This window comes from Methylobacterium sp. 391_Methyba4 (assembly GCF_029691625.1).
Classification (GTDB): Bacteria; Pseudomonadota; Alphaproteobacteria; order Rhizobiales; family Beijerinckiaceae; genus Methylobacterium; species Methylobacterium fujisawaense.
In genome coordinates this window covers 2,760,522-2,869,673 of the sequence record NZ_CP121475.1, presented here as the reverse complement: position 1 = coordinate 2,869,673, position 109,152 = coordinate 2,760,522, and the positions used below count along the sequence as shown (strand labels likewise).

The window sequence follows — 109,152 nt, the reverse complement described above, 5'->3', positions numbered from 1 at the left end:
CCGCGGCGGGCCCCGACGCGGGCACGGGCCTTGCTTAGGTCGCGGCGGCCCGAGCCGGGCCGTCCTCCAGAAGAAGACCCGCCCCGTCCCGGGCCAAGATGACCGAATCCAATCTCACCGTCGCCGTGATCGATCCGAGCCGCGCCCGCGCGGCCATTCTGGAGGAAGGCCTGCGCGCCGCCGGAATCGGGCGTGTGGTGGTGATTCCCGATACCGCCGACCTCATGGAACGCGTGGCCGCGCTGAAGCCCGACGTGGTGGTGATCCATCTGGAGAGCCCGAGCCGGGACATCCTGGAGCAGATGTCGGGCGTTTCCCGGCAGGTCGAGCGGCCGGTGGCGATGTTCGTCGACCGCTCGGATTCGACCATGATGCAGGCCGCCGTCGATGCCGGGATCTCCGCCTACGTGGTGGACGGGCTGCGGGCGGAACGGATCAAGTCGATCCTCGACATCGCGATCCTGCGCTTCAACGCCTTCGCGCGCCTCCAGCGCGAGTTGACGGAGGCGCGCAGCGAACTCGCCGACCGCAAGCTGATCGAGCGGGCGAAGGGCATCCTGATGACCATGAAGGGCCTGTCCGAGGACGAGGCGTACAAGCAGCTGCGCCGCAAGGCCATGAACGAGAAGCGCAAGATCGTCGACATCGCCCGGGCGATCGTCACCACCGCGGACCTGCTCGGATGAGGCTCCAGCTCGGCTACGTCCCGCTCTGCGATGCGGCCCCCCTGATCGCGGCCCATGAACTGGGCTTCGCCCGGGCCGAGGGGCTCGACCTCGACCTCACCGCCGAGCCCTCCTGGGCGACCCTGCGCGACCGGCTGGCGCTGGGGCACCTCGACGGCGCGCACATGCTGGCGCCGCTGGCGTTGGCGAGCCGGCTCGCCTTGTCCGGGCCGCCCTCCGACCTGATCGTGCCGCTCCAGCTCAGCACCGACGGCAATGCCCTCACGCTGTCCCGCACCCTCTGGGCGGCGATGGCCCCCGACAGCGAGGCCCTGCCGGATGTCGCCCGCGCCTTCGCGGGCGTCGCGGAGATGCGGCACCGCGCCGGAGACCCGCTCACCCTCGGCACCGTGCATCCCTTCTCGTGCCACAGCTACCAGCTACGGCTGTTCGCCGAAGCCGGGAGCCTCGACCCTGCCGCGTTCCGCACGGTCGTGGTCCCCCCGCAACATTGCGTGGAGGCCCTGGCCCGCGGCCTGGTCGACGGATTCTGCGCCGGCGCACCCTGGAACGACGTGGCGGCCGAGGCCGGCCATGGGCGCATCGCCGTCCACGGCAGCGCCCTCGCGCCGAACGCGACCGAGAAGGTCCTGGCCGTCTCCGCACGGCTCGACGGCGCGATCCTGCCGCTGGTGCGGGCGGTCGCCCGGGCGGGACGCTGGTGCGCGGATCCGGAGAACCGGACCGAGCTGATCCATCGCCTCGCACGCCGGACCTATCTGAATCTCGATCCGGCGTTGGTCGCGCGGACCTTTTCCGACGGTCCGGACGGCATGGCCGAGACGGGTGCGCGTCTCCGCTTCGGCGCGGCGATCGAGGAGCCGCGCGCGGCGCAGGCCCGCTGGGTGCTGGAGCAGATGCGCGCCGCGCAGCAGATCCCCGGGCCTTTCGACATCCCGGCGGCGATCACGACCGTCTACAGACACGACCTTTACCGGCAGGCGGTCGCCGACATCTGAGGCCCGCGACACTTCGCGCCATTCGTCATCCACCCGCAACGCCAGCGCGAACAGCCGCGGAACGTCGGGCGGGCTCGCCCGTTGTGCCTACGCCATGCCTGGATGTCGCAAACTCGAAACTGGATCGTTGATGTCGCATCCGCGCGGGCGGGTCGAACTTCGACGCTACGTATGCCGGGGCGGCCGCGTCCCCCGCGCCTGCAACGACAACCGGCGGGCCGGTGCGCGCCACGCTTGGTACTGGGTGCTGGCGGCCGGCGCGATGCCGACCCTGGGCCTCCTGGCGATGCTGTCGCAGCTGCTGTAGCCCCCACATCAATTGGACTGGTTATCGTCCAGCGAGAGTGGGAGCTGATTGCCCGCGGTGTCCAAAAGGACAGACTTCGACATTCGTTACAGGTAGAATGCCGTTCAAATACGGAAGTTGTTCACATATAAGTTCGATATTTCGTCGTCGAAGTATTCTCGACCGACTTTTGCTCGCTCTCCAGTTTGCCCGTGTCGTGATCCGACGACGGTGAGCGTCAACCCGACCCTCCGTCAGTCCGGAAGACATCCTTAATCCTCCGCAGCTTGCCCCACCGCGCCGCTGGCGCGTGATCGCTTTTGCGACGAGCCGCACAGATTTTGTGCAGCGCCGACGGGCGGCCCCTGGGGCACCTCCGTTCTGCAGGCCTCGCCCCGGCGTCAGCGTCCGCGCGCGCCGTGCGGCGCATTTCGATTGGCACGGAACCTGCGTGGCGAGCCGCGTCCGTCAACGGCGACGGACAGCGCCGTCAGCGAGGCCGCTGATCCGGTTCTCCTGGGGCTGAAGCCTGCCGGGAGACGACCGGCAGCGGCTTTTTCGTGGGCGGTCCGCCAACGACCCTGCAATCGAGGTTCCAGACACGATCGAGCGATGGCGACATCCCCTAAGGACACACGCGGACACGACGCGCGCGCCGAGAGCGGCCTGCCGCGCGAGACATTGGTCGTCGTCGGCAACGGCATGGCCTCCCTGCGATTCCTGGAGCGGCTCACGGAGATCGCGCCCGGCCGTTACGACATCACCTGCATCGGCGCCGAGCCGACGGTCGCCTACAACCGGGTCCTGCTCTCCTCGCTGCTCGGCGGCGAGGTCGACGAGGCCGCCTGCGCCTTCCGCGGCCTCGACTGGTACGCGGATCACGGCATCCGCCTGATCACCGGCGCGCCGGCGACCCGGATCGACCGGGAGAACGGGTACGTCCGCGTGGGCGAGACCCACGTCCTGCCCTTCGACAGGCTGGTCCTCGCGGTCGGCTCCCTGCCGATCCGCCTGCCGAAGCCCGGCATGGATCTCCCCGGCGTCATCACCTTCCGCGACCTCGCCGACGTGGCGGCGATCCGGAAGGCCGCCGTGCAGCACGCCCGGGCGATCGTCATCGGCGGCGGCCTTCTCGGCCTGGAGGCGGCGGTCGGGCTCGCGCGCCTCGGCGTCGAGACCACGCTGCTCCACGTCATGGACCGGCTGATGGAGCGCCAGCTCGACCACCATGCCGCCGCGCTCGTGAAGCGTGCCATGGAGGCGCGGGGGGTTCGGGTGATCCTCAAGGCGGATACCGCCCGCCTCGAAGGAGACGGCCGCGTCGAGCGCCTCGTCCTGGCGGACGGCACCGCGCTCCCGGCCGACCTCGTGGTGATGTCGGTGGGCGTGCGCCCCTCGGTGGCGCTGGCGCAGGACGCGGGACTGGCGGTCGGCCGGGGCATCACGGTCGACGACCGGATGACCACCTCGGACCCGCGGATCTTCGCGCTCGGCGAGTGCGCTGAGCACCGCGGCCAGATCTACGGCCTGGTCGAGCCCGCCTACGAGCACGCCGAGACGCTCGCCCGCCACCTCGCCGGCGAGCCGGCCGAGTACCGGGGCACGGCCCTGTCCACGAGCCTGAAGGTGTCTGGCCTGCCGGTCTTCTCGGCCGGGATCGTGGACACGCCCGACGATGCGGAGGCGATCGTGCTCTCCGACCCCGGCGCCGGCCTCTACCGCAAGCTTCTGGTGCGCGATGGGAAGCTGATCGGCGCGGTGTTCGTCGGCGACATCGCCGAGCAGGGCGCCTGCAAGGGGCTGATCCGCTCCGGCGACCCGATCGAGAACGTGGACGACTTGATGTTCGGGCGCCCCGTGCCCGAGCCGCTGGCTGCTTGAGGAGGCGCGGATGTCCGAGACCACCACCCAGAGCGCCGCAGGCGCGTTCGAGGCCGAGCAGAAGCGCTATCTCGAGGGCTTCGCCTCCGGCATCGCCGCCGTCCGCATGACCGGCGGCCTCGCCGCGGGCGGGGCCGGGGCGGCCGCGCCGCCCGCCGAGCCCACGGGCCCGGACGCGATCCACATCAAGGCACAGGACAAGACCGTCAAGGCGGGCGGCAAGCTCTGCGACCAGGAGAAGTGGAAGCGCGCCGAGAACCCGTTCGACGGCCACAACCGCCTGATCCAGGAGGCCGCCGCCGGCAAGCAGCCGAAGCCCGAGGACAATTTCCGCTGGCGCTACCACGGCCTGTTCTGGGTCGCGCCGAACCAGGTCTCGTACATGTGCCGGCTGCGGATCCCCAACGGGATCCTGCACCATTGGCAGTTCGCGGGCGTCGCCGACCTCGCCGACGAGCATGGCGGCGGCTACGTCCACGTGACCACCCGGGCGAACCTCCAGGTGCGGGAGATCGGCCCCGAGCATGCCCAGCCCTTCCTCGACGGGCTCACCGATATCGGCCTCACGGCCCGGGGGGCGGGCGCCGACAACATCCGCAACGTCACCGGTTCGTCGACCGCCGGCATCGACGCCCAGGAGCTGCTGGACACGCGCCCGCTCGCCAAGTCCTGGCACAACTGGATCCTGAACGACCGCTCCCTCTACGGCCTGCCGCGCAAGTTCAACGTCGCCTTCGACGGCAGCGGCGTGATGCCGACCCTGGAGGAGACCAACGACATCGGCTTCCAGGCGGTGGAGGTTCTCGACGGCGCTTCGGTGCCTCCGGGGATCTACATGCGCCTCGTGCTCGGCGGCATCTCGGGCCACCGCGACCTCGCCCGCGACACCGGCATCGTCCTGAAGCCGGAAGACTGCAACACCGTCGCAGACGCGATCATCCGGGTGTTCATCGAGAACGGCGACCGGACGAACCGCAACAAGAGCCGGATGAAGTACGTCCTCGACGCCTGGGGCTTCGACAAGTACCTCGCCGCCGTCGAGGACAAGCTCGGCCGCAAGCTCGACCGGGTCGCGCCCGAGCACGTGGCGCCGCGTAAAGCCACCGACCGCTACGCCCATGTGGGCGTCCACGCCCAGAAGCAGCCCGGCCTTAACTGGGTCGGCGTGGTCCTGCCGGTCGGCAAGATGACGAGCGATCAGGTGCGGGCGCTCGCCAAGATCGCCGCGGAGTGCGGGGACGGCCAGATCCGCCTCACCGTCTGGCAGAACTTCATTTTTTCCGGTGTTCCGGACGCGAAGGTCGCCGAGGTGGAGGCTCGCGTGGACGCGCTCGGCCTCACCACCAAGGCCGCCGGCATCCGCTCCGGCCTCGTGGCCTGCACGGGCGCCAAAGGCTGCAAGTTCGCGGCCTCCGACACCAAGGGCCACGCGCTGATCATCGCCGACCATGTCGAGAAGGCCGTGCCGAACCTCGACGTGCCGGTGAACGTCCACCTCACCGGCTGCCACCACAGCTGCGCCCAGCACTACATCGGCGATATCGGGCTGATCGGCGCCAAGGTCGTCGTCTCGGAGGAGGGCGACACCGTCGAGGGCTACGACGTCGTGGTCGGCGGCGGCTTCGCCGAGAACCCGAAGATCGGCACCGAGATCTGGAAGGCCGTGAAGGCCGAGGATGCGCCCTCCCGCGTCGAGGCGCTGCTGCGCGCCTACCTCGCCCTGCGACAGGGCCCCGAGGAGAGCTTCCAGGCCTTCACCAGCCGCACCGGCGCGGAGGCGCTCCGCGACGCCGCCGAGGACCAGCCCGCCCTGAAGGCCGCCGCATGACCCAGCACGTCTCGCCCCCCCTCGTCCTGATCCCCGAGACCGCGCCCTTCAACGAGGACCAGCGCGCCTGGCTCTCGGGCTACTTCGCGGCCCTGCTCGGCCCCGCCGTCGCGGGCGCCACGGCGCTCGCGCCCGGCGAAGGCCCCGCGACCGGGCCGAAACTGGCCGACAACGACGACGCCCCCTGGCACGACCCGTCGATGCCGCTCGGCGACCGGATGGAGATGGCCAAGGACCGGCCCGAGCCGCAGAAGCTGATGGCCGCCATGGCCCAGCAGGATTGCGGCCAGTGCGGCTACAACTGCGCCGACTACGCCAACGCGATCTTTCTGAAGAACGAGGCGCGCCTGAACCTTTGCCAGCCCGGCGGCAAAGAAACCCTGCGCATGCTCAAGAAGCTGGACGAGGAGTTCGGCGCCGCCGGAGGCGCCCCGGCCGCACCGAAGGCGGACGACGACGCCCCGAAGGCCGCCGCCGACCTCGGGCCGCTCGGCTTCTGCCGCGAGAACCCGGTCGAGGCGCTGTTCCTGTCCCGCCGCCGTCTCAACGATCCGGGCGGCGAGAAGGAGACGTGGCACATCGAGATCGGGCTGGACGGCACGCCGATCCAGTACGAGGTCGGCGATTCGCTGGGCCTGTTCCCCGCCAACGCCCCAGCGCTGGTCGACGCGGTGATCGCGGAGCTCGGCGCCCGGCCCGAGCGGGTGATCGGCGAGAAAACCCTGCGCGAGCACCTGCTGATCAACTACGCGCTGGGTGCCGCGCCGGACAACCTCTACCAGCTCCTGTCGCTCCTCACCTCGGGCGCGGCGCGCAAGAAGGCGCAGGCGCTGGCCTCCGGCGAGGATCCGGACGGCGATGCCGCCTATCTCGACGTCCTCGGCGCCCTGCACAAGTTCCCGGGCGCGCGGCCCGACGCCGAGGTCTTCCTGGAGGCTTTGGACGAGCTGCAGCCGCGGCTCTATTCGATCTCGTCCTCGCCCAAGATGGATGTCGGCCGCGTGTCCCTGACGGTGGACGCGGTGCGCTACAACCACCGCTCGCGGCTGCGGCTCGGCGTCGCCTCGACCCATCTCGGCGAGCGCCTGCCCGAGCAGACCAAGGTGAAGGTCTATCTTCAGAAGGCGCACGGCTTCGGGCTGCCGGCCGATCTGTCGAAGGACGTGATCATGTGCGGCCCCGGCACCGGCATCGCGCCGTTCCGGGCGTTCCTGCGGGAACGCGCCGCCACTCAGGCGCCCGGCCGCAACTGGCTGTTCTACGGTCACCAGCGCCAAGCCAGCGACTTCTTCTACAAGGACGAGCTGACTCAGCTGAAGGACGACAAGGTGCTCACCCGCCTGTCCCTGGCCTGGTCCCGGGACGGCAAGGAGAAGACCTACGTCCAGGACCGGATGCGGGAGAACGGCGCCGAGCTCTGGAAGTGGCTCGAGGGCGGCGCGCATTTCTACGTCTGCGGCGACGCCAAGCGCATGGCCAAGGACGTCGAGCGGGCGATCATCGACGTGGCCGCGCAGCACGGAGGCAAGAGCCCCGAGGATGCGGTGGCGTATCTCGCGGCGCTCAAGAAGGCCGGGCGCTATCAGGCCGACGTGTACTGAGCAGCCCAACCCTCCCCCCTCTGCGGGGGAGGGTGCCCCGCGGATGCGGGGCGGGAGAGGGGAGCGACGGTGCAGAAGAGGGCTGTGGCCTTCATGAAGGCTGCACTCCTCCCGGAAGCGTCGCTCCCCTCTCCCGACCCCCTTCGGGGGCCACCCTCCCCCGCAGAGGGGGGAGGGAGACGCGGCGCGAACCTTCGAGGACTTCAGCCATGACCCAGCCAGTCGCGGCGTCGACGGTGCGGACCACCTGCCCCTATTGCGGGGTCGGGTGCGGCGTGCTCGCGAGTCCGGACGGGCAGGGCGGCGCCATGATCGCGGGCGACACCGACCACCCGGCCAATTTCGGGCGCCTGTGCTCGAAGGGCTCGGCGCTGGGCGAGACCCTGTCGCTGGAGAACCGCCTGCTTCACCCGCAGGTCGACAACGCGCAGGTCTCATGGGATGCGGCCCTCGACACCGTGGCGGGCAAGCTCCGCGCGGTGGCCGAGGAGCACGGCCCGGACGCGATCGCCTTCTACCTGTCGGGCCAGCTCCTCACCGAGGATTATTACGTCGCCAACAAGCTCGCGAAGGGCTTCATCGGCACGCCGCACGTGGACACCAATTCCCGGCTGTGCATGTCGAGCGCGGTGGCGGCCCACCGCCGGGCCTTCGGCTCCGACACGGTGCCGGGCTGCTACGAGGATCTCGACGAGGCCGACCTGATCGTGCTGGTCGGCTCCAACACCGCGTGGTGCCACCCGATCCTGTTCCGCCGCATGGCCGACGCCAAGGCGCGCCGCGGGACCAAGTTCGTGGTCATCGACCCCCGCCGGACCCAGACCGCGGAGGAATCCGACCTGTTCCTCGGCATCCGGCCAGGCACCGACACCGCGCTGTTCTCGGGCCTGCTGGTCTACCTGTCGGACAACGGCTTCCGCGATCGCGCTTTCATCGATTCCCATACGGCCGGCCTCGATGGCGCCCTCGACCGCGCCCGCCAGATCGCGCCGGACGTGGCGGCGGTCGCCGCCGTCACCGGCGCGCCGGAGGCCGACATCGCGGCCTTCTACGCCCTGTTCGCCGGTACCCGCCGGGTGGTCACGGCCTTCTCGCAGGGGGTGAACCAGTCGGCGCAGGGCACCGACAAGGGCAACAGCATCATCAACTGCCACCTCGTCACCGGCCGCATCGGCGAGACCGGGATGGGGCCGTTCTCCCTGACCGGCCAGCCCAACGCCATGGGCGGGCGCGAGGTCGGGGGGCTGGCCAACATGCTGGCGGCCCACATGCACTTCACCCCCGAGGAGGTGGACCGGGTGCGCCGCTACTGGGGCGCACCGCGGATCATCACCGGCGAGGGCATGAAGGCGGTGGCGCTGTTCGAGGCGATCGCCCGGGGCAAGATCAAGGCGCTGTGGGTGATGGGCACCAACCCGCTGGTCTCGATGCCGCGGGCCGACGCGATCCGGGAATCGCTCGCCGGCCTCGACCTCTACGTGGTGTCCGAGGCGGTGGCGGATTCCGACACCGCCCGGGGCCTGGGTAAAACCACGGTGCTGCTGCCCGCCCAGGCCTGGGGCGAGAAGGACGGCACGGTCACCAATTCCGAGCGGCGGATCTCCCGCCAGCGCCGCTTCCTCGCGAGCCCCGGCGAGGCGCGGCCGGACTGGGCGGCGCTGGCCGATGTCGGCCGCCGCCTCGGGCACGGAAAGGCCTTCGCGTTCGACTCCGCCGCCGCGATCTTCCGCGAGCATGCCGGGCTCTCGGCCTATGAGAACAACGGCACCCGCGACTTCGACCTCGGCGCGCTCGCCGACATCAGCGACGCCGCCTACGACGTGACCCTGCCGGTGCAGTGGCCCATCCCGAAGCGCTCCGGCTTCCGGGGCGCCCCGCAGGGCAAGGCCAGGCTGTTCGGCGACGGCCGGTTCTACACCTTCGACCGGCGCGCCCGCTTCGTCGCGGTGCAGCCGCCGGCCCTCGCGCTCGCGGCCTCGCCGGCGTTCCCGCTCATGCTCAACACCGGCCGGGTCCGCGACCACTGGCACACGATGACGCGCACCGGGAAGAGCCAGCGCCTCTCGGCGCACCGGGCCGTCCCGTTCGTCGAAATCCACCCGGACGACGCGGCGGCTCACGGCCTGGCGGAGGGCGACATCGCCCGGCTCTCGACCGAGCACGGCGCGGCCGAGCTGGAGGTGACGGTCACCGACACGGTGGTGCCGGGCAATCTGTTCATGCCGATGCACTGGGGCGGCGCCTTCGCGTCGCAGGCCCGGGTCGGCGCGCTGGTGCGCGGCATGACCGACCCAGTCTCGGGCCAGCCCGAACTCAAGGCGACCCCGGCGGCCATCGCGTCCGTCGGCTACCGCGCCCGCGGCTTCCTGCTGACGCGCCGGCAGGTGGCGATGCCCGAGGGCTGGTGGTGGGCGCGCGCCGCGATCACCGGCGGCTGGGGCGCGCAGTTCGCCACCGCCGACAGCTCCCGGGCAGTGGCGCTGATGGTGCGCGGCCTGATCCAGAGCGAGGCCCTGTCGGGCTGCGAGCTGGCGGAATATGCCGATCACACCCGCAACCGCTACCGCTGCGCGGTCTATGACGGCGACCGCCTCGTCGCCTGCCTCGCCTACGCGCCCGCGGGGGAACGGCCGGACTGGGAGGCCGCCAAGGCCCTGTTCGCCACCGAGGTGCCCGACGCCGCCGAGCGACGGGCGCTGCTCTCGGGCCGCGCGGCCACGGCCTCGGCGGGGCCCGTGGTCTGCGCCTGCCACGGCGTCGGCGCCGACGTCATCGCCACCACCATCGCCGGGGGCGCCGCCTCCGTCGAGGCGGTGGGCGCCGCCTGCAAGGCCGGCACGAATTGCGGCTCGTGCATACCGGAGATCCGCAAGATGCTGGCCGGGCAGACCGCATGCGCCGCGTGATTTTCTGATACACTTGCCGGCGAGGACAGACCGACCCGTCCAACCGGACCCCCTCATCCTGGGGGGGTGGACAGGAGAGGCCGGTTCGAGACGATTCAGGACAGGCCCGTGACCGAGACCCCCCTGCGCGCAGCCCGCGCCCCCCGCGAGACCAAGGCCGCCGGCCTGGAGCCGCTGGCGGTGCTGCCCGTCTTCGTGCCCCTGCGCGGCAAGCGGGTGGTTCTGGCCGGATCCTCCGGCGGGGCGCCGTGGAAGGTGAAGGTCCTGGCGGCGGCCGGCGCCCATGTGGACGTCTACGCCCCCGATCCCGGCGAGGAGCTGCGCGCGGTCCCGGGCGAGATCGTCGATGGGCACGTCACGCTGCACGAGCGCGCCTGGACGCCGGACGACCTCTGGGGCGCGGCCTTCTGCATCGGCGCCCTGGAGGACGAGGCCGAGTGCGTCGCCTTCGTGGTGGCGGCCCGCGGAGCCGGGGCGATCGTCAACGCGGTCGACCGCCCGCATCTCTGCGACGTGAAGTTCGGCGCCATCGTCAACCGCTCGCCGCTGGTCGTGGGCATCTCGACGGAGGGCGCCGCCCCGGTCTTCGGCCAGACCGTGCGCGCCCGGATCGAGGCGATGCTGCCCCGGGGCTTCGCCCGCTGGGTCGGCGCCGCCCGCGACTGGCGCGACGGCGTCACGGCGCGCTTCCACGGCTTCGCGGAGCGCCGTGCCTTCTGGGAGCGCTTCACCGACCGGGCCTTCGCGGAGCCGGACCGCGCCCCCTCCGACACGGATCTCGCGGAGTTGCTCGGCGAGACGGAAGCCGCCCCGAAGGGCGGAGCGGTGACCCTGGTCGGGGCCGGCCCCGGCGACGCGGAGCTTCTGACCCTCAAGGCGCTGCGGGCGCTCCGCAACGCCGACGTGATCCTCTACGACGACCTCGTCGCCCCGGAGATCCTCGACTATGCCCGCCGCGAGGCGCGCACCATGCTGGTGGGCAAGACCGGCCACGGCCCGTCCTGCCGCCAGGACGACATCAACGCGCTGATGGTCCAGCTCGCCCGCTCGGGCAAGCAGGTGGTGCGGCTGAAATCCGGCGACCCGCTGGTCTTCGGCCGGGCTGGCGAGGAGATCGAGGCCTGCCGGGCCGCCGGCATCCCGGTCACCGTGGTCCCCGGGGTCTCGGCCGCGCAGGGTGCAGCGGCGGCGCTCGGCGTGTCCCTGACCCATCGGGACGCCGCGCGCCGGCTCCAGTTCGTCACCGGCCACGACCGCCGCGGGGCGCTGCCGGACGACCTGAACTGGGGGGCGCTCGCCGATCCGAGCGTCACCACGGTGATCTACATGCCCAAGCGGACCCTGCGGGCGCTGCTGGCGCGCGCGGTGGAGGAAGGTCTGGCGCCGTCGACGCCGGCGCTGCTCGTGTTCAACGCGACGCGCCCGAACCAGCAGGCCCTGCGGGGCACGGCCGCCGACCTCGCCGACCGGGTGGAGGCGGCGGGGCTCGAAGGGCCGGCGCTGCTGATGGTCGGTACGGCCTTCTCGGAGATGCGGAGCGCCGTGACGGAAGACGGGGCGCAGAGCCGGATGGTCGTCTGACCGCACGGATCCCGCGTGCCCCGCGCGGCTTGCGACGATCTGAAACGGTTGCCGTGCCTGGGAAACGGCCCGCCCGGACCCAGAACTGCCCGTGGGCCCAGGCCTTGGGCAGAAACGGAGGGTGGAATGACACGGTCATGGATCAGCGCCGCGGCGGCGCTGGCGATGCTCGGCGGTTTCGGGCCGGCTTCGGCGGCCGACCACGCCGGGCTGGTGGTGGTTCCGGATGGCGCCTCCGCCACCTACGAGCCTGGCCCGCCCAACCTGCCCAAAGGGACCCAGATCAGCCGGATCGCGGGCGATCCGTCGAAGCCCGGCGCCTTCGTGCTGCGGGTGAAGGTACCGGCCAATACGGTGATCGCGCCGCACACCCATTCCAAGCCCGAGACGCTGACGATCCTCTCGGGCTCGATCCATCACGCGCATGGGCGGACCCTGGACAAGACCAAGGGTTCGGTGCTGAAGGCCGGCGGCTTCGTCTACCTGCCGGAGGACATGCCGCATTCGCTGTGGACCACCGACGAGCCGGTCGAACTGCAGGTCAACGGCTCCGGGCCGTTCGGGCTGAACTACATCAACCCCGCCGACGATCCGAGCCGGGACGCCGGCAAGCCCGGCTAGAAACGGGCGGGGGGCTCAGGTCTCGCCCGCCACGAACGCGCGCATCAGGTAGTGCGCGATCGCCATGGGCGGCGGGGCCTGGATCCCCTCGGGATGCGTCCCGTCGAGCATCGCCGCGACCGCGTCCCGGTCGAACCAGCGGGCATCCTCCAGCTCGTTCGGATCGGTCACGATGGCCGCGTCGAGGGCCTCGGCGGCGCAGCCAAGCATCAGTGAGGACGGGAACGGCCAGGGCTGCGACGTCCGGTAGGTAACGGCGCCGACGCGGATCCGCGTCTCCTCGAACACCTCGCGGCGGACCGCGTCCTCGATCGTCTCGCCGGGCTCCAGGAAGCCCGCGAGGCACGAGAACATGCCCGGCTTGAAATGCGGCCCCCGGCCGAGCAGGCAGGTGTCGCCCCGGCGCACCAGCATGATCACCACCGGATCGACCCGGGGGAAGTGGTGGGCGTCGCAACCCGGGCATTCGCGCCGGAAGCCGCCGGCCTTCGCCACCGTGGCGGTGCCGCACTTGGCGCAGAAGCCGTGGCGGGCGTGCCAGTCGAGCATCGACTTGGCCACGGCCAGCAGGCCGAGCTCCTCGGCCTCCACGGCGGATTCGGTGGCGATCGACCGCAGGTCGAGGGTGCGGACCGGCGCCTCGGCGAACCGCTCGGCCGCCTCGGCGGGGGCTGCGGCGGCGAAGACGGGCTGCCCGTCCCGGTGCCCGAGGAAGATGCGCGTCCCGCCGTCGAGGCCCGCGGCCTCCGCGGGGGCGATCAGCGCGGTCGATCCGCGCAGCACGATCCGGTCGCCGCAGATCAGGACGAGGCGCGCGTCCGGCGCGTCGAAGGCGGGCACCGCCTCCTCGGGCTGCTCGGACGAGTGGCGGTCGAGGCGGTTGCGGACGAATCCGAGGGTGTCGCGGGGATCGGTCATGCCAGGGTCAGGCCGCGGAGAACAGGGCGCCGGCGCGCTCGAGGAGCTGGGCGCGGGCGTGGGGTGGATAGGGCTTGCGGGTCTCGAACCCCCAGACCGGACCCGGCCAGGCCGGATCCGACCGGAATCGGCCGATGACGTGGACGTGGAGCTGCGCCACCACGTTGCCGAGGGCGCCGACATTCACCTTGTCGGGCTTCGACAGGGCCTGCATCACCCCCGTGGCGAGACGGATCTCCTGCCAGAGCGCGGCGGCATCGGCCTCGGAGAGATCGGTGATCTCGCAGAGGTCCGGGCGGCGCGGCACCAGGATCAGCCAGGGGAACCGGGCATCGTCCATCAGCAGCACGCGGCACACGGCGAGGTCGCCCACCTCTGCCGTGTCGGCGGAGAGGCGCGGGTCGAGGGTGAAGGCGGGCTCGGTCATCGGGACACGATGTAGCGCAGCTTCCGCATCGGCGCGCGGGTTTGGTGCGCCGCCGATGATGCGGCGCGGGTCTCGTCCGCCTCAGAGCCCCGGCACGACGCCCTGGCGGCCGACCGCGATCGTGCCGGCCACGAGGCCGCCCTCCGGGTGGGAGCGGGCGAAGATCGTCACGGCGGCGCCGGGCTGGAGCATGGCTTTCTCGCCCGGGGCGAACTGCGTCACCGGCGCGCCGTCCGGGATCGCGAAGGACGCCTGCCCGTCCTTGTAGGCGAGCGTCACGCGCATCGGCGGCCCCCTCTGCAGGTCGGCGACCCAGCCGGCCGTCAGGCTCGCGCCCTGCGCCGTGTCCCAGGGCTGGCTGCCCGCCTCGAAGCCGCGCTCCGAGGGCGAGTACAGGGTCACCGCGGTCGCCTGCCGCGGCTCGGGGCCGGCCTCGCCGATGACGCTGACGTAGCTCTCGGGTTTGATGTTGCGGAGGCTCGCGGCATTGACCGCGTAGATCCGGGTGCGCGGGACCATCCGCACGGTGAGGGTGCCGCCGCTGGCGCGGCGGATCTCCAGGCGCTCCGAGTCGGCCCGGACCACCGTGCCGCGGAACCGGACCGTCGTCGGCTCCGCCCGGGCGGCGCCGACGGCTGAGATCGCCAGAAGGCCGGCGAGGAAGAGGCGTCTCACGGGGCTCGTCACGGGACTCCTTTCGCGGCGTCGCACCATCCGGACGCGGGAGCCGAACGCCATGGGCCGGCGCCGGTTCCCGGCGCGGTCCCGGTTGCCGCCGGCCTGGTCCGCGCAGCGGTCAATGGGCCATCAGCACCGGCATGTCGGCATGGGCCAGGACATGGCTGGTGACGCCGCCGAAGATCATCTGGCGCAGGCGGCTCTGGGTGTAGGCGCCCTTGATCAGCAGGTCGCAACCGAAGGCCTTGGACTCCGCCAGGAAGGTCTCGCCGGGCACCCGCCGGCCGGCCGGCAGCGCCCGGTGCGACGCGTCCACGCCCTCGCAGGCCAGCGCCTGGGCGAGATCCTGGGCGGTCGGGCCCGGCACCATGCCGCCCTCGACGCTGAGCACCAGCACCCGCTCGGCCCGCCGCAGGAACGGCATCGCGAAGGCCACCGCCCGGGCGGTCTCGGTGGAGCCGTTCCAGGCGATGACCACCGCGTCGCCGAGGCTCGCCGGGGCGCTGGGCGGGGCCAGCAGGATCGGCCGGCCGCTCTCGAACAGGGCCGTCTCGAAAGTGGTCATGCGCGGGGCATTGTCGGTCGTGCCCGGACGCCCGACCACGGTGGCCGAGAAGAGCCGTGCATACTGGCCGAGGAACGCGTCGCCGGTGGGGACGTCCTGCCGCCAGCGGTAGCGCGGGCCGGCATCCGGCACGCGATCCGGAATGCACAGGCCGTCGCGGGCATGCCGCGGGATGCCGGCACCGTCCATGAAGGCGATGAAACGGCTGCCCGCCTCTTCGGCCTCGGCCCGGTCGGCCTCCTCGTCGCGCAGCCACGTCATGCCGCCGACCATGTCGACGGGGACGTACTCGGCGAGGGCCGGGCGCAGGGACACGCCCTCGATCAGGCTGCCGAAGCGCGTCGCCGCCAGCCGGGTGGTCTCGAAGACGGAGGGCAGGGCGTCGTGCATCGCGACGGGTACGAGCAGGGTCTTCATGGTGGCAATCTCCCCGGTTCCGAGAGGCTAATCCGCCCGGCCGCCCGGTGGAACCGGGGCCAGCGCGGCGCGCACACGGTTTTGCAGCCCGCGCGGATCGAGGCGCGCCCGCAGGATCCGGGTCAGCGGCGCCTCGACGAGGCGGTGGACCACGAGCGCGGCCGCCACGCTGCCGGCGAGCATCAGGACCATGCTGCCCCAGGGCTGCACGGCCGGCGCCAGCCCAAGCCGGAGCAGCCCCTCGCGCACGAGGCGCAGCGCGAAGGGATGCACGAGATAAAGGGCGTAGGAGGCGTCGCCCAGCCCGACGAGCCCGCGCACCGGGACGGGAAGGCGCGCGACCTGGGCGGCATCGCGCGTCGGTCCGAGGGCGGCCGCCACCAGCAGGGCGGCTGGGCCGCCGACGAGGAGGGGCCGCAGAAATCCGTCGGCCCCGCCTTGGCCGGCGAGCACGCGCGCGGCCAGGACGAGCCCGACGCCGCCCAGAACCGTGAGACCGACCCGCAGGGGCAGGCCCGGCCGGAAACCCTCGCGGTAGGCGAGGGCGAGACCGGCGCCGGCGACGAATTCGAGCACGATCGGATCCGTCCAGAAGCGGAGCGGCACCGGAAGACCGGGCACGAGGGCTCCGACAGCCACGAGGAGCATAAGGCCCCCGCACAGCCAGGCGACGGCGCCGCGCCGGCCGAAGCCGAGCCCTGCCGCGAAGACTGCGTAGAAGAAGGCCTCGTAGTTCAGGGTCCAGCCGAGGCCATAGAGCGGTTGGACGGTGCCGTCGGGCCGGGCCAACGGCCAGAACAGGAAGCTCGCCACGAGGGCTGCGGGATCGCCGAGGAGGGCCGCCGCGTCGCCGAGCAGATCCGGCCGGGCCAGCGCGAGGGCGAGGAAGACGAGGCTCACCAGCCAGTAGAGCGGGACCACCCGGGCGATCCGATGGGCGAGAAAGCGGGCCCGCCCGCCCGGCCTGCCGGCCAGCCGGACCCCGGTATGGACGATGACGAATCCGGAGATCACGAAGAACAGATCGACCCCGCCCCACCAGGGCACGAGCGTTTCCGGGGCGGGCGCCTGGCCGAAGCCGCGCTCCGCCAGCAGCCCCGCCTCGTGCCGCGCATGATGCCAGACGACCATCAGGGCAGCGGCGGCGCGCAGGACCTGGAGCAGGAAGAAGATCACCGGGCGACCATGCCTCGCCCCGCACCCCGCCAGCAGGGCGCGCATGCGGTTCCGCCGCGGCTGCGGCCGGGGTCGGAGGCGGGCCGGACGGCGATCGGTCCGGCGGCCGAGTCTGCGGACCGGCGGCTCACCCCGCGGACCGCCGCCCTTCGGCCACCGCCCCGTCCGGGGCGAAAACGGCAGGAACCATAAGCCCATAACCTCGTTGACCGACCAATTCGCGAACCCGCCTGCGCCCGATCCTTCGTGCTGCGCATGCGACCTGCCAGAGTTCGCGTATCCATTTCGAACAGAGGTCCCGATGCTGAAGAACTATGCTGCCGCGTCCGCGCTTGTCCTGGCGCTGTCGACCCCGGCCCTGGCTCAGAGCGCCAACGACTTCCGCCTCCAGTCGATGCAGGCGAACGCCTTCGAAATCCAGTCCTCGCAGATCGCCCTGTCCAAGTCGCGCAACCCGAAGGTCCGCTCCTACGCCCAGGAGGTCCTCCGCGACCACCGGGCCGCCAACGTCGCCCTGGCGGGCGGCCAGATGAACGGCGTGGCCGGCGATCCGGGCGTCGGCGGCCTGATCACGGCGCCGATCGCGGTGGCGGGCAGCGCCGTGGGCGCCGGCGTCGGCGCGGCGACCGGCGTGGTCGGCGGCACCCTCGCGGGCGGACCGGTCGGCGGCCTCGAGGGCGCCGGCGCCGGTGCGGCGCGCGGCGCCGCCGCGGGCGGTCAGATCGGGCGCGGCGACATGATGGCCACGGGCGCCTCGACGATGGTGGCGCCGAGCCCCGAGCAGCAGGCGATGCTGGCCGAGCTGTCGTCGACCCCGGCCGGCCCGCGCTTCGACCGCCTCTATGCCAGCCAGCAGCTCCAGGCGCATCAGATGACCATCGCGATGACGCAGGCCTACGCCCAGGGCGGCCCGAACCCGGCCCTGCGCAACTACGCCCAGCAGGCCCTTCCGGCCCTGCAGATGCACTACAACCAGGCTCAGCGCCTCCCCGGCGCGATGTAAGGGTCATCGTCAGGGACGGCCCGGCTTCCGCCGGGCCAGACCTCCGGCGGCGGGTGCGAGCCCGCCGCCGTTTTCATGTCCGGCCCCTCCGCCCCGGCCACCGGCGAACCCGCGGGCGCGCCGCGTTCACGGGCCGGCACGTTGCGCCATCCGTTTGCGCCACGGACGGTCCGCGCAGAGGCACTGCCGAGATCCGCGCGCCGACCGGAGCCCCAAACGAAAACGGCCGGTGCGCGATGCGCAGCCGGCCGTTCCCGCAAAGTTACCGATCGGAGCCGGTTAGCCGACCCCGCTCTTCGGTGCCCGTCGCGCTCAATCGCACGCGATGGCGGCGACCGAGCGAACGGTCTGGCCCGTCGTGTCGATCGGCGGCTTGAACACGCCCGTCTCCGGGTCGCGCACCAGCAGGGAGCCGCTCGCCACGCCGAAATGCGCGCCGTGGATCTCCAGACGGCCGTCGTCGACCCGCTCCTTCACGAACGGGAAGGTCAGCAGGTTCTCCATGCTCTGGACGACCACCGCATGCTCCAGCTTGGTCAGGTAGTCCGGCGCGCCGGGATCGCCGGCCTTGTCTTCGGCCTGACCCACGAGCGAGACCCACTTGCCGATGAAGTCGCCGGGAGAGAGCGGCTTGGCCTTGTTGGCGTAGGCCTTGATGCCGCCGCAGGTGGCGTGGCCGAGAATGACGATGTGCTTCACCTCCAGAGCCTGGACGGCGAATTCCAGCGCCGCCGAGGTGCCGTGGTACTGACCGTCCGGCTGGTAGACCGGCACGAGGTTCGCGACGTTGCGGATCGTGAACAGCTCGCCCGGCCCGGCGTTGAAGATCGCGCTGGGCGACACCCGGCTGTCACAGCAGCTGATGACCAGGATCTCCGGGTTCTGCGTGGAGGCGAGCTGCGCGAAGCGCCGGCGCTCGGTCGGGAAGCGGTCGAGGAGGAAGGACCGGTAGCCTTCGGTCAGGTAGACGGGGAACATAAAGGCGTCTCCAGTTAGACAATCCCGCGACGGCAGGAAGTGAACTCAAAGTTCTCGCCAGGCAAGAACGCGTGGGTGGGCCGGAATAGTCCCGTTCGCGAGGTCCGCGGCGAGATCGGCGAGACCGGCCGGCTCGAAGTGCTCGCCGCTGGCGCGCAATTCGTCGATCGGCCACCAGCGTGTCCCGATCAGCGGGTTGTCCTCGGTCTCGGCGAGGCGGCTCGTATCGACCCGGTCGTCGGGCAGGCGGACGAGGAAGTAGCGCTCGCGGGCGTCCCGCGCCTGCCGGAACAGGTGGAACGGGCCGTCGCAGGCGGCGACCTGCGGGCCGATGGCGACATCGCCGCGGCCGATCTCCTCCTCGAGCTCCCGGCGACAGGCGGTGACGTGGTCCTCGCCGGGCTCCAGGCCGCCCCCCGGCATGAACCAGAACCGCAGGGGCGCGCCGTCCGGCCCTTTGGCATGGACCGACGTGTAGGCGATGAGCAGGATCCGATCCTGCGGATCGAGCACGATCGCGCGGGCGATGTGGCGGACGGGCAGGGGGTTCGCGGCGCTCATGCAGCGAGAGCTAGAGCGGGCGCGATGAACGGACACCGCCTGTGCGCGAGGCTGCGTGCAAAACAGCACGTTGGGTCGAGCACGGCGCCCGTTGCGATCCCTGGCGGACGACCGCTCAGGACGGCGCGCGCAAGGCTGGGGCCCAGATCACCACGGGAAGCCCGAACGCGTCCCGCTCCGGCGGATCCGGCAGCGGCACGGCGCATCCGAGGCGGATGTCGCGGGCGACCACCAGGGCGGCCAGCGCATCCAGATGGTCGTCCTCCGGAACGCCCTTCGCCCGGGCCTCGATCAGCGCGCCCGGCAGGCCCGCCGCCGCGAGGAGCGCCCGGCGCAGGTCGAGCCCCTCCCGGGCGCGCCGGCCCTTCTTGGGCAGGCCGAGCAGCCGGCCGCCGTTGAGGGCGTGGAAGGCCACCTCGGGATGGACCTCGTGGACCCGCGCCCGCACCTCCGGCCGCTCCCGCAGGAGCGTGTCGACCGCGCGGACGGCGCGGAAGATGTTGTAACCCTGGATCGAGGGCGCGAAGGGCGGGTCGCTCGCCTCGCGCGAGGCGGCCTTCGCGGCTTCATAGTCGGGGGCGTAGACCGCGCTCCGCGGCGGCATCGGAAACACCGATGCCCGCGCCGGCCCGAGCCGGGCGCGGGCCGCCCGGTCGGCGGCACGTCCGCCGCCGATGATGCGATCCGGCAGGCCGATCGGCACGTCGATCCCGACGATGCAGGGCCGCTCCGGGGCGTCGAGCAGCGCGGCGACGTCGGGGAACAGGGCAGAGCGGTGCCGGTCGGGATCGTCGAGGTCGAGGAGCGCGCCCGCCCAGGCTCCGCGGCAGCCGTCCAGTCCCGCGATCCAGCGTGCCATGCCGTTCCTTCCCCGTGCGACGCGCGGCGGGCGTTCTTGCCGGGATGCGCAGGGAAAGCTATCCGCGTCGCCGAGGGCGCCGCCGGCCCGGGAGAAGCGTGATGAGCGAGATCCGTCCCCGTCGCAGCGTGCTGGCGATGCCGGGCTCCAACGCCCGGGCGCTGGAAAAGGCGCGGTCGCTCCCCGCCGACGTCATCCTGATCGACCTTGAGGACGGCACGGCCCCGGAGGTCAAGGCGGCCGCCCGTGCCCAGGTCGCCGCAGCGGTCACAGCGCGCGGCTTCGGCGCCCGCGAGGTGGTGGTGCGCATCAACGCGCCCGAGACCGAGGACGGCGAGGCCGATCTCGTGGCGCTCGCTGCGGCCGCACCGGATGCCATTCTGGTGCCCAAGGTGCGCACCTCCGACACGCTGATCGCGGTCGGATCCCGGCTTCGCCGGCTCGGCGCGCCCCTGGCGACGCGGGTCTGGGCGATGATCGAGACTCCGATGGCGGTGGTGAACGCCGCCGAGATCGCGGGCGCGGCCCGGGACGTGGACGGGCGGCTCGCCGCCCTGGTGATCGGCCCGAACGACCTGCTGAAGGCGTCCCGGATCCGGCCCTCGGGGCGTGCTGCCCTGATGCCCTGGCTGATGACCGTGCTGGCCGCCGCCCGGGCCTACGAGATCGAGGCGATCGACGGCGTCTTCACCGACCTCGCCGACGCGGCCGGATTCGAGGCGGAGTGCGTCCAGGGGCGCGACCTCGGCTTCGACGGCAAGATGCTGATCCATCCGAGCCAGATCGGCCCGGCCAACGCGGCCTTCGGCCCGGATGCCGCGGAGATCGCGCAGGCGCGGTCGTTGATGGACGTCTTCGACGCGCCGGAGAACCGGGCGCGCGGGGTCATCGCGGTGGATGGGAAGATGGTCGAGCGCCTCCATGTCGAGGCCGCCCGGCGGACCCTCGCCATGGCCGAGGCGATCGCGCGTCTCGGCGCGTGAGCGACCGGCCGGAGATCGGCCTGCGGCTGCTCGATCCGCGGCTGCCGGGCTGGGGCTTCCCGCGCTGGGGCTCGCCGGCCGCGGCCGGCCTCGACCTGCACGCCTGCCTCGACGCGCCGCTGGTGCTCCCGCCCCAGGGCAAGCCGGCGCTGATCCCGGCGGGGTTCAGCGTCCTGATCCGCGATCCCGACTGGTGCGGCCTGATCTTCCCGCGCTCGGGGCGCGGGCACCGCGAGGGTCTGGTGCTGGGCAACGGCACCGGCGTCATCGACGCGGATTACGAGGGGCCGCTGATGGTTTCCGCCTGGAACCGCGACGAATCCGAGCCGGTCCGGATCGAGCCGGGCGAGCGGATCGCCCAGCTGGTCTTCACGCGGATCACCCGGCCGGTCCTGACCGTGCTGGAGGGCGAGCCCGGCCCCGGCTCCGAGCGGGGGTCGGGCGGGTTCGGGTCGAGCGGGCGGTAGGCGCCCTCAGTCGAGCGTCTTGCCGAGCCGCCCCGCCAGATCCTGGATGAACTGGAAGGCGGTCCGGCCCGAGCGGGAGCCGCGGGTGGTGGCCCATTCGAGGCATTCGGCGCGCAGCTGCTCCGGCGGCACGGCGAGGCCGTAGCGCTCGGCATAGGCGCGGATCATCGCCAGGTACTCGTCCTGGCTGCACTTGTGGAAGCCGAGCCAGAGGCCGAACCGGTCCGAGAGCGAGACCTTCTCCTCGACCGCCTCGCCGGGGTTGATCGCCGTGGAGCGCTCGTTCTCCACCATGTCGCGGGCGAGCAGGTGCCGGCGGTTCGAGGTGGCGTAGAACAGCACGTTGTTCGGACGCCCCTCGATGCCGCCATCGAGCGCGGTCTTGAGCGACTTGTACGAGGTGTCGTCGGCGTCGAAGGAGAGGTCGTCGCAATAGACCAGCCAGCGGTGCGGGTCCGGCCGCAGCAGGGCCATCAGGTCCGGCAGGGCCTCGATGTCCTCGCGGTGGATCTCCACGAGCTTCATCGGCCGGCTGCCGGCGGGCCTGCGGGCGTTGATCTCGGCATGGGCCGCCTTGACCAGCGACGACTTGCCCATGCCGCGGGCGCCCCACAGCAGGGCGTTGTTGGCCGGCAGGCCGCGGGCGAAGCGCTCGGTGTTCTCCACCAGGGTGTCGCGCGCCCGGTCGATGCCGGTGAGCAGGCCCATCTCCACCCGCGCCACCTGCGGCACCGGGGTCAGCCGGCGCTCGGGGCCCCACAGGAAGGCGTCGGCGGCGTCGGGATCGAAGGCCGGCGGGGCGGCGGGCGCGGCCCGCTCCAGCGCGGTGGCGATGCGCTCCAGGAGCGGCATCAGGGTATCCAGGGTCGCGGGGCTCGTCATCGGATCGGGGGGTTCGCGTACGGGTCGGTCAGGCGGCCGGTTCTACGGGGAAGATTCGGGGAAATCATCCGTATCCGGATGCATGGCCCGGGCCTTCCGAACGGGAACCCGGATCGGGCGTTGATCATCGCGGCAGCACGGGTGCCGTAACGGCCGGGGGGCATGATGGAGGCGGGACCGACGATCCGGATCACCCAGGTCGCCGATTACGTCTTCACGGTGGATTTCGGCGCGGCCCTGCCGGCGCTTCTCACCGACGAGGCGCCCCCGATCGGCGGCGGGTCCGGGCCGTACCCCGAGCAGCTGCTGATCTCCGGCGTCGCGAACTGCCTCTGCGCCAGCCTGGTCTTCGCCCTGGGGAAGTTCCGCCAGGAGGCGCGGGGCGTCGCCGCCGAGGCGTCCTGCCGGCTGGAGCGCAACCCTGCCGGGCGGCTCCGCGTCACCGCGATCGACGTGCGGATCCGCCTCGGCGCGGCGGCGGCCGACATGCCGCGGATCGACCGGGTGCTGGAGCAGTTCGAACGGTTCTGCACCGTCTCGGAGAGCGTGAAGGCCGGGATCCCGGTCGCCGTGTCGGTGGCCGATCGCGACGGCACGCGCCTGAAATGACCGGCGCCCCGGGGAAAGATCGGCCGCCCGGCGCATTGCCGCAGCACCAACCGGCCGACGGAGCCGGACGAGGAGACGCCATGTCGGATCAGACGCGAGAACCCGCCCGCGCCCCCGAGGACCTTGCCGTCCTGTTCAACCAGCGCGCCAATGCCGGCGATGTCGAGGGTCTCGTCGCCCTCTACGAGCCCGAGGCGGTGCTGGCCGCCGGCCGGGTCGTCGCCACGGACCATGCCGAGATCCGGAGCTTCTACGCCGACCTGCTGGCGCGCAAATCCGACTTCCCGGCCCCGGAGACGCTGCCGCCCCTGCGCAACGGCCCCCTCGCCCTGACCTTCGCGCGGCTGCCGAACGGCGCCCTGTCGGTGGAGGCCGCCCGGGAGCAGGCCGACGGGACGTGGCTCTGGGCGATCGACCAGCTCAAGATCGCGCCGCCGAAGAGCTGACCGTCGGCCCGGACGCGCCCCCGCGCTTGTCCCACCGGACGCGATGCGGCAAAGCGGAGCCCGCGCGCTCGACGCTGCGCAGAAGACCCGAGCCGACTCGATGCACGACATCCGCGCCATCCGGGAGAACCCGGACGCCTTCGACAGCGACCTCGCCCGCCGGGGCCTCGCGCCGCTCTCGGCCGCGCTGATCGCGCTGGACGAGGCGCGGAAGGCGTCGGTCTCGGCCGCGCAGGCCAACCAGGAGCGGCGCAACGCCCTGGCCAAGGAGATCGGCGGCGCCAAGAAGGCCAAGGACGAGGACCGCGCCGCCGCCCTGATGGCGGAGGTCGCGGCCCTGAAGGGCGCCGAGCCGGAACTGAAGGCCGCGCAGGACGCGGCCGACAAGGCGCTGGCGGACAAGCTCGCCGCGATCCCGAACCGGCCGAAACCCGACGTGCCCGAGGGTGCCGACGAGCACGGCAACGTCCTCTACCGCAGCCACGCCGCGACCCGCGAGCGGCTTACCGAGGGCCGCGAGCATTTCGAACTCGGCGAGGCCGCCGGCCTGATGGATTTCGAGGCGGCGGCCAAGCTGTCCGGCGCGCGCTTCGTGGTGCTGAAAGGTCAGCTCGCCCGGCTGGAGCGGGCGCTCGGCCAGTTCATGCTCGACCTGCACACCCAGGAGCACGGCTACCTGGAGGTGGCGCCGCCGGTTCTGGTGCGCGACGCCGCCATGTTCGGCACCGCGCAGCTGCCGAAGTTCGAGGACGATCAGTTCTCGGTGTTCAAGGGGCTGGACGCCGTGAAGACGCTGGACTCCGCGGCGGACCCGGCCTCCGGCAACACCGAGAAGTTCTGGCTCGTCCCCACCGCCGAGGTGCCGCTGACGAACCTCGTCCGCGAGTCGATCCTCCGCGAGGAGGAGCTGCCCCTGCGCTTCACCGCGCTGACGCCCTGTTTCCGGGCCGAGGCCGGGTCGGCGGGGCGCGACACCCGCGGCATGCTGCGCCAGCACCAGTTCAACAAGGTCGAGCTGGTCTCGATCACCACGCCGGAGGAATCCGCCACCGAGCACGAACGGATGCTCACCTGCGCCGAGGCGGTTCTGAAGAAGCTGGATCTGCCCTACCGGGTCATGACCCTCTGCACCGGCGACATGGGCTTCGCCTCCCAGAAGACCTACGACATCGAGGTCTGGGTGCCGGGCCAGCGCACCCACCGCGAGATCTCGTCGTGCTCGGTCTGCGGCGACTTCCAGGCCCGGCGGATGAACGCCCGCTACCGGGGCAAGGACGGCAAGCCGGCCTACGTCCACACCCTCAACGGCTCGGGCGTGGCGGTCGGCCGCGCGCTCATCGCCGTGATGGAGAATTACCAGAACCCGGACGGGAGCATCACGATCCCGTCGGTGCTCCACCCCTACATGGGCGGGCTCAACCGGATCGAGGGCACCCGCTGATGCGCATCCTGGTCACCAACGACGACGGCATCCACGCGCCGGGGCTCAGTACCCTGGAGGAGATCGCCCGCGAGCTGTCGGACGACGTCTGGGTGGTGGCGCCGGAGAGCGACCAGTCCGGCGTGTCGCACTCGCTGTCGCTCAACGACCCGCTGCGCCTGCGGCAAGTCTCGGAGCAGCGTTTCGCCGTGAAGGGGACGCCGTCGGACTGCGTGATCCTGGGCGTGCGCCACATCCTGGGCGACCACGGGCCGGACCTCGTCCTGTCGGGGGTCAACCGCGGCCAGAACGTCGCCGAGGACGTGACCTATTCGGGCACGATCGCGGCCGCCATGGAGGGGACGATCCTCGGCATCCGCTCGATCGCGCTCAGCCAAGCCTACGGGGTGGGCGGACGCGGCGCCCTCAAGTGGGACTGCGCCCGGACGCACGGGGCGAAGGTCGTCCGGAAGATCCTGGAGACCGGGATCGAGCCCGGCATCCTGGTCAACGTGAATTTTCCGGATTGCGAACCGGCCGACGTGCAGGGCATCGCGGTGGCCGCGCAGGGCTTCCGCAATCAGGCGCTGCTGTCCATCGACGCCCGGGTCGACGGGCGCGGCAACCCGTATTTCTGGCTGGCCTTCGCCAAGGCCCGGTTCGAGCCGGGCCACGGTTCGGATCTGAAAGCCATCGCCGAGAAGCGGATCTCGGTGACGCCCCTGCGCCTCGATCTCACGGACGAGCCGACGCTGACGCGCTTCGCGCAGGCCTTCGCCGAGTGATCGATCTGGGCAGCCTGGAAGAGGCTGCCGGCAACGCGGCCTTCGTCATGGCGCTCCGGGGCCGGGGCCTGCGGGACACCGCGGTGCTGCGGGCCATGGAACAGGTGCCCCGGGACACCTTCGCGCCGCCGCAGCATCGGGAGCATGCGCGGCGGGACATCGCCCTGCCGCTGTCCTGCGGGGCGTCGATGACGGCCCCCTCCACCGTGGCCCTGATGCTGGCGCTGCTTCGGCTCGAGCCGGGCCAGCGCGTCCTGGAGATCGGCACGGGCTCGGGCTACGTGACCGCCCTGCTCGCCCAGCTCGGGGCCGGGGCGGTGCTCAGCCTGGAACGCTACACCTCCCTGGCCGGGGCGGCGACGCGGCGGCTCGCGGCCCTGTCCGAGGTGCATGTCGTCCGGGCGGACGGGCTGGCCCCGGACCTGCCGGACGGGGGGTTCGACCGGATCCTGGTCCACGGCAGCGTCGCGGCGATCCCGCAGCACTGGCGCGCGGCCCTCGAACCCGGCGGACGGCTGGTGACGGGCCTCAGGGGCGAGGGCGGCTGCCGGGTCGCGGTGCTGCCGACGCCGGAGGCCGAGCCGGAACCGGGGGCGCCGGTGCGGCTGACGGCGCTGATGCCGGGACTGGCGCGGGTTCTCTGACGCCGAGCCGACGGGACACGCGCCGCGAAGCGACCGAGGGCCGGGCGACATTTGCGAGCGCAGCGCCGCTGGATTGCCCCCTCGCGAGGACGGTGGAGCGACCCTCAGCCCACCCGCCGCGCCGCCCGCCACAGGCGCCACAGCCGGCGCCAGCGCGGCAGTTCGACGGGCGTGTTGAGCGGGTCGTAGGAGGCCCGCTCCATGGCGGCGAGGTAGGGTTCCACAAGGGCCGTGGGCAGGAAGGCGGCGCCCGCCGAGGGGGCGATGGTCGGACGCGCCGCCTCGAAGGCCTTGAGGTGCTGCCGGGCGAGGTCGCGCAGGTCGGCACAGGCCCGGCGCAGGCCCGGCCCGCCGCGGCCCGTGACGATGTCCTCGCGGGTGACGCCGTAGCGGCCGAGGATGTCCGCCGGCAGATAGACCTGCCCCGAGCGGGCGTGCCAGGGCAGGGCACGCAGAAGTCCGGTGATCCCGTAGGCAACCCCGGCATGGCCGGCCGCCCCCGCGCCGCCCGGCTCTGTGCCGTTGCCGATCACGAGGCTCGCCAGCCGGAACAGGGCCGAGGCGGTCTCGCCGCAATAGCCCTCCAGGTCGTTCACCCGGGGCATCGGGTCCTCGTAGAGATCGAACACCCGTGCGTCGATCAGGTCGACGAAGGGCTGGCGACCGAGGCGGTTGACCCGGATCGCCTCCTCCAGGGCCGCCGCCACCGGATTGGCGCGCACGTCGCCCCGGGCCTCCCCCTGGAGGGCGTCGCGCCACCATTGCAGGCGGATCTCGCCGGCCAGGGGGTTCGAGGCCGCCTCGCGCACCCGCGCGATGGTCAGGCTGAAGGCGTAGAGGGCGAAGAGATGCGGACGGGCGGCGGCTGGGGCGAACAGGGTGGCGTAGTAGCGGTCCGGATCGCCCGTCCGCACGAGATCCTCGCAATGGGATTGCGCGAAGGCGAGCCCGGTCTCGGTGGTCCTGCCCTCGACCTCCGGCATCAGGCCACCGCGATCAGCGCGGCCGCGACCTTGCGGTTCTCGGCCACCAGGATGTTGTAGGTCCGGGCCGCGGCCCCGGTCTGCATCACGTCGAGGCCGACGCCGAAATCCTTGAGCCAGCCCCGCAAGGCGGGGTCGATGGCGGCGATGTCGAGGCCGGTGCCGACGAGCAGCAACTCGATCCCCTCCGATTCCGCCTGGACCGGTCGCAGGGCCGTCCGGTCGATCGCCCTCGGCTCCGTCACCTCCCAGGCCCGAACCCCCGAGGGCAGCAGCAGGATCGAGCCGCGATGCGACATCCCGGCGAAGCGGAAGCCGCCATTGCCGTAGGTGTCGATGATGTGGCGACCCGGCACGAAGCCGGAGTCGAAGGTCTTCGGATTTGGCTGATCGGCCATCTCGGAAAAAAGACTACTCCGCCGGTTGCGGGACGCCGGACCGCTCGGACGCGGCGCGGGCGCCCGAGAGCATCAGGCCCAGATAGATCAACACCGGAGTCGAGATGAAGATCGCCGAGTAGGTGCAGATCAGGACGCCGCAGAGCATCACCACGGCGAAGCCCTTGATCGCCTCGCCGCCGAACAGGACCAGCGCCAGCAGCGACAGGGAGGACGAGATCGACGTCATCACCGTGCGCGACATGGTCGAGTTGATCGACAGGTTCAGCAGGTCGACGGTGGGGATGGTCTTGTACCGCCGCATCAGCTCGCGGGTCCGGTCGAACACCACCACGGTCTCGTTGAGCGAGTAGCCCACGATGGTCAGGATCGCCGCGATCGAGGTCATGTTGAACTCGATCCGGGTGATGATGAACACGCCCACCGTCAGCACGATGTCGTGGAGCGTGCCGACGATGGCGCCGAGCGCCAGTTCCCGCTCGAACCGGAACCAGAGGTAGAGCAGCACCGCCACGACGGAGAGCACGACGCCCAGCGTGCCGGACTGCACGAGTTCGCCGGAGACGCGCGGGCCGACGGTCTCGGTGCGGCGGAACTCGTAATCCTTATCGAAGGCGGCGTGCGCCTTGTTCATCACCGCGGTCTGGCCCTGCTCGCCGGGCTGGAGCGGCAGGCGGACCAGCACGGTACCCTGGTTGCCCAGTTCCTGCACCTCCGGCTCGCCGAAGCCGAAGCCCGCGGCCGTGTGCCGGATCGCCGCGACGTCGGCGGTGCCGGATTTCGCCTGCAATTCGACCAGGGTCCCGCCCTTGAAGTCGATGCCGAAGTTCAGCCCGATCGTCAGGAACAGCGCCACCGTGACGAGCGACAGCACCGCCGAGAGCGGGAAGGTGAAGCGCCGGAATCGCATGAAGTCGAAATGCGATTCATCGGGCCAGAGGCGGAGCAGGCGCATGGAAACGGACCTAACGTTTGGGAGATCTCAGCACCGGTCCGCTCGTCCCACCCTCACCCTCGACCTGAGGCGCCGGAGCGAAGCGGAGGCCTCGAAGGAGGGCTCCAGGGATCGCAGCGCCGTCTGGAGGGCCCCTTCGAGGCCCGCTGACGCGGGCACCTCAGGATGAGGTGAGGGTCTGGAGCGGCCTTCTTCCGCCGGTGATGCGTCTCCCGAAAGTGAACTCGTTCAGAACGGCAGGGTCTTCGGACGGAAGGTCTTGTACCACACCGCGATCATCATCCGGGTCAGCGTCACCGCGGTGATGACCGTCGTCAGGATGCCGAGGATGAAGACTACGGCGAAGCCCTTCACCGGGCCCGAGCCGAGGAAGAACAGGATCAGGGCGGCGATCGCCATGGTCGAGTTCGAGTCGATGATGGTGGCGAAGGCCCGGTCGAAGCCCGCCTGCAGCGCCGAGATCAGCGAGCGGCCGGCATGGCTCTCCTCGCGCATGCGCTCGTAGATCAGGACGTTCGAATCCACCGCGGTGCCGATGGTGAGCACGATGCCGGCGATGCCCGGCAGCGTCATGGTGGCCTCCAGCACCGACATCAGGCCCAGAATCAGCCCGACGTGGACGATCAGCGCGATGTTGGCGATGAAGCCGAACGTCCCGTAGGTCGCGAACATGAAGGCCACAACGAGGCCCGCCGCTACCAGGGTCGCGAGCTTGCCGGCCTCGATGGAGTCGCGGCCGAGGCCCGGGCCGACGACGCGGCGCTCGACCACGGTGAACTTGGCCGGCAGCGCGCCGGCCCGGAGCAGGACCGCCAGGTCGTTGGCCTGCTGGACGGTAAAGTTGCCGGTGATCTGGCCCGAACCGCCGGTGATCGCCGAGCGGATCACGGGGGCGGAGACGACCTCGTTGTCGAGCACGATCGCCATGCGCCGGCCGATATTCTCCGAGGTCGCCTGCCCGAACCGCTGCGCGCCGCGCAGGTTGAACTTGAAGCTCACCATCGGCTCGTGGGACTGCTGGTCGAAGGCGGGCTGCGCGTCGGTCAGCTCGCCGCCGTCGGCCATGACCCGGCGCTCCACCGGGACCTTGGCGCCCTTCTCGTCCTTGGAGGGCAGCATGTCGACGTCGCCCGAGGGGCTGTCGGCGAGCATGCGGAACTCGAGCTTGGCGGTCGAGCCGAGGAGCTTTTCCAGCCGCTCGGGATTCTGCTCGCCCGGCACCTGGATCAGGATGCGGTCGGCGCCCTGCTGCTGGATCGACGGCTCGGTGGTGCCGGTGGAGTCGAGGCGGCGCCGGATGACCTCGATGCCCTGGCTCACGGCCCGGCGGGTCCGGTCGGTGATGCCGGCATCGGTCAACATGAGGCGGATCACGCCGCCCGGCTGCTCGGAGATGTCGAGGGTGCGGGCCGCCGTCTGGCCTATCGAGGTGGTGATCGGCTGCGACAGTTCCTGAAGCTTCGGCAGGACCTTGGCCCGGGCGGCGGCGTCGTCGATCTTCACCTGGACGCCGCGCGGCAGGAGGCCGATGCCGCCGTCGGCGCGGACATTCTCCTGCTGGAGCACGCGGCGCACGTCGTCGCGCAGGGCCTTGGCCTGGGAGGCGACCAGCTCGTTCTGGTCGACCTCAAGCAGGAGCTGCGAGCCGCCCTGCAGGTCGAGGCCGAGCACGATGGCGCGGGTCGGCACGATCCAGCTCGGGAACCACGTGGGCAGGCTGGCGACGAAGCCCTTGCGCTGCTCGGGCGAGAAGAAGCTCGGCACGGCGAGCATCAGCCCCACCAGGATCAAGCCCAGTGTCGCGATGATCTTCGCACGGGAGAAGCGCAGCATCGGCCGTCTTTTTCTCTTTTGGGCCGGCGCACGACGCCGGCCGGTTCAACCGGGAACTCAGGCGGCTTTCACCGTGCCCTTGGCGCGGACCTCGGAGATCATCGACCGGACCACCCGAACGCGCACGTTCGGGGCGATCTCGACCTCGATCTCGGGCTGGTCGTCCGACGCCTTGGTCACGCGTCCGACGAGGCCGCCGTTGGTGACGACCGTATCGTCCCGGCGCACGGACTTCAGCAGCGCCTGGTGGTCCTTGACCCGCTTCTGCTGCGGCCGCAGGATCAGGAAGTACATGATCACGAAGATCAGAACGAACGGGACCACCTGAAAGGCGATCTCCGCTCCGCCAGCGGCCGCACCGGCCCCTTGCGCGAAGGCGGGGGTGATCAACGAGCGTCTCCTGCGAATAGCGTGCAGGTCTGCCGCCGGATGAGGCGCCCGCAGACCTGTCGAAAAGCGCGCGGACTATAGCCAGGGGCTACCCGAAAGCAACGTCGAAGCGACAGGCCGATGCGGCGCGCTCACAGCAGGGCGCGGATCGCCGCCGCGAAGGCCTCCGGCGCCTCCTGGGGAAAGTTGTGCCCGACCCCCGCGACGATCTCACGCCGGTACGGTCCCGTGAAGTGGCGGGCGTCCGTATCGGTGGCGGGCGGCGGCCCGACGCCGTCATCGGCCCCGAGCAGCACGATCGTCGGCACGGCGATCGCCGGCTGGGCGGCGAGCCGCGCCTCGATCTTCACCAACGCCGGATCGCTCGGCACGAGCCCGAAGCGGTGGCGGTAGGAATGCACCACCACGTCGACGAAATCGGGATTGTCGAAGGCGCGGGCGGTCTGCGCGAAGGTCTCCGCGTCGAACGCCCAGGTCGGCGACCAGAGCCGCCAGAGCAGGCGGCAGAAGGCATCCCGGTTCTCGGCGAGGCCGGCGCGGCCGCGCTCGCCGTGGAGGTAGTACTGGTACCAGAGACGGTGCTCGGTCTCCGGCGCGACCGGCCGCCCGGCGGCCGGGATGTTCTGGATGTTGTAGCCGACGCCGCAGCTCACGAGGCCCCGGGCCCGGTCCGGCCAGAGCGCCGCCACCACGCAGGCGGCCCGGCCGCCCCAATCGTAGCCGGCGAGCACGGCGCGCCCGATGCCGAGGGCGTCGAGGAAGGCGAGCAGGTCGGCCCCGAGGGCCGCCTGCTCGCCCGAGCGCGGCGTGGCGGGGTCCAGGAACCGGGTCGGGCCGTAGCCGCGCAGGTACGGGACGAGGCAGCGCACCCCGTCGGCGGCGAGCCGCAGGGCCGCCGCCTCGCAGGCCTGGATATCGTAGGGGAAGCCGTGGAGCAGCACGGCGGGCGGCCCGTCCGGCGGACCGAACTCCCGATAGGCGATGTCCAGCACGCCGGCCCGCACGCGTTCCATGAACGACTCCCCCTCGCCACGGGGCGATCCTAACGGGTTCGTCGCGCAATTGCCGCACGCGCTTGCCGCCGCCGCGTCGCGCCCGACTTCTCCTGCGACGAAGAAGCGCGACGGTGGAGAACGATGGGACTGCTCGACGGTGCGAAGAACCTGATCGGCGACGTGGTCGCGGCGGCCGACCGGGCCTTTGAGGAGACCGGTAGCGGCAAGCTCGCCCTGGCGCTCGCGAAATTCTATCCCGGCGGCCTCGCGGCCTTCCTCGACCGCCTGAGGGAGACCGGACACGGCGCGGCCGTCGATTCGTGGCTCTCGCCGGGCACGCGGCAGCCGGTTCCGGCCTCCGCGCTGGCGGCCTGCCTGCCGGAGGCGGTGACCGAGCGGCTCGCCTACGATCTCGGCGTGCCGGACGCGCGCGTTCCCACCGTGCTCGCGGAGTTCCTGCCCGCCGCCGTCGCCGATCAGAGCGAGAACGGGAGCCTGAAGCCCCAGCCGAATTTCAGCACGCAGGTCCGCTGATCATCGGGGCCTCATGGGGCCGCGCATTTCATCAGAGGCGGGGCGGTCGCGCAGCTCAGATGGCAGCTCTGCTTCGCGAAGCAGAACCACGAGAGCGCGCCGCTCTTCAGGCAGGATCCGCCGCAATGCCGGTACGTGCCGTAGAGCGGCCGAACGAAGACGGCATCGGCGAGGGGGCGCGCCTCCGACGACCGCGCCGTCTCCGCGGCCGGCAGCGCCACCGCCGCACCGGCCGCGACCACGAGCACGAAAGACGGTGCCAGGACTCTCATTCGCGTCGACCGTGGAACCGTGTCCGGGCCAACATACCGGGCCAAAGTCCGGGTCCTGTCGACTCAATTGCGGTTCACGCGGGCCGGGGGCAGCCGCCGGCCTCTCCCGCTTTCCGGACGACGCCCTAGACTCCCGTCGACCGATCCTTCGACGCGAGGCCCACATGAGTCTGCTCAATTCCCTCGGCGGCTCGCTGGGGCAGATCGCCCTCAAGGCGTTGCCGGGCGTGATCCAGCAGGTCCTGCCCGGCGGGCTCAACGCCCTGCTCGATCAGCTCCGGCGATCCGGCTACGAGAGCCAGGTCAATTCCTGGCTCGGCCGCGGGCCCAACGAGCCGATCACCGCCGACGACCTGCGCAAGGTCCTCGACAACGATCAGGTGCGCCAGATGGCGGGAAAGCTCGGAATCCCGATGGACGAGCTGTTCCCGACCCTCGCGCAGGCCCTTCCCGAGACCGTGGACCACCACAGCCCCGACGGGACCCTGCAGGTGCCCAAGGCCTAGGCGGCCACGGCGCGGGCGCGGGGAAGGCCGGCGCGGCGCGGCCGGACCGGCGGTCCGCAACGCGAAACGGCGGCCCCGTCCGGGACCGCCGCCGCGTGCCGCCGTCTTGCCGGTCGGCTCAGTTGCTGGCGAGCTGTGACATGGGATCCACGGGCGCGCCGCCCTTGCGGATCTCGAAATGGAGCTGCGGCGAGGTCACGTTGCCCGACGCGCCGGACTTCGCGATGGTCTGACCGCGCTTGACCTTCTCGCCGGGCTTCACGTCGATCTCGCCGTTATGGGCGTAGGCCGAGACGTAGCCGTTGGCGTGACGCACGAGGACCAGCTTGCCGTAGCCCTTCACGTCGGAGCCGGCATAGGCCACCGTGCCCTCTTCGGCGGCCTTGACGGGGGTGCCCTCCGGGACGGCGATGTTGATGCCCTCGTTGCCGGAGCTGCCATAGCCGGAGATCACCCGGCCCTTGGCGGGCCAGCGGAAGTTCTCCGTCGCCTCGGCCACGGAGCCGGTGGCGGCGGGCTCGGACTTGGCCTGGGCAGGAGCCGCGGCGGCCACCGGCTTCGGCGTCTCCTTGGCGGCGACCTTATCGGCGGCGGCGGGCTTCTGCGCCGCCTCCTTGGCGGCCTCCTTGGTGGCCTGCTTGGCCGCCTCCTTGGAGGCTTCCTTGGCGGCCTTCGCCTCGGCGAGCTTCTGGGCGGCCTCCGCCTTCGCGGCGGCCTTCGCCTCGGCGCGGGCTTCCTGGGCCTTGGCTTCGGCCTTCGCCTTCGCCTCGAGCTTCGGATCCGCCTTCTTGTCGTCGGCCTTCTTCTCCTCGGCCTTGGCGACCTGTCCGGGACGCACGTGCTTCGGCTTCTCGCCGTCCTTCGCGGTGGCGTCCTTGCGGGTCTTGGCGTCGGCGACCTTGCGGGCGGCGGCGTCGCGGGCGAGCGCCTCCTTGCGCTCCGCCTCCTTCTCGGCGGCGGCCTTCTGCGCCGCCTCCTTGGCGGCCTTCGCCTCGGCGAGCTTCTGGGCGGCCTCCTTGGCCTCCTCGCGCTTCGCGGCGATCTTGTTCTCGACCTGCTTGGCGTCCTCGCGCTTCTCCTCGGCAGCCCGGGCGGGCCGGGCGGACATCGGGGCCGCGGCGGGGTTCAGCCCGGAGGCGTTGTAGACCGGGATCACGATCTGACGACCGGGCGTGATCTGGCTCGCGTTGCTCAGGCCGTTGGCGGCCAGGATCGCCGAAGCGGGCACGCCGAAGCGGGTGGACATCTGGTTCAGGCTGTCGTTGCGCGAGACGGTGATCTGCGTGCCGCCCTCGGCGCTCCAGCCGACGCCGCCGGTGGAGGCGACTCGGGTCGCGGGGGCGGCAGCAGGGGTCTGGGCCGGACTCGCGGCGGCGGCCGGACGCGCGGCGCCGGGCGCGCTCAGCGCCTCCGATTGGATGCGGCCGGTACGGACCGGCGGCACCGACTTCAGGGATCCGTCCGGCAGGCTGCCGGTGGCGGAAGGCTCCGAGTCGAACGGATTCGAGAATGGGTTGCCCAGCCGCGATGCGTCCGAGGAACAGGCGGCGGCCGCCCCGCCGATCATGCCGATGAGCGCGACGCGCGACAGCGTCCGCAACATCTGACCCGTACCGCGCACCCGCATCGACACACCCGTTTGCCTGACGCAACCTGATGCCCCAATGAAGACGGATTCAGGTTAAGCAACCGTTCCCGTTCCGCATACCTGCGACCCAGAAGCGAAGGAGCGCGCAGGGTTTCGCGCCGTGCCGGGGATGAAACCCAGGGGCGAGACCGTCCCTTTTCCTACCTGGGCGGCTCCCCACATCGTGGACATGTTTACCATCCGCGGCGCGCGCGACAGCTTGGCCGATCTGCCGGCGATCGAGACCGCGCGCCTCTCGGTCGCCGCCCTTCAGCCCGCGGACGCAGCGGCCCTGCGCCGGCTCACCGACGATCCGGCGATCACCGCCGCGGTGGACTTCCTGCCGACCCCGTTCACGCTCCAGGATGCCGAGGATCTGATTCGCAGCGGCCGGCGGGGCCGGGACTGCTTCCTCGGGGCCTGGACCCGCGGCGGCGCCGATCCCGGTGTCGCCCCCGATCCGGCGGGACGCGACCTGGTTGGGGTGGTCGGGACGCATCTGCGCGGCACCGGCACGATCGAGATCGGATACTGGATCGGGGGCGCCGCCCGCGGGCGCGGCTTCGCCTACGAGGCCGTATCGGCGATCCTCGGCCTTCTCGGCGCGCGCTTCCCGGCGCGCCTCGTGGTGGCGGAATGCCGCCCGGCCAACGTCGCGTCCTGGGGCCTGCTGCAGAAGCTGGGTTTTCGCGACACCGGCGAGGAGGGGCACCGCCCGGGCCGCCGCCTGCTCAGACGGGATTGAGCCCCATGGCCGGCGGGCGGACCCCGACCGCTGGTCTCAGGTCTCAGGCTCCACGCCGCCGCACCTTCGTGCGCCGCGGGCCGAGCGCGAAGGACGCCTCGTCGTCCGGCGAGCGCTCCGCCAGGGCGAAGCTGTGCAGTTCGTTCAGCCCGCCCCCGTCCCGGGGCTGCACCGCGACCAGTGCGTAGAAGGCCGCCCGCACCACATCCTTCCTGGACGCGTCGGGATGCGTCTCGCGGACGGCGACGCGCAGCGCCTTCGGCGTCATGCCCAGTGCAGCCAGGCTCCAGAGCGTCGCCGCGAGCGCCTCGATCGAAGCCATCCGAAACGCCCCGTCGGTCGAGTCCCAGGGTCTTTATACGGATCGGCCCAGCACCGGCGCAAGCCTCGTTCAGACGACCGCAAGATCTGCGGCTCATCGAGCACATATCGTCACAAAAATACGTCGATACACGAAGTCGATTACTACAAATGTCGCAATCGATTTGCCAGAACACCTTCAATTTCAGCAGACAACAAAAAGCCCCCGGACCTGAGGCCGGGGGCTTGCTGGTGACCGGTTCCGTGAACCGGTCCGGGTCATCCGATCAGAAGGTGATGCCGGTCTCGACCATGTAGCGGTCCTGGGAGGTTTTGTTGCCGGTGCGGCCGAAGCCGGTGCCGAGCGTCCCCTCCGCGAGGTTGCCACGGGTGATCCCGCCGAGTTCGACGTGGGCGTATTCCACCCGGAAGAAGTACCGGTCGAAGGTGAAGGTCGGCGTGACGGTGACCGAGAAGGCGTTGCTGCCCGCACCGAAGCCCAGCAGGTTGGTCCCGCCGGATCCGCGGACGCCGGTCTGCTCGGTGTACTCGACGCGGCCGGCCAGGGAGAAATTATCGGTGAACGAGTAGGCCGCCAGCAGCGCGCCGCCGTAGGTCGACGCCGAGTTGGCGATGCCGACGCGCAGGTCCCGCTCGACATTGGTGAACTGGAAGTACGGCGAGATGATCCACGGGCCGTTCGCGTAGGTGTAGTTGATGTTGAAGATGCCGCTGTTCTGCTGGAGGTTCGGCGTCGCGAACTGGTAGCGCGGGCTGCGGTCGAGGGCGTTGGTCCGGCCGACGTTCAGGCCGCCGTTGACGCCGATCGTGTTGTAGTCGTCGAGCTTGTAGGCGACGTTGCCGGTGAACCACGTGATCTCGTTGGAGAAGAAGCCGTCCGTGCCCGCGAGGGACACCGAGAGCGGGCCGCTGCTGTAATTGACCTGCACGCCCTGGTTGATGAAGTTCTCCTGCACGAACAGGAGGCCGCGGTTGATGTTCAGGTTCTGATAGGTGAACAGCAGCTCGGTGCCGATCAGGGTGAACATCCGGCCGCCCTGGACCGACCATTCATCGTTGATCTGGATCTTGCCGAAGGCGACCGGGACCGGGCCGAACAGGAGATCGGTCTGGGTGAAGGTGCCGAGCGTGGGGAAGCCGAGCTGCGGGATCGAGTAGCCGCCGGCCTGGATGTAGAACTGGAACGCGCCCTCGGGCTTCTGGATGATGCCCTGCACGTTCGAGAAGTCGAACCGGGCCGACCGGTCGCGGTCGTTGGGCGCCGCCGGGGTCGAGAACGAGGCGAACGGGTTCGACTGCGTGTAGCCGTAGCCGGTGATGGCGCCGCCCACGTAGAGGTCCCCGAGCGGACCCGCGGAGAAGCAGCTCGGATTCGGGTTGGCCTTGATCACGCCGCTATAGGCCGGGCCGATCAGCGTGGCCTTGCACGGCTCGGCGGGGGGCGCGACGGGAACCGGCGCCGGGGCCGACAGATCGGCCGCGAGGATGCTGGTCGAGGACAGCAGCACGGTGGCCAGGCCGGCCAGGGCGGATCGCTTCAGCATGGTTCGGAGCTCGTTCGGATTCGTCTACGGCCAAGCTGACATCGCGCTGCGGATGACACAAAATCAAACAAAGAGCAGTTGCATATTTTTTGGGCAGATCCTGATCGCTGAACACGTTCGACGCGGAAATGTGACTTTGCCGCCACAATCGTCCGGGCGGACCGGCGTTTTCCTTTGCGGGCGTCCGGAACAGCTTTCCCGGCACGGCCCAAGTCTACCGTGTCAGGCCGCGGGACCGATCGGATCGCAGCGAAATCCTCCGAACTCATGCCGGGCCAGCCGTTCGGCCAGGGCCGGCAGGAACAGCATCGCCTCCTCGGCGAGGCGCCACGGCGGGTTGACCACGATCAGGCCGCTCCCGGTGAGCCGCGTCGGGTCGCCCGGCCGCTCGATCAGGAGATCGAGCCGCAGGGCCGGGCGGGGCAGGGCGGCATCGAGGTCGCGGACCATCCGGTCGAGGGCCTCGGTGTCCTTGATCGGATACCAGGCCAGGAACACCCCGGTGGGCCATTTCGCCACCGCCCGGGCGAGGTGGGCGCCGAGGCGTTCGATCTCGCCGGGCACCTCGTAGGGCGGATCGATCAGCACGAGGCCGCGCCGCTCCGGCGGCGGGATCTGGGCGTTGATCGCGGTCCAGCCGTCGAGGCTCATCACCTTGGCGCGGGGATCGCGGGCGTAGCGGTCCTGCAGCGTGGCGGCATCCGCCGGATGGAGTTCCACGAACACGCCCTTGTCGCCGGGGCGCAGCGCCTCGCGGATCAGGGCGGGCGAGCCGGGATAGGCGGTGGCGCCGTCGCGCGCCTGCACCGCCGCCACCGCGGCCCGGTAGGGCGCAAGCAGCGCCTCGACATCCGGCGCGAAGGGCGCGGCCATCCGGCCCCACCCCTCCCGCCACTCGCCGGTCCGGGCCGCCTCGTCGGCCTCGAGATCGTAGACGCCGAGTCCCGCGAAGGCGTCCAGCGCCCGGAACGGCTTGTCCTTGAGCCGGAGGTGGTCGAGCACCCGCGCCAGAACGAGGTGCTTGAGGACGTCGGCGTGGTTGCCGGCGTGGAAGGCGTGCCGATAGTTCATGGCCGCGCGCTCAAGCCGATCCGGCGCCCCAGGTCCAGCACCCGGCGCGCAAAACGCCGAAAAAACCTAGCGGGCGGCGTCGAGACGCACCTCGGGCGCCCGGCAATTGCCGCGGGCGACCTCGGGGCAGGGGGTGAAGCCGCGCAGGTCCTTGCCGAAGCAGATCCGGACCTCCTGGAGCTGCCCGCGGGTGCAGGTGACCGCCATCATGTCGGGGCGCAGGCCGCGATTGGCCGCCACGAATTGCCGCGCGATCTCGATGGGGGCGAGGGATTGCGGCGGGGAGCCGCCCGTCAGGCCGTCGGGGATCGTCACCGCCTGCCGCGCCGTGCGGGCGGCCGCGAAATAGGCGGCGGGATCGAGGCCCGAGCAGGTGCCATGCTTGCGCCACTCGTACCGGGCGAGCCCCTCGCTCGGATAGACCTGCCCGGCCACCTCCATGGCCTGCCGGGTGGGCGCGCGGTTCACCGCCGAGCAGTTCTCCGGATAGCCGCGGGCATATTGCGGCCACAGGCCGTGGACGACGAAGCCGAGGCCGCGACCGGGGGCGCACTGGACGTCGTCCCGGCGTGCGCCCGGCCCCGCGCAGTAGGTCGGCGACCACGACAGGGCGAGGACGTAGAAGTCGAACGCGCCGGGCGTGCCGCCACGGGCGAAGCCGCCGTAATCCTGGGCGGCGGCCGGCCCGGCGAGGAGCAGGCCCGCGAGGCCGGCGGCGAGCCTGCGCATGGTCAGGGACGCGCCATCCGGCAGGCGGTGGCGTAGGCGTAGGCGAGGTCCCGGTCGAGCCCGTGGACGCAGAACTCGACGCCCCAGGTCGCCCCGATGATCCCGAGACTCTCGCGCACCGAGTAGTCGACCTTGCGGCGGACGCCGTCCGACGTGGTGATGGTCGCGGTGCAGAAGCGGCGGGGATAGGTGTCGAGGCCCCAGGGCCGCCAGGCGGTGCGCTCGATCGTGTCAAAGGACAGGATGGTCATCGACGAATTCCAGAACTTCGCCTCCTTCTCGGCGAAGTTGGTCGAGACCCGCTCCAGCACCGACGGGTCCTGGCAGCCGGGGATCTGCGCGTCGAAGGGGAAGATCCGCTCCTCGGCGGGCTCGATGTCCTCCCGGGCCGAGCGGGCCAGCGCCGGCTGGGCCAGGGCGAGAAGGGCCAGCCCGAGGGCGAAGCCGTGAAAGAGCGGGCGCATGGCGCGTGCCTCGACGGATGTGCGATCCTGCATCCGCGAACGATGGCCCGGCCGCGCCTCCAGTCAAGCTCCGGCGGCCCCGCGCCGGTGCTTTGGCGGCCTGTGCGGCGCGGCCGCTACACTCGCCGGCCGATGCCCCCGGAGCGGGACCGGCCCGCGGCCCGATCCCGTCAACCCGCGTTCCGGCGTCGCCCGGTCAGTAGATCGGCCCCGTGCTCGGTGGCGCGCCGAGCTGCAGCGGCTCGTCGTAGTCCTGCGCAGGCTCCTCGGGGGCGGCCGCGGCGATCCGTGGCGCCGGCCGCACCGGCGGCGCGGCGGTGTAGGCCGATGCCGCGGTCGGGCGGGCCGGCGCCCTGGCGACCTGCGTCGCGCCGCCGGCCTTCGACATCGGCGACACGCCGTAGGGATCGTCCTGCTCCACATCCACCGGCGCCTGCGGGGCGGCAGGCTGGCGCTGCGGCGGGACCGGACGGCTCAGCGGCCGCTCGACGCCGGTGCCGAGCTGCGGCGTGAACTTGATCATCGGCTGGCAGATCCGCCTTAGACCGCGCGGGTCGTGCCGGGCGAGATCGACGTGGATGTGGTCGTAGTGGAACACGTTCGAGCCGGGGGCCAGCACCGTGGTGAAGCGCTGGCAGGCGCCGAGGAAGATCTCGCGCAGGAAGCCCTGCTCGGCCTCCGTGCCGCGCCAGCCGCCCTTCACGGTGATCACGTGGCCGTCGGCGAGCTTGATCGACATGACGTCGATGGCGTTGCCGAAACCGTGCTCGGAGAGCTTGGCGCCGGGCTGGTTGTTGCGGCCGCGGCAGGAATAGGAACCCGCGTTGATCTCGGCCACCGGCACGCCGAAATAGAGGTTGGCGGCCGGCTGGATCGTGTCGGCGAGCCACGCCTCGGCCTCGGCCAGCGCCGGGCAGCCCAGGGTCATCCGCTGCTTCAGCAGGACGGAGCCGCCGCCGAGCCGCGTCACCCGGAAGGGCTGCTGCATGCCGCACGGCCCGGGGCCGTCCATGGCCGCGATCGGCGTGATGAACTCCGAGGGCTCGACGAGCTTCTTGGCCAGGCAGACCTGCTCCGCCTGATCGCGCCACGGTTCGCGCCGCTCGAAATGATTGATCGAGCACGCGGTGAGGCCCGCGCCGAACAGCGCCAGAGCCGAGAACAGGGATACGCCACGCCACATGACCCGGACGATGCGCACGGTCGCGTAAAGCGTTCGTCAACGGCGTTTCGGGAATGACGCGACCTGTGGCGTCTCGGTTGACAGCGCCGCGGACCGCAGACTGAATGCATTATGCTTTCACTTCTCGACCTCCGCGCCCGCATCGCCGCCGGCACCCTGACCCCCGCGGGGGCGATCGATCTGTGCCGCGCCGCGATCGCCGCGCGGGAGCCGGACCTGCACGCGCTGGTCACCCTCGACCCGGCGCCGGCGATCCCGGAGACCGGGCCGCTCGCCGGCATCGCGGTGGGCGTGAAGGACATCATCGACAGCGCCGGCCTGCCGAGCCAGATGGGCTCGTCGATCTACGCGGGCTGGACGCCCCGGGGTGACGCCGCCGTGGTGAGCCGGCTGAAGCAGCTCGGCGCCATCGCCCTCGCCAAGACCACCACCACAGCCTTCGCCAGCAGCGACCCGACCGAGACGGTCAACCCGCACGATCCCGGCCACACGCCGGGCGGCTCATCGGCGGGCTCGGCCGCCGCCGTGGGCGCCGGGATGCTGCCCCTGGCCCTCGGCACGCAGACGGCGGGGTCGGTGATCCGGCCAGCGAGCTATTGCGGCTGCGCGGCGGTGAAGCCGTCGTTCCGGCTGATCCCCACGGTCGGCGTGAAGACCTATTCCTGGGCCCTCGACACGGTCGGGCTGTTCGCCGCCGGGGTCGCGGACGTCGCCCATGCCCTCGCCCTGGTCACCGGACGCCCGGAGATCGACGGCGCAGATTCGGGCTCGGCCCCCCGCATCGCCGTGGTGCGGCAGGACTTCGCCGAGGCCCCAGAACCGGAGGCCGAGGCCGCATTGATGCGCGCCCGGCAGGCGGCCGAGCGAGCCGGGGCGCGGGTGAGCGACCTCGCCCTGCCGCCGGAGCTCGCGCAGGCCTGGGAGCGCCACCGCATCATCCAGAACTACGAGGGGCGGCTGGCGCTCGCCTGGGAGTACGACACGCAGGCCGACGCGCTCCCGCCCCGCGTCCGCGAGCATCTCGACGCCGGCGCGGCGATCGAGCCGGCCCAGTACGACGATGCCCGCCGCCACGGCCATCACGCCCGGCGGGTGCTGAAGGGCCTCTTCGCCGATTACGACGCGATCCTGACCTTCTCGGCGCCGGGATCCGCACCCGCGACCCTGGATTCGACGGGCGACCCGCGCTTCAACCAGCTGTGGACGCTGATGGGCGTGCCCTGCGTGAACGTGCCGGTGCCCGGCCAGAGCCTGCCGGTGGGCGTCCAGGTGATCGGCCGCTTCGGCGACGACGGCCGGACCCTGGCGGTGGCCCGGATCATCGAGGCCGCGCTGCGCGGCTGACCGGCCGTCAGGGCGACCCGCACCGGCACGCATTCGGGCGACGCCGCCGGGTGGCCATCCCGTCCGCCGTTCCGGGGCCGCGCAGCGCCCGGGATCCAGAGCCGCCGACCCGGCCGATCCCGGCACCACCGGCATTCAGGGCGTCCTGGTTCGCCTGCGGGCTCCGGACAAGCAGCGCGGGCGGCCGCCCGGAAGGGGCGACTTCGGGGCCGCGATGATGACGGCCGCGCAAAATGTCGCGTTATGTCCCCTAGCGTACATTTGTGATTGTGAGCTCACCGACGCGACACTAGACACGGCTCATCGCTGGCAACGTTCCCCGGGCGCTAGCGGCCGGAAGACGCGCGCTCCCGCCCAAATGGTGGAGCGTCTTTTGGCACGCTACTTCATCAGCACGACCAACCACGTCACGGTCATGGACGAGGAGGGCGTCGAGCTCCCGAGCCACGGCGCGCTCCGCGAGCTCTTGCGCAGAGTCCTGACGGAACTCCTGCGCGACGAAGGCGACCTGACCGGGGTCAATGAGTATTCCGCTCACGCCTATGACGAGGCGGGCAGACTGGTCATGGTCGCGCGGGCCAGCTTCTCCGTCACGGACCAATAGGCCGGCTCCCTCAAGGACCCGGAGGTCGCGCTCCGCTTCGGCACGGAAGCGGACTCGGCTTCGTCCTCACTTGCCCCTGCCGCGCGCGGCGTCGATGAACCGGCGACGCTCTTCCTCGGGGCGCGCTTATCGGCGCCGCACCTGACGGGTTTCGGCTCGGCGGGTTCGGCTTGGCGGATTCGTCTTGGCGGGTTTCGGCTCGGCGCATGTGTCGGCCGGCATCGTCGCGGCCCTCGGATCACCCGCGGTGTCGGCCTTCGCGCCGCCGACAGTCGGACATCGCCGGAGGACACCGCGGCGGCCGGAGCCTGATCGGCGCTCTCCTTCGGGACGCCGGGCAGGCCGTCGATGCCGCCCTTGGAGAGCGGCGCGCCGTCGCCCCCGACCTCGCGCGGGCGGCAAGCCCTCGAACCGCGCCGTCCTTCGGTCAGGCCGGGCATGCGCGGTGCGGCGGCCCCTCCCGGGGAAGGCTGGAGGATCGGGCCGGCTCCCCGACGCGGAAGCTCGGCCGGCAGGCCCTCTGCGGCGGCGATCCGATCGCCGGCCGCCCTGGAGCAAGTCCCTCCGCTCAATTGCTCGGCTGCTCGTGGAGCGTATCCTCCACGTAGAGCTGCTCCAGCAGGACCTTGATGACCGCCATCAAGGGCAGGGCGAGGGCGATGCCCCACAGCCCGAAGATCACGCCGAGGATCAGCTGGCCGGCGAAGATCGTGGCCGGGGGGATGTCCAGCGCCCGCTTCTGGATGAACGGCGTCAGGCCGTAGCTCTCCAGGCACTGGACCGCCAGATACACGCCGATCGCGCCGATCACCGCCTTCGTGCCCGAGGCGAGCGCGGCGAGGATGATGACGAGGCCCGCGACCAGCGGCCCGACCGTCGGCACGAAGGCGAGCACGCCCGCCTGGAGCCCCAGGATCAGCGCACCGCCGATCCCCAGGAAGGCGAGGCCGGCCCAGGTGCACAGGAAGATCACCGCCATGATGATCAGCTGGCCGAACAGCCAGTGGCGCAGGGTCTCGCCGGCCCCGTCGAGGACCTGGCTGGCGCGCCAGCGCTTCGCCGGAGGCACGAACCGGACGACCCCGTCCCGGTAGGCCTTCGGGTCGGCCGCGAAGGCGAGGCCCAGAAAGGCGATCACGAGGACGTTGCCGAGAGCGTCGAACAGGCCCAGGACCACCGCCGCGGCCGGTCCGAGGACGCTGCCGGCATCCGACACGAAGGAGCCGCTGCCCTTCATCAGGCCGGAGGCGAGGCCGGCGAGGCCGCCCTCCTTCTGGCCCGAATCCGTCGAGCCGTCCTTGCCGCTGCCCTGCGGGGCGAGGCTCGGCACGTCGATGCCGCGCTCCGAGAGCCAGCCCGACACCGTGGCCGCCTGATCCTTGATCGTGGTGCCGAGTTCGCGGCCCTGCTGGACGATGGTGGCGCCGCCGTAGCTCGCGAAGCCGACCACCGCGATCGCCACCACGAGGCTGACGACGGACAATCGCAGGGCCCGCGGCAGGGGCAGGATGCGGCCGAGCCCGCGGGTCAGGCCGTCGAGGAACACGCCGAGGAGCACGCCGGCGAAGATCAGCAGGAGCGTGCCGGCGGACATCCAGGCCAGCGCCAGTGCCGCCACGAAGCACACCACGGCGATCCCGGAGGCTGCGAGCGGCGCCGTTCCGCGCCAGGGCCCGACCGGGCCGTCCAAGTCCTGTAGCTTGCTGTCCGACATCATCACTCCTGCACCGCGGGTTCACGAACGCCCTGGGCCCTCAGGGGTCAAGGGCGAGACCGCGGGTTCTCAGGGTGAAGCGAGCCCGAAACCATGGTCCGGGTTCGCCGGCGACGTCCCCGGCTTGTTCGACCCTCCAACTGCGACGGATGCCCCGATCGGCCTTCCCGTCAGTCCGGGCACCGAAGGCGGGACCGGGATGGCAGGGGGGACACGCAGGCGTCCGCCCGATGGCGGCGGGCGTTCGGGACGGCGATGACCTGAACCGCCGGCTCTCTCCGGCCTTTGCGGGCGGCTGCGGGGCGGGGATGCCCGTCCGCCGGTTGTCCGCGCGCGCCGCCGGACCGCAGGCTTCGGCCCATCGGGCGCCCCCGCAGGAGCACTTGCGGCGCCAGCCGGATCCGCGCCCTCGGCCCGGGCCGGACATCGATACCGGCGATCAATCCAGCCGCCTCGTCCTCTTCGGGACGCGGATCGTGTCGCGCGGCGCGGCCCGGGACTCGACCCTCAGCGCCAGCGCCCGGCCGCGGCGTCATCCTGAGCCGTCGCCTCGACCCAACCGCCGGTGGTGCCGTCGGCGAGGTGCTCGCGCTTCCAGAACGGGGCGCGGGTCTTGAGGTAATCCATCAGAAAATCCGCGGCCGCGAAGGCCGCGACCCGGTGGCTCGCGGCGGTCACCACCAGCACGATGCCGTCGCCCGGGCGCACCAGCCCATGGCGGTGGATCACCCGCAGGGCCTGGAGCGGCCAGCGGGCCATCGCCTCGTCGGCGACCCGCCGGATCTCGGCCTCGGCCATGCCGGGGTAGTGCTCCAGCTCCAGGGCGGTCAGCCGCCCGCCCTCGTCGCGGCACAGCCCGGTGAAGGTGACGACGGCGCCCGCCCGGCCGCCCAGCGCCGCGCTCACGCTGGCGATCTCGGCCGCGGTGTCGAAGGGCTCGGCCTGGATGGCGATGCTTGGAACGGGGGCGCTCATGGCCCGATCCATAGGAGTCCGCGGCTTTGCGGGCCAGTCCCGTCCCTGTCACACCCGGCCCCGCCTCTATATGAGACGGTCCGTCGCGCCCTGCCGGCCCGGCGCGCGGTCCTCGGATGAGCCCGCGTGCTCCGGACGGCGCTGGAGAAGGATACCCGCGTGACCCCCGACCTGATCCTGCCCTACGACGGCGTGCAGCCGGATTTCGTCAGCCGCCCGGTCTGGTGCGGTCGCGGCAGCACGGTGATCGGCGCCGCGCGGATCGGCGCGCAGGCCTGGATCGGCGACGAGGCGGTGATTCGCGCCGACGGCCAGACCGTCATCCTCGGCGACCGCTTCTGGCTCGGCCACCGCTCGACGGTGCACATCGCCACCCGGACGCACGGCACCCGGGTCGGCGACCGCGTCACGGTCGGGCGCAACAGCGTCGTGCACGCCTGCACGCTCGGCTCCGACGTGGTCGTCGAGGACGACGTGGTGATCCTCGACGGCGCCGAGGTCGGCGACGGTGCGGTGATCGAGGCGGGCTCGACCGTATTCCCTCGGGCGACGCTGCCCGGCGGCTACGCCTATGCCGGTAGTCCCGCCCGTCCGAGCCGAGCGATCGGAGCCGATGAGATCGCCGAGCGCGCCGAGCGGCTGCGTGAGCGCATGGGCGACGGATCCGCTCTCCCGCCCGGGGAAGTATCGGAGGTCGACGACAGCGTGTTCGTGGCGCGCAACGCCCGTCTGCGCGGGCGGGTGAGCCTCGGAGCCGGGGCGAGCGTGCTGTTCTGCTGCGACCTCAACGCCGAGGTCGGCCCGATCGTCGTCGGCGCCGATACCAATATTCAGGACAACACGGTCATCCGCACCCGGGCGGACGGCGTGGTGATCGGGCGGGACACCACCATCGCCCACAACGTCCGGATCTCGGATTGCCGGATCGGGGCACGTTCGTTGATCGGCATCGGCGCGACGATTGCGTCAGGAACCCTGATCGCCGACGACGTCATGCTGGCGGCGGGCGCCACCACGGATCCCGGTCAGATCCTGGAGGCCGGTTATCTGTGGGGCGGCCGCCCGGCCAGGATCCTGGGGGCCCTCGACGCCGAGAAACGCGCCATGATGATCCGCATCGTCGAGGGCTATTGCCAGCACGGGCGGGAATATCGGGCCGCGCAGGAGGCGTCGGAGTAGAGCGCTCCAACTCAGTGTTGCAGGATCTTCGACAGGAAGGTCTGGGCCCGCTCTGAGCGGGGGCTGCCGAAGAACTCCTCCTTCTTGGCGTCCTCGACGATCTCGCCGCGATCCATGAAGATCACCCGGTCGGCGACCTTGCGGGCGAAGCCCATCTCGTGGGTCACGACCATCATGGTCATGCCTTCCTTGGCAAGTTCGACCATCACGTCGAGCACCTCGCCGACCATCTCGGGATCCAGCGCCGAAGTCGGCTCGTCGAACAGCATCACCACCGGGTTCATGGCGAGCGCCCGCGCGATGGCGACGCGCTGCTGCTGGCCGCCTGAGAGCTGGCCGGGGAACTTGTTCGCGTGGGCGCCGAGGCCGACCCGGGCGAGAAGGTCGAGCCCGCGCTTCTTGGCATCCTCGGCGCTGCGGCCGAGCACCTTGCGCTGGGCGATGGTGAGGTTGTCGGTGATCGACAGGTGCGGGAACAGCTCGAAATGCTGAAACACCATGCCGACCCGCGAGCGGAGCTTGGGCAGATTGGTCGCCTTGTCGGCGACCTTGGTGCCGGCCACCGTAATCTGGCCCTTCTGGAAGGGCTCCAGGGCGTTGACGCATTTGATCAGGGTCGACTTGCCCGAGCCCGAAGGACCGCAGACGACCACCACCTCGCCCTTGGCGACTTTGGTGGTGCAGTTCGTCAGCACCTGGAAGTCGCCGTACCATTTGCTGATGTTGTCGATGGCGATCATCGTCTCGCCGGGCGCCACGGCGGACGCGCCGGCGATGAGGCCGCCCGACTGCAGGCCGGCATCCTTGGGCGCGTGGCTGGCATCGGCGACGGGTTCGGCGGCGGTGGGAGCCGGCATCGGGGACGAGGTCATGGCACGGTCTCCAGTGTCGGTCAGCGGATGATGGCCACGCGGCGCTGCAGGCGGCGCACCAGGAACGAGGCCGAGAAGCAGATCACGAAATAAACCACCGCCGCGAAGATATACATCTCGACGAGGCGTCCGTCGCGCTGGGCGACCTTCGAGGCGGCGCCCATGAAGTCGGTGAGCGACAGCACGTAGACCAGCGACGTGTCCTGGAAGAGGATGATGGTCTGGGTCAGCAGCAGCGGCAGCATGTTGCGGAAGGCCTGGGGCAGGATCACGTTGCCCATGGTCTGCCAGTAATTCATCCCGAGGGCCTGGGCGGCCGCCGTTTGGCCCTTCGGGATCGACTGGATGCCGGCCCGCATGATCTCCGAGAAGTAGGCCGCCTCGAAGGCCATGAAGGTGATCAGGGCGGACGGGAAGGCGCCCACCTGGATCGGCGTCGAGGCCCCCGTCACGTAGGCGCCGATATACGGCACCAGGAAGTAGAACCAGAAGATCACCAGCACCAGCGGGAGCGAGCGGCACAGCTCGACATAACCTTTGGCGAGGTGCCACAGGCCGGGAATGCCCGACAGGCGCGCCATTGCCAGGAGCGTTCCGATGATCACGCCGCCCACGGCGGCCATGGCGGTGAGCGTCACGGTGAAGACCATGCCCTGACCGAACAGGTAGGGCAGGGACGAGACGATGACGGAAAAGTCGAAATTCGAGAGCATCGGGGCCTGTTACCGGTGGCCGTCGGGCGGGGTGGCGGAACGGAAGCGGGCGGCCCTCAGCGCTGGCCGGGGATGGCGACCGCCTTCTCCAGGAAGGTCGCCGCCGTGACCACCACGAGGTTGATGATCACGTAGAGGATCGTCGCCGCCGTGAACGCCTCGAACACCTGGAACGAGAATTCCTGCATCGAGCGGGCCCGGGCGGTCAGCTCCAGCAGACCGATGGTCAGCGCCACCGACGTGTTCTTGAGATTGTTGAGGAATTCCGAGGTCATCGGCGGCAGGATGATCCGGTAGGCGTTGGGCAGCAGCACGTAGCGGTAGGTCTGATAGGTCGTGAAGCCCATGGCGGTGCCGGCCATGCGCTGGCCCCGCGGCAGCGCCTGGATGCCGGCGCGGACCTGCTCGGCGACGCGCGAAGCGGTGAAGAAGCCGAGGCACACCACCGCCGTGTAGAACGGCGCGTCGGGCAATTGCTTGATCGCATCGCCGATCCGGGTCGGGACCACTTCGGGCAGCACGAAGTACCAGAGGAACATCTGCACCAGCAGCGGCACGTTGCGGAACAATTCCACGTAGGCGGTACCGACGGTGTTCGCGGTCTTCGACGGCAGGGTCCGCAGCACGCCGATCAGGGAGCCCAGGAAGAAGGCGATCACCCAGGAGCAGAGCGCGGTCGTGATCGTCCACATGAGCCCCGAGAGCAGCATGTCGAGATACGTGCCGGTGCCCTCCGGCGAGGCGTCGAAGAAGATCCGCCAGTTCCAGTTGTAGTTCATCGCGCCGCTTCTACTGTGAACTTACAGAGACGCACCGCGGGCGGGAGCCCGCGGTGCGCATCATGGCATGAAAGCGAACCGAACGGATCTCAGTAGGCCGCCGGGTCGGGGCTCGAGATCGGGGTCGTGAACTGCTTCTTCATCTCCGCGCTCATCGGCAGGTTGAGGTTGATGTTGCGCGGCGGGATCGGCTTCGTGAACCACTTGTCGTAGAGCGCCTTGCCCTCGGGGCTCGTGTAGAGCTTGGCGGTGGCGTCGTCCGCGACCTTCTTGAACTCCGTGTCGTCCTTGCGGAGCATGATGCCGTAGGGCTCAGGCTTCGACAGGGCCTCGGTGGAGATCTCGTAGGCGGACGGGTCCTTCGAGGAGGCGGCGAGCGAGGCGAGCAGCACGTCGTCCATCACGAAGGCGGCGGCGCGGCCGGTCTCGACCATCAGGAACGCCTCGGCGTGGTCCTTGGCCGGCAGGATCGTCAGGCCGAGCTTGCGCTCCGTGTTGGCCTCGTTGATCTGCTTGATGTTCGTGGTGCCCGAGGTCGACACGACGGTCTTGCCCTTCAGGTCCTCGATCGTGTGCAGGTTGGCCGACTTCTTCGAGACGTAGCGGGTCGCGGTCAGGAAGTGCGAGTTGGTGAACCACACCTGCTTCTCGCGCTCGGCGTTGTTGGTCGTCGAGCCGCACTCGAGATCGATCGTGCCGTTCGCCATCAGCGGGATGCGGGTGGCGGAGGTCACCGGGTTGAGCTTCACCTCAAGGTTCGGGAGGTTGAGCTTGGCCTTCACGGCGTCGGCGATCTTGTAGCAGATGTCCATCGCGTAGCCGACCGGCTTCTGGTCGCCGCCGAGATAGGAGAACGGGACGGAGGCATCGCGATAGCCGATGACGATGGCGTTGGCGTCCTTCACCTTCTTGAGGGTGCCGGTCAGCTCCTCCGCCCGCAGGCTCATCGGAGCAAGGGCGAGGGTCAGGCCCAGCGCCGCGGCAAGGCCGCGGCGAGCGATATCAGACTGCATCGGTACGGAACTCCTGGATCGGGCCGAATCGTGTCGGCCGGCGGCGGGGTACGCGGGCCCGCCCGCTCGGGCGACGCCTTTGCAATGATGGTGCCGGGAGAAGGGCTGTCGTGCCGCGCAGGCCTGCGGCTGAGTACGGACACGTCGCGGCCAAGCTGCTGCGCACGTCTGCAGACGCGGTCCCTGCCGTCCCCATGGCCTCCTCCCAAGCGCTGAGCCGGCCTCACGCTCGCGCCGGCGGCATCATGCACACTTCTTAGGCGTACGCACGCGGTGCGGAGGACGGATCCGCCCGGAAAGCTGACGAATCCACGGTATAGAAAACGACGACGCCGCCCCCCGCGGTATCGGAAGACGGCGTCGGACTGGAAACCCGGTTCGTGGCCGCGGCTTACTTCGTCAGCTCATTGCCGCTGTAGTCGATCTTGCCGTCCGGCCCCTTCTTCCATTCGTACATGACGTAGTCGGGCCGGGTGATGTCGCCCTTCTTGTCGTAGGCGATCGGCCCGACCACCGTGTCCACCGGCTTGCCCTGGTGCAGCCAGTCGGCCAGCTTCTTGCCGTCGCTGGAGCCGGTCTCGGCCATCGCCTTGGCCAGGACCTGCACGGCCGCGTACGAGTAGAGCGTGTAGCCCTCCGGATCGATGTTCTTGGCCTTGAACGCGGCCAGCGCCGCCTTGGCGTTCGGGTTCTTGCGGGCGTCCGGCGGGAAGGTGGTCAGCGTGCCCTCGGCCGCGGGACCGGCGATCGCCACGAGCTCGCGATCGACCATGCCGTCGCCGCCCATCATCGGCGCCTTCAGGCCCTGATCGCGCATCTGGCGCAGGATCAGGCCGGCCTCGGTGTAGTAGCCGCCGAAATAGACCACGTCGACATTGGCCGACTTCAGCTTGGAGACGAGCGCAGAGTAGTCCTTCTCACCCGGGTTGATGCCCTCGTACATGACCTCCTTGCCGCCCTTGGCCTTGAGCGCCTTCAGGGTCTCGTCGGCCAGCCCCTTGCCGTAGGGCGTCTTGTCGTGGACGAAGGCGATCTTCTTGCCCTTGAACTTCTCGGCCAGGTAATTGCCCGCCACCGCGCCCTGCTGGTCGTCGCGGCCGCAGGTGCGGAACGTGTTCCACATGCCGCGCTCGGTGAACTTCACGTTCGTGGAGGCCGGCGTGACCTGGATGATGCCGGCGTCGAGGTAGACGTCGGAGGCCGGGATCGACACGCCGGAATTGTAGTCGCCGACGACCATCTTCACGCCTTCACTGGCGAACTTGTTGGCCACCGAGACGCCCTGCTTCGGGTCGGAGGCGTCGTCGCCCACCGTGACGGTGAGCGTCGTGCCCTTGAGGGTACCGGCCTTGTTCAGGTCCTCGACCGCCTGGCTCGCGCCGTTCTTGAGCTGCGCGCCGATGGCGGCGCTGTTGCCGGTGATCGGCGCGGCGACGCCGAGCTTGACCTCGGCGGCCTGGGCGGCCGCCACCATCGCGCCGAGGGCGAGCCCGGCCAGCAGAATCGATCTCATCGCGTACTACCCCTAAGTGTCAGGACCGCACGTGCGGATCCGGCCGCACTCATCGGACCTCGTCCGCTTCGGGCGCCCGTGCGCGCCATGTCAGCGGTGAGGTCTTCTCGTAGAGCCAGCGGTACTGGCTCGTCATCTGGCGCGTCCGCGTGTAGCGGAAGCCCGCCGCGCCGATGATCATGACGACGACCGCGTCGACCGCATAGTAGTGCAGCGAGAGCAGCGTGCCCGAAAACAGGGCGTAGTGGATGAAGCGCACGGCAGCCGCCACCAGAAGCAGCGCCAGTGCGCAGTGCCAGAACGGCCGCCAACCCCGGGCGATGCCGCGGGCCGCCATCCAGCCGGCCCAGCCGCCCATCACCACGGTGACGAGCAGGAACAGCCAGGCCGACGGCTCCTCGTAGAGGATTCCCTGCAGCGCGCTCATGCCCCGACCGGGCCGGCATGGCCCCCTTCCAGATAGGCGGCCTTGACGTTCGGGTCGTCGAGCAGCGCGCGGCCGGTGCCGCTCATGGTGACCCGACCGTTGACCAGCACGTAGCCGCGATGGGCGAGCTTGAGGGCGTGGTAGGCATTCTGCTCGACGAGGAAGATCGTCATGCCCTCGGTCCGGTTGAGTTCCCGGATCGCGTCGAAGATGCCCTTCACCACCAGCGGCGCGAGGCCCAGCGACGGCTCGTCGAGGAGCAGCAGGCGCGGGCGGCTCATCAGCGCCCGGGCGATGGCCAGCATCTGCTGCTCGCCTCCCGACATGGTGCCGGCACGCTGGTTCAGGCGCTCCTTGACCCGCGGGAACAGGGTGCAGACCTTCTCCAGATCCTCGGCGAAGAAGCGCCCGTCATGGAGGGCGGCGCCCATCTGGAGATTCTCGTAGACCGTCATGCGCGGGAAGACCCGGCGGCCCTCCGGCGACTGGGCGATGCCGAGCCGGGCGATGGCGTGCGTCGGCATCCGGGTGATGTCGCGCCCGTCATAGGTGATCGTCCCCGAGCGCGCCTGGGGGCTGCCGAAGATCGTCATCATCAGGGTCGACTTGCCGGCGCCGTTGGCGCCGATCAGCGTGACGATCTCGCCCTCGGCGACGTCGAGATCGACGCCGCGCAGGGCGGCGACGCTGCCGTAATAGGTCGAGACGTCGCGCACCGCGAGGAGCGGCGGCTTGCGGCCCGCCTGGATCGCCCGCGTCTCCTCGACCAGGACGTTGATGCCGGCGACGCTCATGCCGAGGCTCCCGTATGGGTCTCGTCCGCGTGCGGCACGGTGATCCCGACCTCGGCCTCCACGGCCTCCACCTCTTCGTCCTCCACACCCAGATAGGCGGCGATCACCTTCGGGTCGGCCCGCACCTCGGCGGGAGAGCCATCGGCGATCTTCACGCCGTAATCCAGCACGACCACGTGGTCGGAGATCTCCATCACCACCGACATGTCGTGCTCGATCAGCAGCACCGAGGTGTCGTGCTCGTCCCGGATGTGGCGCAGGAGGCCGTTCAGCTCGGCCGATTCCCGGGGGTTGAGGCCGGCGGCCGGCTCGTCGAGGCAGAGCAGGACCGGGTCCGTACACATCGCCCGGGCGATCTCCAGGCGCCGCTGCGCGCCATAAGGCAGGGCGCCCGCCGGATCGTCGGCCCGCGCCATCAGGTCGATGCGCGTCAGCCACGCCTTGGCGCGCTCGATCGCGGCCTCCTGCGCGTCCCGGTAGGTCTTGAGGCCGAGCAAGCCCAGGATCGTGTAGCCCGAGGCGCGCATCAGGGGGGCGTGCTGGGCGACCAGAAGGTTTTCCAACACCGTCATGCCCTGGAACAGGCGGATGTTCTGAAAGGTGCGGGCCACCCGGGCGGTGCGGTTGACCTTGTGGTTGGGCAGCCGCTCCAGCAGGTGCGCGGTGCCGTCGGCATGCGCCAGCGTCAGCATGCCCTCGGTGGGCTTGTAGAAGCCGGTGATGCAGTTGAACACCGTGGTCTTGCCGGCTCCGTTCGGGCCGATCAAGGCGGTGATGTCGCCGCGCCGCGCCGCGAAGGACAGGTCGGAGACGGCGGTCAGCCCGCCGAACCGCATGGTCAGGTGCTCGACCGTGAGCACCGGGGGGGCGAGGGGTGAGGCCGCCATCAGCCGTGCCCCTCGCTCACATGGGCGCCCGAGACCGCGCGGCGCTCGCCGAGCGACACCGACGGCATGCGCTCCGAGATCAGGCCGCGCGGGCGCCAGACCATCATGGCCACCATGGCCAGCCCGAACAGGAGCAGGCGGTACTCGCTGGGATCGAACCCCTCGCCGAACACGGCCTTCAGGAAGCCGAGGTTGCGCAGCATCTCCGGCCCGCCGACCATCGCCACCGCGGCGATCGCGACGCCGACCTGACTGCCCATGCCGCCCAGCACCACGATCGCCAGGATGATGGCGCTCTCGAGGAAGTTGAAGCTCTCCGGGCTGATGAAGCCCTGGCGCACGGCGAAGAACGAGCCGGCGACGCCCCCGAAGGCCGCCCCCAGCGCGAAGGCCGTGAGCTTCGTGGCGGTGGTGTCGATGCCGAGGGAGCGGCAGGCGATCTCGTCCTCGCGCAGCGCCTCCCAGGCCCTCCCGATCGGCAGGCGGCGCAGGCGCAGGGTGACGAAGTTCGTGATCAGCGCGAGGCCGAGGATCAGGTAGTACAGGAAGACCAGCCGGTGCATCGAATCGTACGGGATGCCGAAGGTCGCCGCGAACCCGTCGTCGCCCGCCGTGAACGGGATCCCGAAGAAGGTCGCCCGCGGGATCGACGAGATGCCCGCCCCGCCCCCGGTCACGTCGGTCCAGTTGATCAGGACGAGGCGGATGATCTCGCCGAAGGCCAGGGTGACGATGGCCAGATAGTCGCCGCGCAGGCGCAGCACGGGAAAGCCGAGGATCATCCCCCACAGGCCGGCGAACAGGCCCGCCAGCGGCAGGCAGACCCAGAACGACAGGCCGAAGGTGGTCGAGAGCAGGGCGTAGGAATAGGCACCGACCGCGTAGAAGGCGACGTAGCCGAGATCGAGGAGACCGGCGAGGCCGACCACGATGTTCAAACCCCAGCCGAGCATCACGTAGGTGAGGATCAGGATGCCGAGGTCGATCCAGTAGCGCGCCGAGGACAGGCCGCCGGTGGCCGCCGCCGCGATCATCGGCAGCGTCAGGGCGATGCCGATGAACAGATAGAGCCCGACCTTCGAGGTCTTCTGGCCCGCATCCGGCTCGCCGTGGACCGCCTCGGTGGCCTGGGACGGGGAGGGGGTCAGCGCCCGCCGGGCGTCACGGCGCAGCAGCACGAGGCGCTGGACGAGCCGCGCCACGAAGATCGCCGCGCAGAGCGCCGCCACCAGTCCCCAGCGCGGGACGAGCACCAGCTCGGTCCCGGGCCCGGGATCGGTGCGGTAGGCGATGATCGGCACGCAGAGGCCGAAGGTGACGAGGGCGTACAGGGCGGCGTCGCGCAGGATGCCGGCCATCGCGGAGTCGGGAAGCGCAGCCTGAGAACGGGCCATCAGACTTTCTCGACCTCGGGCCGGCCCAGGATGCCCGAGGGCATGAAGATCAGGACGATCGCCAGGATCGAGAAGGCGGCGACGTCCTTGTACTCGATGGAGAAGTAGGCGGACCAGAAGGTCTCGATCAGGCCGATGATCAGGCCGCCGAGAACCGCGCCGGGCAGGGAGCCGATGCCGCCGAGCACCGCCGCCGTGAAGGCTTTCACGCCGGGCACGAACCCGTCCGAGAACGACACGACGCCGTAATACATGAGGTAGAGGACGCCGGCGACGGCCGCCAGCGCGGCGCCGAGCACGAAGGTCAGGGAGATCGTGCGGTCGACGTCGATGCCCAGCAACGCCGCCATCTTGCGGTCCTGCTCACAGGCGCGCTGCGCCCGGCCGAAGGGGGTGCGCTGGACGAGATACCAGAAGCCCGTGAGCAGCACGGCGGTGACCGCCATGATCAGAACCTGCTTCCAGGCCAGGAACACCGCGTAGCCGTCCCGCTCGAACAGGGTGATGCCCCCCGACAGCATCGGCGGCGTCGGCTTGTTGCGCGCGCCCTGCACCACCTGGACGAAGTTCGACAGGAAGATCGAGACGCCGATCGCCGAGATCAGCGGCGCCAGCCGGAACGAGCCGCGCAACGGCCGGTAGGCGACGCGCTCGATCGCCCAGCCCCACAGGGCGGTGAGCACCATGGCGACCACCAGCACCACCAGGAAGGCCAGGGCGATGGAGCTGACCCCGAGCCACACGGTCAACAGCAGGAAGGTGATCAGCGCGATGAAGCAGGAGACCATGAAGACGTCGCCGTGAGCGAAGTTCACCATGCCGATGATGCCGAACACCATCGTGTAGCCGATGGCGATCAGGCCATAGATCGAGCCGAGCGTCAGCCCGTTGATCAACTGCTGTACGAAGACGTCCATGAACTCTCGCGCGCGCAGGTTTCTCGTGCCGCCTACGGGAACCGCAGGTGGCGCGGCGGGGCAAGTCTCGTACCGCAGCCGTAGCACACCGGCCACAGGTTTCATCGCCGCCCGAGCGTCGCGCGAAAACAGTCGACCACGCCAGTAACGCGCCCCGGCCGGGCTTGCGTGCGGCGCAGTTCCTGCGACACGTTAACGAATTGAAATGCTCGATCATCCCGGGCTCAGGCGAGGAGCAGTACCGATGGCAGGGTCGAGACTCACGACGATGATCTTCGTCGGCATGCTCCTCGGAATCGCCGTCGGCTACGCCTGCAGCATCACTTGGCCCGATCCGCAGACCGCCAAGGAGATCGCCGGCTACATCGCGCTGGTCTCCGACGTGTTCCTGCGGCTGATCAAGATGATCATCGCGCCGCTGGTCTTCTCCACGCTCGTGGTCGGCATCGCGCATCTCGGGGACACCGCTGCGGTCGGCCGGGTAGGCGGCAAGGCGCTGCTCTGGTTCGTGGGCGCCTCGTTCTGCTCGCTGATGCTCGGCCTGATCATGGTCAACCTGATGCAGCCCGGCCAGAACCTGAACCTGCCGCTGCCCGATGCCGGCGCCGGGACGGGGCTCAAGGCGGCCTCGCTGTCGCTCAAGGAATTCGTGACGCACCTCGTGCCGAAGAGCGCCGTCGAGGCGATGGCCAACAACGAGATCCTGCAGATCGTGGTCTTCTCGATCTTCTTCGGCGTCGGCCTGGCATCCCTCGGCGAGAAGGGGCGCCTCCTCGCGCAGGGCATCGAGGGCCTGGCCGACGTGATGCTCAAGGTCACGGGCTACGTGATGATGTTCGCCCCCGTGGCGGTGTTCGCCGCCATCGCGGCGACGATCACCACGCAGGGCATCGGCGTGCTCGTGACCTACGGCAAGTTCCTCGTGGAGTTCTACATCGGGCTCGCCGTGCTCTGGGCGCTGCTCATGGGCGTCGGCTTCCTGATGCTCGGGGGCGGCGGCATCATGCGGCTGTTCAACCTGATCAAGGAGCCCTTCGTGCTCGCCTTCTCGACCGCGTCGAGCGAGGCGGCCTACCCGAAGATGCTGACGAACCTCGAGAAGTTCGGGGTGCCGAACCGCATCACGTCGTTCGTGCTGCCCATGGGCTACTCGTTCAACCTCGACGGCTCGATGATGTACTGTACCTTCGCGGTGATGTTCATCGCGCAGGCCTACAACATCCCGTTGAGCTGGGGTCAGCAGCTCACGATGCTGCTGCTGCTGATGGTGACGTCGAAGGGCATGGCCGGCGTGCCGCGCGCCTCGCTGGTGGTCATCTCGGCGACGCTGGCGCACTTCAACATCCCGGAGGCCGGGCTGCTGCTGATCATCGGCATCGACCAGTTCCTGGACATGGGGCGCTCGGCCACCAACGTGCTGGGCAACAGCGTCGCCACCGTGGCGGTCGCCAAGTGGGAGGGGCAGCTCACCACCACCGACCAGCGCCTCGACCATGTCGGCACCGTGGCCTCGCCGGCAGAGTAGGGGCCGGTTTCGCGGGATCTGCGCCCGCCGGGATGTCGGGTGCAAGGCGGCTGTCGAACCCATCCTCCTCATCCTGAGGTGACCGCGTCTGCGGGCCTCGGAGGAGGACGCCAGGGATCGCGGCGCTGACCGGAAGGCTGCTTCGAGGCTTCCGCTGCGCTTCGGCACCTCTGGATGGGGGATGGATGGGAGGGGCCGGGCGCTGGCACTCTCCCGTGCGGTGTGGCTTGTGCGGTGCGCCTGGGAGGCTCTGTGATGACGATGCGGCTCATCGCGGTTCTGGCGCTGGCGCTGGCGGGCGTGTCGCCAGCAGCCGCCGTCGAGGTGCTCACCGGCACGCTCAGGAGCGTCGCCGAGCGCGGGGAGATCGTGCTCGGCTACCGGGAGAGTTCGGTGCCGTTCTCCTTCGTGGAAGGCAAGCGGCCGGACGGCAGCCCCCGGGCGATCGGCTACGCCATCGACCTCTGCGGCGAGATCGCCGACGACGTCCAGGCGGCGATCGGCCGGCCGGTGAGGATCCGCTACGAGCCCGTCACCGCCGAGACGCGCATCCCGGCGCTGACCTCCGGCAAGATCGACCTCGAATGCGGCTCGACCACCGCCAATGCCGAGCGCCGCAGGCAGGTCGCCTTCTCGCCGGTGGATTACATCAGCGCCACGCAGCTGCTGGTGAAGCGGGGCTCGGGCGTCGCCTCCTACCGGGATCTCGGCGGCAAGACCGTGGTGGTGACGGCCGGCACAACCAACGAGAAGGCCGTGCGCGACCTCCTCGCCCGGCTGAAGATCGACGCGCAGGTGGTCACGGCGCCCGACCATGCCGCGTCCTACGCCATGGTGAAGGCCGGAAAGGCCGACGCCTTCGCCACCGACGACGTGCTGCTCTACGGGCTGATCGCCACGGACGCGCGGGACGGGGCGAACTACACGGTGCTCCCCGACAAGCTCTCCTACGAGCCCTACGGCATCATGTTCCGCAAGGACGACCCGGAGTTCGCCGGCATCGTGCAGCAGACCTTCACGCGCCTCGCCGAAAGCCGGGCGCTGCGCTGGACCTACGAGCGCTGGTTCCTCAAGCGCCTGCCCAACGGCGAGCGCCTCGACATCCCGATGTCGAACGACCTGCGGGTGAGCTTCCAATTGATGGGGCTCGACGGGGGCGAGTGAGCGGCGCACGCGACGGGGCGGCGCCTCGCTTTCGCCCAACCGGCACGCGAGGAAGATCCGGCCTGACCGTGTTCCTCCCGCCGCGAGCGTGCCTCCTTCCATGCTGATCGCCGCGCACTGCCCGAAACCGCTCGCCCTGGTGGTGGCCGCCGCCCTCGCCTGCGCCGCCTCGGGCGCTTCCGCCCATCCCCACGTCTGGGTCACCGCCAAGGCGCAGCTCGTCTACGAGGGCGGAAAGCTCGTGGGCGTCCGCGACACGTGGAGCTTCGACCCCGAATACACGGCCTTCGTGACCCAGGGCCTCGACACCAACAAGGACGGCAAGCTCAGCCCGGAGGAGCTTGCCGGGCTCGCGGCCGAGAACACCGCCAACCTCGCCGAGTTCGGCTACTTCACGAAGCTGAAGGTCGGCGGCAAGGAGCAGGCCTTCAGCGATCCGAAGGAGCCGGCAGCCCATATGGAGGACAAGGCGTTGGTCATGACCTTCCTGCTGCCCCTGAAGACGCCGGTCCAGCAGGGGCGGGGCGTGGCTGCGCTGGAGGTCTACGACCCGACCTATTTCGTCGCCTTCTCGTTCGCCGAGGGGACCGACGCCGCGACCCTCGCGGGAGCGCCGCAGGGCTGCGCCGCCACGGTGACCCGCCCGAAGACCGAGCAGCCGAAGACGGCCGATGCCGGATCCCCGGGGATGACCGAGGCCTTCTTCGAGGCGCTCACCGCCGCCTCGACCTACGGGGTGCAGTTCGCCAGCCGGGTTCTCGTGGCATGTCCGTAGGGATCGGGATCGTCGCCCCCGCCGGGGCGGGACGGCTGGGGCTGAGGCTCGGCCTCATGGCCCTGGCCATCGGGCTGGCCGCGCTCCTGGCGGCCGGGATCGCGTGGCTCGTCGCGCCCGGCCTCTCCGCGCCGCCGCCGCGCTCGCCCTTCGGGATCGGCTTCCGGGAGGCTGCCCCGTCCGCCACGGGGATCGGCGGGGTGATCCTGGCGCTGCAGGCGAGCTTTTCCCGCAGCCTGAACGCGGCGGTCGGCGCGCTGCGGGGCGGCGGCAGCTGGGGCCCGCTGGTCGGCCTCGCCTTCGCGTACGGGGTGTTCCATGCCGCCGGTCCCGGCCACGGCAAGGCGGTGATCGCCGGCTACATCCTGGCGGGGGAGCGGGCGCTCCGGCGCGGCGCCGCGCTGAGCCTCTGCGCCGCGCTGCTCCAGGCCTGCATGGCCGGGGCGATCGTCGGCCTCGGCACCCTGGTCCTCAACGCCACGGCGGCGAGCATCACCCGGGCCGGCACCCTGATCGAGACCGTGAGCTTCGCCCTCGTCGCCCTGATCGGGCTGGTGCTGACGTGGCGCAAGGCCGGACGCCTCGCGACCCTCGGTGCGGGCTGCGGTCCGGGCTGCAACCACCTGCCCGGGCCGCAGGCCCTCGACACCCTCGACACGTGGCGCGAGCGGGCCGGGGTGGTGCTGGCGGCGGGCACGCGCCCCTGCGCCGGCGCGGTTCTGGTCCTGGTCTTCGCGGTGTCGCAGGGCGTGCCCGGGGCGGGCGTGCTGGCGGTTCTGGCGATGGCCCTCGGCACCGCCCTGACCACGACGGCGCTGGCCTGCCTCGCGGTCTTCGCCAAGCGCGCGGCCCTGCGCCTCGCCGGCGGCCGGGGACAGGCGGGCCTCCTGGCGCTCGGCGGCCTCGAACTCGTCGCCGCCGCCTTCGTGCTGGTTCTGGGAGCCGCCATGCTCTCCGGCCTCGCGCCCGGGCTCGGCGGCTGAAGGGCCTCGCCATCCGGGGCGCGGCGTGCCACGCTGCGCACCCGAGACGGAGCGCGCGCTGATGCATCCCGATTTCGAGACGATCCTGAACTGGCGTCTGCTCGCCGGATCGCATCCCTTCCCCGGCCCGGACGGCGGGACCTGCATCAACGAGGCCGCGATCGTGGCCGCGGGCCTGCCCTACCGGGCGATCCGCTCCAGCGCCGATTGCCCGCCCTGCTTCTCCAGGCCGGTCGCCGCCTACGCCCTCGGGCTCAACGACACCATGCCGGACGAGGCGCGCCCCCAGCTGATGGCCTTCGTGCTGCGGCTGTCGGGCAGCGCCGACGCTCCGGAGATCGAGGCCGCCCGCACCCGGACGCTGGCGCTGGAGAGTGTCCGCCGCATCCTGGCGCCGCTCTGCGCCGTCGCTGGCATGGTCGAGGACGCGAAGGCCTGCATCGGCGCGCCGGACTGGCCCGCGGCCCTGGCGGCGGCGAACGCGGCCGCGTGGCGGGGCGGGGCGCGTTCGCAGGCGGCGGCCGAGGCGCGGCGCTGGCGCGAGGGCGCGCTCACCGCGGCGGTGTCCCGCACCGCGACGGCGGCACAACGCGCGGGCACGGATGCACGCTGCGCCGCGGAGGTGGCCGAAGGCGCCGCGCCCTTCGTGGCCGGGACCTGGAGCCAGGCCTGCGCGATCCTCGACGAGGCGCTCGCCATCGGCCGACAGGCTCCGGAGATCGCGCTCGTCGGCGCCCGTCAGCGCATGGACGCCGCGCGGACCGGGGCGCTGGCCTGATCAGGCCGCCGCGGGCGCCGCCTCGAGATCCAGCTCGATGGAGCCGCAATTCTCCAGGAACGTGCCGGTGAGGTGGTAGAAGAACGTGCCGTGCCCGACCACCGCGATGGTGGCTTCCGGCCGAGCCCGCAGCCAGTCGCGGAACGCCGCGACCCGGGCGTCGAACAGGGGGCGCGGCTCCACCGGGTAGCCGCCGACCTCGCAGCCCGGCTCCGCATGCCACCAGACCTCGGGCAGGTGCCCGACATCGAGGTGCGGGAACTCCGCGGCGATCTCCGAGGCCGCCCGGCCGACGTCGCAGCTGCTCTCCTGGCATTCCCGGTGCAGCACCTCGACGAGGACGCGCGGCCGGCGCGGATGGTCGCCGAACAGGATCGCGGCGGTCTCGATCGCCCGGGTCAGGGGCGAGACCACCACCAGATCGAAGGGGACCGACCGGAGCCGGTCCCGCGCGGCCCGGGCCTGGGCGTGGCCCAGCTCGGTCAGGCGCGCGTCGAGGAGGCCGGGATCGCCGCCCCCATGCCTGTGCGCGGCGTTGAACGTGGATTGCCCGTGGCGGATGCAGACGATGCGGGTCTTGTCCTGCATGGATCTCGGATGCGTGTCGGGGAGGGCGGGGTGCACGGGACCGGTCAGAGGAAGCGGCCGCCGCGCTGGATGACCTCGATCTTGTAGCCGTCCGGATCGGTGGCGAAGAAGAACCGCGCCAGCACGTCATCCCCGTGTTTGAGCGTCTTGACGTCGGTGGCCGTGAAGCCTTCGCGCCGGTGCCGGGCGTGCTCGGCCTCCACGTCGTCGACCACGAAGGCGATGTGCCCGTAGCCGTCGCCGAGATCGTAGGGCTTGTCGCGGCCCTTGTTCACCGTGAGCTCCAGTTCGAACGGCGAGGCCGGATCCCGCATGTAGACGAGGGTGAAGTCCGGGAAGTCGAACCGGTCGGAGACCTCCAGGCCGAAGGCGCGGGCATAGTAGTCGCGCGCGCGCTCCTCCTCGAGGACGCGGATCATGGCGTGGACGGGCTTGGACATATGCTGTGGGTTCCGTGAGCGGGCGGGCGGCGCGCCGGGCCTCCTATGTGGCGCCCGACCCACGTGCCGAAAAGGGCCGGCCCCGACTGCAGATCCGCGGCCCCGATGGTGTCCGGCGCCGCACCCTCGGAGGGTCGGCGTCACCGGACGCGGGGAAACCGGCAGGACATCATCCGGGCTTTTCAACCGCCAATTCGCGCGATTGGCCAGCCAATTCGCTTTGGATTTGTCTTTCTCGATGTCCTATTCGAGAAAAGATTAGTGATATTCGACAACATCGCCATCTATAAAGTTTCAATCTCAAATCTGCCGATGTTTGTATCTTGATAACACCATCGTATTAATAGATTTTTTACGTATGATGCTTACAAATGCTCCGGGATCGATTATTTCACAGACCAACCAGTCCGATCGGGTGCACGACCGCCATGTTACGCTTGTCCAACATCAAGGTTCTGCCGAAACTGGTGGCCGTGATTACCCTGATCGTTACGATCGTCGGCGGATGCATCTGGTATGCACAGTCACAGATGACCAAGATCGACGACGGGTACAGCCACTTCATCGTCAACGAGGCGGCCGCCGTCGCCGAGGCGCGCCGGCTCAACCGCCTGATGATCGAGCTCAATTACTACGTGTACCGGGTCATAGCGGAGACCGAGCCGTCCCAGATGCAGAATGCCAACAAGGGCTTCGAGGCCGTCCTGCCTGAGGTGAAGACACTGCTGCCGGTCTTCCGGTCGCACGCACCGAGCTTCGCGGCGCGCATCGACGAGCAGGCGGCACGCATGGAGCGCTACATCCGGGACGTCAGCGAGGTTCGCCGGCTCGGCACCTCCAACCAGAACGACCAAGCCATCGCGCTGGTCCACTCGGCGATCGACCCGGTCTTCTCCGGCATGCTCGCGGACGGCAACAAGCTCGCCGAAGACATCAGCGCTTACATGGCGAAGGGCTCGGACGACCTGACCGACCAGACCAACGACACCCGCCGCGCCCTGATGACCGTCAGCGCCCTCGGGCTGCTCGCCGGACTGATCGCGGCCGTGTTCGTCGCGACGGTCGGCATCACTCGCCCGCTCGATCGTTTGGTCATGGTCCTGCAGCGGATGGCGCAGGGCGAGATCGACGCCGAGATCAAGGAGGCGGCGCGCAAGGACGAGGTCGGCGCCGTCGGCAAGGCGGTGGAGGGCATCAAGGCCATGGTCGCCCGCAAGGCCGCCGAGGAGGCCGAGGTCAAGCGGCTTGCCGACGAGGCCGCGGCCGCCGAGCGCAGGCGCACCATGCTGGAGCTGGCGGACGGGTTCGAGCGGGCGGTCGGCAGCATCGTCGGGATGGTCTCGTCCTCGGCCACCGAACTCCAGGCCACCGCCCAGACCATGACGGCGAGCGCCACCGAGACGGCCAGCCAGTCCACCACCGTGGCCGCCGCCGCCGAGGAAGCTTCCGCCAATGTCCAGACCGTGGCGGCCGCCGCGGAGGAACTGGGCTCGTCGGTGCAGGAGATCGGCCGGCAGGTTTCCGGCTCGGCCCAGCTCGCCCAGTCGGCGGTGGGCGAGGCCGATCAGACGCAGCATCTCGTCCAGGCGCTGAGCCAAGCCTCGGCCCGCATCGGCGACATGGTCGGGCTGATCTCGACCATCGCCGGGCAGACCAACCTGCTCGCGCTCAACGCGACGATCGAGGCGGCCCGCGCGGGGGATGCCGGCCGCGGCTTTGCGGTGGTCGCCGCCGAGGTCAAGGAACTCGCCGCCCAGACCGCACGGGCCACCGAGGAGATCAGCCAGCAGATCGGACAGATCCAGGGCGTCACCGGCCAGGCGGTCACGGCCATCGAGACGATCGCCAGCCGCATCCGCGAGATCGACGGGGTGGCCACCACCATCGCGGCGGCCGTCGAGGAGCAGGGTGCGGCGACGCAGGAGATCGTCCGCAACGTCTCCCAGGCCGCGGCCGGAACCGACGAGGTGACCAGCAACATCACCGGCGTCGCCAGAGCCTCCGAGGAAACCGGCGCGGCCGCCGCCCAGGTGCTGGGCGCGGCGGGCGAGCTGTCGCGCCAGTCGGAGCATCTCGGGGCGGAGGTCGCCCGCTTCCTGAGCACGGTGCGGGCGGCCTGAGGCCGCCTCAGGCCCCGATCCGCAACACCTCGGTCCGTGCGCCGGCCTGGGCGAAGGCGTCCGGGTCGGCACCGGTCATCCAGACCTGCCCCGGGAGTGCCTCCAGGGCCTCGAACAGGCCGGCCCGGCGGCGGGGGTCGAGATGGGCCGCCACCTCGTCGAGGAGGATCAGCGGGGCGATGCCGCTCATGGCGCGCACGAGCCGCGCATGGGCGAGGACGAGCCCGATCAGGAGCGCCTTCTGCTCCCCCGTGGACGCCGTGCCCGCGGGCACGTCCTTGGGACCGTGGCGGACCACGAGGTCGCTGCTCTGCGGCCCGATCAGGGTGCGCCCGGCGGCCCGGTCCCGGTGGCGACCGTTGCGCAGGGCGAGGCGGTAGCGGTCCTCTGCCTCGATGGCCGGCCAGACCGCGACGAGATCGTCCAGATCGCCTTCGAGCCGGATGGAGGCCCAGGGGAAGGGCTGCGCGTCGTCCCGGGTCTCGGCGATCAGCCGGTCGAGGCGCTCGGCGGTCTCGCGCCGGGCAAGGGCCACGGCGACGCCCAGCTCGGCGACCTCCCGCTCCACCGCGTCGAGCCAGCGGTCGTCGTCGGGGCGCTCGTCCAGCAGGCGGTTGCGCGAGCGCAGCGCCCGCTCCATCGCGGAGACCCGGGCGCCGTGCGCGGCATCGACGGCCAGCACGAGACGGTCGAGGAACCGCCGCCGGTCCCCGGCCGCGCCGCGGAACAGCCCGTCGAGGTCGGGGGTCAGCCAGACCACCCGCAGGAACTCGCTGAACGCCACCGGCGAGGCGGCGGTAGCGCCGTCGATCCGGCAGAGCCGGCTCGTCCGCCCGTCGGGGCCCGGCGGCTCCAGCCCCGTGCCGAGTCGGTGCTCGGAGCCCTCTCGATCGAGGGTGAGGGACACGGCGAAGCCCCCCGGACCGCCGTTGCGCGCCATCGCGGCGAATTCCGCCCGGCGCAGGCCCCTTCCCGGCACGAACAGCGAGATCGCCTCGAGCAGGTTGGTCTTGCCCGCGCCGTTCTCCCCGACCAGCGCCACGAACCGCGCCCCGGGGGTGAGCTCGAGATCGGCGTGGTTGCGGAAATCACGGGCGATCAGGCGTGTGACGCGCAGATCCGACCCGTTGGGCTCGACCCGCGGATCGAGGACATCGCTCATCGGGGAACCCGGAGGTCGAGCCGCACCGCGCTCAACCGTCCCTTCTTGTCTGACATCCCATCCAACTACCGCATCCCGAGGTGCCCGCGTCGGCGGGCCTCGAAGGAGTGCTCCAGAACCCATGTCGCCATCTGGAGACCTCCTGCGAGGCCTCCGCTACGCTCCGGCACCTCAGGACGAGGGCAGGACCAAGACGTGCCGCGTCAGACTCACACCCGCATCGGCATCAGCACGTACAGCGCCGGCGCGCCCTCGCGATCCTGGATCAGGGTCGGGGAGCCCGGGTCGGCGAGCTTGAACAGGGCGGTGTCGCCCTCGAGCTGTGCGGTGATGTCGAGCAGGTAGCGGGCGTTGAAGCCGATATCGAGGTTGGCGGCCTCGTAGTCGACATCGAGCTCCTCGGTGGCGCTGCCCGAATCCGGGTTGTTCACCGAGAGCGCGAGGCGCCCCTCGGCGAGCCCGAGCTTCACCGCGCGCCCGCGCTCCGACGAGATCGTCGAGACCCGGTCCACCGCCTTGGCGAAGGCGTCGCGCTCCACGGTCAGCCGCTTGTCGTTGTTGGCCGGGATCACCCGCTGGTAATCCGGGAAGGTGCCGTCGATCAGCTTGGAGATGAGGGTCAGGCCACCCGCGAATCGCAGGCGGATCTTGGCGGGCGACAGGTCGACCGCGACGGTCTCGCCGCCGTCGTCGAGGAGCTTCTGGATCTCGGCGACCGCCTTGCGGGGCACGATCACGCCCGGCATGCCGACACTGCCCTGCGGGGCCGGGATCTCGACGCGGGCGAGCCGGTGGCCGTCGGTGGCCACGGCCCGCATCACGGGTCCGCCCTCGGTCTCCAGCGTGTGCAGGTAGATGCCGTTGAGGTAGTAGCGGGTCTCCTCGGTGGAGATCGCGAACTGGGTCTTCTCGATCAGCCGCTTCAGGTCGGCGGCGGCGATCTCGAAGCCGTGCGGCATCTCGCCGGCGGCGAGATCCGGGAAGTCGCCCTCCGGCAGGGCGCCGAGGGCGAAGCGCGAGCGTCCGGACCGGATCGTCATCTGGCCGGACTCGCCGCCGGTCTCCAGGGAGACCTGCGCGCCGTCGGGGAGCTTGCGCACGATGTCGTAGATCACGTGCGCCGGCACCGTGGTGGCGCCGGCATCCGCCACGTCGGCCGGCACGCTTTCGGTCACCTCGATGTCGAGATCCGTCGCCCGCAGCTGGAGCCCCGAGCCTTCCGCCCGCAGGAGCACGTTCGACAGGATCGGGATCGTGTTGCGGCGCTCGACGACCCGGTGCACGTGGCCGAGCGACCTGAGTAGGGCCGCGCGCTCGACAGTGACTCTCATCGCAATACTCAAGTGATGTGGACGGCGCCGCGGCCGGCAGCCGTCGCGGAATATGGCCGTTCAGCTTGGCGAACGGGACCGGGGAACGCAAGGCCGCCGCTGGTGCGCCGCACAGCGACCTCCGCGCCCATGTCGGGTGCCCATGCCGAAACCGGGGTATCCGCTCGCGCCGCCCCGTGCGAAAGCGCCGCAACCGACCCGGATTCCTCCTCTCCCATCCCGATCATGTTGCAGACCATCGACACCGCGGGCTCGACGCACGCCACGCCGAGCGCCGGCCGGATTCTCGCCGCGAGTTTCGTCGGCACCGCCATCGAGTTCTTCGACTTCTACATCTACGCCACCGCCACCGCCCTCGTAATCGGGCCGGTCTTCTTCCCCGCCGGCGCCCCGGGCGTGCAGCAGCTCAGCGCCTTCGCGACCTTCGCGATCGCGTTCCTCGCGCGGCCGGTGGGCGCGGCCCTGTTCGGGCATTTCGGCGACCGCGTCGGCCGCAAGGCGACCCTGGTGGCCTCCCTGTTGATCATGGGCCTCTCCACGGTCCTGATCGGCTGCCTGCCGACCTATGCGGTCGCGGGCTGGTGGGCGCCGGCGGCGCTCTGCATCCTGCGCTGCGGCCAGGGCATCGGGTTCGGCGGCGAGTGGGGCGGCGCCGCCCTGCTGGCGGTCGAGAACGCGCCGCCGGGCCGGCGCGCGTGGTACGGCATCTTTCCGCAGCTCGGCGCGCCGGTCGGCTTCATCCTGGCCAATCTCGGCTTCCTCGCCCTCAGCTTCGGCCTGTCCCCCGAAAGCTTCCAGGCCTGGGGCTGGCGTCTGCCGTTCCTGGCCTCGGCCGTCCTGGTCGGAGTGGGTCTCTACGTCCGTCTGAAGCTGACCGAGACGCCGGCCTTCAAGGCGGCGCTCAGCGAGGCGCGGCCGGAGCGCGTACCCTTCGCCACCATGCTGACCCAGCATGGGCGCGCCGTCCTGGTCGGCACCTTCGCGATGGTGGCGGTCTACGCGGTGTTCTACCTCTCCACCGTATTCGCCCTCGGCTTCGGCACCGGCACCCTCGGGTACAGCCGGCCGACCTTCCTGCTGTTCGAGTGCATCGCGGTCTGCTTCATGGCGCTCGGCACCGTGGTGTCGGGTGCCGCGGCCGACCGCTTCGGACGCAGGCCGGTGCTGCTCTCCGGCATGGCCGTGACGTTCCTGCTGGGCTTCCTCATGGGGCCGATGCTGGGCCACGCCGCCGGCAGCGGCACGTGGCCGCCCGTCCTGGGCTTCCTCTGCCTCAGCCTCCTGACGATGGGCTGGGTGTTCGGGCCGATGGGCGCCGTGCTGCCCGAACTGTTCCCGACGCGGGTGCGCTACACCGGCGCCTCGGTCACCTACAATCTCGCGGGGATCCTGGGCGCCTCGGGCGCGCCCTACATCGCGCAGGAACTCGCGGCCTATGGCGGGATCGGATTCGTCGGGTTCTATCTGTCGGGCGCCGCGATCCTCAGCTTCCTGGCCGTCCTCGCGATGCCGGAAACCGCCGATCGCTGACCGGTCACGCCGCCGCGGAGACTGCGCCGCGCGGTCCGGCCGAGGCCGGCCTCAGGGCGCCTGACGATCGACGCCCCCCTGAACGACCGGCTCGAAGCGCCCGAGAAACCGGGTCCGCTCCCACAGCTCGATCGGGTCGCGCTGAACCATCGCCCGGGCGCGGCGGCGCGCCTGCGTGTCGTCCTCGGCGGACAGGATCTCGGCCGCGCGGACGCGCCCGGCCCGGTCGAGCCTGAATGTCCGGTACGCGCGGCTCCGGTGAGCCGTTTCAGCATCCAGCGCGAGCATTGCGATCTCCTCGGAGGCCGAGCGTCCGGGAAGACGGTTAACCAAACGTCAATCGCCGCGTCTGCCGCCCTCGAAAACCGGCTGGGAAAGTTCGGTCGGAACCGTGCCGGGCGGCGCCGAGACCGACGGATCGTTACGTCGGCCTGCGACCTGCGACCCCGGCCGCGCGACGGCTCGGCCGAAACGGGTACGTTCAGCTCCTTTTGTCGAGGGGACGACCCAGGAGGCGCGCGAACTCGGCCTCGATCTCCTCCACGGAGAACGGATTGCCGGCAGACTTCGCTTCGGGCGGCGCGGAAGAAGGCGGCGGCGGGACGGGGGCGGCCTTGGGCATCGCCGGCGGCAGCACGGGTTTGGGCGGGACCGGCGCCGGCGGCGGCGGGGCCTCCTGCGGAACAACCGGCGGCGGCACCGGCGGCGACACCGAAGGCGACACTGGATCGAGCGGCGCGCTCGCCATCGCGGCGGCGAGCGGATCGACGCCCTCCGGCACGGCGGGCGATGGCACGGGCGGCGGCGGCGTCACGGCCGAAGACGACCGAGACAGGGCGGCCTGGAGCTGCCGCGCCATGTCGGACAGGACCCCCGGATCGACGGACTTGCGCTCGGACGGGAACGCGAGGCTCGGCGCCGGACGGGCGGGCTCCGCCTCGACCGCGGACCCGTCGGGTTTGCGCTCGGAGGCCGGACCGGGCCGCGGCTCGACCAGCGGCGGCGCGGTCCGGCTGAGGATCCGCCGCGGCGTCGTCGGCTCGCGCGCCGGCGGCGCGGGCAGTTCCACCGGCGGCGGCACCAGCAGATCGGGTGAGGGCGGGGGCGGGGCGGCCGTCAGGGGGGCGGAAACATCCTGACCGGGCTCGTCGCCGCCGAGCAACGCCGCATCGAGGGGCAGCGTGATGGGCGGGGCGGCGGCGGAGCGCGGGACCGGCGGCGGCACGACCACCGGCATCTCGAAGCCCGGATCGAACAGCGGTTCCGCGCGGCGCCCGCCGGATTCGGGCAGGACCCGGGGCGGTTCGGGCAGGCGACCGCCCTGGACGAGGGGATCCGGGAGCGGCTCGTCCAGCGGCTCGGAGGCCGACTCCGGCCGGATGGACGCTTCGGGCAACGGCCGCTGGCCGCGCTGGATGTTGCGCTCGACCACGACGTCGTTGGGGCCGCCCACGAGCAGCAGGTGCTCGACATTGTCCCGGCGCAGCAGGATCAGCTGCCGGGCGCGGTCGAGTTCGTACACGTCGACGATCCCCAGCCGCGGCTGGCGCCCACGGCCTCCGGAACGCCCCGGCAGCGCCAGGCTCCGGCCGGTGAGCCGACGCACCGTGAACACGATGGCCGCGAGCGCCGTGAAGATGACGGCGAAGATCACGATGTACTGGATGATAGGGGAGCCGTCAGAGCCGAACACGGATTGTAGCCATCGCAAGGTTACGCACTCGCAGGTTCCGACCGCCGCGGGTGCGCGCCGGCACGGACTTGTCCATACCACGCCGGGGGGGCGGCATGGCAAACGACGTTAAGAGTTCGTTAACAGACCTTTTAATTGAGCGCGATCAAGACAGTAGGTCGGGGATAAGCCGCCGGGTCAGCGGATCCGAGGCCGGACGGTCCTTCGTCCGCGGTAAAGGCTGCCGCCGCTTCGGGCCCGGCGGCCCGCGCCGGCGCGACAGCCGCGATCCCGCGGCCGATCCGCAGACCGACCGTCCCTGATCGCGGGCTTAACGCGCCGTTAACCATGCGCACGGCAGATTTTGCCGAGCCCGCTCGTTCCGGCGCGGCCACGCCATCCCGGAGGCGACCTTGGCTCTCACCGATCTGCCCGTGCTGAGCATGCTGCGCACGCGGATGCAATGGGCACAGGCGCGCCAGGGCGTGATCGCCGAGAACGTGGCCAATGCCGACATGCCGGGGTTCAAGCCCCGCGACCTCGTGGAGCCGCGCTTCGACCGGGCGACCGGTACGCTGGCCGCCACCGCGACCGGCCTGACGCTGACGAGCCCGGGCCACATGGCGCCCGCCGGTCAGACGGTCGGGGCCGATTCAAAGCGCGCCAAGGGCTTCGAGGTCCGCCCGAGCGGCAACGGCGTCAACCTCGAGGACGAGATGATGAAGGCCGGCGAGAACCAGTCGGACTACCAACTCGCCGCCTCGCTCTATCAGCACAGCCTGACCACCCTGAAGATCGCGATCGGCAAGAGCTGATGCGCGACGACCGAGGGGGGAGCGCCGACGGCCGCACGGTCACGGCAGCAGGAGGGGCCTGAGCCATGGAATTCACCAAGTCACTGGCGGTGGCGGCGGCGGGCCTCAAGGCCCAGTCCGGCCGGATGCGCATCATCGCCGAGAACATCGCCAACGCCGATTCCGCGCCGGCCTCTGCCGGGGCGCAGCCCTACCGGCGCAAGATCCCGACCTTCACCAGCCATCTCGACGACGAGACCGGCGCGCGGCTCGTCGAGGCCGGGCGCGTCAGGCGCGACCCGTCGGCCTTCCGGACGAAGTACGAGCCGGGCAATCCCGCGGCCGACGCCCAGGGCGTGGTGCAGATGCCCAACGTCAATGCGCAGATCGAGAACATGGACCTGCGCGAGGCCCAGCGCTCCTACGAGGCGAACCTCAACATGATCAGCGCCACCCGCAAGATGCTGGCACAGACCCTCGGCATCCTGAAGTGAGCCTGCAGGACGCATAGCAAGGACGCATGGCGATGGCTTCGAGCAACTTCGCGGCGGGTGCCTACGCGGCCGTTCAGGGCCTCGCCGGCGGCCGGCCCGCGCCCCGGGTCCAGCCGACGACCGGGACCGGCAGCGACTTCATGCAGCTCCTCGGGCAGACCCTGGACAGCGTCGGCGATGCCGGCCGGCGGGCCGACACGCAGGCCGTCTCGGCCGCCGCCGGCAAGGCCAATGTCGTGGACGTGGTCACCGCGGTGGCCGAGAGCGAGACCGCCCTGCAGACCATGGTGGCGGTGCGCGACCGCATGATCTCCGCCTACGAGGAGATCATGCGCATGCAGATCTGAACGGCGGCCCGGTCCCTCGCCGATTCCGCCGCCCGCGCCCTCCGTACAGATCGCATCCCCATGACCGGCCTCGCCATCCTCGACGTCGCCCGCGACGGCATCTTCGTGTTCCTCAAGGTGGCCGGGCCCCTGATGCTGGTCGCCCTGGCGGTCGGGCTCGCGGTCTCCCTGGTCCAGGCCCTGACCCAGATCCAGGAACAGACGCTGATCTACGTGCCCAAGATCGTGGCGGTGTTCGCCGCGCTCCTGCTGATGCTGCCCTTCATCGGCGACGCCATGGCCGGCTACATGACCCGCATCGCCGCCCGCATCGCGGCCGGCGGCTGATGCCCGCCCCGGCCGGGACAGGCGCGGCCCACGCGTGCCATAGAGGCCGCGATGAACCTGCTCCTGCCCGGCATCGCCTCGGCCTACCTGATCACCTTCGCGCGCATCGGCACGCTGATCATGCTGATGCCGGGGATCGGCGAGCAGACGGTGCCGCCGCGCCTGCGCCTCGCCTTCGCGCTGCTCACCGCCCTGGTGCTGTTCCCGACCGTGCGTCCGCTGCTGGGCGGGACCGAGGGCGTGGCCGGCCCGCGGCTGATCGGGCTCCTGTTCGGGGAGACGATCATCGGGCTGGTGCTCGGCCTGACGGTGCGCATGATCCTTGCGGCCCTTCAGACCGCCGGTGTGATCATCGCGGCACAGGTCGGCCTGTCCTACGCCATGACGGTGGATCCGAACCAGGGCGGCCAGCAGGTGGCGATCGGCAACTTCCTGTCGCTGCTCGGGATCACGCTGATCTTCGCCGCGGATCTGCATCATCTCGCCATCGAGGGCGTGGCCCGCAGCTACGAGGTTCTGCCCCCCGACGGCGTGCCGTCCTTCTCGGACGCGCTGATGCTGGCCACGAAGGCGCTGGCCCGGGGCTTCACCCTGGCGGTCCAGATCTCCGGCCCGTTCATCGCCTTCGGGATCCTGTTCAACCTGGGTCTCGGGGTGCTGTCGCGGCTGATGCCGCAATTGCAGGTGTTCTTCCTGGCGGTCCCGGCCTCGGTGCTGATCGGCATGCTGCTGCTGATGGGCTGCCTCGGCGTCATGATGGGCGTCTTCCTGGACGATCTGGGCCGGTATCTCGGGGATTACGTCGGCCGCTGAGCGGCCGGACCGCCCGCGCCCCGATCACCCGTCCGCGCTGAGAGCGAAGCGAGATGGCCGACGATACCGACGACGAGGACAAGACCGAGGAGCCGTCCCAACGGCGGCTCGATCAGGCCATCGAGCGCGGCGACGTCGCGACCAGCACCGAGATCAACACCTTCGCGATGCTGGGGGCGTTCACCCTGACCCTGCTGGTCGCGGCCCCGAGCATCGCCACGAACCTCCTGCACGGCCTCAAGGCCTACCTCGCCAACGCCCATGCCCTGCCGGACGACGCCACGGCGATGAAGGCGGCCATGACGCGCGGCCTGTGGCTGTGGCTCCAGGCGGTGGCCGTGCCGGTGGGTCTGGCCGTCGTGGCCGGACTGGCCGCGGGACTCCTGCAGCACCCGCTGGTCTTCTCCACCGAGACGCTGATGCCGAAATTCTCGCGCCTGTCGCCGATGGCGGGCGTGAAGCGGCTCCTCGGCGTCGAGGCCCTGTTCCAGTTCGGCAAGGGCTTGGCCAAGATCGGCGCCGTGGGCGTCGTCGGCGCGGTGCTGCTGTGGAACGACCGCGACCGGCTGGAGGTGTTCGCCCGCCTGGACCCGGCCGCCTCCCTGCCGGCGATCCTGACCCTCAGCCTGAAGCTGCTCGCCGGCATGCTGTGCATGCATCTCGCGATCACCCTGGGAGATGCCCTCTACGCGCGGTTCCGCTGGCGCAAGCGTCACCGGATGTCGAAGGAAGAGCTCAAGCAGGAGATGAAGGAGTCCGAGGGCAACCCGGAGGTCAAGGGCCGCCTGAGGCAGTTGCGGATGGCCCGCGTGAAGAAGCGCATGATGGCCGCGGTGCCGACCGCCACCGTGGTGGTGACGAACCCGACCCACTACGCGGTGGCGCTGCGCTACGAGACCGGTATGGCGGCGCCGATCTGCGTCGCCAAGGGCGTCGACGCCCTGGCCCTGCGCATCCGCGCGGTGGCGGCCGAGCACGGCGTCGCGGTGATCGAGAATCCGCCCCTCGCCCGGGCGCTCCACGCCACTGTAGAGATCGACGGGGAGATCCCGGCCGAGCACTACCGCGCGGTGGCGGAGGTCATCGGGTTCGTGCTGCGCCTGCGGAGGCGGGCGGCCTAGCAACGGCGCCATGCCGCGGGCCGGAGCCGACGGAAAGCCACGCTTCCTCCACCTTTTTTCGCGAGGCTGTATCAAGGCTTGGCGCGACGAGAGTGGTGCCGCGCCCCGCATGTCCTGATATGGCCGGCTGACCAACCGGGTGACTGTTCTGGAATGAAGCCGATGGCCGACGTCACTGGACCTCCGGCGCCTGCCGCGGGCCCGCAGAATTCGGGGCCTCCGGTCTCGCAGGCGTCCGCCCTGCTGGGCACCGGCTCGATCGACCGGTCGGAGCAGCCGGGCCGGGTCGGCCTGCTCCTCGTGCTCGCCGGGCTGCTGGTCGGCGCCGCCATCGGCCTGTCCTTCGTGGCCAACGAGCAGGCCCAGTCGCTGATCGTCTGGCTGCTGGCCCTGCTGGCCATGGCGGGCGTGTTCTTCCTGTTCGCCCTCGCCATCGGGGCGCTCCAGCTCAGCGGCAGCGCGGCCCGGGACGACATCACCAAGGGGATCGTCGACGCCTCCCCGGACGGCAAGCTGGTCGTCGAGGAGGGGGGCCGGCTGATCTACGCCAACGAGGCCTATCTGCGGATCGCCAGCGGCGACACGTTCTCGAACCTCGTGCCGGTGGAGCGCATCCTCGTCGGCTCTCCGGAGGTCTCCGAGGCGGTCTATCGCCTGTCGCAGGCCTCGCGCGATGCCAGGGCCCATACCGAGGAGGTCCGGATGTCGCCGCCCCTCGGGCCGACGGTCGGCGAGCGCGGCTTCGGGTGGTACCGCGTCTCGGTGCGGCCCCTTGCGCGTCCGCGCCGGGCGGCCTCGCTCTGGACGGTGGCCGACATCACCGCCGAGCGCGAGCGGCAGGAGAACGTCTTCCAGGAACTCCAGCACGCCATCGACTACCTCGACCACGCCCCGGCGGGCTTCCTGTCGATCGATCCGGCCGGCGCCATCGTCTACATGAACGCGACGCTCGCCGCCTGGCTGGGTTACGATCTCGCCAGCGTCGGCCCCGGCGGGCCGCATCTCACCGAGATCGCCCCGGAGGCGGATGTTCTCGTGCGCACCGCCGGCCTGCCGGGCGAGGTCCGCACCGACCGCTTCGACCTCGACCTGCGCCGCCGCAACGGCCACACCCTGCCGGTGCGGCTCTACCACAGGGTCGCCTTCGGCAAGGACGGCAAGCCCGGCTCGTCGCGGACCTTCGTGATCAACCGCTCCGCCGGGGCCGAGACCGACGAGCCGCAGCGCGCCGCCGAGGTGCGCCTCGCCCGCTTCCTCAACAACTCGCCGATCGCGATCGCGACCCTCGACCGGACCGGCTGCATCGCCCGGGCCAACGCCTCGTTCACCCGGCTGTTCGGCACGGTGCCGCGCCAGGCCGATGACGGCGCCTTCGACGGTGACGGCGCGACCCGGGTCGAGCCGAACGTCGCCGATTCCGTGGCCGACCGGACCGCCCTGGAAGCCGGGCTCGCCCGGGCGGCGAGCGGTCGGACCGATCCGGAACCCATCGAGGTCCAGCTGACCGGGCCCGGCGGCCGCTCGGCCCGGGTCTGGCTCAGCCCCGCCGACGGCGGCGATCCGGGGCAGCAGACCGACGAGGCCGAGCGGGTGATCCTGTACGCCCTCGACACGACGGCGCAGCGGCAACTGGAGCAGCAGGTCGCCCAGGCCCAGAAGATGAACGCGGTCGGCCAGCTCGCGGGCGGCATCGCGCACGACTTCAACAACGTGCTGCAGGCGATCATCGGGTACTCGGACCTGCTGCTGGCGAGCCATCGGCCGACCGACCCGGCCTTCCAGGACATCATGCAGATCAAGCAGAACGCCAACCGGGCGGCGGGCCTCGTCCGCCAGCTCCTGGCGTTCTCCCGGAGGCAGACCCTGCGTCCGGAGGTGATGAATGTCGGAGAGGCGCTCTCCGAACTCACTCTCCTGCTCAAGCGCCTGCTCGGCGAGCGGGTCGCCCTGGAGCTGAAGCACGGCCGCGAGGTCTGGCCCGTGAAGGCCGACGTCAACCAGTTCGAGCAGGTGATCGTCAATCTCGCGGTCAACGCCCGCGACGCCATGCCGGAGGGCGGCAAGCTGATGATCCGGACGGAGAACGTCTTGGATCCGGGGGCGGCCTCCGATGCGGAGGGACGCGGCGGGGCGCCGGCCGGCGACCACGTGCTGATCGAGGTGCGCGACACCGGCCAGGGCATCCCCCCCGAGCTGATGGAGAAGATCTTCGAGCCGTTCTTCACCACCAAGGAGATCGGCAAGGGCACCGGACTCGGCCTGTCGACGGTGTTCGGCATCGTCAAGCAATCGGGCGGCACCATCGACGTGCAGTCGACGATCGGGGAGGGGACCGCCTTCCGCATCTACCTGCCGCGGCATGTGCCCGTGGCCGAACCGGAGGAGGTTCCGGCCCCGGCTGCGGTGCCGGCGCTCCCGCGCGCGGAGCCGCTCGCGCCGGTCTCCGGGTCGCCGCGGCCGGCTGCCGAGCCGGGCGATGCCGGCGCGCCGCGGAGTGCACCGGCTCCGGCCACGGCCGACAAGCCGGCGCCGCGCAAGCCCGCCGCGGATCATACGGGGCAGGGCACCATCCTGCTCGTGGAGGACGAGGATCCCGTCCGGGCGGTCAACAGCCGCGCCCTCTCGGCCCGCGGCTACACGGTCCTGGAGGCGGCCTCCGGCCTCGAGGCCCTGGCGATCGTCCGCGAGGGCACTCAGCCGATCGACCTCGTCGTCTCCGACGTCGTCATGCCCGAGATGGACGGCCCGACCCTGCTGCGGGAGGTGCGCAAGCATCAGCCCGACCTGAAGGTGATCTTCGTCTCCGGCTACGCCGAGGACGCCTTCCGCAAGAACCTGCCGGAGGGGGAGACCTTCAACTTCCTGCCGAAGCCCTTCAGTCTGAAGCAGCTCGTCGAGACCGTGAAGAAGACGATGGCCGATTGAACGGCGTCGATGGCGTCGTCGATGGCAGCGTCCCGGCCCTTCCCTGCGAAATCCGGCATCCGGTGCCGCCCACCGTGTTCAGACCCTGAACGGAGTGCGGCACCGGATCCCGGGCATGCCCCCGACGGATCGGTGCGCCGGAGGCCGCGGTTCGCCCTGAACCGCATCGGTGGCGCCGGCAGGCTATGCACAACCCACGGTACCGCCCTTGTCGAAATAGAACAAAACAGGTACATGAAGGCGGTGGGGACGCGCGTTGTGAACTGCGTCCAACCCCTTCATAAGGAGCCCGCCAGATGGCCCAGCCCGCATTGAAAGTGGTCGACATGCCCCCCGTGGACAAGGACAAGTCCAAGGCCATTGACGCCGCCCTGGCTCAGATCGAGCGCGCCTTCGGCAAGGGCTCGATCATGCGGCTCGGCAAGAACGACAAGGTTCAGGAGGTCGAGACCGTCTCGACCGGATCGCTGGGCCTCGACATCGCCCTCGGCGTCGGCGGCCTCCCGCGCGGCCGGGTGATCGAGATCTACGGCCCCGAATCGTCCGGCAAGACGACGCTGGCGCTCCACACCATCGCCGAGGCCCAGAAGAAGGGCGGCGTCTGCGCCTTCGTGGATGCCGAGCACGCCCTCGATCCGGTCTATGCCCGCAAGCTCGGCGTCAACCTCGACGACCTGCTGATCTCGCAGCCCGATACGGGCGAGCAGGCCCTGGAGATCACCGACACGCTGGTGCGCTCCGGCGCCATCGACGTGCTGGTGGTCGACTCGGTGGCCGCGCTGACCCCGCGCGCCGAGATCGAGGGCGAGATGGGCGAGAGCCAGCCGGGCCTTCAGGCCCGTTTGATGAGCCAGGCCCTGCGCAAGTTGACCGGCTCGATCTCACGCTCGAACTGCATGGTCATCTTCATCAACCAGATCCGGATGAAGATCGGCGTGATGTACGGCAGCCCCGAGACCACCACGGGCGGCAACGCCCTGAAGTTCTACGCCTCGGTGCGCCTCGACATCCGCCGCATCTCGACCCTGAAGGATCGCGACGAGGCGATCGGCAACCAGGTCCGCGTCAAGGTGGTGAAGAACAAGGTCGCGCCGCCGTTCAAGCAGGTCGAGTTCGACATCATGTTCGGCGAGGGCGTGTCGAAGGTCGGTGAGCTGATCGACCTCGGCGTGAAGGCCGGCATCGTCGAGAAGTCCGGCGCGTGGTTCTCGTATAACAGCCAGCGCCTCGGCCAGGGCCGCGAGAACGCGAAGGGCTTCCTGCGCGACAACCCGAAGATCGCCGCCGAGATCGAGGGCTCCATCCGGCAGAATTCCGGCTTGGTCGCCGAGAAAATCCTGGAGAACGCGACCCCGACCGCCGACGATCTCGACGAAGGCGAAGCCTGATCCGAAGACCGGGCGATGGACCAAGTCCGGCGCCCGATCCCTGAAGACCGAGCCCCATGGCGATCCCAGGATCGCCATGGGGTTTTGTTTTGGGCCCGAGGCACCGATCCGATAGCGGAATAGAAAGAAGCGGGCGTCCCGTCTCGGCCGCAGCCTCAGAGATCCTCGACGCAGAGTTGGGGCACCGCCGAACAGGCAAGCCCCCGTCCCGGATGCCACGTGACCGCGCCGATCGGCCGTCCCGGCAGAGACGGCCACTCGGCACCTGCACACGCATTCAGATCGCAGGATGCCGAAACGACGAAGCCCGGCACGAATCCGGCTCTTGCGAGTCGAATTGCGTCCGGGCGTTCGTCGAACCGGTCATGCCGCGACCCAGGAATGGACCCGTCTCGGGGGCCATCCCACAGCGTCGCGGGCCGGGATCAGGCGGATGCGGAGACCGCAGCCGCCGGGATCCCAGGATCAGGCAGCCTCGCCGGCCTCGGCCTGGGCGGCGTCGCCCTCGACCAGCTTCCAGGTCTTGGTCTTCGAGAAGGGACGGCACTCCTCGATGAACACCGTCTGCCCGACCTTGGCGACATTCGCCTCGTCGTGCGCGTGGTAGTTCTTCGAGCGGCGGACGGTCTTCTTCATCACCGGATGGGTGAAGCGGCGCTCCACCTTGACCACGATGGTCTTCTCACCCTTGTCGCTAACGACGGTGCCCTGCAGGATGCGCTTCGGCATGGTGTTCTCCTAGCGGCCCGTATCAGCTCTTGGCCGCCTGCAGCGTCTTCGCGCGCTGCAGCGTCCGGACACGGGCGATGTCGCGACGGACCTCACGGACGCGGGCGACGTTCTCGAGCTGGCCGGTGGCCCCCTGGAAGCGCAGGTTGAACTGCTCCTTCTTGAGGTTGATCAACTCGTCATTCAGCTGATCCGGCGACAGGGCCTTGAGATCAGACACTCTCTGGGTCGACTTCACGATATCCTCCGTTCAGTCGGCGATGCGCTGGACGACCCGCGTGCGGATCGGAAGCTTCGCGGCGCCGAGGCGGAGCGCCTCCTTGGCGATGTTCTCGGCAACGCCGTCGACCTCGAACATGATCCGGCCGGGATGGACCCGGGCCGCCCAATAGTCCGGGGCGCCCTTACCGGAGCCCATGCGGACCTCGGTCGGCTTCGACGAGACCGGCACGTCCGGGAACACCCGGATCCAGACGCGGCCCTGGCGCTTCATCTCGCGGGTGATCGCGCGGCGGGCCGCCTCGATCTGGCGGGCGGTGATGCGCTCAGGCTCCACCGCCTTCAGGCCGAACTGGCCGAAGTTCAGCTCGAAGCCGCCCTTGGCCGCACCGTGGATGCGGCCCTTGAACTGCTTGCGGAAGCGGGTCTTTTTCGGTTGCAGCATGGCTTCCTACCTTACGCGTGCTCGCGCTCGCGGCGTCCGCGCTCGCGGCCGCCCTCGCCATCGCGCTCACGGCGTCCGCCGGAGCGGCCGCCCTCTTCCTGGGCCTTCTTATCCTGAGCCATCGGATCGTGCTCAAGGATCTCGCCCTTGAACACCCACACCTTGATGCCGCAGGTGCCGTAGGTCGTGAACGCCGTGGCCGTGCCGTAATCCACGTCCGCACGCAGCGTGTGCAGCGGGACCCGGCCCTCGCGGTACCATTCCTGGCGGGCGATCTCGGCGCCGCCGAGACGACCCGAGCAGTTGATCCGGATGCCCTCGGCGCCGAGACGCATGGCCGACTGAACGGCCCGCTTCATGGCGCGCCGGAAGGCGACGCGGCGCTCGAGCTGCTGGGCGATCGAGTCGGCCACCAGGGTGGCGTCGATCTCGGGCTTGCGCACCTCGACGATGTTGATGGTCACGTCGGCCTTGGTCATCGTGCCGACGAGCTTGCGCAGCTTCTCGATATCCGCGCCCTTCTTGCCGATCACCACGCCCGGACGGCCCGAGTGGATGGTGACGCGGCACTTCCGGTGCGGACGCTCGATGACGATCTTGGAGACCGCCGCCTGCTTGAGCTGCTTCATGAGGGCGGCGCGGATCGCGACGTCCTCGTGCATGAGCTTCGCATAGTCGCCCTTGTTGGCGAACCAGCGGGAGTCCCAGGTCCGGTTGATGCCGAGCCGGAGACCGATCGGATTGACTTTCTGGCCCATCAGATCCTCCTCAGGCCGCTTCGGCCTGGCGGACTTCGCGAACCACGATGGTGAGGTTCGAGAAGGGCTTCAGGATGCGCGCACCGCGGCCGCGGGCGCGGGCGTGGAAACGCTTGAGAACCAGCGCCTTGCCCACGAAGGCCTGGGAGACGACGAGGTCGTCCACGTCCAGGTCGTGGTTGTTCTCGGCGTTGGCGATGGCGCTCTCGAGGCACTTCTTGACCTCGGTGGAGATCCGCTTGCGCGAGAACTGCAGCTCGGCGAGCGCCGTGTCGACCTTCTTGCCGCGGATCATCTGCGCCACGAGGTTGAGCTTCTGCGGGCTGACGCGCAGCATGCGCGCGACGGCCTTCGCCTCGTTCTCGGGGAGCGCGCGGGGGGTGGCTTGCTTGCCCATCTCAGCGCCTCTTCGCCTTCTTGTCGGCCGCGTGGCCCGGGAAGGTGCGGGTCGGCGAGAACTCGCCGAACTTGTGACCGACCATCTCCTCGGTGACGTAGACCGGGATGTGCTTCTGCCCGTTGTGCACACCGAAGGTGAGCCCGACGAACTGCGGAAGGATCGTGGAGCGGCGGCTCCAGATCTTGATGACCTCGGAACGCGAGGAGCCCCGCGCCGCCTCGGCCTTCTTGAAGAGGTAGCCGTCGACGAACGGCCCCTTCCAGAGAGAGCGTGCCATAGCGATTACTTCTTGCGGTTGTGGCGGCTGGACAGGATGAACACGTCGGTCCGCTTGTTGGACCGGGTCTTCTTCCCCTTGGTGGGCACGCCCCAGGGCGTGACCGGGTTGCGGCCGCCCGAGGTGCGACCCTCGCCGCCGCCGTGCGGATGGTCGACCGGGTTCATCGCCACACCGCGGTTGTGCGGGCGCTTGCCGAGCCAACGGTTGCGCCCGGCCTTGCCGAGCGAGATGTTCATGTGGTCCGGGTTCGAGACCGCGCCGACGCTGGCGAAGCACTGGCCATGGACCAGGCGCTGCTCGCCGGAGTTCAGGCGCAGGGTCACGTAACCCTGGTCGCGGCCCACGATCTGCGCGTAGTTGCCCGCCGAGCGGGCGATCGCGCCGCCCTTGCCGATCTTCAGCTCGACATTGTGGACGATCGTGCCCACCGGCATCGAGCCGACCGGAGCAGCGTTGCCCGGCTTGATGTCGACGCTCTCGCCGGCCACCACCTTGTCGCCCGGCTGCAGACGCTGCGGGGCCAGGATGTAGCTCTGCTTCCCGTCGGGGAAGTTGATCAGCGCGATGAACGCCGTGCGGTTCGGATCGTACTCGATCCGCTCCACGGTTGCGGCGACGCCGAGCTGCTCGCGCCGCTTGAAGTCGACGTTGCGCAGCACGCGCTTGTGGCCGCCGCCGCGGAAGCGGACGGTGATGCGGCCGAGGTTGTTCCGGCCGCCGGAGGACGACTTGCCCTCCGTCAGCGCCTTCACCGGCTTGCCCTTGTAGAGCTCACGGCGGTCGACGAGCACGAGCTGGCGCAGGCTCGGCGTGACCGGTTTGAATGTCTTCAAGGCCATCGGCTTGGATCCCTAAAACCCGTCCTCAGAGCCCGGTCGTGACGTCGATCGTGTGGCCCTCGGCCAGGGTCACGATCGCCTTCTTCACGTCGGAGCGCTGTCCGCGGAGGCCGCGGAAAATCTTCTTCTTTCCCTTGGTGACAAGGGTGTTCACGGCCGTGACCTTGACGTCGAACAGCTTCTCCACGGCCTCCTTGATCTGAGGCTTGGTCGCCTTGGGGGCGACCCGGAACACGACCTTGTTCTGCTCGGTCAGGTTCGTCGCCTTCTCGGTGATGACCGGGGAGACGACGATGTCGTAGTGGCGCGGATCGGCACTCATTTGAAACGCTCCTCCAGCGCGTCGACGGCGGCCTTCGTCAGGACGAGCGTGTCGCGGCGCAGGATGTCGTAGACGTTGATGCCCTGCACGGGCAGCACGTCGATCTGCGGGATGGCGCGGGCGGCCCGGCCGAAATTCACGTCGACCTCGGCCCCGCCGATGATCAGCGCGTTCGAGAGGCCCATCTTGCCGAAGCGCTCGACGAGACCCTTGGTCTTGTGATCCTCGATCTTGATGTCGTCGACGACGATCAGGGTCGAGGCCTTGGCCTTGGCCGACAAGGCATGACGCAGAGCCAGCGCACGGACCTTCTTGGGCAGGTCGTGGCTGTGGTCACGCGGCACAGGGCCGAAGGCCCGGCCGCCGCCGCGGAACTGCGGCGCCGAGGCCGCGCCGTGACGGGCGTTGCCGGTGCCCTTCTGCTTGTACAGCTTCTTGCGGGTCCGGTTCACGTCCGAGCGGTTCTGCACGGCATGGGTACCGGCGCGCCGCTTGGCGAGCTGCCAGCGGACCATGCGCTGCAGCAGGTCGGCGCGCGGCTCGAGCCCGAAGATCTCTTCGTTGAGCTCGACCGAGCCGGCACCGGCACCGTCGAGGGTTTTGATATCGAGCTTCATCACGCGGTCTCCTCAGCCGCAGCGGCCTCGGGAGCCGGGGCGGACGCGCCGTTCTCACGGAACTTGCCCGGCAGCGGAACGTCGGCGGGGAGCTTGCGCTTCACCGCGTCGCGGATCTGGATCCAGCCGCCGGCCACGCCCGGAACCGCGCCCTCGACGAGGATGAGGCCACGCTCGGGATCGGTGCGCACGACGCGGAGGTTCTGGGTCGTGACCCGCTCGACGCCGAGGTGACCCGGCATCTTCTTGTTCTTGAAGGTCTTGCCGGGATCCTGACGACCACCGGTCGAACCGATCGAGCGGTGCGAGATCGACACGCCGTGGGTGGCGCGCAGACCGCCGAAGTTCCAGCGCTTGATACCGCCGGCGAAGCCCTTACCGGTCGTCGTGCCGGTGACATCCACGAACTGGCCGGGGATGAAGTGGTCCGCGGTGATCTCGGCGCCGACCGGGATCAGCGCGTCCTCGGACACGCGGAACTCGGCGAGCTTCTTCTTCGGCTCGACCTTCGCAACCGCGAAGCGGCCCCGCTCGGCGGCCGAGACGTTCTTGACCTTGGCCTTGCCGACGCCGACCTGCAGCGCAACGTAGCCGTTCTTCTCGACCGTGCGGTGGGCAACCACCTGGCACTGGTCGATCTTGAGCACCGTGACGGGGACATGCTCCCCCGCGTCCGTAAAGACGCGGGTCATGCCGACCTTCTGTGCGATGACGCCTGAGCGCATAGGTTCTCTCCCTCGCGCGATGAAACGGTAAGCTCTAAGTCCTCAGCGGACTCAGAGCTTGATCTCCACGTCCACGCCAGCGGCGAGGTCGAGCTTCATCAGCGCGTCCACGGTCTGCGGCGTCGGATCGACGATATCGAGCACACGCTTGTGCGTGCGCATCTCGAACTGCTCGCGCGACTTCTTGTCGATGTGCGGCGAGCGGTTCACGGTGAACTTCTCGATATGCGTCGGGAGCGGGATCGGACCCCGGATGGTCGCGCCGGTGCGCCGGGCCGTGGAGACGATCTCCTTGGTCGACGCATCGAGGATGCGGTGATCGAACGCCTTCAGGCGAATACGGATGTTCTGACCGTTCATGATCCTGGAACCTTGAGAGGGACGGCGGGGTGTGCGGGGCCTTGACCCCGCCGCGCCCTGCTAAGGATGCTTGCTCGAGCTCAATCGTTGATGGCGGCGACGACGCCGGCACCGACGGTGCGGCCGCCCTCGCGGATGGCGAAGCGCAGCTTCTCCTCCATGGCCACCGGCACGATCAGCGCCACGTCCATGGTCACGTTGTCGCCCGGCATCACCATCTCGGTGCCCTCGGGCAGCGTCACGATCCCGGTCACGTCGGTGGTGCGGAAGTAGAACTGCGGCCGGTAGTTGGTGAAGAACGGCGTGTGGCGGCCGCCCTCTTCCTTGGTCAGGATGTAGGCCTCGGCCTTGAACTTGGCGTGCGGCTTCACCGAACCCGGCTTGCACACGACCTGGCCGCGCTCCACGTCCTCGCGCTTCGTGCCGCGCAGCAGCACGCCGACGTTGTCGCCCGCCTGGCCCTGGTCGAGCAGCTTGCGGAACATCTCCACGCCCGTGACCGTCGTGGTCTGCGTGTCGCGGATGCCGACGATCTCCACCGTCTCGCCGACCTTGACGATGCCGCGCTCGACGCGACCCGTCACCACCGTGCCGCGGCCCGAGATCGAGAACACGTCCTCGATCGGCATCAGGAACGGCAGGTCGATCGGACGCTCCGGCTGCGGGATGTAGGCATCCACCGTCGCCATCAGCGCCAGCACCGCCTCCTTGCCGATCTTCGGCTCCTTGTCCTCAAGCGCCATCAGCGCCGAGCCCTTGGTGATCGGGATGTCGTCGCCGGGGAAGTCGTACTTCGACAGGAGCTCGCGCACCTCCAGCTCGACCAGCTCCAGGAGCTCCTCGTCGTCGACCATGTCGACCTTGTTGAGGAACACCACCAGCGCCGGAACGCCGACCTGGCGCGCCAGAAGGATGTGCTCGCGGGTCTGCGGCATCGGGCCGTCGGCCGCCGAAACCACCAGGATCGCGCCGTCCATCTGCGCCGCGCCCGTGATCATGTTCTTCACGTAGTCGGCGTGCCCGGGGCAATCCACGTGCGCGTAGTGACGGTTCTGCGTCTCGTACTCCACATGCGCCGTCGAGATCGTGATCCCGCGCGCCTTCTCCTCCGGAGCCTTGTCGATCTGGTCGTAGGCCGTGAACGTCGCCCCGCCCGTCTCCGCCAGAACCTTCGTGATCGCCGCCGTCAACGACGTCTTGCCGTGGTCAACGTGACCAATCGTGCCAATGTTGCAGTGCGGCTTGGTGCGGGAGAACTTTTCCTTGCCCATCAGAGCCTCCTAGATTCGAATTCGCGTTGCGGAAGAAGAGATGCCTCAGGCCGAAGCCTTAGGCGTACTTGGCGATGACCTTGTCGGCCTCGCCGCGCGGCACCTCTTCGTAGTGGTCGAACTGCATGGTGAAGTTCGCCCGGCCCTGCGACATGGAGCGCAGGTTGTTCACGTAGCCGAACATGTTGGCCAGCGGCACCATCGCGTTGATGACGTTGGCGTTGCCGCGCATGTCCTGACCCTGGATCTGGCCGCGGCGGGAGTTCAGGTCGCCGATGACCGAGCCGGTGTACTCTTCCGGCGAGACGACCTCGACCTTCATCACCGGCTCGAGCAGGACCGAGCCGCCCTTCTGCAGGGCCTCACGGAGTGCTGCACGGGACGCGATCTCGAAGGCCAGCGCCGAGGAATCGACGTCGTGGTAGGCGCCGTCGATCAGCTCGACCTTCACGTCGACCACCGGGAAGCCGGCGAGGACGCCCGCACCCAGGACCGAGTTGAGGCCCTTCTCGACGCCGGGGATGTACTCCTTCGGCACCGCGCCGCCGACGATCTTCGACTCGAACTGGAAGCCGGCGCCCGGCTCGTTCGGCTCGACCACGAACTTAACGCGGGCAAACTGACCGGTACCGCCGGTCTGCTTCTTGTGCGTGTAGTCGATCTCCTGACGGCGGGTCAGCTTCTCGCGGTAGGCCACCTGCGGCTGGCCGATATTCGCGTCGACCTTGTAGGTGCGGCGCAGGATGTCGACCTTGATGTCCAGGTGGAGCTCGCCCATCCCCCGGAGGATGGTCTGGCCGGATTCCTGGTCCGTGGACACGCGGAAGGACGGATCCTCGGCGGCGAGCTTCGAGAGCGCGATGCCGAGCTTCTCCTGATCGGCCTTCGACTTCGGCTCGACGGCGATCTCGATGACGGGCTCGGGGAATTCCATCTTCTCGAGGATCACGGCCTTCTGCGGATCGCAGAGGGTGTCGCCCGTGCGGGTATCCTTGAGGCCGGCCAGGGCGACGATGTCGCCCGCGAAGGCCTCCTTGATGTCCTCACGGTTGTTGGCGTGCATCAGGAGCATGCGGCCGACACGCTCCTTCTTGTCGCGCGACGAGTTCAGCACGTTGGCGCTGGTCTCGACCTTGCCCGAGTACACGCGGCAGAAGGTGATCGTGCCGACGTGGGGATCGTCCATGATCTTGAAGGCGAGCATGGAGAAGGGATCCGAATCCGTCGGGTGACGGACGGTCTCTTCCTCGGTCTTGAAGTCGATGCCCTTGATCTCGCCGCGATCGGCCGGGGAGGGCAGGTAGTCCACGACGGCGTCGAGGAGCGGCTGCACGCCCTTGTTCTTGAAGGCCGAGCCGCACAGCACCGGGTGGAAGGCGCGCAGCTGCACGGCCTTGCGCACCAGGCGGCGCATGGTCGCCTCGTCGGGCTCGCTGCCGTCGAGGTAGGCGGACATCGCCTCGTCGTCGAGCTCGACGCAGGCCTCGACCAGCTTGGTGCGGTACTCGACAGCCTGATCCTTCAGGTCGGCCGGGATCTCGGTCTCGTCGAAGTTGGCGCCGAGCGCCTCACCCGTCCAGACGATCGCCTTCATCTTGATGAGGTCGATCACGCCCTGGAAGCTGGACTCGGCACCGATCGGCAGCTGCAGGCAGACGGGCTTGCCGGCGACGCGGTCGATGATGTCGGCGACGCACTTGAAGAAGTCGGCGCCGATCTTGTCCATCTTGTTGACGAACACGACGCGCGGCACGTCGTATTTGTCGGCCTGGCGCCACACGGTCTCGGTCTGCGGCTCGACGCCCTGGTTGCCGTCAAGCACGCACACGGCGCCGTCGAGCACGCGCAGGGAGCGCTCGACCTCGATGGTGAAGTCGACGTGACCGGGGGTATCGATGATGTTCAGGCGCTTGTCGCGCCAGAAGCAGGTCGTCGCAGCCGAGGTGATCGTGATGCCACGCTCCTGCTCCTGCGCCATCCAGTCCATGGTGGCGGCGCCCTCATGGACCTCGCCGATCTTATGGGACTTTCCGGTGTAGTAGAGGATCCGCTCGGTCGTCGTGGTCTTGCCGGCATCAATGTGGGCCATGATGCCGAAGTTGCGGTAGTCCTCGATCGCGTGCGTGCGGGGCATCGAATTGCTCCTGAGAGACGGCGGAACCGCTTACCAGCGGTAGTGCGAGAAGGCGCGGTTGGCTTCCGCCATCCGGTGCGTGTCTTCCCGCTTCTTGACGGCGTTGCCGCGGTTGTTGGCGGCGTCGAGCAGCTCGGCGGAGAGCCGCTCGATCATGGTCCGGTCGTTGCGCGAACGGGCCGCCTGGATCAGCCAACGGATGGCGAGGGCCTGGCGACGCTCGGTGCGCACCTCGACGGGGACCTGGTAGGTCGCGCCGCCGACGCGGCGGGAGCGGACCTCGATCATCGGGGCGACGTTGTCGAGGGCGGCGCGGAACACCTCGATCGGGTTGGCGCGGGCGCGGTTCTCGACGATGTCGAAGGCACCGTAGACGATCCGCTCGGCGGTCGACTTCTTGCCCTCGTACATGATGGAGTTCATGAACTTCGTCAGCACCACGTCCCCGTACTTCGGGTCCGGGATGATCTCACGCTTCTCGGCAGAGTGACGACGGGACATCTTCTGGAACTCTCGAACGAAAAGATCTTAAGCACCCCGCGCAGGCCGCCTGAGCCGTAAGGCCGGCGACATCCTTGCGAGGCCGTGGAAACGCAGACCGGCGCCCGGGAAAAATCCGGGCGTCCGACTTACTTCGGACGCTTGGCGCCGTACTTCGAACGGCGCTGCTTGCGGTTCTTCACGCCCTGCGTGTCGAGCACGCCGCGCAGGATGTGGTAGCGTACGCCCGGAAGATCCTTCACGCGGCCGCCGCGGATCATCACCACGGAGTGCTCCTGAAGGTTGTGACCCTCACCCGGGATGTAGCCGATCACCTCGAAGCCGTTGGTGAGGCGCACCTTGGCGACCTTACGGAGCGCCGAGTTCGGCTTCTTCGGGGTCGTCGTGTAGACGCGGGTGCAGACGCCGCGCTTCTGCGGGCAAGCGTCGAGCGCCGGAACCTTGTTGCGGCTCCGCTGGATCTTCCGCGGCTGGGCGATCAGCTGGTTGATCGTCGGCATCCTGTGCCCTCTTCCTCGGTCACCTAGGCCGGACTGCACAGGGCAGTCCGCAAAACGAATATGCGCCGGAGGGCCTGTCACGGACCCTCGGCGCGGTGTGGGCAGAGGAGCACGCCCGAAACGAACGCGCTCATACCTACGGATCTGACTTAAGCGTCAGGCGATTTGAACCCTCGGAGCGCGCGGGGCGATGGCGGCGGCGTCAAGGGGGTATGCCCAAGGGCCGTCGGCAGCCGATGGCCGTCCGAAGTGGCGCGCTTCTAGCCGCGGTTGTCCCGCAGGTCAATGCGGTGGCGGCAGAAAACTGCACCGCGCCGGAGGTTAAGGATCGGTCAAGGCGCGGAATCCCCGTCCGCGCGTACACGACCCTCACCGCATCACCGGACCGTCAACCACGGCCGCCCCCGCGCTCGATCCGGGATGGCATCAACCCGCGGCAGAACCCGGGGAAGATCACGCGAATCGTCCTGCCGGTGCAAGAAGAACATCCACCGCCTTTCTCCACGCTTCCCCAGCACGCTGTGCTGATGTTCCGGTGAAAAACGGAAATCCGGTCCGTTGATCGGATTGCGGCTTTCAGAGAATGATGCGGAGGCTCGGGACAGACCGCTCCGATCGTCTTCTCCGGACCGGAGATCGTCTTGCGTCCGGCACCGAAGATCTTCCGTCGTCCGTGAACGGCCCGAGTTTTTGTCACCGCTCCGTCCAATGGAGATTCGCGTGCGCCGCCTCTTCGCTCTCGCCCTGGCAATCCTTTGTTCGGTGGGTGCAGCTCAGGCCGACAGGCTCGACGACATCCGGAAGGCCGGCGTTCTCCGGGTGGCCGTCTTCGACAGCAATCCGCCCTTCGGCTTCGTTGATCGCGGGACCCTGCAGATTGCCGGGCTCGATGTCGATTACGCCCAGGCCATCGCCGACAAGCTCGGCATAAAGGTCGAACTGCGTCCCACCAACCCGGCGAATCGGATCCCGCTGCTGATCTCCGGCAAAGTCGATCTGGTCCTGGCGAACTTCACGATCACGGAGGAGCGGGGCAAGCAACTCGACTTCAGCATCCCCTACTTCGCGTCCGGCCAGCAGTTCCTGACCAAGAAGGGCACCCTGTCGTCCCCCGATCAGCTCAACGGCCTGCGCATCGGCGTCGACAGGGGCACCACCAACGAGATCGTGCTACGCCGGGACTTCCCGAAGGCGACGGTGGTCGCCTTCGATGACACGCCCTTCGCCTTCACGGCCCTGCGCAACGGCAACGTCCAGGCGATCACGCAGGACGGGCCGAAGCTCGTCGGGCTGCTGGCGAAGGTGCCGGACCGCCAGAATTACGAGATCCCGCCCTTCAGCATCTCCAACGACTATATCGGCGTCGGCATCCCGAAGGGGGAGGGCCGGCTTCGGGATCTCGTGAACGAGGCGCTGCGCGAGTTGGAGGCGCGCGGCAAGGCGGCACAGATCTACGATCGCTGGTTCGGCCCGAACACCGAGCAGCCGCTGCCGCGCCTGTTCCGAATCGGCGACCGCAACTAGCCGAGGCCGGGCGACGGCGATGGGCCAGCTCTTCGGCGACCTGTTGGCGCCTCGCTACCTCGTCTGGCTGATCCAAGGCTTCGAACTCACCCTGGCCCTCTCGGCGGCCGTGTGTCTCGCCGGCACCGGGGTGGGTCTCGCGGCGTGCTGCCTGCGGGAAGCGGGCGGCGCCGCGGCCGGGCGGGCCGTGGCCGGCTTCGTCGGGATCGTCCGGAACACGCCGCTGCTGGTGCAGCTCTTCGTCTGGTACTTCGTGGGCGCAGCCCTGTTGCCGAGCGGCGCGACAACCTGGCTGAACACGCCGCACGCCCTCGATCTGGGATTCGGCGCCGTGCATTGGCCGGCCTACGAGACCCTGGCCGGGTTCTTCGGCCTCACCGTCTATGCGGGCGCCTACATCGCCGAGGAGGGCCGGGCAGGCGTCAACGGTGTTCGCCCCGGCCAGCGGGAGGCGGCCATCGCCCTTGGCCTGACGCCGGTCCAGGCCTTCCGCCACATCGTCCTGCCACAGGCCCTGCGCGTCGCCTGGCTGCCGATCGTCGGCCAGTACCTCAACACGATCAAGAACACCGCCCTCACCATGACGATCGGCCTCGCGGAGCTGTCCTACGCGTCGCGGCAGGTGGAGACCGAGACGTTCAAGACCTTCCAGGCCTTCGGCATCGCGACGCTGCTCTATGTGGGCGCGGTCGCCCTGGTCGAGGCGGCGGGGCAGGCGGCGGCCCGCCGCGCCGCGGCTCCGGGACCGCGCCGATGAACCCTGCGATCATCACCGACAATCTCGGCTACCTGCTGCTCGGCGCCTGGCCCAGGGGCCCGGTCGGCGGGCTGGCGCTGACGCTGATCCTCTCCGGCCTGTCCGGCCTCGCCTCGGCCCTGCTGGGTCTCGTCCTGGGCATCGCCCTGGCGATGAGCGCGGGGCCGTCCCGCGTCGCTCTGACCATCGGGCTCGGCGTCTTCCGCGCCGTGCCGATCGTGATGCTGATCTTCTGGAGCTACTTCCTGCTGCCGATCCTGTTCGGCGTATCGGTTCCGGAGATCGGCACCGTGGCGGCGACCCTGGCGCTCGTCGGCGGGGCCTATCTCTCGTACGGGGTGGCGGCCGGGATCGAGAGCATCGGCCACGGCCAGTGGGAGGCCGGCCTCGCCCTCGGTTTCGGCCGCTGGCCGGTGCTGCGCTTCATCATCCTGCCACAGGCGCTCAGGGCCATGGCGCCGTCCTTCGTCAATCAATTGACCACGCTCATCAAGGACACCTCGCTCGCCTACGTGATCGGCGTGCCCGAGCTGTCCTTCGTGGCCACCCAGGTGAACAACCGCACCATGGTCTACCCGGCCGAGATCTTCCTGTTCGTCGGCGCCCTCTACGCGGGCCTGTGCGTCGCTCTCGACAGGCTCGCCGCGCGACTCGTGCGGCGCCGCTCGCGACCGAAGGCGCATCTCGGCTGAGGCCATCCTGACCGGAGCAGGCCCCTGGGTCGCCCGTCGTGCCGGATCGAACGATGGCCGCGACCTCGGATTCGGCCGGCGATGAAACGGTCTCCCGCCGAAACCGTCACGCGATGCGTCCCACTCCGCTGTCGGGGGTAGGAGGCAGCCCAGAGGGGCCGAAGCCATCCGGCGGAGATGAGAGGAGGCCCGTTGACGGCCGGTGCGGCCGCCGTGAGGACCCCGCCCCGGACGCGGGCAAGCCGGCAAATCCTGCCGGGTTGCCGGAGGGGACGTACCGGATCGGGGCAGGGGGGCGCCGGCAGGGTCTACGGAGAATTAAAGCGATCCGTCGAATTGTCGCGATCAACGGGCGGCCCGTGTGCCGCCGCGGGTCTGCGTCAAGGGTTTTGCGTATGGGTTGCGTCGCGGTCAGCAACGTCGTTCCGTTCCGGCGGGCCATTCCCGCCCAGGCACCGGGCGAGTGGGAGGCACGCAGCCGCCGGCGCAGCGAGCAGCGGTCCCTGCTCGATGCCGTCTACGCCACCGGCAGCATGGTCGTCGCCGCCGAGGATCGCGGGACGAAACTGACGGCCTCCCGGCTTCAGGTCTACGGATTCCTGGCGATCGAGGAGGTCGGCGAGGACGGTCTCATGCGGCGGCTCCGCCCCTCCGAAGCGATCCGCGCCCGCTCGGAGCGGCCCTGGCGCCTGTCGAAGCCCGCGAGCGGCGCGTCGGTGACGATCCCGAGCCTCGACGGCTTCCTGTTCGAATCAGGCGGCCAGCCCGCCTGAGTCCCGCCCGAGCGCTCAGCGACCGGTGCGCCGAGAGGCGCGCCGGTCGTCGCGTTTTGAGAGGCACGCCGGCCCGCACGACAGATCCGCAGCGAGTCGTGCGCGCGAGGCCGAATCGGGGCGCGCCGACGATCCCCACGCGACGCGGCCTCCTGACGGGCGCCGACTGGAACCAGGCCGTGCATCGGGTCAATCCAGCCATGCGCCGCCGACGATTTCGCGCCGCTCCGCTTGCCATCCGGGGCGGCCCGTAGTATCCGCCCGGCCTTCGCGACATTCCGATGGGTGCTCGCACCCTGTGAACGCGGTGACCGCGCCGGTGTCCTTGCGACACCGCCAGCGCGGTCGAACACATGAGCCGGGGACATCAGGTCCCCATCAGGCGTCGTCCGCCGGGCAATACCGTCCGTGTGCGGAAACCCGCCTGAAACAAGGAGTCACGCACGTGATCCAGATGCAGACGAATCTGGACGTCGCCGACAACTCGGGTGCACGCCGTGTGATGTGCATCAAGGTACTCGGCGGGTCGAAGCGCAAGTATGCCGGCGTGGGCGACGTGATCGTCGTCTCCGTCAAGGAGGCGATCCCGCGCGGTCGCGTCAAGAAGGGCGACGTCATGAAGGCGGTCGTCGTCCGCACCGCCAAGGACGTGAAGCGTGCCGACGGTTCGGTCATCCGCTTCGACAAGAACGCCGCGGTCCTGATCAACAATCAGAAGGAGCCGATCGGCACCCGTATCTTCGGACCGGTTCCGCGCGAGCTCCGCGCCCGCAACCACATGAAGATCATCTCCCTGGCTCCGGAGGTGCTGTAATGGCTGCCAAGATCAAGAAGGGCGACAAGGTCGTCGTGCTCACCGGCCGCGATTCGGGCCGGTCGGGTGAGGTGATCCAGGTTCTGCCGAAGGAAGGCCGGGCCTTCGTGCGCGGCATCAACCTGGTCAAGAAGCACCAGAAGCAGACCCAGAACCAGGAAGGCGGCATCATCTCCAAGGAGGCCGCCATCCAGCTCTCGAACATCGCGGTCGCGGATGCCAACGGCAAGCCGACCCGCGTGGGTTTCCGCATCCTCGAAGACGGGCGCAAGGTCCGGTTCGCCAAGACCACGGGGGATCAGATCGATGGCTGAGGCCGACAAGAACGCCTACACCCCGCGCCTGCGCAAGCACTACGACGAGGTGGTTCGCCAGAAGCTGATCGAAGAGTTCGGCTACAAGAACCCGATGGAAGTGCCGCAGATCACCAAGATCGTGATCAACATGGGCGTCGGCGAGTCCACCGCGGACTCGAAGAAGGCCTCGGTGGCGGCGGGCGACCTCGCCCTGATCGCCGGCCAGAAGCCGGTCATCACCCGGGCCCGCAAGGCCATCGCGACCTTCAAGGTCCGCGAGGGCATGCCGATCGGCTGCAAGGTGACCCTGCGCAAGCAGCGCATGTACGAGTTCATGGACCGGCTGATCACCATCGCGCTGCCGCGCGTGCGTGACTTCCGCGGCCTGAACCCGCGCTCGTTCGACGGCCGCGGCAACTACGCCCTCGGTCTCAAGGAGCACCTCGTGTTCCCGGAGATCTCCTACGACAAGGCCGAGCAGACCTGGGGCATGGACATCGTCGTGGCGACCACCGCCAAGACCGATGCCGAGGCCAAGGCCCTGCTCGCCGCCTTCAAGTTCCCGTTCCGGCAGTGAAGCTCTCGGGCTTCAGACGCGGACACCGGAGATAGACCACATGTCGAAGAAAAGCTCAGTCGAGAAGAATGAGGCTCGCAAGGCGCTGGTGAAGCGCTTCGCGGCCAAGCGGAAGGCGCTCCTCGAGATCGCCAACAACGAAGCCCTCGAGATGGAGGAGCGCTTCGAGGCGCGCCTCAAGCTCGCGGAACTGCCGCGCAACTCGTCGGCCACCCGCATCCGCAATCGCTGCGGCATGACCGGCCGCCCGCGCGCCTATTACCGCAAGATGGGCATCTCCCGCGTGGCGCTGCGCGAGCTTGGCAACCGGGGCCTGATCCCCGGCCTGGTCAAGTCGAGCTGGTAAGGAGGTCCCCATGGTCAACGATCCCGTGGGCGACATGCTCACCCGCATCCGCAACGGCCAGCTGCGCCGTCGCAACGTCGTCCAGACGCCCGGCTCGCGCCTGCGTGCCAGCGTTCTCGACGTCCTGAAGGCCGAGGGCTACATCCGCGATTACGCGGCGACGGACCTCGGCAACGGCCGCACCGAGTTCGCCATCGAGCTCAAGTACTACGACGGGCGCCCGGTGATCCGCGAGATCAAGCGCGTCTCGAAGCCCGGCCGCCGGGTCTACTCGTCCGTCGGCGAGCTGCCGCACGTGGCCGACGGCCTCGGCGTCACCATCGTCTCCACCCCGCAGGGCGTCATGGCCGATCACGAGGCGCGCGAGCGCAACGTCGGCGGTGAAGTGCTCTGCACCGTGTTCTGATCGGGACATAAGGAGGTTATCCCATGTCTCGCGTAGGCAAGAAGCCGGTCCCCGTGCCGGCGGGCGTTACCGCCACGGTCACCGGTCAGACGGTGAAGATGAAGGGTTCGAAGGGCGAACTGTCCTACGACGTCCCGTCGCTCGTCGCCGTGGCGATGAAGGACGGCGCCATCGAGGTGCAGCCCGTCAACCAGTCCAAGCCGGCGCGCTCCCTGTGGGGCACGTCGCGGGCGCAGATCGCCAACATCGCCGAGGGCGTGTCGAAGGGCTTCGAGAAGAAGCTCGAGATCACCGGCGTCGGCTATCGCGCCGCGATGGCCGGCAAGGCCCTCAAGCTGTCGCTCGGCTACAGCCACGACATCGAATACGCGATCCCCACCGGGATCACGATCGCTACCCCGAAGCCCACCGAGATCACGATCTCCGGGATCAACCGCCAGCAGGTCGGTCAGGTCGCCGCCGAGATCCGCGATTACCGCGGACCCGAGCCCTACAAGGGCAAGGGCGTGAAGTACGCGGGCGAGTTCATCTTCCGCAAGGAAGGCAAGAAGAAGTAAGGAGGGCATCATGTCTCGCAAGCTCGAAGCCCTCGATCGCCGCAAGGCGCGCGTCCGCCGCGCGCTGCGGGCCGCCGCCAACGGCCGCCCGCGGCTCTCGGTGTTCCGCTCGTCGAAGCAGATCTACGTGCAGGTCATCGACGACGTCGCCGGCAAGACGCTGGCCGCGGCCTCGTCGATCGACAAGGCCCTCAAGGGCGAACTCAAGACCGGCGCCGACGTCGCCGCCGCCAAGGCGGTGGGCAAGCTGGTCGCCGAGCGCGCCAAGGCCGCGGGCGTCACGAAGGTGATCTTCGACCGCTCCGGCTACATCTACCATGGCCGTGTCGCGGCCGTGGCCGAGGCCGCCCGCGAGGGTGGCCTGGAGTTCTGATCTTAGGGACCTTGCCGGCGGCGCATCCGCCGCCGGCGGCCCCGATCGGGATCGTTGAACGACGGCGGGCCGGACGTGCCGTGCATGTCCGGCATTCGAAGCAATCGAGCGAGCAGGCCCGCCGCCTGCGCCAGTGAGATGAACGGGTAAAGCAATGGCACGTGAACGGGAAGGCGGGGGCCGCGGCCGCCGCGATGATCGCGAGGAGCGCGACAGCGAGTTCGTGGACAAGCTCGTCCACATCAACCGCGTCGCCAAGGTGGTGAAGGGCGGCCGTCGCTTCGGCTTCGCAGCCCTCGTCGTCGTCGGCGACCAGAAGGGCCGCGTCGGCTTCGGCCACGGCAAGGCCCGTGAGGTGCCGGAGGCCATCCGCAAGGCGACCGAGGCCGCCAAGCGCGGCCTGATCCGCGTCTCGCTCCGCGAAGGCCGGACCCTGCACCACGACGTCAACGGCCGCCACGGCGCCGGCAAGGTGATCCTCCGCGCGGCTCCGCAGGGTACCGGCATCATCGCCGGCGGCCCGATGCGCGCCGTATTCGAGACCCTCGGCATGCAGGACGTCGTCGCCAAGTCGCTGGGGTCCTCGAACCCCTACAACCTCGTGCGCGCCACCTTCGAGGCGCTCAAGAACGAGGACAGCCCGCGCTCCGTGGCGGCACGCCGCGGCATCAAGGTGTCGACCCTCCAGTCGCGCCGCCGCGATGCCGACCCGGCCGACCAGTCCGAAGCCGCGGTCGCGTAAGGGGAGGGTCCGATGGCACAGAAGACTCTCCGCATCGAGCAGATCGGCTCGCCGATCCGCCGCGAGGCCAGCCAGCGCGCGACGCTGATCGGCCTGAAGCTCAACAAGCTCCACCGCGTGTCCGAGCTGGAGGATACCCCCTCCGTGCGCGGCATGATCCGCAAGGTTGCGCACCTCGTGCGCGTCCACGGCGACGTGGCGTGAGGAGGTCCCGATGAAGCTCAACCAGATCAGCGACAATCCCGGCGCCACCAAGGACCGGATGCGCGTCGGCCGGGGCATCGGCTCCGGCAAGGGCAAGACCGCGGGCCGCGGCGTGAAGGGTCAGAAGGCCCGGACCGGCGTGTCCATCAAGGGCTTCGAGGGCGGTCAGATGCCGCTGCATCGGCGCCTGCCGAAGCGCGGCTTCAACAACCTCTACGCCCAGGACCTGAACGAGGTGAACCTCGGCCGGATCCAGGAGGCTGTCGACGCGGGCAAGCTCGACAAGGCCGCCACCGTGACGGTGGAGAGCCTGGTCGCCGCCGGCCTCATCGCCCGTCCCCGCGACGGCGTGAAGCTGCTCGGCGTCGGCGAGCTCACCGCGAAGCTCAGCTTCGAGGTCACCCGCGCCTCCAAGTCCGCCGTCGAGGCGGTCGAGAAGGCCGGCGGCTCGGTCACCGTCGTCTACGCCCAGGGTGCTTCCACCCGCGGCGGCAGCGAGGCGGCGACGGCCTGACGGGAGCGACGCCGGGACCCGTTGCACGGTTTCCGCGCACCCTTTAAGCCGAACCTTCGAGCGGCGGCCCTGCGACCACGCGGGCCGCCGTTTTTCGTTTCATCCGGGCTCCACCGCCCGGCGACATGTCCAGGACGCGACGCTTATGGCCTCAGCCGCCGAGCAGCTTGCCGCCAACCTCAATTTCGGTGCGATCGCCAAGGCCGATGAGCTGAAGAAGCGCATCTGGTTCACGCTCGGCGCCCTCGTGGTGTTCCGGCTGGGCACGTACATCCCGATCCCCGGCATCGACCCGGAGCAGTTCGCCCGGAACTTCCAGCAGCAATCGGGCGGCGTGCTGGGCCTGTTCAACATGTTCTCGGGCGGCGCGGTCGAGCGCATGGCGATCTTCGCCCTGAACATCATGCCCTACATCTCGGCCTCGATCATCGTGCAGCTCCTGACCTCGGTGATCCCGAGCCTGGAGGCGCTGAAGAAGGAGGGTGAGTCCGGCCGCAAGGTCATCAACCAGTACACCCGCTACCTGACGGTGGTGCTGGCGCTGGTGCAGTCCTGGGGCATCGCCATCGGCCTGCAGGGCTCGTCGGCCGCGATCGATCCGGGACCGTTCTTCCTGGCCTCGACGGTGATCACGCTCACCGGCGGCACCCTGTTCCTGATGTGGCTCGGCGAGCAGATCACCTCGCGCGGCATCGGCAACGGCTCCTCGCTGATCATCTTCGCGGGCATCGTCGCCCATCTGCCGGTGGCGATCGCGGGCGCGCTGGAACTCGGACGCACCGGTGCCCTGTCCCCGGCGATCATCTTGGGCGTCGGCGTCGCCGCCGTGGCGCTCGTCTACTTCATCGTGTTCATGGAGCGCGCCCAGCGTCGCCTCCTGATCAACTACCCGAAGCGCCAGGTCGGCAACCGCATGTACGAGGGCCAGACCTCGTTCCTGCCGCTCAAGCTCAACACCTCGGGCGTGATCCCGCCGATCTTCGCCTCGTCGCTTCTGCTCCTGCCGGCGACCGCCGCGAGCTTCTCGGCCAATGGCGGCGCCACCGGCTGGCTCGGCACGGTGACGGCCTATCTCGGCCACGGCACCCCGCTGTTCATGGTGCTCTACGCGGCGCTGATCATCTTCTTCACGTTCTTCTACACCGCGGTGGTCTTCAATCCGCAGGAGACGGCCGACAACCTGAAGAAGCATGGCGGCTTCATCCCGGGCATCCGGCCGGGCGAGCGCACCGCGGCGTTCATCGACAAGGTGCTGACCCGCATCACGGTGATCGGCGCCCTGTACCTGACGCTGGTGTGCCTGTGCCCGGAGATCCTGTCGTCCTACGCGGCGGCGAGCCTCGGTTTCGGCGGCACGTCGCTGCTGATCGTGGTCTCGGTCACGATGGACACCGTGGCGCAGATCCACGGGCACCTGATGGCCCATCAGTACGAGGGCCTCGTGAAGAAGGCCAAGCTGCGTGGCGCCTCGACCACGCAACGCCGGCGCTGAGCCTGCTACAGAGGCGGGCCGTCACCAAGGACACGCCCGCCTCTGGCCCAAAGGTCTGGATGCCTGTCGGGCCCTGACCGGCTAGAAGACCCCGAACCCGGCGATGCCAGGGAGGCTTCGCCACCACGGCTTGTGCCCACAGAGAGAGTGGGCCGAACGAGGACAACGCCATGCGTATCATTCTGCTCGGGCCGCCCGGTGCGGGGAAGGGGACGCAATCCGAGCGGATCGTACAGCGCTTCGGAATCCCGCAGCTTTCCACCGGCGACATGCTTCGGGCGGCCGTAGCCGCCGGGACGCCGATCGGCCTCGAGGCCAAGGCCGTGATGGAATCCGGCGGTCTCGTCTCGGATCGGATCGTGGTCGGCATCGTCGCCGAGCGGATCGAGGAGGCGGATGCCCGCCGCGGCTTCATCTTGGACGGCTTCCCGCGCACGGTGGCGCAGGCCGAGGCCCTCGGCACGATGCTGGCCGGCAAGGGGATGGGCCTCTCCGCGGTGGTCGAGCTGAAGGTCGACGAGAACGCCCTGGTCGGCCGCATCGAGAAGCGGGCCGCCGAGACCTTGGCCCGCGGCCAGGCGGTGCGGAAGGACGACACCCCGGAGGTGTTCAAGCAGCGTCTCGAGGCCTATCGCGCCCAGACGGCCCCGCTGTCGGCCTATTACGCCAAGCAGGGCATGCTGGAGACCATCGACGGCATGCAGCCGATCGACAAGGTCACGGCCGACCTGATGGCGGTGCTGGAGCCGCACGAGGAGCGCGTCGCCTCCTGAGTCGCTCGCCGCGCGCCGACCGCTCGGTGGCGCGCGGACGTGAACCCGAGGCGCGGTCAGTGGGTTGAGAGGCGCATCCCGGATCGGAATCGCCATGACCCTCCGCCTCTTCGCCACCGCGACGCTCCTCCTCGCGGTCGCACTCCCCCCTCTGCCGGCCTTGGCGCAGAGCCCCGCCCAGTCCTTCGTGTACGGGCAGAAGCGCTTCCGCCATGCCTGCCGGCCGCCGCTCAAGTATGTGGCGGGGACCTGCGCCCGCCGCTGCCCCGCGGGCTATCAGGACATGGGCGGCTATTGCCGGCTGCGGAACCAGGGCTTCCGCTGAGACGCGGCTGCCGACTCGCGGCGCCCGGGACGATGCGTCAGACCCGCCCTTCGCGACGCAGGCTCCCGAAGAAGTTGGCGATGTCCATCTGAAGCGAGCGGTGGCCGAACATGCGGAACGGGTAGCCCTCGTCGGTGCCGATGCGCAGCTCGATCATCGCCGTCATCGGGTTGTAGCGGAAGACCATGCGGTGCCCGGCGAAGGTCGCCCAGAGCAGGGGCGGCCCGTCATCCGCGCTCTGGAGCGCCACGGAGCCGGGCTCCGCTTCGGCGAGGATGCCGCCGATCACCGCGAGCGTCACCGGCAGGACCTCGTCCAGGGTTTCCTCGGCGGCCCGCAACACCGAATCGGCGAAGGCCCGGAGCGTTGCGCCGTCGCTGGTCAGAACCGCCATCTTGGCTCCTCGATCATCTCGGCCCGGGTCCCGCACGCGGCGCATGACGGGACGCGGCCATGCCTGACGGTCGTTGACATCGGGCCGCCCGCGCGCTAGCAGGCCCTCCTTCGTCCAACCGAACGATGGTCCGAGGTGCCCTGTCCAGGGCCGCCCGCGGGCCGCGTCGCCGTTTCACGTGCGCAGGGGCCGGCCTCCACCGGACGCGCGCGACACCTGCCCGGATCCCCGGGCCTGACATGGAGAGTGATCGTGGCCCGTATCGCAGGCGTCAACATCCCGACCAACAAGCGCGTCGTCATCGCGCTTCAGTACATCCACGGCATCGGCGCCAAGAAGGCCGAGGAGATCACCCAGAAGGTGAACATCCCCGCCGAACGTCGGGTCAACCAGCTGACCGACGCCGAGGTTCTCTCGATCCGCGAGACGATCGACCGCGACTACCTGGTCGAAGGCGATCTGCGCCGCGAAGTGTCGATGAACATCAAGCGCCTGATGGATCTCGGCGCCTATCGCGGCCTGCGTCACCGCAAGCAGCTACCGGTCCGCGGCCAGCGCACACACACCAACGCCCGCACCCGCAAGGGCAAGGCGAAGCCGATCGCCGGCAAGAAGAAGTAATCTTTTGGGATCGGGGGGTCGGGCTTCGCTCGGCCTCCATTCCGTCCCGCTGGGCGCCCCATGAGGCGCCCGGCTCTGGCTCGCCAGCCCTGCACGGGCCAAGCGGCCAAGTCCCAAGAAGAATCCCGAGCGCCTGGTGTTACGGGCGTGCCTGAAGGAAGAGTGAGAACAGATGGCTAAGGAACCGCAACGCGTCCGCCGCCGCGAGCGCAAGAACATCGTGTCGGGCGTCGCCCACGTGAACGCCTCGTTCAACAACACGATGATCACCATCACGGACGCGCAGGGCAACACGATCTCGTGGTCGTCCGCCGGCGCCATGGGCTTCAAGGGCTCGCGGAAGTCGACCCCGTACGCCGCCCAGGTTGCCGCCGAGGATGCCGGCCGCAAGGCCGCCGAGCACGGCATGCGCACCCTTGAGGTCGAGGTGTCGGGTCCCGGTTCGGGCCGCGAGTCGGCGCTGCGCGCCCTCCAGGCCGCGGGCTTCACGGTGACCTCGATCCGCGACGTCACCTCGATCCCGCACAACGGCTGCCGGCCGCGCAAGCGTCGCCGCGTCTGATCCGCGCCGGAGAAGCCTTTTGACGGAGAAGCTCATGACGGGATCGAAGCCGCTTCCGGGCGTGCTGCGTTGGAACCTCGGCGACCTTACGGTCACCGCGCTCAACGACGGCTGGTTTCAGGCCAGCCTCGATCTCGTCACGGGGATCTCCCAGGAGGAGGCCGGGCGGCTACAGGTGGCGGGCTTCCGCACCGAGCAGCCCAAGATCACGCTGAACGCCTTCCTGATCACCGGCGCCGGCCGCAAGCCGGTGCTGATCGATACGGGCTATGGCGATCTGGCTCCGGCCGAGACCCTCGGCCGGGCCGGCGCGGCGCTGGCGCTCACGGGCGTCAAGCCGGAGGAGATCGAAACCGTTCTCGTCACCCACCTGCATCCCGACCATGTGGGCGGGCTCGTGAAGGACGGTGCGGCCCGATACCCGAACGCCGAGATCGTGGTTCACGCCGACGAGGCGGCCCACTGGCTGCCGGACGAGGCCCTGTCGCGGGCGCCGGATGCGGCCAAGCCGTATTTCGAGGGCGCCCGGAAGGCCGTGGCGCCCTATGCCAAGCGGATGCGGGAGCATCGGGGTGGCGAGGTTCTGCCCGGCATTACCGCACTCCATCTGCCCGGCCATACGCCGGGCCATTGCGGTTTCCGCATCGTCTCCGGTGGACAGTCGCTGCTGATGTGGACGGATGTGGTGCACCTGCCGGCGATCCAGTTCAAGAACCCGCAGGCGGGTGTGGGCTTCGACGTCGACGGAGATCAGGCGCGGGAGACGCGCAAGAAGATCATGGACGCGGTGGCGAGCGAGCGGACCTTCATCGCCGGCTCGCATCTCGAATTCCCGGCGCTCGGCTACGTGGATCGGGACGGGGCGGGATACAGCTTCGTTCCGGCACTCTGGGTCGGCGGCGAGTAACGGCAAACACGGATTCAGGGACCGTTCGGGGCGCCAAGGGGCGGCGCCGAACGGCCGAAGCGCGGGAACGGGCGTCGCGGATCCCGGGCATGGACGAGAGGTAGGATCGTGGTCATTCAGAAGAATTGGCAGGAACTGATCAAGCCGAACAAGCTGCAGGTCACGACCGGCGACGACCCCAAGCGGGTCGCGACCGTCGTCGCCGAGCCGCTCGAGCGCGGCTTCGGCACGACGCTGGGCAACGCCCTGCGCCGGGTGCTCCTGTCGTCGCTCCAGGGCGCGGCCGTGACCTCGGTGCAGATCGACGGCGTGCTGCACGAGTTCTCGTCGATCCCCGGCGTGCGCGAGGACGTGACCGACATCGTCCTCAACATCAAGACCATCGCCATCCGCTCGCAGACGGACGCGCCCAAGCGCATGACCCTGCGCAAGACCGGCCCGGGCCTCGTCACGGCCGGCGACATCGGCACGGTCGGCGACATCCAGATCCTGAACCCCGACCTCGTGATCTGCACGCTGGACGACGGCGCCGAGATCCGGATGGAGTTCACGGTCGCCACCGGCAAGGGCTACGTCCCGGCTGAGCGCAACCGCCCCGAGGACGCCCCGATCGGCCTGATCCCGGTCGACTCGCTGTTCTCGCCGGTCACCAAGGTCAGCTACCGCGTCGAGACGACCCGCGAGGGCCAGGATCTCGACAAGGACAAGCTCACCATGACGGTGGAGACCAACGGCGCGGTCTCGCCGGAGGATGCGCTGGCCTATGCCGCCCGCATCATCCAGGACCAGCTGCAGGTCTTCGTGAACTTCGAGGATCCGCGCAAGGAAGAGGCCGCGCCGCTCGCGCCGCAGCTGCCCTTCAACCCGGCGCTGCTTAAGAAGGTGGACGAGCTGGAGCTGTCGGTCCGTTCGGCGAACTGCCTGAAGAACGACAACATCGTCTATATCGGCGACCTCATCCAGAAGTCCGAGGGCGAGATGCTGCGGACCCCGAACTTCGGCCGCAAGTCGCTCAACGAGATCAAGGAAGTGCTCGCCGGCATGGGCCTGCACCTCGGCATGGACATCCCCGGCTGGCCGCCGGAGAACATCGAGGACCTCGCCAAGCGCTTCGAGGAGCACTACTGAGAGGCGAAGCCGCCTCGGGCTGAACGGGGCGGCGCTGTACGGCGCCGTCGGTTCGGCCGGTCCAGACCCGGGACTTCGCCGAGCCGACGCGAGGTCCCGAAAGAATCCCGCCGCAGGGTCATGCGGAATCAACCGCCCCGATTTCGGGGCACCCGGCCGTACCGTGGCACGGCGGCCGAGACGAAAAGGAAGCCAGCACCATGCGTCACGGTTATCGCGGCCGCCGTTTCAACCGCACCGCCGAGCATCGCAAGGCGATGTTCGCCAACATGTCGGTCGCTCTGCTCAAGCACGAGCAGATCATCACGACCCTGCCGAAGGCCAAGGATCTGCGCCCGGTGGTGGAGAAGCTGATCACGCTCGGCCGCATCGACAGCGTTCACACCCGTCGTCTCGCCATGGCGCAGCTGCGCGATGCCGACATGGTCAAGAAGCTCTTCACCGTGCTCGGCCCGCGCTACAAGGGCCGTCCGGGCGGCTATTGCCGCATCATGAAGGCCGGCTTCCGCCAGGGTGACAACGCCCCGATGGCCGTGATCGAGTTCGTCGATCGCGACGTCGAGGCCCGCGGCAAGGATTCCGGTCCGAGCCAGGTCGCCGAGGCCGCCTGATCCCTCGAAGGGCGTTCCGACGCTCCCGATGTCTGAGAAGCCGTCCCGGCTCATCCGGGGCGGCTTCTTGCGTTTCGCGTCCTGGCGAGCGGAGCGAAGCAATCCAAGGCAGCGCGCGGTCTCAAGCTGTCGCGTGTCCCTGGGTCGCTCCGCTCGCGATGAGGATGCGCGAGTCATAAAAAAAAACCCGCCGGCTCGCGCCGACGGGTCTGTAGCAGGGTCCACGTCTCGGATGGTCGCGGGAGCTCGCCCTGGCGGCCCGTATCGGACGGGCCGGGAACTCGACCGCGCCGCGTTCCGAAAACCCCTATCCCTGCCGGAACTCGTCCGGTGGACCGTCCTGGTCCAGATCGTTGTCACGCCTGCGGCGCGGGAAGATGCCGTGATTGCTCATGGTCCACCTCCTCTTCGTAACCCGGAGCCATCGGGCTCCACGGAGAGAGAATGAGCCGGCAACCGGTTGGTTGCAAGCCCCCCTCAGACGGAGGTCCCGACCGCACCCTCCAGCAGCGTGGCGACCCGGGCCGCGAGATCGGCCGAGCGGAACGGCTTGGCGAGCACCGGCAGGTCCTCGGGGATCTGCATCGCATCGGCGTGGCCCGTGAGGATCAGGACCGGCATGTGCGGATCCCGGTCGCGGATCTCGGCGGCCAGCTCGATGCCGCTCATGCCGGGCATGGCCAGATCGGCCACGACGATGTCGTAGCGGTCCCCCTGGAGAAGCCGGAGCGCAGCCTCGCCATCGCCGGCCTCCGTGGTGCTGTGGCCGAATCCGGTCAGGAAGGAGGCCGTCACGTGCCGCACCTGCGGGTCGTCGTCGACGATGAGGACGCGGGCGCGCCGGCCGGCGACCGGGGCGGCACCGGACGCCTCGGCGGCCTGCTCGGGGGCTTGATCGGCGAAGGGCAGAGCCAGCTCGACACGGGTACCGCGCCCGACCACGCTGTCGATCACCAGCCGGCCCTTGGATTGCTGTGCGAGGCCGAACACCATGGCGAGCCCGAGCCCCGTCCCCTGGCCGACCGCCTTGGTTGTGAAGAACGGCTCGCAGACCCGGCGCAGGATCTCCTCCGGTATGCCGGTGCCCTCGTCGGTGACGCTGATGCCCAGATAGGTGCCGTCGGCGATCTCGGGATCGCCGCCGATGCTGAGTTGCCGGGTCGCCACCGTGATGGCGCCCCCGTCCGGCATGGCGTCCCGGGCGTTGATGCAGAGGTTGAGCACGGCGAGTTCGAGCTGGTCCGGATCGACCTGGACCGCCGCAAGACCCTCCTCGAGGTCGGTCCGGACCGTGACGAGGCCGCCGAGGCTGCGCCCGAACAGGTCGCTCATCCCGGTGATCAGGGTGTTCACGTCGACGGCCCGTGCCTGGAGGTCGTGGGCACGGCTGAAGCTGAGGAGGCGCTTCGTCAGGGACGCGCCGCGTTCGGCGGCTCCGCGGGCGTTCTCGATCAGCCGCTGGACCCGCGGTTGGTCGGCAACCTTCGGGGCGGCGAGTTCGAGGCTGCCGAGGATCGCGGTCAGGAGATTGTTGAAATCGTGCGCGATGCCCCCCGCGAGGGTGCCCAGCGCCTGCATCTTGTCCGATTGCCGCAGCCGGGCCTCCAGGGTCCGCTGCTCGGTCACGTCGCGCTCGATCATCGCGAGGTGGCTGATCGAGCCGCCGGCGTCGCGGATCGGCACGCGCGTCACGTGGCTCCACTGCTCGGCCCCCGTCGGGCCATCGCTGATGAGGCTCTCGGCCACCGCCCCGGAGCGGATCGCCGCCTCGTCCGCCGCCGTCACCGGAGCCGCCTTCGGGCCGAGGAGCTCGCCCTCGCGCCGCCCGAGGCAGGCGGCGATGTCGTGGCCGAGGAGGGCGGCCTTGCGGGCGTTCAGCCGCACGAACCGGCCCTGGGCGTCCTTGAAGCTGATCGCGTCCTGGGCGTGGTCGAGGAGGCCGCGCAGGAGCGCCCGCTCGGTGGCGAGGTCCCGGCCGAGGCTATGGCGCTCGAAGGCCTGCCGGACGGTGGAGCGCAGCAGGCCGGCATCCCAGGGCTTGGTGACGTAACCGACGATGCCGCCGCGGTTGAGGGCGGCGATCACCGCGGTGATGTCGGCGTAGCCGGTCAGCAGGATCGCCTGCGCGTCGTGAAAGGTCCGGGCCTCGGCGAGGAGCGCGTCGCCGGTCAGGCCGGGCATGCGCTGGTCGGAGAGCACGACGGCGATGTCGGGCTCGGCGCGCAGGATCTCCAGCGCCTCCGCCGGGCGCGAGGTCGTCAGCACCCGGTAGGACTCCTCGAACAGGTCCTCCAGGGCGATCAGGATATCCGGCTCGTCGTCGACGGCCAGGATCGTCCCTACACCTGCCGTACCGTCACTCATGCACTGGCGCCTGCCGCGGGATCCCGATCACGAAGCAGGCTCCCCCACCCGGGGCCGTCTCCACGGTGAGCGAGCCGCTATGCGCTTGAACGACGCTGTATGCAATCGCAAGACCCAGACCGGTACCGGACCCCACCGGTTTCGTCGTGAAGAACGGCTCGAAGATCTTCTCCCGCAACGTATCCGGGATTCCGGGACCGGTATCGCTGATACGGATCTCGTCGAACTCTGGGCTCGACTGGGTCGTGATCCGGATCGTGCCGCCCTCCGGCATCGCGTCGGCGGCGTTGCCCAGGATGTTCATCACCACCTGATTGAGCAGCGCCGGGGTGCAGTGGATCTCGGCGCGCCCCGCGAAGCTGCGCTCCACGGCGATCCGGTCGCCGAGCTTGTGCTGGATCAGGGCCAGCACCGTCTCGATCGCCTCCGGGACGTTGACCAGGGCACGTTCGCCCTCGTCGAGGCGCGAGAACTTCCGCAGGTTCAGCACGAGATCCTGGATCCGGGTCAGCCCCATCCGCATCGAGCCGACCCGTTGCCGGGCCTTGTCGACGGCGCGGGCGGCCGCGTCCGGCGCGGCATCCGGCAATTCGCCGAGCAGGCGTTCGACCGTGCCCTGATGGGCCAGGATGAAGGCCAGCGGGTTGTTGATCTCGTGCGCGATGCCGGCCACCAGTTCGCCCAGCGACGCCATCTTGGCGGCCTGGACGAGCTTGGACTGCGCCTCGGTGAGTTGGCGATTGGCGTCGGCGAGGTCGCGGTTGGCGCGCTCCAGGGCGTCGGCGAGCCCGGCCCGCGCCTCGGCCGCCTCGGCCTCGGCGCGGGCGCGCTCCACCGCCCGCTCGCGCTCGCCGAACTGGCCGGCGATGCGCCGGTCATCCTCCTCCAGCAGGCGCCGCCGCACGAAGCCGCGCACCCGCAGCGCCAGGACCTCGGCATCGGTCTTCGAGACCACGTCGTCGGCCCCGGCCGCGTAGGCTTCGACGAGGAAAGTCTTGGCCGGATCGCTGCCGGCGATCCCGACGAGGTGGAAGCCCGCACCCGCCGCCTGGCCGGAGCGCCGCTCGCTGATCACCTGGCACAGGGCGAGGCCGTCATAGGCGTGGCCCAGGAGATCGACCGTCACGCAGTCGAAGGCCTCGGCGCCGGCCGCCGCGTCCAGGGCGGCCAGCGCCGCGTCCGGCCCGTCGGCGCTGACCACGTGATGGCCGTCCTGGCCCATCAGGCCGGCGAGGAAGGTCCGGTACGTCGCGCTCCCGTCGATCACCAGGATCCGCCCGCGCCGGAACGCGGCCGCACCCGGGCCCTCGCCCTCGCTCGCGGGGCGACGCTCGCGCAGCAGGGCGCGGATCCGCAGGATCATGAGGTCGCGATCGGCGGATTTCGGCAGGTAGGCGTCGGCGCCGCTCTCGAGGCCCTGACGCTCGCCCCCGCTGCCGCCGGTCAGCATCAGGACGGGGAGGGCCCGGGTGCGCAGGGACAGGCGCATCTGCCGGATCAGCTCGTCGCCGTTCATGCCCGGCAGGTGATAGTCGGCCACCACGAGATCGGGCTGGCTGCGGTTGAGGTGGTCGAGGGCGGTCTCGGCGGAGGCGCAGCGCTCCACGGCGAATCCATGCGCCTCCAGGAGCAGACGCAGCTCCAGGGCCTGCGTCTCCGAATCCTCGACGAGCAGGATCCGGGCCGGCACCTCAACCGTGCCGGCCTCGATCACGGCCGAGCCCCCCCGTCCACGAGGCGCAGGACGTGGTCGGCGATGCGGTCGAGGGGGAGAACGGCCCGGGCGGCCCCGAGCCGTACGGCCGCCGCCGGCATGCCGTAGACGACCGCGGTGCTCTCATGCTCGGCGACGGTCTGGGCGCCGGCCTTCTGCATGTCGGCGAGACCGATGGCTCCGTCCTCGCCCATGCCGGTGAGCAGCACGCCGATGCCGGAGGCTCCGGATTGCCGGGCCATGGACCGGAACAGCACGGTGGCGGCGGGGCGCTGGCCCGAGACCGGCGCGGAGTCGATCACCCGCAGGATCCGGCCGGAGCCGATCTCCAGGTGGCGGTCGCCCGGAGCCACGTAGACGCGGCCGGCTTCGGCCCGCTCCCCGTCCCGGGCCAGCGCCACCGGCAGGGTCACGACGCTGTCGAGCCAGCTGGCGAACCCGTCCATGAAGGCCGCCCCCATGTGCTGGACCACCAGCACCGGCAGCGGGAAATCCTGGGGCAGGGCGCCGATCACCCGCGCCAGCGCCGGGGGGCCGCCCGTCGAGGCGGCGATGCCCAGGAGGCTCGGCGCCTGCCCGGTCAGCTCGGCCGGCGGCGCGTGGGGCGCAGCGACGGCACGGCCCGCCCATTCGGTGCCGATCGGGCGGCGGCGGATGACCGGAACCTGGGCCATGATCCGCAGCTGCGTGCAGATTTCGCCGGCCACGCCCTCATAGCCGGCATGGGTCGTGGCCACCGGCTTCTCGACCACCGACAGGGCCCCGGCCCGCAGCGCGTTCATGGAGATGCGCAGCGAGGAATCCTCGACCGAATCCGCCACGACGACGATCGGTGTCGGGTGCTCGGCCATGATCCGGCGGGTCGTCTCGAGGCCGTCGATGCCCGGAAGGCGGATATCCATCGAGATCACGTCCGGCCGCACGGTCCGGAGCTTGTCGAGGGCCTCCTCGCCGGAGGCGACCGCGGCCACGAGTTCGAGGCGGGGATCGCGGGAGACGATGTGGCGCAGCAGCTCGCGCACCACGAGGCTGTCCTCCACGAGCATCACACGGACGGGGGTCATAGGAGCTGCCCGATCGTATCCAGCAACTGGCGCTGGTCGAACTTCTGCTTGGTGAGGTAGGCGTCGGCGCCGAGATCCAGGCCCCGGGCGACGTCGGCGGCATCCCCGCGGGAGGTCATCAGGATCGTCGGAAGCCGGGCGAAGCGCTCGTCGGCCCGGAGGGCCTTGAGCAGGCCGAACCCGTCGAGCCGTGGCATCTCCACGTCGGCGAGGACCAGGTCCACGGGCTCGATCTCGGCGCGCAGCCGTTCGAGGGCATCCTGCCCGTCGACGCAAACGACCACACGGTAGCCGGCGGCTTCCAAGATGCCCTTCTCCAAGGTCCGGGTGGTGATCGAATCGTCGACGACCAGAATCGTTGCGC

At 70.1% G+C, this 109,152-nt stretch carries 121 protein-coding genes (1 of these 121 cut by a window edge); 60 read left to right on the top strand and 61 right to left on the bottom strand.

Going from position 1 to position 109,152, the window contains the following annotated elements:
- Positions 1-98: 98 nt before the first annotated feature.
- The 9 genes from P9K36_RS13375 (at position 99) to P9K36_RS13335 (ending at position 12,388) form a co-directional block, all read left to right on the top strand.
- Positions 99-686, top strand: a complete 588-nt coding sequence (locus P9K36_RS13375; protein WP_043353887.1) for an ANTAR domain-containing protein — start codon at positions 99-101, stop codon at positions 684-686.
- Positions 683-1,684, top strand: a complete 1,002-nt coding sequence (locus P9K36_RS13370) for a CmpA/NrtA family ABC transporter substrate-binding protein (RefSeq protein ID WP_043757532.1) — start codon at positions 683-685, stop codon at positions 1,682-1,684. Before P9K36_RS13375 ends, P9K36_RS13370 begins: the two co-directional genes overlap by 4 nt.
- Before the next feature lie 130 nt (positions 1,685-1,814).
- Positions 1,815-1,991: a hypothetical protein gene (locus tag P9K36_RS13365; RefSeq protein WP_158498452.1), complete on the top strand. Its 177-nt coding sequence runs from the start codon at positions 1,815-1,817 to the stop codon at positions 1,989-1,991.
- A gap of 591 nt (positions 1,992-2,582) precedes the next feature.
- Positions 2,583-3,851: an FAD-dependent oxidoreductase gene (locus P9K36_RS13360; protein ID WP_052083615.1), complete on the top strand. Its 1,269-nt coding sequence runs from the start codon at positions 2,583-2,585 to the stop codon at positions 3,849-3,851.
- 10 nt (positions 3,852-3,861) lie between these two features.
- Positions 3,862-5,679, top strand: coding sequence for a NirA family protein (locus tag P9K36_RS13355; protein ID WP_043385007.1), 1,818 nt, complete (start codon positions 3,862-3,864; stop codon positions 5,677-5,679).
- Positions 5,676-7,280: a sulfite reductase subunit alpha gene (locus P9K36_RS13350; RefSeq protein WP_043385004.1), complete on the top strand. Its 1,605-nt coding sequence runs from the start codon at positions 5,676-5,678 to the stop codon at positions 7,278-7,280. The genes P9K36_RS13355 and P9K36_RS13350 overlap by 4 nt, the downstream gene beginning before the upstream one ends.
- Positions 7,281-7,489: 209 nt before the next feature.
- Positions 7,490-10,186, top strand: coding sequence for a nitrate reductase (locus tag P9K36_RS13345; protein ID WP_111473906.1), 2,697 nt, complete (start codon positions 7,490-7,492; stop codon positions 10,184-10,186).
- 108 nt (positions 10,187-10,294) lie between these two features.
- Positions 10,295-11,767: a siroheme synthase CysG gene (cysG, locus tag P9K36_RS13340; protein WP_043384998.1), complete on the top strand. Its 1,473-nt coding sequence runs from the start codon at positions 10,295-10,297 to the stop codon at positions 11,765-11,767.
- Between the two features lie 126 nt (positions 11,768-11,893).
- Positions 11,894-12,388 (top strand): cupin domain-containing protein, encoded by a 495-nt coding sequence (locus tag P9K36_RS13335; RefSeq protein WP_111473907.1) that lies wholly within the window; start codon positions 11,894-11,896, stop codon positions 12,386-12,388.
- A 15-nt stretch (positions 12,389-12,403) separates the two neighbouring features.
- Here P9K36_RS13335 and nudC read toward each other — a convergent pair whose 3' ends face one another.
- The 5 genes from nudC to P9K36_RS13310 all read right to left on the bottom strand — a co-directional run bounded on the left by nudC (position 12,404) and on the right by P9K36_RS13310 (position 16,614).
- A complete protein-coding gene (gene nudC / locus P9K36_RS13330) occupies positions 12,404-13,306 on the bottom strand; it encodes an NAD(+) diphosphatase (protein WP_043351766.1) in 903 nt (300 codons plus the stop codon).
- A 7-nt stretch (positions 13,307-13,313) separates the two neighbouring features.
- Positions 13,314-13,733, bottom strand: a complete 420-nt coding sequence (locus P9K36_RS13325; protein ID WP_043757523.1) for an HIT domain-containing protein — start codon at positions 13,731-13,733, stop codon at positions 13,314-13,316.
- Positions 13,734-13,814: 81 nt separating this feature from the next.
- The gene (locus P9K36_RS13320) at positions 13,815-14,408 is read right to left on the bottom strand and encodes a hypothetical protein (RefSeq protein ID WP_236952938.1); all 594 of its coding nucleotides are present in this window, start codon (positions 14,406-14,408) and stop codon (positions 13,815-13,817) included.
- 121 nt (positions 14,409-14,529) lie between these two features.
- The gene (locus P9K36_RS13315) at positions 14,530-15,393 is read right to left on the bottom strand and encodes a universal stress protein (RefSeq protein WP_043351769.1); all 864 of its coding nucleotides are present in this window, start codon (positions 15,391-15,393) and stop codon (positions 14,530-14,532) included.
- A 27-nt stretch (positions 15,394-15,420) separates the two neighbouring features.
- Positions 15,421-16,614, bottom strand: a complete 1,194-nt coding sequence (locus P9K36_RS13310; RefSeq protein ID WP_052083614.1) for an acyltransferase — start codon at positions 16,612-16,614, stop codon at positions 15,421-15,423.
- 256 nt (positions 16,615-16,870) lie between these two features.
- Here P9K36_RS13310 and P9K36_RS13305 point away from each other — a divergent pair, with 256 nt between their 5' ends.
- On the top strand, positions 16,871-17,572 hold the full coding sequence (locus tag P9K36_RS13305) for a DUF4142 domain-containing protein (RefSeq protein ID WP_043384982.1): 702 nt from the start codon (positions 16,871-16,873) through the stop codon (positions 17,570-17,572).
- Between the two features lie 312 nt (positions 17,573-17,884).
- On the opposite strand, the gene P9K36_RS13300 is transcribed toward P9K36_RS13305, so the two are convergent.
- From P9K36_RS13300 to P9K36_RS13290, 3 genes are all read right to left on the bottom strand, one after another.
- On the bottom strand, positions 17,885-18,550 hold the full coding sequence (locus P9K36_RS13300; RefSeq protein ID WP_043351772.1) for a carbonic anhydrase: 666 nt from the start codon (positions 18,548-18,550) through the stop codon (positions 17,885-17,887).
- A 45-nt stretch (positions 18,551-18,595) separates the two neighbouring features.
- On the bottom strand, positions 18,596-19,111 hold the full coding sequence (locus P9K36_RS13295) for an NUDIX domain-containing protein (protein WP_043351773.1): 516 nt from the start codon (positions 19,109-19,111) through the stop codon (positions 18,596-18,598).
- Positions 19,112-19,226: 115 nt separating this feature from the next.
- The gene (locus tag P9K36_RS13290) at positions 19,227-19,970 is read right to left on the bottom strand and encodes a DUF429 domain-containing protein (protein WP_043757520.1); all 744 of its coding nucleotides are present in this window, start codon (positions 19,968-19,970) and stop codon (positions 19,227-19,229) included.
- A 101-nt stretch (positions 19,971-20,071) separates the two neighbouring features.
- Here P9K36_RS13290 and P9K36_RS13285 point away from each other — a divergent pair, with 101 nt between their 5' ends.
- Entirely contained in the window at positions 20,072-20,953 is an 882-nt protein-coding gene (locus P9K36_RS13285; RefSeq protein ID WP_278307137.1) for a CoA ester lyase, read from the top strand.
- Entirely contained in the window at positions 20,950-21,420 is a 471-nt protein-coding gene (gene dut / locus P9K36_RS13280) for a dUTP diphosphatase (protein ID WP_043384973.1), read from the top strand. Before P9K36_RS13285 ends, dut begins: the two co-directional genes overlap by 4 nt.
- A gap of 6 nt (positions 21,421-21,426) precedes the next feature.
- On the opposite strand, the gene P9K36_RS13275 is transcribed toward dut, so the two are convergent.
- Positions 21,427-22,302: an ATP-binding protein gene (locus P9K36_RS13275; protein WP_043384970.1), complete on the bottom strand. Its 876-nt coding sequence runs from the start codon at positions 22,300-22,302 to the stop codon at positions 21,427-21,429.
- Positions 22,303-22,467: 165 nt separating this feature from the next.
- On the opposite strand from P9K36_RS13275, the gene P9K36_RS13270 reads away from it, so the two are divergent.
- The 5 genes from P9K36_RS13270 to P9K36_RS13250 all read left to right on the top strand — a co-directional run bounded on the left by P9K36_RS13270 (position 22,468) and on the right by P9K36_RS13250 (position 26,206).
- Entirely contained in the window at positions 22,468-22,911 is a 444-nt protein-coding gene (locus P9K36_RS13270) for an OsmC family protein (RefSeq protein ID WP_053608402.1), read from the top strand.
- Between the two features lie 80 nt (positions 22,912-22,991).
- Positions 22,992-23,357 (top strand): hypothetical protein, encoded by a 366-nt coding sequence (locus P9K36_RS13265; protein WP_278307136.1) that lies wholly within the window; start codon positions 22,992-22,994, stop codon positions 23,355-23,357.
- Positions 23,358-23,457: 100 nt separating this feature from the next.
- On the top strand, positions 23,458-24,798 hold the full coding sequence (serS, locus tag P9K36_RS13260; RefSeq protein WP_043385037.1) for a serine--tRNA ligase: 1,341 nt from the start codon (positions 23,458-23,460) through the stop codon (positions 24,796-24,798).
- Entirely contained in the window at positions 24,798-25,562 is a 765-nt protein-coding gene (gene surE, locus P9K36_RS13255) for a 5'/3'-nucleotidase SurE (RefSeq protein ID WP_043346675.1), read from the top strand. Before serS ends, surE begins: the two co-directional genes overlap by 1 nt.
- The gene (locus P9K36_RS13250; RefSeq protein ID WP_053608353.1) at positions 25,559-26,206 is read left to right on the top strand and encodes a methyltransferase domain-containing protein; all 648 of its coding nucleotides are present in this window, start codon (positions 25,559-25,561) and stop codon (positions 26,204-26,206) included. The genes surE and P9K36_RS13250 overlap by 4 nt, the downstream gene beginning before the upstream one ends.
- A gap of 104 nt (positions 26,207-26,310) precedes the next feature.
- On the opposite strand, the gene P9K36_RS13245 is transcribed toward P9K36_RS13250, so the two are convergent.
- The 6 genes from P9K36_RS13245 to P9K36_RS13220 form a co-directional block, all read right to left on the bottom strand.
- Complete coding sequence (locus P9K36_RS13245) at positions 26,311-27,189, bottom strand: phytoene/squalene synthase family protein (RefSeq protein ID WP_043757506.1); 879 nt, start codon at positions 27,187-27,189, stop codon at positions 26,311-26,313.
- Entirely contained in the window at positions 27,189-27,587 is a 399-nt protein-coding gene (locus P9K36_RS13240) for an MTH938/NDUFAF3 family protein (protein ID WP_043757504.1), read from the bottom strand. The genes P9K36_RS13245 and P9K36_RS13240 overlap by 1 nt, the downstream gene beginning before the upstream one ends.
- A 13-nt stretch (positions 27,588-27,600) precedes the next feature.
- On the bottom strand, positions 27,601-28,542 hold the full coding sequence (gene secF, locus P9K36_RS13235) for a protein translocase subunit SecF (RefSeq protein ID WP_043757501.1): 942 nt from the start codon (positions 28,540-28,542) through the stop codon (positions 27,601-27,603).
- Between the two features lie 228 nt (positions 28,543-28,770).
- Complete coding sequence (gene secD, locus P9K36_RS13230; protein WP_043350919.1) at positions 28,771-30,375, bottom strand: protein translocase subunit SecD; 1,605 nt, start codon at positions 30,373-30,375, stop codon at positions 28,771-28,773.
- Between the two features lie 57 nt (positions 30,376-30,432).
- Positions 30,433-30,765: a preprotein translocase subunit YajC gene (gene yajC, locus P9K36_RS13225; protein WP_012319243.1), complete on the bottom strand. Its 333-nt coding sequence runs from the start codon at positions 30,763-30,765 to the stop codon at positions 30,433-30,435.
- A gap of 131 nt (positions 30,766-30,896) precedes the next feature.
- Positions 30,897-31,778: an alpha/beta hydrolase gene (locus P9K36_RS13220; RefSeq protein WP_043757498.1), complete on the bottom strand. Its 882-nt coding sequence runs from the start codon at positions 31,776-31,778 to the stop codon at positions 30,897-30,899.
- A 123-nt stretch (positions 31,779-31,901) separates the two neighbouring features.
- Here P9K36_RS13220 and P9K36_RS13215 point away from each other — a divergent pair, with 123 nt between their 5' ends.
- Positions 31,902-32,294 carry a YidB family protein gene (locus P9K36_RS13215; protein WP_053608351.1) on the top strand — a complete coding sequence of 131 codons (393 nt, stop codon included), beginning with the start codon at positions 31,902-31,904 and terminating at the stop codon, positions 32,292-32,294.
- Between the two features lie 11 nt (positions 32,295-32,305).
- On the opposite strand, the gene P9K36_RS13210 is transcribed toward P9K36_RS13215, so the two are convergent.
- Positions 32,306-32,566 (bottom strand): hypothetical protein, encoded by a 261-nt coding sequence (locus tag P9K36_RS13210; RefSeq protein WP_043757495.1) that lies wholly within the window; start codon positions 32,564-32,566, stop codon positions 32,306-32,308.
- A gap of 164 nt (positions 32,567-32,730) precedes the next feature.
- Between P9K36_RS13210 and P9K36_RS13205 the strand changes: the two genes are divergently transcribed.
- On the top strand, positions 32,731-33,072 hold the full coding sequence (locus P9K36_RS13205; protein ID WP_053608349.1) for a YidB family protein: 342 nt from the start codon (positions 32,731-32,733) through the stop codon (positions 33,070-33,072).
- Between the two features lie 118 nt (positions 33,073-33,190).
- On the opposite strand, the gene P9K36_RS13200 is transcribed toward P9K36_RS13205, so the two are convergent.
- Entirely contained in the window at positions 33,191-34,699 is a 1,509-nt protein-coding gene (locus tag P9K36_RS13200; RefSeq protein WP_111473912.1) for a peptidoglycan DD-metalloendopeptidase family protein, read from the bottom strand.
- Positions 34,700-34,889: 190 nt separating this feature from the next.
- Between P9K36_RS13200 and P9K36_RS13195 the strand changes: the two genes are divergently transcribed.
- Positions 34,890-35,444, top strand: a complete 555-nt coding sequence (locus P9K36_RS13195; RefSeq protein ID WP_043384948.1) for a GNAT family N-acetyltransferase — start codon at positions 34,890-34,892, stop codon at positions 35,442-35,444.
- A 43-nt stretch (positions 35,445-35,487) separates the two neighbouring features.
- Here the strand turns inward: P9K36_RS13195 and P9K36_RS13190 are convergent, their stop codons facing one another.
- The 6 genes from P9K36_RS13190 to P9K36_RS13165 all read right to left on the bottom strand — a co-directional run bounded on the left by P9K36_RS13190 (position 35,488) and on the right by P9K36_RS13165 (position 40,756).
- Complete coding sequence (locus P9K36_RS13190) at positions 35,488-35,766, bottom strand: hypothetical protein (protein WP_043350907.1); 279 nt, start codon at positions 35,764-35,766, stop codon at positions 35,488-35,490.
- A gap of 265 nt (positions 35,767-36,031) precedes the next feature.
- Positions 36,032-37,309 (bottom strand): porin, encoded by a 1,278-nt coding sequence (locus tag P9K36_RS13185; RefSeq protein ID WP_043350904.1) that lies wholly within the window; start codon positions 37,307-37,309, stop codon positions 36,032-36,034.
- 222 nt (positions 37,310-37,531) lie between these two features.
- The gene (gene rlmJ / locus P9K36_RS13180) at positions 37,532-38,380 is read right to left on the bottom strand and encodes a 23S rRNA (adenine(2030)-N(6))-methyltransferase RlmJ (protein ID WP_043384946.1); all 849 of its coding nucleotides are present in this window, start codon (positions 38,378-38,380) and stop codon (positions 37,532-37,534) included.
- A 66-nt stretch (positions 38,381-38,446) separates the two neighbouring features.
- On the bottom strand, positions 38,447-39,109 hold the full coding sequence (locus tag P9K36_RS13175) for a ribonuclease T2 (RefSeq protein ID WP_278307135.1): 663 nt from the start codon (positions 39,107-39,109) through the stop codon (positions 38,447-38,449).
- 2 nt (positions 39,110-39,111) lie between these two features.
- The gene (locus tag P9K36_RS13170; RefSeq protein ID WP_043350928.1) at positions 39,112-39,573 is read right to left on the bottom strand and encodes a hypothetical protein; all 462 of its coding nucleotides are present in this window, start codon (positions 39,571-39,573) and stop codon (positions 39,112-39,114) included.
- A 196-nt stretch (positions 39,574-39,769) separates the two neighbouring features.
- Entirely contained in the window at positions 39,770-40,756 is a 987-nt protein-coding gene (locus P9K36_RS13165) for an extensin family protein (RefSeq protein WP_043757487.1), read from the bottom strand.
- 111 nt (positions 40,757-40,867) lie between these two features.
- Here P9K36_RS13165 and P9K36_RS13160 point away from each other — a divergent pair, with 111 nt between their 5' ends.
- Complete coding sequence (locus P9K36_RS13160) at positions 40,868-42,100, top strand: amidase (RefSeq protein ID WP_043757484.1); 1,233 nt, start codon at positions 40,868-40,870, stop codon at positions 42,098-42,100.
- 373 nt (positions 42,101-42,473) lie between these two features.
- Positions 42,474-42,704, top strand: a complete 231-nt coding sequence (locus tag P9K36_RS13155; protein WP_043350926.1) for a hypothetical protein — start codon at positions 42,474-42,476, stop codon at positions 42,702-42,704.
- A 568-nt stretch (positions 42,705-43,272) separates the two neighbouring features.
- Here P9K36_RS13155 and P9K36_RS13150 read toward each other — a convergent pair.
- A complete protein-coding gene (locus P9K36_RS13150) occupies positions 43,273-44,418 on the bottom strand; it encodes an AI-2E family transporter (RefSeq protein ID WP_043761155.1) in 1,146 nt (381 codons plus the stop codon).
- A gap of 507 nt (positions 44,419-44,925) precedes the next feature.
- On the bottom strand, positions 44,926-45,393 hold the full coding sequence (locus tag P9K36_RS13145; RefSeq protein WP_043757480.1) for a molybdenum cofactor biosynthesis protein MoaE: 468 nt from the start codon (positions 45,391-45,393) through the stop codon (positions 44,926-44,928).
- Between the two features lie 159 nt (positions 45,394-45,552).
- Here P9K36_RS13145 and P9K36_RS13140 point away from each other — a divergent pair, with 159 nt between their 5' ends.
- A complete protein-coding gene (locus P9K36_RS13140; RefSeq protein WP_043761153.1) occupies positions 45,553-46,572 on the top strand; it encodes a gamma carbonic anhydrase family protein in 1,020 nt (339 codons plus the stop codon).
- An 11-nt stretch (positions 46,573-46,583) separates the two neighbouring features.
- Here P9K36_RS13140 and P9K36_RS13135 read toward each other — a convergent pair whose 3' ends face one another.
- The 10 genes from P9K36_RS13135 to P9K36_RS13090 all read right to left on the bottom strand — a co-directional run bounded on the left by P9K36_RS13135 (position 46,584) and on the right by P9K36_RS13090 (position 55,881).
- Positions 46,584-47,312: an amino acid ABC transporter ATP-binding protein gene (locus tag P9K36_RS13135; RefSeq protein WP_043385028.1), complete on the bottom strand. Its 729-nt coding sequence runs from the start codon at positions 47,310-47,312 to the stop codon at positions 46,584-46,586.
- 152 nt (positions 47,313-47,464) lie between these two features.
- The gene (locus P9K36_RS13130; RefSeq protein ID WP_043384934.1) at positions 47,465-48,157 is read right to left on the bottom strand and encodes an ABC transporter permease subunit; all 693 of its coding nucleotides are present in this window, start codon (positions 48,155-48,157) and stop codon (positions 47,465-47,467) included.
- A 56-nt stretch (positions 48,158-48,213) separates the two neighbouring features.
- Complete coding sequence (locus P9K36_RS13125; RefSeq protein WP_043348617.1) at positions 48,214-48,936, bottom strand: amino acid ABC transporter permease; 723 nt, start codon at positions 48,934-48,936, stop codon at positions 48,214-48,216.
- Between the two features lie 89 nt (positions 48,937-49,025).
- Positions 49,026-49,949: an amino acid ABC transporter substrate-binding protein gene (locus P9K36_RS13120; protein ID WP_043384931.1), complete on the bottom strand. Its 924-nt coding sequence runs from the start codon at positions 49,947-49,949 to the stop codon at positions 49,026-49,028.
- A gap of 391 nt (positions 49,950-50,340) precedes the next feature.
- Complete coding sequence (locus P9K36_RS13115) at positions 50,341-51,462, bottom strand: branched-chain amino acid ABC transporter substrate-binding protein (protein ID WP_043348612.1); 1,122 nt, start codon at positions 51,460-51,462, stop codon at positions 50,341-50,343.
- 49 nt (positions 51,463-51,511) lie between these two features.
- Positions 51,512-51,880, bottom strand: coding sequence for a DUF6867 family protein (locus P9K36_RS13110; protein WP_043348619.1), 369 nt, complete (start codon positions 51,878-51,880; stop codon positions 51,512-51,514).
- 5 nt (positions 51,881-51,885) lie between these two features.
- Positions 51,886-52,683 carry an ABC transporter ATP-binding protein gene (locus tag P9K36_RS13105; protein WP_043348611.1) on the bottom strand — a complete coding sequence of 266 codons (798 nt, stop codon included), beginning with the start codon at positions 52,681-52,683 and terminating at the stop codon, positions 51,886-51,888.
- On the bottom strand, positions 52,680-53,570 hold the full coding sequence (locus tag P9K36_RS13100) for an ABC transporter ATP-binding protein (RefSeq protein WP_043757476.1): 891 nt from the start codon (positions 53,568-53,570) through the stop codon (positions 52,680-52,682). Before P9K36_RS13100 ends, P9K36_RS13105 begins: the two co-directional genes overlap by 4 nt.
- Positions 53,570-54,964 carry a high-affinity branched-chain amino acid ABC transporter permease LivM gene (livM, locus tag P9K36_RS13095; RefSeq protein WP_043384925.1) on the bottom strand — a complete coding sequence of 465 codons (1,395 nt, stop codon included), beginning with the start codon at positions 54,962-54,964 and terminating at the stop codon, positions 53,570-53,572. The genes P9K36_RS13100 and livM overlap by 1 nt, the downstream gene beginning before the upstream one ends.
- Entirely contained in the window at positions 54,964-55,881 is a 918-nt protein-coding gene (locus tag P9K36_RS13090; RefSeq protein WP_020094234.1) for a branched-chain amino acid ABC transporter permease, read from the bottom strand. The genes livM and P9K36_RS13090 overlap by 1 nt, the downstream gene beginning before the upstream one ends.
- Positions 55,882-56,125: 244 nt before the next feature.
- Here P9K36_RS13090 and P9K36_RS13085 point away from each other — a divergent pair, with 244 nt between their 5' ends.
- The 5 genes from P9K36_RS13085 (at position 56,126) to P9K36_RS13065 (ending at position 61,106) form a co-directional block, all read left to right on the top strand.
- Complete coding sequence (locus tag P9K36_RS13085) at positions 56,126-57,406, top strand: dicarboxylate/amino acid:cation symporter (protein ID WP_043356732.1); 1,281 nt, start codon at positions 56,126-56,128, stop codon at positions 57,404-57,406.
- A gap of 255 nt (positions 57,407-57,661) precedes the next feature.
- Positions 57,662-58,570, top strand: a complete 909-nt coding sequence (locus P9K36_RS13080; protein WP_043384922.1) for an amino acid ABC transporter substrate-binding protein — start codon at positions 57,662-57,664, stop codon at positions 58,568-58,570.
- Positions 58,571-58,670: 100 nt separating this feature from the next.
- Positions 58,671-59,345 (top strand): DUF1007 family protein, encoded by a 675-nt coding sequence (locus P9K36_RS13075; protein ID WP_043757471.1) that lies wholly within the window; start codon positions 58,671-58,673, stop codon positions 59,343-59,345.
- The gene (locus P9K36_RS13070; RefSeq protein ID WP_043384916.1) at positions 59,336-60,328 is read left to right on the top strand and encodes a nickel transporter; all 993 of its coding nucleotides are present in this window, start codon (positions 59,336-59,338) and stop codon (positions 60,326-60,328) included. Before P9K36_RS13075 ends, P9K36_RS13070 begins: the two co-directional genes overlap by 10 nt.
- 61 nt (positions 60,329-60,389) lie before the next feature.
- Entirely contained in the window at positions 60,390-61,106 is a 717-nt protein-coding gene (locus P9K36_RS13065) for a hypothetical protein (protein ID WP_043757468.1), read from the top strand.
- On the opposite strand, the gene P9K36_RS13060 is transcribed toward P9K36_RS13065, so the two are convergent.
- Both P9K36_RS13060 and P9K36_RS13055 read right to left on the bottom strand, forming a co-directional pair.
- Entirely contained in the window at positions 61,107-61,694 is a 588-nt protein-coding gene (locus tag P9K36_RS13060; RefSeq protein WP_043384910.1) for a histidine phosphatase family protein, read from the bottom strand.
- Between the two features lie 44 nt (positions 61,695-61,738).
- On the bottom strand, positions 61,739-62,134 hold the full coding sequence (locus tag P9K36_RS13055) for a VOC family protein (RefSeq protein ID WP_043384907.1): 396 nt from the start codon (positions 62,132-62,134) through the stop codon (positions 61,739-61,741).
- Between the two features lie 428 nt (positions 62,135-62,562).
- Between P9K36_RS13055 and P9K36_RS13050 the strand changes: the two genes are divergently transcribed.
- On the top strand, positions 62,563-64,254 hold the full coding sequence (locus P9K36_RS13050) for a HAMP domain-containing methyl-accepting chemotaxis protein (protein ID WP_043757465.1): 1,692 nt from the start codon (positions 62,563-62,565) through the stop codon (positions 64,252-64,254).
- 7 nt (positions 64,255-64,261) lie between these two features.
- Here P9K36_RS13050 and recF read toward each other — a convergent pair whose 3' ends face one another.
- Both recF and dnaN read right to left on the bottom strand, forming a co-directional pair.
- Positions 64,262-65,416 (bottom strand): DNA replication/repair protein RecF, encoded by a 1,155-nt coding sequence (gene recF, locus P9K36_RS13045; protein WP_051045120.1) that lies wholly within the window; start codon positions 65,414-65,416, stop codon positions 64,262-64,264.
- Between the two features lie 209 nt (positions 65,417-65,625).
- Positions 65,626-66,747: a DNA polymerase III subunit beta gene (dnaN, locus tag P9K36_RS13040; protein ID WP_043384901.1), complete on the bottom strand. Its 1,122-nt coding sequence runs from the start codon at positions 66,745-66,747 to the stop codon at positions 65,626-65,628.
- A gap of 225 nt (positions 66,748-66,972) precedes the next feature.
- On the opposite strand from dnaN, the gene P9K36_RS13035 reads away from it, so the two are divergent.
- Positions 66,973-68,277: an MFS transporter gene (locus P9K36_RS13035; RefSeq protein ID WP_051044800.1), complete on the top strand. Its 1,305-nt coding sequence runs from the start codon at positions 66,973-66,975 to the stop codon at positions 68,275-68,277.
- 51 nt (positions 68,278-68,328) lie between these two features.
- Here P9K36_RS13035 and P9K36_RS13030 read toward each other — a convergent pair whose 3' ends face one another.
- Positions 68,329-68,565 (bottom strand): hypothetical protein, encoded by a 237-nt coding sequence (locus P9K36_RS13030; RefSeq protein WP_043351494.1) that lies wholly within the window; start codon positions 68,563-68,565, stop codon positions 68,329-68,331.
- Between the two features lie 193 nt (positions 68,566-68,758).
- Positions 68,759-69,970 carry a hypothetical protein gene (locus P9K36_RS13025; protein ID WP_278307134.1) on the bottom strand — a complete coding sequence of 404 codons (1,212 nt, stop codon included), beginning with the start codon at positions 69,968-69,970 and terminating at the stop codon, positions 68,759-68,761.
- Positions 69,971-70,362: 392 nt separating this feature from the next.
- Here P9K36_RS13025 and flgB point away from each other — a divergent pair, with 392 nt between their 5' ends.
- The 8 genes from flgB to recA all read left to right on the top strand — a co-directional run bounded on the left by flgB (position 70,363) and on the right by recA (position 78,158).
- Positions 70,363-70,764 carry a flagellar basal body rod protein FlgB gene (flgB, locus tag P9K36_RS13020; RefSeq protein ID WP_043351493.1) on the top strand — a complete coding sequence of 134 codons (402 nt, stop codon included), beginning with the start codon at positions 70,363-70,365 and terminating at the stop codon, positions 70,762-70,764.
- 65 nt (positions 70,765-70,829) lie between these two features.
- Positions 70,830-71,237 carry a flagellar basal body rod protein FlgC gene (flgC, locus tag P9K36_RS13015; RefSeq protein WP_043351491.1) on the top strand — a complete coding sequence of 136 codons (408 nt, stop codon included), beginning with the start codon at positions 70,830-70,832 and terminating at the stop codon, positions 71,235-71,237.
- A gap of 32 nt (positions 71,238-71,269) precedes the next feature.
- The gene (gene fliE / locus P9K36_RS13010; protein ID WP_043351496.1) at positions 71,270-71,584 is read left to right on the top strand and encodes a flagellar hook-basal body complex protein FliE; all 315 of its coding nucleotides are present in this window, start codon (positions 71,270-71,272) and stop codon (positions 71,582-71,584) included.
- Between the two features lie 60 nt (positions 71,585-71,644).
- A complete protein-coding gene (gene fliQ / locus P9K36_RS13005; protein ID WP_043351489.1) occupies positions 71,645-71,911 on the top strand; it encodes a flagellar biosynthesis protein FliQ in 267 nt (88 codons plus the stop codon).
- 51 nt (positions 71,912-71,962) lie between these two features.
- Entirely contained in the window at positions 71,963-72,724 is a 762-nt protein-coding gene (gene fliR, locus P9K36_RS13000; protein ID WP_043351488.1) for a flagellar biosynthetic protein FliR, read from the top strand.
- Positions 72,725-72,777: 53 nt separating this feature from the next.
- Positions 72,778-73,845, top strand: coding sequence for a flagellar biosynthesis protein FlhB (gene flhB, locus P9K36_RS12995; protein ID WP_043384892.1), 1,068 nt, complete (start codon positions 72,778-72,780; stop codon positions 73,843-73,845).
- A 162-nt stretch (positions 73,846-74,007) separates the two neighbouring features.
- Positions 74,008-76,770 carry a PAS domain-containing sensor histidine kinase gene (locus tag P9K36_RS12990; protein ID WP_078947320.1) on the top strand — a complete coding sequence of 921 codons (2,763 nt, stop codon included), beginning with the start codon at positions 74,008-74,010 and terminating at the stop codon, positions 76,768-76,770.
- Positions 76,771-77,066: 296 nt separating this feature from the next.
- On the top strand, positions 77,067-78,158 hold the full coding sequence (gene recA, locus P9K36_RS12985) for a recombinase RecA (RefSeq protein ID WP_043384890.1): 1,092 nt from the start codon (positions 77,067-77,069) through the stop codon (positions 78,156-78,158).
- A gap of 465 nt (positions 78,159-78,623) precedes the next feature.
- Here recA and rpsQ read toward each other — a convergent pair whose 3' ends face one another.
- The 15 genes from rpsQ to rpsL form a co-directional block, all read right to left on the bottom strand.
- Positions 78,624-78,887, bottom strand: coding sequence for a 30S ribosomal protein S17 (rpsQ, locus tag P9K36_RS12980; protein WP_043346666.1), 264 nt, complete (start codon positions 78,885-78,887; stop codon positions 78,624-78,626).
- 22 nt (positions 78,888-78,909) lie between these two features.
- Positions 78,910-79,125 carry a 50S ribosomal protein L29 gene (gene rpmC / locus P9K36_RS12975; protein WP_043346669.1) on the bottom strand — a complete coding sequence of 72 codons (216 nt, stop codon included), beginning with the start codon at positions 79,123-79,125 and terminating at the stop codon, positions 78,910-78,912.
- A 12-nt stretch (positions 79,126-79,137) separates the two neighbouring features.
- Entirely contained in the window at positions 79,138-79,551 is a 414-nt protein-coding gene (gene rplP / locus P9K36_RS12970; protein WP_043384884.1) for a 50S ribosomal protein L16, read from the bottom strand.
- Between the two features lie 11 nt (positions 79,552-79,562).
- Positions 79,563-80,309, bottom strand: coding sequence for a 30S ribosomal protein S3 (rpsC, locus tag P9K36_RS12965; protein ID WP_012319192.1), 747 nt, complete (start codon positions 80,307-80,309; stop codon positions 79,563-79,565).
- Between the two features lie 10 nt (positions 80,310-80,319).
- Positions 80,320-80,706 carry a 50S ribosomal protein L22 gene (gene rplV, locus P9K36_RS12960; protein WP_012319191.1) on the bottom strand — a complete coding sequence of 129 codons (387 nt, stop codon included), beginning with the start codon at positions 80,704-80,706 and terminating at the stop codon, positions 80,320-80,322.
- Between the two features lies 1 nt (position 80,707).
- Positions 80,708-80,986: a 30S ribosomal protein S19 gene (gene rpsS / locus P9K36_RS12955; protein WP_012319190.1), complete on the bottom strand. Its 279-nt coding sequence runs from the start codon at positions 80,984-80,986 to the stop codon at positions 80,708-80,710.
- Positions 80,987-80,991: 5 nt separating this feature from the next.
- On the bottom strand, positions 80,992-81,828 hold the full coding sequence (gene rplB, locus P9K36_RS12950) for a 50S ribosomal protein L2 (RefSeq protein WP_020094256.1): 837 nt from the start codon (positions 81,826-81,828) through the stop codon (positions 80,992-80,994).
- 25 nt (positions 81,829-81,853) lie between these two features.
- Positions 81,854-82,150: a 50S ribosomal protein L23 gene (locus P9K36_RS12945; RefSeq protein WP_012319188.1), complete on the bottom strand. Its 297-nt coding sequence runs from the start codon at positions 82,148-82,150 to the stop codon at positions 81,854-81,856.
- Positions 82,147-82,767 (bottom strand): 50S ribosomal protein L4, encoded by a 621-nt coding sequence (gene rplD / locus P9K36_RS12940; RefSeq protein ID WP_043351248.1) that lies wholly within the window; start codon positions 82,765-82,767, stop codon positions 82,147-82,149. Before rplD ends, P9K36_RS12945 begins: the two co-directional genes overlap by 4 nt.
- Complete coding sequence (gene rplC / locus P9K36_RS12935) at positions 82,767-83,492, bottom strand: 50S ribosomal protein L3 (protein WP_043351246.1); 726 nt, start codon at positions 83,490-83,492, stop codon at positions 82,767-82,769. The genes rplD and rplC overlap by 1 nt, the downstream gene beginning before the upstream one ends.
- Before the next feature lie 51 nt (positions 83,493-83,543).
- On the bottom strand, positions 83,544-83,852 hold the full coding sequence (gene rpsJ / locus P9K36_RS12930) for a 30S ribosomal protein S10 (protein WP_043351245.1): 309 nt from the start codon (positions 83,850-83,852) through the stop codon (positions 83,544-83,546).
- 80 nt (positions 83,853-83,932) lie between these two features.
- Positions 83,933-85,123 carry an elongation factor Tu gene (gene tuf, locus P9K36_RS12925; RefSeq protein ID WP_043348276.1) on the bottom strand — a complete coding sequence of 397 codons (1,191 nt, stop codon included), beginning with the start codon at positions 85,121-85,123 and terminating at the stop codon, positions 83,933-83,935.
- A gap of 58 nt (positions 85,124-85,181) precedes the next feature.
- Positions 85,182-87,257: an elongation factor G gene (fusA, locus tag P9K36_RS12920; RefSeq protein ID WP_043348274.1), complete on the bottom strand. Its 2,076-nt coding sequence runs from the start codon at positions 87,255-87,257 to the stop codon at positions 85,182-85,184.
- Positions 87,258-87,287: 30 nt separating this feature from the next.
- The gene (gene rpsG / locus P9K36_RS12915; RefSeq protein WP_007557567.1) at positions 87,288-87,758 is read right to left on the bottom strand and encodes a 30S ribosomal protein S7; all 471 of its coding nucleotides are present in this window, start codon (positions 87,756-87,758) and stop codon (positions 87,288-87,290) included.
- A 128-nt stretch (positions 87,759-87,886) separates the two neighbouring features.
- Entirely contained in the window at positions 87,887-88,258 is a 372-nt protein-coding gene (gene rpsL / locus P9K36_RS12910; protein WP_007557568.1) for a 30S ribosomal protein S12, read from the bottom strand.
- Between the two features lie 720 nt (positions 88,259-88,978).
- Here rpsL and P9K36_RS12905 point away from each other — a divergent pair.
- The 17 genes from P9K36_RS12905 to P9K36_RS12825 all read left to right on the top strand — a co-directional run bounded on the left by P9K36_RS12905 (position 88,979) and on the right by P9K36_RS12825 (position 99,423).
- Complete coding sequence (locus tag P9K36_RS12905) at positions 88,979-89,782, top strand: ABC transporter substrate-binding protein (protein WP_205782297.1); 804 nt, start codon at positions 88,979-88,981, stop codon at positions 89,780-89,782.
- A 19-nt stretch (positions 89,783-89,801) separates the two neighbouring features.
- Positions 89,802-90,539 carry an amino acid ABC transporter permease gene (locus P9K36_RS12900; RefSeq protein WP_111473916.1) on the top strand — a complete coding sequence of 246 codons (738 nt, stop codon included), beginning with the start codon at positions 89,802-89,804 and terminating at the stop codon, positions 90,537-90,539.
- On the top strand, positions 90,536-91,231 hold the full coding sequence (locus P9K36_RS12895; protein WP_111473917.1) for an amino acid ABC transporter permease: 696 nt from the start codon (positions 90,536-90,538) through the stop codon (positions 91,229-91,231). Before P9K36_RS12900 ends, P9K36_RS12895 begins: the two co-directional genes overlap by 4 nt.
- A 395-nt stretch (positions 91,232-91,626) precedes the next feature.
- Positions 91,627-92,004 carry a hypothetical protein gene (locus P9K36_RS12890; RefSeq protein ID WP_043348264.1) on the top strand — a complete coding sequence of 126 codons (378 nt, stop codon included), beginning with the start codon at positions 91,627-91,629 and terminating at the stop codon, positions 92,002-92,004.
- 445 nt (positions 92,005-92,449) lie between these two features.
- The gene (gene rplN, locus P9K36_RS12885; RefSeq protein WP_010686182.1) at positions 92,450-92,818 is read left to right on the top strand and encodes a 50S ribosomal protein L14; all 369 of its coding nucleotides are present in this window, start codon (positions 92,450-92,452) and stop codon (positions 92,816-92,818) included.
- Positions 92,818-93,132 carry a 50S ribosomal protein L24 gene (gene rplX, locus P9K36_RS12880; protein WP_012319178.1) on the top strand — a complete coding sequence of 105 codons (315 nt, stop codon included), beginning with the start codon at positions 92,818-92,820 and terminating at the stop codon, positions 93,130-93,132. The genes rplN and rplX overlap by 1 nt, the downstream gene beginning before the upstream one ends.
- Positions 93,125-93,691, top strand: coding sequence for a 50S ribosomal protein L5 (gene rplE, locus P9K36_RS12875; protein ID WP_043348261.1), 567 nt, complete (start codon positions 93,125-93,127; stop codon positions 93,689-93,691). Before rplX ends, rplE begins: the two co-directional genes overlap by 8 nt.
- A 40-nt stretch (positions 93,692-93,731) precedes the next feature.
- Entirely contained in the window at positions 93,732-94,037 is a 306-nt protein-coding gene (gene rpsN, locus P9K36_RS12870) for a 30S ribosomal protein S14 (protein ID WP_043387382.1), read from the top strand.
- Positions 94,038-94,047: 10 nt separating this feature from the next.
- Entirely contained in the window at positions 94,048-94,443 is a 396-nt protein-coding gene (gene rpsH / locus P9K36_RS12865; protein ID WP_012319176.1) for a 30S ribosomal protein S8, read from the top strand.
- A 23-nt stretch (positions 94,444-94,466) separates the two neighbouring features.
- Entirely contained in the window at positions 94,467-95,000 is a 534-nt protein-coding gene (rplF, locus tag P9K36_RS12860) for a 50S ribosomal protein L6 (protein WP_043387380.1), read from the top strand.
- A 10-nt stretch (positions 95,001-95,010) separates the two neighbouring features.
- Complete coding sequence (rplR, locus tag P9K36_RS12855; RefSeq protein WP_010686176.1) at positions 95,011-95,373, top strand: 50S ribosomal protein L18; 363 nt, start codon at positions 95,011-95,013, stop codon at positions 95,371-95,373.
- A 154-nt stretch (positions 95,374-95,527) separates the two neighbouring features.
- A complete protein-coding gene (rpsE, locus tag P9K36_RS12850) occupies positions 95,528-96,115 on the top strand; it encodes a 30S ribosomal protein S5 (protein ID WP_043355033.1) in 588 nt (195 codons plus the stop codon).
- Between the two features lie 12 nt (positions 96,116-96,127).
- Positions 96,128-96,319 carry a 50S ribosomal protein L30 gene (rpmD, locus tag P9K36_RS12845; protein ID WP_043355035.1) on the top strand — a complete coding sequence of 64 codons (192 nt, stop codon included), beginning with the start codon at positions 96,128-96,130 and terminating at the stop codon, positions 96,317-96,319.
- 10 nt (positions 96,320-96,329) lie between these two features.
- The gene (gene rplO / locus P9K36_RS12840; protein ID WP_043355037.1) at positions 96,330-96,833 is read left to right on the top strand and encodes a 50S ribosomal protein L15; all 504 of its coding nucleotides are present in this window, start codon (positions 96,330-96,332) and stop codon (positions 96,831-96,833) included.
- Positions 96,834-96,978: 145 nt separating this feature from the next.
- Entirely contained in the window at positions 96,979-98,325 is a 1,347-nt protein-coding gene (gene secY / locus P9K36_RS12835; protein WP_043387379.1) for a preprotein translocase subunit SecY, read from the top strand.
- Positions 98,326-98,495: 170 nt separating this feature from the next.
- Complete coding sequence (locus P9K36_RS12830) at positions 98,496-99,098, top strand: adenylate kinase (protein ID WP_043355040.1); 603 nt, start codon at positions 98,496-98,498, stop codon at positions 99,096-99,098.
- Between the two features lie 94 nt (positions 99,099-99,192).
- Positions 99,193-99,423 (top strand): hypothetical protein, encoded by a 231-nt coding sequence (locus tag P9K36_RS12825; RefSeq protein WP_278307133.1) that lies wholly within the window; start codon positions 99,193-99,195, stop codon positions 99,421-99,423.
- 37 nt (positions 99,424-99,460) lie between these two features.
- Here P9K36_RS12825 and P9K36_RS12820 read toward each other — a convergent pair whose 3' ends face one another.
- Positions 99,461-99,817, bottom strand: a complete 357-nt coding sequence (locus tag P9K36_RS12820; RefSeq protein ID WP_278307132.1) for a hypothetical protein — start codon at positions 99,815-99,817, stop codon at positions 99,461-99,463.
- A 252-nt stretch (positions 99,818-100,069) separates the two neighbouring features.
- On the opposite strand from P9K36_RS12820, the gene rpsM reads away from it, so the two are divergent.
- From rpsM to rplQ, 5 genes are all read left to right on the top strand, one after another.
- The gene (gene rpsM / locus P9K36_RS12815; RefSeq protein WP_010686168.1) at positions 100,070-100,438 is read left to right on the top strand and encodes a 30S ribosomal protein S13; all 369 of its coding nucleotides are present in this window, start codon (positions 100,070-100,072) and stop codon (positions 100,436-100,438) included.
- Positions 100,439-100,610: 172 nt separating this feature from the next.
- A complete protein-coding gene (rpsK, locus tag P9K36_RS12810; RefSeq protein ID WP_010686167.1) occupies positions 100,611-101,000 on the top strand; it encodes a 30S ribosomal protein S11 in 390 nt (129 codons plus the stop codon).
- Positions 101,001-101,034: 34 nt separating this feature from the next.
- The gene (locus P9K36_RS12805; RefSeq protein WP_043355054.1) at positions 101,035-101,907 is read left to right on the top strand and encodes an MBL fold metallo-hydrolase; all 873 of its coding nucleotides are present in this window, start codon (positions 101,035-101,037) and stop codon (positions 101,905-101,907) included.
- A gap of 108 nt (positions 101,908-102,015) precedes the next feature.
- Entirely contained in the window at positions 102,016-103,035 is a 1,020-nt protein-coding gene (locus P9K36_RS12800) for a DNA-directed RNA polymerase subunit alpha (RefSeq protein WP_010686165.1), read from the top strand.
- 200 nt (positions 103,036-103,235) lie between these two features.
- Positions 103,236-103,646, top strand: coding sequence for a 50S ribosomal protein L17 (gene rplQ, locus P9K36_RS12795; RefSeq protein WP_043355049.1), 411 nt, complete (start codon positions 103,236-103,238; stop codon positions 103,644-103,646).
- Positions 103,647-104,123: 477 nt separating this feature from the next.
- Here rplQ and P9K36_RS12790 read toward each other — a convergent pair whose 3' ends face one another.
- The 4 genes in view from P9K36_RS12790 to P9K36_RS12775 are tightly spaced (each overlapping or abutting the next) and all read right to left on the bottom strand, a layout consistent with a single transcriptional unit that may run on beyond the window.
- Complete coding sequence (locus P9K36_RS12790) at positions 104,124-106,010, bottom strand: response regulator (RefSeq protein ID WP_043355050.1); 1,887 nt, start codon at positions 106,008-106,010, stop codon at positions 104,124-104,126.
- Entirely contained in the window at positions 106,003-107,724 is a 1,722-nt protein-coding gene (locus tag P9K36_RS12785) for a response regulator (RefSeq protein ID WP_043387375.1), read from the bottom strand. The genes P9K36_RS12790 and P9K36_RS12785 overlap by 8 nt, the downstream gene beginning before the upstream one ends.
- Positions 107,721-108,788, bottom strand: coding sequence for a chemotaxis-specific protein-glutamate methyltransferase CheB (gene cheB / locus P9K36_RS12780; RefSeq protein WP_043387373.1), 1,068 nt, complete (start codon positions 108,786-108,788; stop codon positions 107,721-107,723). The genes P9K36_RS12785 and cheB overlap by 4 nt, the downstream gene beginning before the upstream one ends.
- Positions 108,785-109,152 carry the end of a response regulator gene (locus tag P9K36_RS12775; protein WP_043757440.1) on the bottom strand. It continues 1,873 nt past the right edge of the window, so the window shows 368 of its 2,241 coding nt (coding positions 1,874-2,241); its start codon lies off the right edge, out of view — the gene reads right to left on this strand; it ends in the stop codon at positions 108,785-108,787. Before P9K36_RS12775 ends, cheB begins: the two co-directional genes overlap by 4 nt.

Excerpts from the sequence above, each read along its gene's own strand:
- P9K36_RS13375 (WP_043353887.1), top strand. The coding sequence starts at position 99 with ATGACCGAATCCAATCTCACCGTCGCCGTGATCGATCCGAGCCGCGCC.
- P9K36_RS13370 (WP_043757532.1), top strand. The coding sequence starts at position 683 with ATGAGGCTCCAGCTCGGCTACGTCCCGCTCTGCGATGCGGCCCCCCTG.
- P9K36_RS13365 (WP_158498452.1), top strand. The coding sequence starts at position 1,815 with ATGTCGCATCCGCGCGGGCGGGTCGAACTTCGACGCTACGTATGCCGG.
- P9K36_RS13360 (WP_052083615.1), top strand. The coding sequence starts at position 2,583 with ATGGCGACATCCCCTAAGGACACACGCGGACACGACGCGCGCGCCGAG.
- P9K36_RS13355 (WP_043385007.1), top strand. The coding sequence starts at position 3,862 with ATGTCCGAGACCACCACCCAGAGCGCCGCAGGCGCGTTCGAGGCCGAG.
- P9K36_RS13350 (WP_043385004.1), top strand. The coding sequence starts at position 5,676 with ATGACCCAGCACGTCTCGCCCCCCCTCGTCCTGATCCCCGAGACCGCG.
- P9K36_RS13345 (WP_111473906.1), top strand. The coding sequence starts at position 7,490 with ATGACCCAGCCAGTCGCGGCGTCGACGGTGCGGACCACCTGCCCCTAT.
- P9K36_RS13335 (WP_111473907.1), top strand. The coding sequence starts at position 11,894 with ATGACACGGTCATGGATCAGCGCCGCGGCGGCGCTGGCGATGCTCGGC.
- nudC (WP_043351766.1), bottom strand. The coding sequence starts at position 13,306 with ATGACCGATCCCCGCGACACCCTCGGATTCGTCCGCAACCGCCTCGAC.
- P9K36_RS13325 (WP_043757523.1), bottom strand. The coding sequence starts at position 13,733 with ATGACCGAGCCCGCCTTCACCCTCGACCCGCGCCTCTCCGCCGACACG.
- P9K36_RS13315 (WP_043351769.1), bottom strand. The coding sequence starts at position 15,393 with ATGAAGACCCTGCTCGTACCCGTCGCGATGCACGACGCCCTGCCCTCC.
- P9K36_RS13310 (WP_052083614.1), bottom strand. The coding sequence starts at position 16,614 with ATGCGCGCCCTGCTGGCGGGGTGCGGGGCGAGGCATGGTCGCCCGGTG.
- P9K36_RS13305 (WP_043384982.1), top strand. The coding sequence starts at position 16,871 with ATGCTGAAGAACTATGCTGCCGCGTCCGCGCTTGTCCTGGCGCTGTCG.
- P9K36_RS13300 (WP_043351772.1), bottom strand. The coding sequence starts at position 18,550 with ATGTTCCCCGTCTACCTGACCGAAGGCTACCGGTCCTTCCTCCTCGAC.
- P9K36_RS13295 (WP_043351773.1), bottom strand. The coding sequence starts at position 19,111 with ATGAGCGCCGCGAACCCCCTGCCCGTCCGCCACATCGCCCGCGCGATC.
- P9K36_RS13290 (WP_043757520.1), bottom strand. The coding sequence starts at position 19,970 with ATGGCACGCTGGATCGCGGGACTGGACGGCTGCCGCGGAGCCTGGGCG.
- P9K36_RS13285 (WP_278307137.1), top strand. The coding sequence starts at position 20,072 with ATGAGCGAGATCCGTCCCCGTCGCAGCGTGCTGGCGATGCCGGGCTCC.
- P9K36_RS13275 (WP_043384970.1), bottom strand. The coding sequence starts at position 22,302 with ATGACGAGCCCCGCGACCCTGGATACCCTGATGCCGCTCCTGGAGCGC.
- P9K36_RS13270 (WP_053608402.1), top strand. The coding sequence starts at position 22,468 with ATGGAGGCGGGACCGACGATCCGGATCACCCAGGTCGCCGATTACGTC.
- P9K36_RS13265 (WP_278307136.1), top strand. The coding sequence starts at position 22,992 with ATGTCGGATCAGACGCGAGAACCCGCCCGCGCCCCCGAGGACCTTGCC.
- serS (WP_043385037.1), top strand. The coding sequence starts at position 23,458 with ATGCACGACATCCGCGCCATCCGGGAGAACCCGGACGCCTTCGACAGC.
- surE (WP_043346675.1), top strand. The coding sequence starts at position 24,798 with ATGCGCATCCTGGTCACCAACGACGACGGCATCCACGCGCCGGGGCTC.
- P9K36_RS13245 (WP_043757506.1), bottom strand. The coding sequence starts at position 27,189 with ATGCCGGAGGTCGAGGGCAGGACCACCGAGACCGGGCTCGCCTTCGCG.
- P9K36_RS13240 (WP_043757504.1), bottom strand. The coding sequence starts at position 27,587 with ATGGCCGATCAGCCAAATCCGAAGACCTTCGACTCCGGCTTCGTGCCG.
- secF (WP_043757501.1), bottom strand. The coding sequence starts at position 28,542 with ATGCGCCTGCTCCGCCTCTGGCCCGATGAATCGCATTTCGACTTCATG.
- secD (WP_043350919.1), bottom strand. The coding sequence starts at position 30,375 with ATGCTGCGCTTCTCCCGTGCGAAGATCATCGCGACACTGGGCTTGATC.
- P9K36_RS13220 (WP_043757498.1), bottom strand. The coding sequence starts at position 31,778 with ATGGAACGCGTGCGGGCCGGCGTGCTGGACATCGCCTATCGGGAGTTC.
- P9K36_RS13215 (WP_053608351.1), top strand. The coding sequence starts at position 31,902 with ATGGGACTGCTCGACGGTGCGAAGAACCTGATCGGCGACGTGGTCGCG.
- P9K36_RS13210 (WP_043757495.1), bottom strand. The coding sequence starts at position 32,566 with ATGAGAGTCCTGGCACCGTCTTTCGTGCTCGTGGTCGCGGCCGGTGCG.
- P9K36_RS13205 (WP_053608349.1), top strand. The coding sequence starts at position 32,731 with ATGAGTCTGCTCAATTCCCTCGGCGGCTCGCTGGGGCAGATCGCCCTC.
- P9K36_RS13200 (WP_111473912.1), bottom strand. The coding sequence starts at position 34,699 with ATGCGGGTGCGCGGTACGGGTCAGATGTTGCGGACGCTGTCGCGCGTC.
- P9K36_RS13195 (WP_043384948.1), top strand. The coding sequence starts at position 34,890 with ATGTTTACCATCCGCGGCGCGCGCGACAGCTTGGCCGATCTGCCGGCG.
- P9K36_RS13190 (WP_043350907.1), bottom strand. The coding sequence starts at position 35,766 with ATGGCTTCGATCGAGGCGCTCGCGGCGACGCTCTGGAGCCTGGCTGCA.
- P9K36_RS13185 (WP_043350904.1), bottom strand. The coding sequence starts at position 37,309 with ATGCTGAAGCGATCCGCCCTGGCCGGCCTGGCCACCGTGCTGCTGTCC.
- rlmJ (WP_043384946.1), bottom strand. The coding sequence starts at position 38,380 with ATGAACTATCGGCACGCCTTCCACGCCGGCAACCACGCCGACGTCCTC.
- P9K36_RS13175 (WP_278307135.1), bottom strand. The coding sequence starts at position 39,109 with ATGCGCAGGCTCGCCGCCGGCCTCGCGGGCCTGCTCCTCGCCGGGCCG.
- P9K36_RS13170 (WP_043350928.1), bottom strand. The coding sequence starts at position 39,573 with ATGCGCCCGCTCTTTCACGGCTTCGCCCTCGGGCTGGCCCTTCTCGCC.
- P9K36_RS13165 (WP_043757487.1), bottom strand. The coding sequence starts at position 40,756 with ATGTGGCGTGGCGTATCCCTGTTCTCGGCTCTGGCGCTGTTCGGCGCG.
- P9K36_RS13160 (WP_043757484.1), top strand. The coding sequence starts at position 40,868 with ATGCTTTCACTTCTCGACCTCCGCGCCCGCATCGCCGCCGGCACCCTG.
- P9K36_RS13150 (WP_043761155.1), bottom strand. The coding sequence starts at position 44,418 with ATGTCGGACAGCAAGCTACAGGACTTGGACGGCCCGGTCGGGCCCTGG.
- P9K36_RS13145 (WP_043757480.1), bottom strand. The coding sequence starts at position 45,393 with ATGAGCGCCCCCGTTCCAAGCATCGCCATCCAGGCCGAGCCCTTCGAC.
- P9K36_RS13135 (WP_043385028.1), bottom strand. The coding sequence starts at position 47,312 with ATGATCGCCATCGACAACATCAGCAAATGGTACGGCGACTTCCAGGTG.
- P9K36_RS13130 (WP_043384934.1), bottom strand. The coding sequence starts at position 48,157 with ATGCTCTCGAATTTCGACTTTTCCGTCATCGTCTCGTCCCTGCCCTAC.
- P9K36_RS13125 (WP_043348617.1), bottom strand. The coding sequence starts at position 48,936 with ATGAACTACAACTGGAACTGGCGGATCTTCTTCGACGCCTCGCCGGAG.
- P9K36_RS13120 (WP_043384931.1), bottom strand. The coding sequence starts at position 49,949 with ATGCAGTCTGATATCGCTCGCCGCGGCCTTGCCGCGGCGCTGGGCCTG.
- P9K36_RS13115 (WP_043348612.1), bottom strand. The coding sequence starts at position 51,462 with ATGAGATCGATTCTGCTGGCCGGGCTCGCCCTCGGCGCGATGGTGGCG.
- P9K36_RS13105 (WP_043348611.1), bottom strand. The coding sequence starts at position 52,683 with ATGAGCGTCGCCGGCATCAACGTCCTGGTCGAGGAGACGCGGGCGATC.
- P9K36_RS13100 (WP_043757476.1), bottom strand. The coding sequence starts at position 53,570 with ATGGCGGCCTCACCCCTCGCCCCCCCGGTGCTCACGGTCGAGCACCTG.
- livM (WP_043384925.1), bottom strand. The coding sequence starts at position 54,964 with ATGGCCCGTTCTCAGGCTGCGCTTCCCGACTCCGCGATGGCCGGCATC.
- P9K36_RS13090 (WP_020094234.1), bottom strand. The coding sequence starts at position 55,881 with ATGGACGTCTTCGTACAGCAGTTGATCAACGGGCTGACGCTCGGCTCG.
- P9K36_RS13085 (WP_043356732.1), top strand. The coding sequence starts at position 56,126 with ATGGCAGGGTCGAGACTCACGACGATGATCTTCGTCGGCATGCTCCTC.
- P9K36_RS13080 (WP_043384922.1), top strand. The coding sequence starts at position 57,662 with ATGACGATGCGGCTCATCGCGGTTCTGGCGCTGGCGCTGGCGGGCGTG.
- P9K36_RS13075 (WP_043757471.1), top strand. The coding sequence starts at position 58,671 with ATGCTGATCGCCGCGCACTGCCCGAAACCGCTCGCCCTGGTGGTGGCC.
- P9K36_RS13070 (WP_043384916.1), top strand. The coding sequence starts at position 59,336 with ATGTCCGTAGGGATCGGGATCGTCGCCCCCGCCGGGGCGGGACGGCTG.
- P9K36_RS13065 (WP_043757468.1), top strand. The coding sequence starts at position 60,390 with ATGCATCCCGATTTCGAGACGATCCTGAACTGGCGTCTGCTCGCCGGA.
- P9K36_RS13060 (WP_043384910.1), bottom strand. The coding sequence starts at position 61,694 with ATGCAGGACAAGACCCGCATCGTCTGCATCCGCCACGGGCAATCCACG.
- P9K36_RS13055 (WP_043384907.1), bottom strand. The coding sequence starts at position 62,134 with ATGTCCAAGCCCGTCCACGCCATGATCCGCGTCCTCGAGGAGGAGCGC.
- P9K36_RS13050 (WP_043757465.1), top strand. The coding sequence starts at position 62,563 with ATGTTACGCTTGTCCAACATCAAGGTTCTGCCGAAACTGGTGGCCGTG.
- recF (WP_051045120.1), bottom strand. The coding sequence starts at position 65,416 with ATGAGCGATGTCCTCGATCCGCGGGTCGAGCCCAACGGGTCGGATCTG.
- dnaN (WP_043384901.1), bottom strand. The coding sequence starts at position 66,747 with ATGAGAGTCACTGTCGAGCGCGCGGCCCTACTCAGGTCGCTCGGCCAC.
- P9K36_RS13035 (WP_051044800.1), top strand. The coding sequence starts at position 66,973 with ATGTTGCAGACCATCGACACCGCGGGCTCGACGCACGCCACGCCGAGC.
- P9K36_RS13030 (WP_043351494.1), bottom strand. The coding sequence starts at position 68,565 with ATGCTCGCGCTGGATGCTGAAACGGCTCACCGGAGCCGCGCGTACCGG.
- flgC (WP_043351491.1), top strand. The coding sequence starts at position 70,830 with ATGGAATTCACCAAGTCACTGGCGGTGGCGGCGGCGGGCCTCAAGGCC.
- fliE (WP_043351496.1), top strand. The coding sequence starts at position 71,270 with ATGGCTTCGAGCAACTTCGCGGCGGGTGCCTACGCGGCCGTTCAGGGC.
- fliQ (WP_043351489.1), top strand. The coding sequence starts at position 71,645 with ATGACCGGCCTCGCCATCCTCGACGTCGCCCGCGACGGCATCTTCGTG.
- fliR (WP_043351488.1), top strand. The coding sequence starts at position 71,963 with ATGAACCTGCTCCTGCCCGGCATCGCCTCGGCCTACCTGATCACCTTC.
- flhB (WP_043384892.1), top strand. The coding sequence starts at position 72,778 with ATGGCCGACGATACCGACGACGAGGACAAGACCGAGGAGCCGTCCCAA.
- P9K36_RS12990 (WP_078947320.1), top strand. The coding sequence starts at position 74,008 with ATGGCCGACGTCACTGGACCTCCGGCGCCTGCCGCGGGCCCGCAGAAT.
- recA (WP_043384890.1), top strand. The coding sequence starts at position 77,067 with ATGGCCCAGCCCGCATTGAAAGTGGTCGACATGCCCCCCGTGGACAAG.
- rpsQ (WP_043346666.1), bottom strand. The coding sequence starts at position 78,887 with ATGCCGAAGCGCATCCTGCAGGGCACCGTCGTTAGCGACAAGGGTGAG.
- rplP (WP_043384884.1), bottom strand. The coding sequence starts at position 79,551 with ATGCTGCAACCGAAAAAGACCCGCTTCCGCAAGCAGTTCAAGGGCCGC.
- rpsC (WP_012319192.1), bottom strand. The coding sequence starts at position 80,309 with ATGGGCCAGAAAGTCAATCCGATCGGTCTCCGGCTCGGCATCAACCGG.
- rplV (WP_012319191.1), bottom strand. The coding sequence starts at position 80,706 with ATGGGCAAGCAAGCCACCCCCCGCGCGCTCCCCGAGAACGAGGCGAAG.
- rpsS (WP_012319190.1), bottom strand. The coding sequence starts at position 80,986 with ATGGCACGCTCTCTCTGGAAGGGGCCGTTCGTCGACGGCTACCTCTTC.
- rplB (WP_020094256.1), bottom strand. The coding sequence starts at position 81,828 with ATGGCCTTGAAGACATTCAAACCGGTCACGCCGAGCCTGCGCCAGCTC.
- P9K36_RS12945 (WP_012319188.1), bottom strand. The coding sequence starts at position 82,150 with ATGAGTGCCGATCCGCGCCACTACGACATCGTCGTCTCCCCGGTCATC.
- rplD (WP_043351248.1), bottom strand. The coding sequence starts at position 82,767 with ATGAAGCTCGATATCAAAACCCTCGACGGTGCCGGTGCCGGCTCGGTC.
- rplC (WP_043351246.1), bottom strand. The coding sequence starts at position 83,492 with ATGCGCTCAGGCGTCATCGCACAGAAGGTCGGCATGACCCGCGTCTTT.
- rpsJ (WP_043351245.1), bottom strand. The coding sequence starts at position 83,852 with ATGAACGGTCAGAACATCCGTATTCGCCTGAAGGCGTTCGATCACCGC.
- tuf (WP_043348276.1), bottom strand. The coding sequence starts at position 85,123 with ATGGGCAAGGAAAAGTTCTCCCGCACCAAGCCGCACTGCAACATTGGC.
- fusA (WP_043348274.1), bottom strand. The coding sequence starts at position 87,257 with ATGCCCCGCACGCACGCGATCGAGGACTACCGCAACTTCGGCATCATG.
- rpsG (WP_007557567.1), bottom strand. The coding sequence starts at position 87,758 with ATGTCCCGTCGTCACTCTGCCGAGAAGCGTGAGATCATCCCGGACCCG.
- rpsL (WP_007557568.1), bottom strand. The coding sequence starts at position 88,258 with ATGCCGACGATCAACCAGCTGATCGCCCAGCCGCGGAAGATCCAGCGG.
- P9K36_RS12900 (WP_111473916.1), top strand. The coding sequence starts at position 89,802 with ATGGGCCAGCTCTTCGGCGACCTGTTGGCGCCTCGCTACCTCGTCTGG.
- P9K36_RS12895 (WP_111473917.1), top strand. The coding sequence starts at position 90,536 with ATGAACCCTGCGATCATCACCGACAATCTCGGCTACCTGCTGCTCGGC.
- P9K36_RS12890 (WP_043348264.1), top strand. The coding sequence starts at position 91,627 with ATGGGTTGCGTCGCGGTCAGCAACGTCGTTCCGTTCCGGCGGGCCATT.
- rplX (WP_012319178.1), top strand. The coding sequence starts at position 92,818 with ATGGCTGCCAAGATCAAGAAGGGCGACAAGGTCGTCGTGCTCACCGGC.
- rplE (WP_043348261.1), top strand. The coding sequence starts at position 93,125 with ATGGCTGAGGCCGACAAGAACGCCTACACCCCGCGCCTGCGCAAGCAC.
- rpsN (WP_043387382.1), top strand. The coding sequence starts at position 93,732 with ATGTCGAAGAAAAGCTCAGTCGAGAAGAATGAGGCTCGCAAGGCGCTG.
- rpsH (WP_012319176.1), top strand. The coding sequence starts at position 94,048 with ATGGTCAACGATCCCGTGGGCGACATGCTCACCCGCATCCGCAACGGC.
- rplF (WP_043387380.1), top strand. The coding sequence starts at position 94,467 with ATGTCTCGCGTAGGCAAGAAGCCGGTCCCCGTGCCGGCGGGCGTTACC.
- rplR (WP_010686176.1), top strand. The coding sequence starts at position 95,011 with ATGTCTCGCAAGCTCGAAGCCCTCGATCGCCGCAAGGCGCGCGTCCGC.
- rpsE (WP_043355033.1), top strand. The coding sequence starts at position 95,528 with ATGGCACGTGAACGGGAAGGCGGGGGCCGCGGCCGCCGCGATGATCGC.
- rpmD (WP_043355035.1), top strand. The coding sequence starts at position 96,128 with ATGGCACAGAAGACTCTCCGCATCGAGCAGATCGGCTCGCCGATCCGC.
- rplO (WP_043355037.1), top strand. The coding sequence starts at position 96,330 with ATGAAGCTCAACCAGATCAGCGACAATCCCGGCGCCACCAAGGACCGG.
- secY (WP_043387379.1), top strand. The coding sequence starts at position 96,979 with ATGGCCTCAGCCGCCGAGCAGCTTGCCGCCAACCTCAATTTCGGTGCG.
- P9K36_RS12830 (WP_043355040.1), top strand. The coding sequence starts at position 98,496 with ATGCGTATCATTCTGCTCGGGCCGCCCGGTGCGGGGAAGGGGACGCAA.
- P9K36_RS12825 (WP_278307133.1), top strand. The coding sequence starts at position 99,193 with ATGACCCTCCGCCTCTTCGCCACCGCGACGCTCCTCCTCGCGGTCGCA.
- P9K36_RS12820 (WP_278307132.1), bottom strand. The coding sequence starts at position 99,817 with ATGGCGGTTCTGACCAGCGACGGCGCAACGCTCCGGGCCTTCGCCGAT.
- rpsK (WP_010686167.1), top strand. The coding sequence starts at position 100,611 with ATGGCTAAGGAACCGCAACGCGTCCGCCGCCGCGAGCGCAAGAACATC.
- P9K36_RS12805 (WP_043355054.1), top strand. The coding sequence starts at position 101,035 with ATGACGGGATCGAAGCCGCTTCCGGGCGTGCTGCGTTGGAACCTCGGC.
- rplQ (WP_043355049.1), top strand. The coding sequence starts at position 103,236 with ATGCGTCACGGTTATCGCGGCCGCCGTTTCAACCGCACCGCCGAGCAT.
- P9K36_RS12790 (WP_043355050.1), bottom strand. The coding sequence starts at position 106,010 with ATGAGTGACGGTACGGCAGGTGTAGGGACGATCCTGGCCGTCGACGAC.
- cheB (WP_043387373.1), bottom strand. The coding sequence starts at position 108,788 with ATGACCCCCGTCCGTGTGATGCTCGTGGAGGACAGCCTCGTGGTGCGC.